The 97,916-nt window shown below is 61.7% G+C and carries 83 protein-coding genes (1 of these 83 cut by a window edge); 30 read left to right on the forward strand and 53 right to left on the reverse strand.

Annotation, left to right across the window (positions count from 1 at the left end):
- Positions 1-3,430: the 3' portion of a DUF4329 domain-containing protein gene (locus tag AC4PS7_RS20220; RefSeq protein WP_492179712.1), read on the forward strand. 2,465 nt of this gene lie to the left of the window's left edge; the window shows 3,430 of its 5,895 coding nt (coding positions 2,466-5,895); its start codon lies beyond the left edge, outside the window; it ends in the stop codon at positions 3,428-3,430.
- Positions 3,431-3,470: 40 nt separating this feature from the next.
- Here AC4PS7_RS20220 and AC4PS7_RS20225 read toward each other — a convergent pair whose 3' ends face one another.
- The 11 genes from AC4PS7_RS20225 to cbiE form a co-directional block, all read right to left on the reverse strand.
- Positions 3,471-4,481 carry a FecCD family ABC transporter permease gene (locus tag AC4PS7_RS20225; protein ID WP_010213524.1) on the reverse strand — a complete coding sequence of 337 codons (1,011 nt, stop codon included), beginning with the start codon at positions 4,479-4,481 and terminating at the stop codon, positions 3,471-3,473.
- Complete coding sequence (locus AC4PS7_RS20230; RefSeq protein WP_010213522.1) at positions 4,478-5,425, reverse strand: ABC transporter substrate-binding protein; 948 nt, start codon at positions 5,423-5,425, stop codon at positions 4,478-4,480. The genes AC4PS7_RS20225 and AC4PS7_RS20230 overlap by 4 nt, the downstream gene beginning before the upstream one ends.
- Entirely contained in the window at positions 5,422-6,204 is a 783-nt protein-coding gene (locus tag AC4PS7_RS20235; protein ID WP_044286567.1) for an ABC transporter ATP-binding protein, read from the reverse strand. The genes AC4PS7_RS20230 and AC4PS7_RS20235 overlap by 4 nt, the downstream gene beginning before the upstream one ends.
- A 23-nt stretch (positions 6,205-6,227) precedes the next feature.
- The gene (locus tag AC4PS7_RS20240; protein WP_431480197.1) at positions 6,228-8,336 is read right to left on the reverse strand and encodes a TonB-dependent receptor; all 2,109 of its coding nucleotides are present in this window, start codon (positions 8,334-8,336) and stop codon (positions 6,228-6,230) included.
- 152 nt (positions 8,337-8,488) lie between these two features.
- Complete coding sequence (locus AC4PS7_RS20245; protein ID WP_042570881.1) at positions 8,489-9,871, reverse strand: PepSY-associated TM helix domain-containing protein; 1,383 nt, start codon at positions 9,869-9,871, stop codon at positions 8,489-8,491.
- Between the two features lie 117 nt (positions 9,872-9,988).
- Positions 9,989-12,058, reverse strand: a complete 2,070-nt coding sequence (locus tag AC4PS7_RS20250) for a TonB-dependent copper receptor (protein WP_492179713.1) — start codon at positions 12,056-12,058, stop codon at positions 9,989-9,991.
- A 93-nt stretch (positions 12,059-12,151) separates the two neighbouring features.
- Complete coding sequence (locus AC4PS7_RS20255; RefSeq protein ID WP_492179714.1) at positions 12,152-12,541, reverse strand: DUF2946 domain-containing protein; 390 nt, start codon at positions 12,539-12,541, stop codon at positions 12,152-12,154.
- 11 nt (positions 12,542-12,552) lie between these two features.
- Positions 12,553-13,035 (reverse strand): copper chaperone PCu(A)C, encoded by a 483-nt coding sequence (locus AC4PS7_RS20260; RefSeq protein ID WP_010213513.1) that lies wholly within the window; start codon positions 13,033-13,035, stop codon positions 12,553-12,555.
- Between the two features lie 47 nt (positions 13,036-13,082).
- On the reverse strand, positions 13,083-13,478 hold the full coding sequence (locus AC4PS7_RS20265; RefSeq protein WP_492179715.1) for a DUF2946 domain-containing protein: 396 nt from the start codon (positions 13,476-13,478) through the stop codon (positions 13,083-13,085).
- Between the two features lie 262 nt (positions 13,479-13,740).
- Positions 13,741-14,460 (reverse strand): cobalt-precorrin-6A reductase, encoded by a 720-nt coding sequence (locus AC4PS7_RS20270; protein WP_021493218.1) that lies wholly within the window; start codon positions 14,458-14,460, stop codon positions 13,741-13,743.
- Positions 14,457-15,662: a precorrin-6y C5,15-methyltransferase (decarboxylating) subunit CbiE gene (cbiE, locus tag AC4PS7_RS20275; RefSeq protein WP_492179716.1), complete on the reverse strand. Its 1,206-nt coding sequence runs from the start codon at positions 15,660-15,662 to the stop codon at positions 14,457-14,459. The genes AC4PS7_RS20270 and cbiE overlap by 4 nt, the downstream gene beginning before the upstream one ends.
- A 38-nt stretch (positions 15,663-15,700) precedes the next feature.
- Here cbiE and cobG point away from each other — a divergent pair, with 38 nt between their 5' ends.
- From cobG to AC4PS7_RS20300, 5 genes are all read left to right on the forward strand, one after another.
- Positions 15,701-17,047, forward strand: coding sequence for a precorrin-3B synthase (gene cobG, locus AC4PS7_RS20280; RefSeq protein WP_154847747.1), 1,347 nt, complete (start codon positions 15,701-15,703; stop codon positions 17,045-17,047).
- Positions 17,040-17,666 (forward strand): precorrin-8X methylmutase, encoded by a 627-nt coding sequence (locus AC4PS7_RS20285; protein ID WP_042570885.1) that lies wholly within the window; start codon positions 17,040-17,042, stop codon positions 17,664-17,666. The genes cobG and AC4PS7_RS20285 overlap by 8 nt, the downstream gene beginning before the upstream one ends.
- Positions 17,666-18,397, forward strand: a complete 732-nt coding sequence (locus AC4PS7_RS20290; protein ID WP_010213504.1) for a precorrin-2 C(20)-methyltransferase — start codon at positions 17,666-17,668, stop codon at positions 18,395-18,397. Before AC4PS7_RS20285 ends, AC4PS7_RS20290 begins: the two co-directional genes overlap by 1 nt.
- Entirely contained in the window at positions 18,397-20,034 is a 1,638-nt protein-coding gene (gene cobJ / locus AC4PS7_RS20295; RefSeq protein ID WP_492179717.1) for a precorrin-3B C(17)-methyltransferase, read from the forward strand. Before AC4PS7_RS20290 ends, cobJ begins: the two co-directional genes overlap by 1 nt.
- A gap of 236 nt (positions 20,035-20,270) precedes the next feature.
- Positions 20,271-21,050 (forward strand): hypothetical protein, encoded by a 780-nt coding sequence (locus AC4PS7_RS20300; protein WP_029529254.1) that lies wholly within the window; start codon positions 20,271-20,273, stop codon positions 21,048-21,050.
- Here AC4PS7_RS20300 and AC4PS7_RS20305 read toward each other — a convergent pair.
- From AC4PS7_RS20305 to AC4PS7_RS20365, 13 genes are all read right to left on the reverse strand, one after another.
- Positions 21,047-21,643, reverse strand: a complete 597-nt coding sequence (locus AC4PS7_RS20305) for a MarC family protein (protein WP_106119096.1) — start codon at positions 21,641-21,643, stop codon at positions 21,047-21,049. The genes AC4PS7_RS20300 and AC4PS7_RS20305 overlap by 4 nt on opposite strands.
- Before the next feature lie 163 nt (positions 21,644-21,806).
- Positions 21,807-24,578, reverse strand: a complete 2,772-nt coding sequence (locus AC4PS7_RS20310) for a hybrid sensor histidine kinase/response regulator (protein ID WP_010213499.1) — start codon at positions 24,576-24,578, stop codon at positions 21,807-21,809.
- Positions 24,579-24,678: 100 nt separating this feature from the next.
- Entirely contained in the window at positions 24,679-25,971 is a 1,293-nt protein-coding gene (purD, locus tag AC4PS7_RS20315; RefSeq protein ID WP_010213497.1) for a phosphoribosylamine--glycine ligase, read from the reverse strand.
- Between the two features lie 174 nt (positions 25,972-26,145).
- Positions 26,146-27,753, reverse strand: a complete 1,608-nt coding sequence (gene purH, locus AC4PS7_RS20320; protein WP_010213495.1) for a bifunctional phosphoribosylaminoimidazolecarboxamide formyltransferase/IMP cyclohydrolase — start codon at positions 27,751-27,753, stop codon at positions 26,146-26,148.
- 82 nt (positions 27,754-27,835) lie between these two features.
- The gene (fis, locus tag AC4PS7_RS20325; RefSeq protein ID WP_002555375.1) at positions 27,836-28,156 is read right to left on the reverse strand and encodes a DNA-binding transcriptional regulator Fis; all 321 of its coding nucleotides are present in this window, start codon (positions 28,154-28,156) and stop codon (positions 27,836-27,838) included.
- Positions 28,153-29,166 (reverse strand): tRNA dihydrouridine synthase DusB, encoded by a 1,014-nt coding sequence (gene dusB / locus AC4PS7_RS20330; protein ID WP_010213494.1) that lies wholly within the window; start codon positions 29,164-29,166, stop codon positions 28,153-28,155. The genes fis and dusB overlap by 4 nt, the downstream gene beginning before the upstream one ends.
- Before the next feature lie 185 nt (positions 29,167-29,351).
- The gene (locus AC4PS7_RS20335) at positions 29,352-30,566 is read right to left on the reverse strand and encodes a DUF3426 domain-containing protein (protein WP_010213492.1); all 1,215 of its coding nucleotides are present in this window, start codon (positions 30,564-30,566) and stop codon (positions 29,352-29,354) included.
- Between the two features lie 30 nt (positions 30,567-30,596).
- On the reverse strand, positions 30,597-31,475 hold the full coding sequence (gene prmA / locus AC4PS7_RS20340; protein ID WP_010213491.1) for a 50S ribosomal protein L11 methyltransferase: 879 nt from the start codon (positions 31,473-31,475) through the stop codon (positions 30,597-30,599).
- Between the two features lie 279 nt (positions 31,476-31,754).
- Positions 31,755-33,116 carry an acetyl-CoA carboxylase biotin carboxylase subunit gene (gene accC, locus AC4PS7_RS20345; protein ID WP_010213490.1) on the reverse strand — a complete coding sequence of 454 codons (1,362 nt, stop codon included), beginning with the start codon at positions 33,114-33,116 and terminating at the stop codon, positions 31,755-31,757.
- Between the two features lie 17 nt (positions 33,117-33,133).
- Positions 33,134-33,598 carry an acetyl-CoA carboxylase biotin carboxyl carrier protein gene (accB, locus tag AC4PS7_RS20350; protein ID WP_010213489.1) on the reverse strand — a complete coding sequence of 155 codons (465 nt, stop codon included), beginning with the start codon at positions 33,596-33,598 and terminating at the stop codon, positions 33,134-33,136.
- A gap of 24 nt (positions 33,599-33,622) precedes the next feature.
- On the reverse strand, positions 33,623-34,078 hold the full coding sequence (gene aroQ, locus AC4PS7_RS20355) for a type II 3-dehydroquinate dehydratase (protein ID WP_010213488.1): 456 nt from the start codon (positions 34,076-34,078) through the stop codon (positions 33,623-33,625).
- A 314-nt stretch (positions 34,079-34,392) separates the two neighbouring features.
- Positions 34,393-36,354 (reverse strand): methyl-accepting chemotaxis protein, encoded by a 1,962-nt coding sequence (locus AC4PS7_RS20360; protein WP_042570889.1) that lies wholly within the window; start codon positions 36,352-36,354, stop codon positions 34,393-34,395.
- Between the two features lie 53 nt (positions 36,355-36,407).
- Positions 36,408-38,078, reverse strand: coding sequence for a response regulator (locus AC4PS7_RS20365; RefSeq protein WP_010213486.1), 1,671 nt, complete (start codon positions 38,076-38,078; stop codon positions 36,408-36,410).
- A gap of 298 nt (positions 38,079-38,376) precedes the next feature.
- On the opposite strand from AC4PS7_RS20365, the gene AC4PS7_RS20370 reads away from it, so the two are divergent.
- The 4 genes from AC4PS7_RS20370 to speA all read left to right on the forward strand — a co-directional run bounded on the left by AC4PS7_RS20370 (position 38,377) and on the right by speA (position 42,593).
- Complete coding sequence (locus tag AC4PS7_RS20370) at positions 38,377-39,444, forward strand: DUF2333 family protein (RefSeq protein ID WP_010213485.1); 1,068 nt, start codon at positions 38,377-38,379, stop codon at positions 39,442-39,444.
- A 2-nt stretch (positions 39,445-39,446) separates the two neighbouring features.
- Positions 39,447-39,983 (forward strand): NUDIX hydrolase, encoded by a 537-nt coding sequence (locus AC4PS7_RS20375; protein WP_010213483.1) that lies wholly within the window; start codon positions 39,447-39,449, stop codon positions 39,981-39,983.
- A gap of 182 nt (positions 39,984-40,165) precedes the next feature.
- Positions 40,166-40,537, forward strand: a complete 372-nt coding sequence (locus AC4PS7_RS20380) for a translation initiation factor Sui1 (protein ID WP_069672791.1) — start codon at positions 40,166-40,168, stop codon at positions 40,535-40,537.
- 142 nt (positions 40,538-40,679) lie between these two features.
- Positions 40,680-42,593, forward strand: a complete 1,914-nt coding sequence (speA, locus tag AC4PS7_RS20385) for an arginine decarboxylase (RefSeq protein ID WP_010213480.1) — start codon at positions 40,680-40,682, stop codon at positions 42,591-42,593.
- 131 nt (positions 42,594-42,724) lie between these two features.
- Here the strand turns inward: speA and AC4PS7_RS20390 are convergent, their stop codons facing one another.
- Positions 42,725-44,068, reverse strand: coding sequence for an MATE family efflux transporter (locus tag AC4PS7_RS20390; RefSeq protein ID WP_010213479.1), 1,344 nt, complete (start codon positions 44,066-44,068; stop codon positions 42,725-42,727).
- A gap of 178 nt (positions 44,069-44,246) precedes the next feature.
- Here AC4PS7_RS20390 and AC4PS7_RS20395 point away from each other — a divergent pair, with 178 nt between their 5' ends.
- Entirely contained in the window at positions 44,247-49,145 is a 4,899-nt protein-coding gene (locus AC4PS7_RS20395; RefSeq protein ID WP_492179718.1) for an alpha-2-macroglobulin family protein, read from the forward strand.
- Between the two features lie 99 nt (positions 49,146-49,244).
- Here the strand turns inward: AC4PS7_RS20395 and AC4PS7_RS20400 are convergent, their stop codons facing one another.
- On the reverse strand, positions 49,245-49,538 hold the full coding sequence (locus AC4PS7_RS20400) for a hypothetical protein (RefSeq protein ID WP_010213476.1): 294 nt from the start codon (positions 49,536-49,538) through the stop codon (positions 49,245-49,247).
- Between the two features lie 230 nt (positions 49,539-49,768).
- Here AC4PS7_RS20400 and pbpC point away from each other — a divergent pair, with 230 nt between their 5' ends.
- The 6 genes from pbpC to AC4PS7_RS20430 all read left to right on the forward strand — a co-directional run bounded on the left by pbpC (position 49,769) and on the right by AC4PS7_RS20430 (position 56,615).
- The gene (gene pbpC / locus AC4PS7_RS20405) at positions 49,769-52,081 is read left to right on the forward strand and encodes a peptidoglycan glycosyltransferase PbpC (protein ID WP_080938505.1); all 2,313 of its coding nucleotides are present in this window, start codon (positions 49,769-49,771) and stop codon (positions 52,079-52,081) included.
- Positions 52,082-52,232: 151 nt separating this feature from the next.
- Positions 52,233-52,541 (forward strand): MazG-like family protein, encoded by a 309-nt coding sequence (locus tag AC4PS7_RS20410; RefSeq protein WP_154974319.1) that lies wholly within the window; start codon positions 52,233-52,235, stop codon positions 52,539-52,541.
- Complete coding sequence (locus tag AC4PS7_RS20415; RefSeq protein ID WP_010213471.1) at positions 52,534-53,283, forward strand: methyltransferase; 750 nt, start codon at positions 52,534-52,536, stop codon at positions 53,281-53,283. The genes AC4PS7_RS20410 and AC4PS7_RS20415 overlap by 8 nt, the downstream gene beginning before the upstream one ends.
- 24 nt (positions 53,284-53,307) lie before the next feature.
- Positions 53,308-53,910 carry a DUF4136 domain-containing protein gene (locus AC4PS7_RS20420; protein WP_010213468.1) on the forward strand — a complete coding sequence of 201 codons (603 nt, stop codon included), beginning with the start codon at positions 53,308-53,310 and terminating at the stop codon, positions 53,908-53,910.
- A 45-nt stretch (positions 53,911-53,955) separates the two neighbouring features.
- Positions 53,956-54,513, forward strand: a complete 558-nt coding sequence (locus AC4PS7_RS20425; RefSeq protein ID WP_010213466.1) for a DUF4136 domain-containing protein — start codon at positions 53,956-53,958, stop codon at positions 54,511-54,513.
- A gap of 155 nt (positions 54,514-54,668) precedes the next feature.
- Positions 54,669-56,615: a pilus assembly protein TadG-related protein gene (locus AC4PS7_RS20430; protein ID WP_045791339.1), complete on the forward strand. Its 1,947-nt coding sequence runs from the start codon at positions 54,669-54,671 to the stop codon at positions 56,613-56,615.
- Here the strand turns inward: AC4PS7_RS20430 and AC4PS7_RS20435 are convergent.
- Both AC4PS7_RS20435 and AC4PS7_RS20440 read right to left on the reverse strand, forming a co-directional pair.
- Positions 56,612-59,338 carry a PAS domain-containing sensor histidine kinase gene (locus AC4PS7_RS20435; protein ID WP_021493206.1) on the reverse strand — a complete coding sequence of 909 codons (2,727 nt, stop codon included), beginning with the start codon at positions 59,336-59,338 and terminating at the stop codon, positions 56,612-56,614. The genes AC4PS7_RS20430 and AC4PS7_RS20435 overlap by 4 nt on opposite strands.
- Complete coding sequence (locus AC4PS7_RS20440) at positions 59,335-59,778, reverse strand: TadE/TadG family type IV pilus assembly protein (RefSeq protein WP_010213457.1); 444 nt, start codon at positions 59,776-59,778, stop codon at positions 59,335-59,337. The genes AC4PS7_RS20435 and AC4PS7_RS20440 overlap by 4 nt, the downstream gene beginning before the upstream one ends.
- A gap of 72 nt (positions 59,779-59,850) precedes the next feature.
- Here AC4PS7_RS20440 and AC4PS7_RS20445 point away from each other — a divergent pair, with 72 nt between their 5' ends.
- Together AC4PS7_RS20445 and AC4PS7_RS20450 are read left to right on the forward strand one after the other, a co-directional pair.
- Positions 59,851-60,300, forward strand: coding sequence for a prepilin peptidase (locus tag AC4PS7_RS20445; protein ID WP_010213455.1), 450 nt, complete (start codon positions 59,851-59,853; stop codon positions 60,298-60,300).
- Between the two features lie 125 nt (positions 60,301-60,425).
- Positions 60,426-61,214, forward strand: a complete 789-nt coding sequence (locus AC4PS7_RS20450) for a response regulator transcription factor (RefSeq protein WP_010213453.1) — start codon at positions 60,426-60,428, stop codon at positions 61,212-61,214.
- Here the strand turns inward: AC4PS7_RS20450 and AC4PS7_RS20455 are convergent.
- From AC4PS7_RS20455 to cpaB, 8 genes are read right to left on the reverse strand one after another with little or no spacing between them, the layout of a single operon-like run.
- Entirely contained in the window at positions 61,211-61,483 is a 273-nt protein-coding gene (locus tag AC4PS7_RS20455; RefSeq protein WP_010213452.1) for a DUF3613 domain-containing protein, read from the reverse strand. The two genes, AC4PS7_RS20450 and AC4PS7_RS20455, sit on opposite strands and share 4 nt — an antisense overlap.
- A gap of 10 nt (positions 61,484-61,493) precedes the next feature.
- Positions 61,494-62,204: a tetratricopeptide repeat protein gene (locus AC4PS7_RS20460; protein ID WP_010213451.1), complete on the reverse strand. Its 711-nt coding sequence runs from the start codon at positions 62,202-62,204 to the stop codon at positions 61,494-61,496.
- Positions 62,205-62,214: 10 nt separating this feature from the next.
- Positions 62,215-63,102: a type II secretion system F family protein gene (locus AC4PS7_RS20465; protein ID WP_010213450.1), complete on the reverse strand. Its 888-nt coding sequence runs from the start codon at positions 63,100-63,102 to the stop codon at positions 62,215-62,217.
- 1 nt (position 63,103) lies between these two features.
- Entirely contained in the window at positions 63,104-63,985 is an 882-nt protein-coding gene (locus AC4PS7_RS20470) for a type II secretion system F family protein (RefSeq protein WP_010213449.1), read from the reverse strand.
- A gap of 10 nt (positions 63,986-63,995) precedes the next feature.
- Positions 63,996-65,267, reverse strand: a complete 1,272-nt coding sequence (locus AC4PS7_RS20475; RefSeq protein WP_021493204.1) for a TadA family conjugal transfer-associated ATPase — start codon at positions 65,265-65,267, stop codon at positions 63,996-63,998.
- Positions 65,264-66,457, reverse strand: a complete 1,194-nt coding sequence (locus AC4PS7_RS20480) for a CpaE/TadZ family protein (protein ID WP_010213447.1) — start codon at positions 66,455-66,457, stop codon at positions 65,264-65,266. Before AC4PS7_RS20480 ends, AC4PS7_RS20475 begins: the two co-directional genes overlap by 4 nt.
- The gene (locus AC4PS7_RS20485; RefSeq protein ID WP_021493203.1) at positions 66,454-67,671 is read right to left on the reverse strand and encodes a type II and III secretion system protein family protein; all 1,218 of its coding nucleotides are present in this window, start codon (positions 67,669-67,671) and stop codon (positions 66,454-66,456) included. Before AC4PS7_RS20485 ends, AC4PS7_RS20480 begins: the two co-directional genes overlap by 4 nt.
- A 19-nt stretch (positions 67,672-67,690) precedes the next feature.
- Positions 67,691-68,632, reverse strand: a complete 942-nt coding sequence (gene cpaB, locus AC4PS7_RS20490) for a Flp pilus assembly protein CpaB (protein WP_021493202.1) — start codon at positions 68,630-68,632, stop codon at positions 67,691-67,693.
- Between the two features lie 332 nt (positions 68,633-68,964).
- On the opposite strand from cpaB, the gene AC4PS7_RS20495 reads away from it, so the two are divergent.
- Entirely contained in the window at positions 68,965-69,156 is a 192-nt protein-coding gene (locus tag AC4PS7_RS20495) for a Flp family type IVb pilin (protein ID WP_010213444.1), read from the forward strand.
- A 58-nt stretch (positions 69,157-69,214) separates the two neighbouring features.
- Complete coding sequence (locus AC4PS7_RS20500; RefSeq protein ID WP_010213443.1) at positions 69,215-69,619, forward strand: response regulator; 405 nt, start codon at positions 69,215-69,217, stop codon at positions 69,617-69,619.
- Between the two features lie 28 nt (positions 69,620-69,647).
- On the opposite strand, the gene AC4PS7_RS20505 is transcribed toward AC4PS7_RS20500, so the two are convergent.
- The 4 genes from AC4PS7_RS20505 to AC4PS7_RS20520 all read right to left on the reverse strand — a co-directional run bounded on the left by AC4PS7_RS20505 (position 69,648) and on the right by AC4PS7_RS20520 (position 75,606).
- On the reverse strand, positions 69,648-71,330 hold the full coding sequence (locus AC4PS7_RS20505) for a ShlB/FhaC/HecB family hemolysin secretion/activation protein (protein ID WP_010213441.1): 1,683 nt from the start codon (positions 71,328-71,330) through the stop codon (positions 69,648-69,650).
- Positions 71,331-71,502: 172 nt separating this feature from the next.
- A complete protein-coding gene (locus AC4PS7_RS20510; RefSeq protein ID WP_492179720.1) occupies positions 71,503-73,110 on the reverse strand; it encodes a collagen-like triple helix repeat-containing protein in 1,608 nt (535 codons plus the stop codon).
- Between the two features lie 301 nt (positions 73,111-73,411).
- Positions 73,412-74,260 carry a MaoC family dehydratase gene (locus tag AC4PS7_RS20515; protein WP_010213436.1) on the reverse strand — a complete coding sequence of 283 codons (849 nt, stop codon included), beginning with the start codon at positions 74,258-74,260 and terminating at the stop codon, positions 73,412-73,414.
- Positions 74,261-74,262: 2 nt separating this feature from the next.
- On the reverse strand, positions 74,263-75,606 hold the full coding sequence (locus AC4PS7_RS20520; RefSeq protein WP_021493198.1) for a 3-oxoacyl-ACP reductase: 1,344 nt from the start codon (positions 75,604-75,606) through the stop codon (positions 74,263-74,265).
- Between the two features lie 114 nt (positions 75,607-75,720).
- Here AC4PS7_RS20520 and AC4PS7_RS20525 point away from each other — a divergent pair, with 114 nt between their 5' ends.
- Positions 75,721-76,998 (forward strand): acetyl-CoA C-acetyltransferase, encoded by a 1,278-nt coding sequence (locus AC4PS7_RS20525; RefSeq protein WP_042570901.1) that lies wholly within the window; start codon positions 75,721-75,723, stop codon positions 76,996-76,998.
- Positions 76,999-77,122: 124 nt separating this feature from the next.
- Positions 77,123-78,019 (forward strand): PA4780 family RIO1-like protein kinase, encoded by an 897-nt coding sequence (locus tag AC4PS7_RS20530; RefSeq protein ID WP_010213433.1) that lies wholly within the window; start codon positions 77,123-77,125, stop codon positions 78,017-78,019.
- Positions 78,020-78,164: 145 nt separating this feature from the next.
- Here the strand turns inward: AC4PS7_RS20530 and cueR are convergent, their stop codons facing one another.
- The 3 genes from cueR to AC4PS7_RS20545 all read right to left on the reverse strand — a co-directional run bounded on the left by cueR (position 78,165) and on the right by AC4PS7_RS20545 (position 81,211).
- On the reverse strand, positions 78,165-78,566 hold the full coding sequence (gene cueR / locus AC4PS7_RS20535) for a Cu(I)-responsive transcriptional regulator (protein WP_010213432.1): 402 nt from the start codon (positions 78,564-78,566) through the stop codon (positions 78,165-78,167).
- Entirely contained in the window at positions 78,563-80,764 is a 2,202-nt protein-coding gene (locus AC4PS7_RS20540) for a heavy metal translocating P-type ATPase (RefSeq protein WP_492179721.1), read from the reverse strand. Before AC4PS7_RS20540 ends, cueR begins: the two co-directional genes overlap by 4 nt.
- A 66-nt stretch (positions 80,765-80,830) precedes the next feature.
- On the reverse strand, positions 80,831-81,211 hold the full coding sequence (locus AC4PS7_RS20545; RefSeq protein WP_010213428.1) for a hypothetical protein: 381 nt from the start codon (positions 81,209-81,211) through the stop codon (positions 80,831-80,833).
- 147 nt (positions 81,212-81,358) lie between these two features.
- Between AC4PS7_RS20545 and AC4PS7_RS20550 the strand changes: the two genes are divergently transcribed.
- Positions 81,359-81,556, forward strand: a complete 198-nt coding sequence (locus AC4PS7_RS20550; RefSeq protein ID WP_010213427.1) for a heavy-metal-associated domain-containing protein — start codon at positions 81,359-81,361, stop codon at positions 81,554-81,556.
- Positions 81,557-81,641: 85 nt separating this feature from the next.
- Positions 81,642-82,835, forward strand: a complete 1,194-nt coding sequence (locus AC4PS7_RS20555; protein WP_010213426.1) for a multidrug effflux MFS transporter — start codon at positions 81,642-81,644, stop codon at positions 82,833-82,835.
- A gap of 8 nt (positions 82,836-82,843) precedes the next feature.
- On the opposite strand, the gene AC4PS7_RS20560 is transcribed toward AC4PS7_RS20555, so the two are convergent.
- The 3 genes from AC4PS7_RS20560 to AC4PS7_RS20570 all read right to left on the reverse strand — a co-directional run bounded on the left by AC4PS7_RS20560 (position 82,844) and on the right by AC4PS7_RS20570 (position 84,624).
- Positions 82,844-83,026 carry a hypothetical protein gene (locus AC4PS7_RS20560; protein ID WP_010213424.1) on the reverse strand — a complete coding sequence of 61 codons (183 nt, stop codon included), beginning with the start codon at positions 83,024-83,026 and terminating at the stop codon, positions 82,844-82,846.
- A gap of 146 nt (positions 83,027-83,172) precedes the next feature.
- On the reverse strand, positions 83,173-84,186 hold the full coding sequence (locus tag AC4PS7_RS20565; protein WP_010213422.1) for a zinc-binding alcohol dehydrogenase family protein: 1,014 nt from the start codon (positions 84,184-84,186) through the stop codon (positions 83,173-83,175).
- A gap of 144 nt (positions 84,187-84,330) precedes the next feature.
- Complete coding sequence (locus AC4PS7_RS20570) at positions 84,331-84,624, reverse strand: putative quinol monooxygenase (protein ID WP_010213420.1); 294 nt, start codon at positions 84,622-84,624, stop codon at positions 84,331-84,333.
- A gap of 118 nt (positions 84,625-84,742) precedes the next feature.
- Between AC4PS7_RS20570 and vimR the strand changes: the two genes are divergently transcribed.
- A complete protein-coding gene (vimR, locus tag AC4PS7_RS20575) occupies positions 84,743-85,669 on the forward strand; it encodes a transcription regulator VimR (protein ID WP_042570904.1) in 927 nt (308 codons plus the stop codon).
- A gap of 137 nt (positions 85,670-85,806) precedes the next feature.
- Entirely contained in the window at positions 85,807-86,496 is a 690-nt protein-coding gene (locus AC4PS7_RS20580) for an ArsR/SmtB family transcription factor (RefSeq protein WP_010213418.1), read from the forward strand.
- A gap of 24 nt (positions 86,497-86,520) precedes the next feature.
- Here AC4PS7_RS20580 and AC4PS7_RS20585 read toward each other — a convergent pair whose 3' ends face one another.
- Positions 86,521-87,474: an adenosine deaminase gene (locus AC4PS7_RS20585; protein WP_021493192.1), complete on the reverse strand. Its 954-nt coding sequence runs from the start codon at positions 87,472-87,474 to the stop codon at positions 86,521-86,523.
- 194 nt (positions 87,475-87,668) lie between these two features.
- Between AC4PS7_RS20585 and AC4PS7_RS20590 the strand changes: the two genes are divergently transcribed.
- Positions 87,669-88,760, forward strand: coding sequence for a calcium:cation antiporter (locus AC4PS7_RS20590; protein ID WP_010213414.1), 1,092 nt, complete (start codon positions 87,669-87,671; stop codon positions 88,758-88,760).
- Here the strand turns inward: AC4PS7_RS20590 and AC4PS7_RS20595 are convergent, their stop codons facing one another.
- From AC4PS7_RS20595 to AC4PS7_RS20620, 6 genes are all read right to left on the reverse strand, one after another.
- The gene (locus AC4PS7_RS20595; protein WP_042570906.1) at positions 88,761-90,116 is read right to left on the reverse strand and encodes an 8-oxoguanine deaminase; all 1,356 of its coding nucleotides are present in this window, start codon (positions 90,114-90,116) and stop codon (positions 88,761-88,763) included. It abuts the gene before it with no gap.
- Between the two features lie 184 nt (positions 90,117-90,300).
- Positions 90,301-90,987: an SDR family oxidoreductase gene (locus AC4PS7_RS20600; RefSeq protein ID WP_021493190.1), complete on the reverse strand. Its 687-nt coding sequence runs from the start codon at positions 90,985-90,987 to the stop codon at positions 90,301-90,303.
- Between the two features lie 35 nt (positions 90,988-91,022).
- A complete protein-coding gene (locus tag AC4PS7_RS20605) occupies positions 91,023-91,604 on the reverse strand; it encodes an IMPACT family protein (RefSeq protein ID WP_010213410.1) in 582 nt (193 codons plus the stop codon).
- 12 nt (positions 91,605-91,616) lie between these two features.
- Complete coding sequence (locus AC4PS7_RS20610) at positions 91,617-92,276, reverse strand: TetR/AcrR family transcriptional regulator (protein WP_010213409.1); 660 nt, start codon at positions 92,274-92,276, stop codon at positions 91,617-91,619.
- 87 nt (positions 92,277-92,363) lie between these two features.
- Entirely contained in the window at positions 92,364-93,758 is a 1,395-nt protein-coding gene (locus AC4PS7_RS20615; protein WP_031291395.1) for a uracil-xanthine permease family protein, read from the reverse strand.
- Between the two features lie 88 nt (positions 93,759-93,846).
- On the reverse strand, positions 93,847-94,767 hold the full coding sequence (locus tag AC4PS7_RS20620; protein WP_010213407.1) for a LysR family transcriptional regulator: 921 nt from the start codon (positions 94,765-94,767) through the stop codon (positions 93,847-93,849).
- A 125-nt stretch (positions 94,768-94,892) separates the two neighbouring features.
- Here AC4PS7_RS20620 and aptA point away from each other — a divergent pair, with 125 nt between their 5' ends.
- Together aptA and AC4PS7_RS20630 are read left to right on the forward strand one after the other, a co-directional pair.
- On the forward strand, positions 94,893-96,242 hold the full coding sequence (aptA, locus tag AC4PS7_RS20625) for an omega-aminotransferase AptA (protein WP_010213406.1): 1,350 nt from the start codon (positions 94,893-94,895) through the stop codon (positions 96,240-96,242).
- Between the two features lie 39 nt (positions 96,243-96,281).
- Complete coding sequence (locus AC4PS7_RS20630; RefSeq protein ID WP_010213404.1) at positions 96,282-97,778, forward strand: CoA-acylating methylmalonate-semialdehyde dehydrogenase; 1,497 nt, start codon at positions 96,282-96,284, stop codon at positions 97,776-97,778.
- Positions 97,779-97,916: the final 138 nt, after the last annotated feature.

Below are 97,916 nucleotides of genomic sequence, written 5' to 3' on the forward strand. Positions count from 1 at the left end.
TGCCCAGGCTGCGATAAGGGCCGGCACCCTGACACCCCGTCACTATGTCAGGCGGGTCTTGGCGGCAGGGGACCTGTCGGTGGTGGTTTCCGGTCAGGTCTGGCGTCGTTCCGGTCGTGTGGACAGTCGATCCCCGCTGCTTGCGCCGGTTCATCGAGCGGTGCTGAGCCCGGCGTTTCTCTCGGCCACCGACGCGGCGGTGTATGCCCACGAGAAAATCGGCGAGCGGCGCGACCGCGCTTATGGCGGTTACATCCTCAAGGGTGAGGATGGCCGCTTTATCGTCACTGAGCCGATGGAGGCCGGAACCAACCCCTTTGCGGCGGCGCTGTTTTTTCCAGCGGATGATCTAAACCCGTTGATCCCCCCCGAACCCTACATGATCCATGGGCGTTACGGTTCTCACCCGGCCTTGTCCATGGTCGAGCCGAGATGGGTCGCACAGCGACGCTGGACGCGTGAAGAGGCCGAAATCAACCTGCAGGCTTTTACTGTCGAAGAGATCCGCGCCGTGATCCAACAGCAGCGTCCGGCGTATTTGTCGGGGAGTGAAGACTGTTTACTGGCGTACACGCCCAGCGCGTCCAGTCAGGAGGCATTGCTGCTGAACGGCACGGCGCCACAGACTGGCGGCAGCCTGGCCCAGATGCGGCTCGACAGCGGACTGATGAAGCCCGCGCTGTGGGTTGTCATCTTGGCCGAGGCGGGAGACTTGCGGATTGTTCAGGGCAACCCTTTGTGGGGACCGCGCTCGCCGGTGTACGCCGACTGGACCCCCAATTTTGCTTATGCACCAAGATTCGGCCCGCCCGACTATGCCACCTACGGGGCAGTGTTCAGCAGCGCCGATGAAGCTGCCCGCGACCTTCACGCCAGGGTTCATGGCCGCAATCTTGCGGAACAGGCCTACTTTGGTTTTATTCTCAAGCACAAGGATAAGGCCCATTACCTCGCCAGCGAGGTGGTGGGCGTCAATGAGCGCGTCAAGCTGTTCAACCTCAACAGCGTGTTTGCAGCGACAGAAGACAATAGCTACCGGTTTCCGGATGGGTTTGTACTCTGCGGATTGTTTCGTTCGCAGCAGTGGCAACCGGTGGGGTTACCCGCTTCAAGCACCTGGTTAACCCGTTACTTTGTGATGCCCATGGTTTTGTATGGTGCGCTTGTGGACAGCAAGCACAGGGGGGCGAAATACAACAACGGGAACAACCTACCGATCTACTTTTCAACTGAAGAGGGAGCCTTGTTGAGGTACTTGCCGCTGCCATTCAACGTGGGAAGCGGCGGCCTGGTAGACCACGCGTTCGAAGAGATCGAGGTCGCGCTGGCCTCAGGTAAAAAAACGCCGCAAGAGTTTGTCAGGGACTGGGCCAACGCGGGTGAACTCAGCGTGGTACGCACCAGCCAATGCTGGGACAAACAAGGGCGGGTGCCGCGCACGTGGTCCGGTTACGAAAACCTGAGCCGGCGACATGTGGGCCCCGCCTTTGCCAACCCGGACGATGCTGCTCGGTATGCGGCGGCCATTGTCGGTGAGGGCCGTCATCGTACCTATGGCGGTGTGCTGCTACGGCTGCCCGGTGGTGGTTTCGCGGCGACTGATCCGCTGGTGGTGCCTCCCCAGGGTTTTGCACTGAATTGGATTTACCCTGATGCGGCGATTGCGCAAGGGCTGTATCCGCCAGGAAGTACCATCGTCGCCCGTTACCGGTCGGTGGTCAGGCAAGAGACGCAGATATTGTTGTCGGTCACTCAAAAAGCGGTCTACCAGAGCATGTTGCCCACCCACGTGCTGTCGAACCTGTTGCGCCGGGAAGTTCACGTCAAGCGCGAATACCTGTTTGGTCCAGAGGGTTTGATCCTGCGTTACCAATTGAGCGGTTCCGCTGAAGAGGAGGAACTCAAGCAGCAGTTGGCGCCGTTGAACCTGGCCAGGGGGGATGCCGCTGACAATGAAATTGAACGACAACTGCGCGCCGGCACCCTGCTGCCAGTCGACTTCGTGACGCAGGTGGCCAAGGCCGGCGATTTGCAGGTGGTCAAGGGCGATGCGCTGTGGGGCTTCGCACGGCCACTGAGTGGGCCGTTCGTACCGTACGTGACGCGCGCGCCGGCCCTGGAGATCAAGCAGGTTTTTGCCGATGCGCCCTGCAGCCCCATCTTTACCCAAGCCTGTGACGCGGTACGGTATGCGCAGCGTTTGTCATCGCCCCAGGCGCAGGTGCAATTCGGGTATGTGCTCCAGTCGGTAAAACGTAATGCTTACATGACCACCGTGCCGTTGGTACGCGCCGATTATTCCGATTTCAAGCAGGTGTTTGTCGAGGGTCAGTTGCCCCAGGGCTATGCCTTGGATGGCTTGTACTTGTGTGCCTCCACGGTGGCGATTGCTCCAGCAAGCGATGAAATGGCGACCTGTTTCTTCTCGCCCGCGTCTCTGGCGATGGGCGTCAATTTTGTCAGCAATATGGCCAAAAACGGTGTGCTGCCCCTTTACCTGCTGTGTGCCGACGGTGCGCTGCTCAGGTACTTATTCAGAAAAAACGGAGCGCAATCGCTGCATGCCTTGAACTCCGAGATGAAAACCATCGAACCGAAGTTGCTCGATGGGTCCTTGACCGTCGCTTACTACGTGCGGGGGCTCGCGGCCAGGGGCGAACTTTACGTGCGTGTCAGGAGCACCGTATGGGCCAGGGAGGAAGCCGTAACGGCGCAGTGGCGGCCCAAGCTCACTCCCTGGGATTTCGCAGACAACCCACACCTTCTTTCATTCTGTGGGCCGTTGTTCAGTCATGCCGACGACGCCGCGCGCTGGACCGAAAAACAGCTGGGTGGGTTCATGGGGCAGGAATACCTTGGGGCGGTATTGGTGCCGCCTAGTGTTACAGGGTTTGTGGGGCTTGATCCTGTGCTGGACCAACGCACCTTTTGGGAGAGTACGGTTTCGTCAGTGTTCTTGTTTCGCGGTATCGGGCTTGATGTCACGTCCGTACATCCGCTGTTCCTCTACACCCTCAACGCGGTCCACGCATTTTACAAAGTGGCTCCCAGGGTCGGTAACCCGATGTCGCTTGACTTGCAGTTGCTGGGGAATTTTGCCTCCAAGGATGATCTGCGTTCCTACATAACGATCGTGAAGAATAACCGTCCGGTTGCCGAGAGCCTGTACCTGTCGTGCCGAGGCGGCGCGCTGCTCAAGTACGTGCCGGGTTTTACGGCAGGCGAGACGCTTTTGCTGAGCGTCGACTCGTCACCTCTGCCCACTGTGTTGGTCAGTGGTTTGCGAGAGGCCGGCAAGCTTTCCGTTCTGGAAACCGACAGTTTTTGGACGCGCCGGGGGACGCTGGGGGCCGAGTGGCAAGTCAAGGACGTGCAAGCCGCACCTGATCCGCAGGTTGTTCAGTACGGTCGAGACAAAGACGAACTCTGACCAGCAGGGTGAGGGGGGCCTTCTGTCAGCTGAAGACGTGTCAGCGCCTGCGCATCAGCCCGATAAAAAACAGCCCGCCAATCGCCGCCGTGGCCACGCCAATCGGCAAGTCCTCGGGGGCGATCAGCGTGCGCGCTGCGACATCCACCCACACCAGGAACAGGCTGCCGAGCAACACGCACACCGGCAGCAGACGGCGATGTTCGGCACCCACCAGGCGACGGGCAATGTGCGGCACCATCAGCCCGACAAAACCGATGGAGCCGCTGATGGACACCAGCACGCCCGTCATCAAGGAGGCGACCAGGAACACCTTCAGCCGCACGTTGCGCGCATTGAGCCCCAAGGTGACAGCCGTTTGCTCGCCGGCCATCAACGCGTTCAAGGGCCGCGCCATGCCCAGCAGCAACCCCAAGCCCAACAGCACGGTGGCGGTGGGAACCGCCAGCAGTTCCCAGCGCGCCAGGCCTAGGCCGCCGAGCATCCAGAACATCACCGCCGACGCCGCACGATGGTCGCCCATGAACAGCAAGAGGTTGGCCGCCGCCATCATCACAAAGGACACCGCCACGCCACAGAGCAGCAGGCGATCACTCTCCAGCCGGCCATTGCGACTGGCCACCGCCAGCACCACGAGCATACTCAGCAGCGCGCCGATGAAGGCAGCGAGGGGCAAGGTCAGCAGGCCGATGACTTCACCCACGTGCAGCACCACGATCACCGCGCCAAGGGTGGCGCCGGAGGTCACGCCCAGCAGGTGCGGGTCGGCCAGCGGGTTGCGCGTGACCGCCTGCAACACCGCGCCGATCAGCGCCAGCCCGGCGCCGACCAGCGCCCCCAGCAGCATGCGTGGCACGCGGATCAGCCAGACGATATGTTCCTGCCCGGCCGGCCAATTCACTTCGCCGACCCCGAAGGCCTTGTACAACACGATTCGCCACACCACCTCTACCGGCACCCGCGCCGGGCCAAAGCCCAGTGAGAGGACGCAAGAGACCAGCAACACCGCCCCCAGGGCAGCGAGTAGCAAGGCGTAGCGACGCGTAATCATTCGCCGTGGAACCCCTTCGCCAGGGTCTCCACTGCGAGCACGTTATCGATGCCCGGCGTGGCCTGCACGTAGGGAATCACGATAAAGCGCTGGTTCCTGATCGCGTCCACCGCTTGCAATGCCGGGTTGTTCATCAGGAACGCTTGCTTCTGTTCGGCGGTGACTTCGCTGTAGTCGACGATCACGATCACCTGCGGGTTGCGCTCCACCACGGTTTCCCAATTGACTCGGGTCCAGCTGGCATCTATGTCATCGAGAATATTGCGCCCACCGGCGGCGTCGATCAGCGCTTGCGGCATACCCAGGCGCCCGGAGGTCATGGCGCGGTCTTCACCGCTGTCATAGAGGAACACGCGAGGTTTGTCGGCGGGCAGGTGTTTTTGCACCTCGTCGACCTGCGCCTGCATCTGCGCGATCAAGGTACTGGCGCGGTCCTGCACGTCGAAGATCTTGCCCAGGTTGCGCAGGTCGTTATAAGTGTCTTCCAGGGTGGCCGCCGGGCGCTTCATCACGAAAGCGCAGGACTCGGTCAGCTCATACACGTTGATGCCCAACGGTTGCAGGGTGCTCGGCGTGAGGTCGCCGCCCACGCGCATGCCGTAGTCCCAGCCGGCGAAGAAGAAGTCCACGTTGGCGTTGAGCAGGGTTTCCACCGAAGGGTACTTGCTGGCCAGTTCCGGCAGGCCGGCGAGGATCTCGGCCATTTCCGGGGTTACCGACTTCCAGCCGGTGACGCCGCTGTAGCCGGCCATCCGCGGTTTGAGGCCCAGGGCGAGCATCATTTGGGTCATGTTGATGTCGTGGCTGACCGCGTGCTTCGGCGCTTCCTGGAAGGTCACGTCGCGGTTGCAGCTCTTGATAGTGACCGGGTAATGCGTCGCTTCGGCGAGCGCTTGTGCAGTACCGAACAGCAAGGCGAGGGGCAGCAGGGCGCGCAGGATCATGGTTGGGTTATCCAGGTAATTCGGGGGTAGCCGGACAAGGGGTGGGTGTCGATCAACGCGTCCACGTCAAACACGTCACGCAGCAACTCGGCGGTCAGCACTTGATGGGGCGTGCCGCTGGCAACGATGCACCCGTGGTCTATCACGTACAGGCGATCACAGAATGCGGCAGCCAGGTTGAGGTCGTGAATGCTCGCCAGGGTGCCGATGTTCAAGCGCTTGACCAACTTCAACAGCTCAAGCTGATAGCGCGGGTCGAGGTGGTTGGTCGGTTCGTCGAGGATCAGCAGTTGCGGCTGCTGGGCCAAGGCGCGGGCGAGGATCACACGCTGCTTTTCTCCGCCGGAAAGGGTGGCGAAGGCGTGGTCTTCGAAGCCTTGCATGCCGACCGATTCCAGTGCCTGCTGGATCAGTTGCTGGTCGTGCAACGTATCGCCATCGAGCAACCCCTTGTGGGGCGTGCGGCCCATGGCGACCACTTCATCGACACGCAGGCCGAACGCCTCGGGGAATTCCTGCAGCACCACGGCGACGCGTTGTGCACACCACTTCGCGCTTTGCTTCCACACATTCTGGTGGTCGAGCAACACGTCACCGCGCGCCGGCTTACTGAAACGGTACGCACAGCGCAACAGGCTGGTCTTGCCGCTGCCATTGGGCCCTATGAGCCCTACAAACTCCCCTGCACCAACCTGCAGGTTGGCGTCACGCAGGTGGAATTGGTGATGGCAGTGGCCTGTGGGGGACCAGTTGAGGTCGGTGAGGGTTAGCGAAGTCATCGAGTCTCTCAAGTCCAACACCGTTAGAAGGTGTAGTCCGCAGTGACAAAGAACGAGCGCGGCTCACCCAGAATCCACTGCTGCCCGTCGTTGTATTGGCTGACGGCGTAGGTGCGGTCGAACAGGTTGTTCAGTTGCAGGCCCAGGGTGGTGTTGCGCATAGCCTTCCACGACACCGTGGCGTCGACCACGGTGTAGCTCGGTAGCTCATTTTGGTTGGCCATGTCGGCGTAACGTGCGTCGACATAGCGCACCCCGGCCCCGGCGCGGATATCGTCGGTCACGGCCTTGCTCAGCCACAGGTTGGCGGTACGGCGCGGCACATCCACCGGGCGGTTGCCGTCGCGGGAAACCTGCACGCCACCGACGTCCTGTTTGAAGTCGTCGTACTGCGCGTGGACGATGGCCGCGTTGGCTTGCAGTTGCCAGGCATCCGGCAGTTGCAGGGCGAGGCTGGCTTCCAGGCCCCTAGAGGATTGCTGGCCGACTTGTTGCTTGAGGTCCGGGTCGCCCGGCACGTCGGTGAGCAGTTTCTTTTTGACGATGTGGTAGGCCGCCAGCGTCCATTCGCCCCGTTGGTTCCAGAAGGCTTGCTTGATACCGATCTCGGTCTGCTTGGCGGTGGACAGGTCGAACTGCTGCTGGCCTGGGCTCAGGGAGATCAGGCCACCGACGCCGTCGGTGCTGGTAGCGTACTGGCCATAGATCGAGGTGTCGGGCGTGATCGCGTAGACCAGGCCGGCCTTCCCGTTATTGCCGGTGAGGGTCTTGTCGGTTTGGCCGCCGTTGCGCAAATCATCTCGCTCGACATGGGCGTAGTCACGGCGGATTCCGGTGACCAGCGACAGTTTATCGGTGAGTTGCAGGCGGTTTTCCGCGAAGCCGGCGACCGTTTTAGTGGTGGTAGAAAACAACGGCGCGAACGCGTTCTGGCTGTTGAACGCGGCGGGGGCCGGGTGAAGGATGTCGATCGGCTGACCGCCCGCCAACACATCTTTGAACGGTGAGTTGCTGGCCAGGCGGAAGCGGATGCGGTTGTATTCCACGCCGGCCAGGGTCTGGCTGTCGAGACAGAACAGGGTGTGCTTGAAAGTAAAGGTCTGGCGGTCGCCCACCTGCTCCTGGTTGTGCTTGATGCCGAAGTTGCCGCTGCGGGTAAGCTGGCCGTTGGTGAAGTTGTAGTTCTCGGCGTTCTGCCAGCGACGCTGGTTTTTCAGGTAGTACAGTTCATTCGTGGCGCTGATGTTGTCGTTGATCTGCCACGCGCTGGTCAGGCGCGTCCACTGGTCGTTGTAGTGCTGGGTGTCGTTGCTGACGTTGTAGTTCTTGTCGCGCAGGCCCTTGTGCAATTGGCCGTTGATCAGCGGGGTGCCGAAGTAGTTTTGAGGGCGCTGGTCGCCGTAGTCGCTGGCCAGGGTGAAGCTCAGGTTGTCCGCTGCTTGCCAGCGCAGGGCGCCGCTGACGAAGTCGCTGCTGGAGTCGCCACGGTCGATAAACCCGTTGCTGTGCAGGCGGTTGAGGTTCAGGCGATAGCTCAGGGTGTCAGTCAGCGAGCCGCCGCTGTCCAGGGCCTGTTGCTGGCGATCATAAGTGCCGTAGCCCAGTCGGATGTGGTTTTCGATCTCGCCTTCAAAGGGCTTTTTGGCCACGGTATTGATCACCGCGCCGGTAGCACCTTCGCCGTACAGCATCGAGGCCGGGCCACGCAGCACGTCCACGCGCTCCACCGACCAAGTGTCCACCGGAAATGTCGAAGTCCCCATGCCCATGTACATGCGGTTGCCGTCATACAGCTGCATCACCGAGCCCTGGCCGGTAAAACCACGCGCCGATAACGAAGTGCCGCCATCCCCCGGGGTGCCGGTGCGGCTGATACCTGTAGCGCGGGAAATCGCGTCCTGCACGCTGGCATCGCCACGTTCGCGGATCTGCGTACCGGTTTGGCTTTCGACGCTGCCGGGGGTTTGCAGGGCGCTGAGGTTCAGGCGCGAGCCGGCGGTGGTCGGGGTGTTCAGGTCGACGCGTTCGTCATCCATCGCAGGCGCGGTGATTGGACTGGCGGGCAGGGTCAGGGCCTGGGCGCTGTTGTGCAGGGCGAGCAGGCACAGGCCGGACGCAAGGTACTTGTTCATCGGTCGATCAATCGCTTCTTGGGGAGGTGCTCGCCGCAGGGCGCGGCGAGCAACGATAACGCAGAAAGTGTTATAAGTTAACACTTATTCGCTGCGCGGAAAAAGTCCGCGCAAGGCTACAGAACGGCTCTGTGCCGGGCATCTCGCCTGTTTCATGCTGAACCTGAGGCGGATTCACGTTGCCCCAAAAGGCGTGATAGCACCAGGCGATCCAACGCCCACACGAGGATCAAAGAGGCGCCCACAAGAGGGAAAATGATCGCCAATGCGAGCATGATCGCCATCGCGGTTTTCCACTTTGGCAAGTCATGGCGCAGCGGCGGAACACCAAGTCCGCCTTGAGGCCGACGCTTCCACCAGATCACCACGCCGCTGACGGCGCTGAGCAGAATCATCAGGCAGATCAGCAGCACGATCAGTTGATTGACCCAGCCGAACATCTTGCCTTCATGCAGCATCACACCGGTCTCGGTGGCCCGTGCGACCGCGTTGTAGTGTTCCCAGCGCACATCGGCGAGCACCTTGCCGGTGTACTGGTCCACATGCAAGGTGGCGTCATTGCGCGGGTCGTTGGCGAACACCGCGACAGTGAACACGCCTTCAGCGGTGGTGGGGAAGGTGATGCTGTAGCCGGGCTCGACGTGGCGTGCGGTGGCCAGGTCGACCACTTGTTGCAGGCGCAGCGTGGGCGCAGCTGGAGCCGAGTGCATGGCGCCGTGGTTCATGTGTTCGGCATGGTCCCCGGACATCGGCATCGGCGTGTTTTCCATGGCCCAGGGTACGGTCTGCTGGCTGGCCGTATTGAGCACGCGTGCCTGCTGGTCGGACTGCGGCACGTTGTTCCACATCGCCGCCGGGAAGGTGTTCCACACATCAGCGTATTGCTTGCCCCAGAAGCCGGTCCAGGTCATGCCGCTGAGCAGCATCACCAGCAGCAGTGAAGCTCCCCAGAAACCGGTGACCGCGTGCATATCGCGCCAGAATACCCGGCCGCGACTGTTGAAGCGCGGCCACAGCACCCCCGCCGAGGACTTGCCGCGCGGCCACCACAGGTACAGGCCCGACACCACCAGCATCACGCCCCAACCGGCGGCGAGTTCCACCAGGCGATCGCCGACGGTGCCGATCATCAACTCGCCATGCAGGGCGCGGGCGATGGCTTGCAGGTTGTATTTGGCGTCCTGCTCGCCGAGGACGTTGCCGCGATACGGGTCGACGAAGACGGTCACTTCGCGGCCTTGGTTGTGCATCACGAATTGCGCGCTGCTGGTACTGTCGGCAGGCGGCAGGTATTTGCTGATCGCGGCCTTGGGATACGCGGCCTTGGCGCGCTGCAGTTGCTCGTCGGCGCTCAGGGCGTGCTCGGCGGTCTGGACCTTGAGCAGGTCGCCGTACATCAGCGGGTCCAACTGAGGTTTGAACAGGTAGATGATGCCGGTCAGGGCCAGCAGCACCATGAAGGGGGCGACGAAAAGGCCGGCGTAGAAGTGCCAGCGCCAGGCCAGGTTGTAGAAGGAAATCTTTTGAGGGGTCATCATTGGGCTCCGCAAGGCTTTGGTTTTTTTGTGTCTGGTAGGCCGCCATCGGGGGCAAGCCCCCTCCCACAGTTGGAATGCATTTCAAGTGTGGGAGGGGGCTTGCCCCCGATGTTTTTAGAAGGTCATATCGACCTTGGTCCAAAGGGTGCGCCCCGGCTCCTTGATGGCTTGCGGGTCACTGGCCGGGTAGCCGAACCCTGCGTTGCCGGCCAGGTTCAGGTGCTCGGCATAGGCCTTGCCGAACAGGTTGTCGACGCCGGTGCTGACCTTGAAGTGTTTATTGACGCGATACGCCGCATTCAGCGAGAACACACCAAAGCCGCTGCTTTTGTCGTAGTCCTTGCCGACCACGTTGCCCTTGTTCTGGTCGATGCGGTTTTGAGCGGCGACCACACGCCACAGCGCGCCGGCGCTCCAGTCATCCTCGCTGTAGGTGAGGCCCAGGCGAGCATCCAGCGGCGGCATTTGCGGCAGCGCCTTGCCGTCGCTGCTGTTCTTGCCCCAGGCGTAAGCGAGGGTGGCGTCGGCCTTCCAGTTCTGGGTCAGCTTGTACGCCGCGCCCAGTTCACCGCCCATGATGCGCGCGTCGACGTTGCGGGCCTGGGACGTGGTGCCCATCATCCCGGGCCTGTAGTCGAACAGGATGAAGTCCTGCACCCGGCCGATATAGCCCGAAGCCCAGGCTTCAAGATCGTCGGCTTTGTACTGCGCGCCGAAGTCGAGCTGGGTGGTTTTCTCCGGCTTCACGCCGTCGAAGGCATTCACCGAACCGGTCGCACCGGTGTTGGGCGAAAACAGCTCCCAGTAATCGGGGAAACGTTCCGAGTGGCCCAGCCCTGCGTAGAGGGTGGTGGGGCTGTCGGCCAGGTCGTGCTCATAGCGCACGAAGCCCGAGGGCAAGGTGTCGGCACGCGTGTCGTCGGCGGTTGGGTTGGGGTGCTTCATCATTCCGGAGCCGCTGGTTTGCCTGAAGTCCTTGGCCGACGCGCGGTCCAGCCGGGCGCCGGTGATCAGGCGGTCGCGGTCGGCGGCGTACCAGGTCAGTTCGCCAAACACGCCATAGTTGTGGAAGTTGGCGTCCTTGACCCGTGGCAGGTCCTTGTAGGTATCGATACCCATGCTGCTGCGCTGGCGGTGTTCGTTGGTCTGTGCATCCAGGCCGCTGATCAGTTGCACGTCGGCCCAGCGCCAGGTGGCCTTGATCCGCGCGCCGAGGGTGCGGCGATCGACGTTGGACGCCATGGGCCCGGCCATCATGCCGGTGCCCGAGGGCGTGCGCAGGCTGTAGTTGTCCATCACGTGATCGGCGTAGTTGTAGTAAACCTGGGCTTCAACCTTGTCCAGCACGTCGCCGATATTGGATTTTTCGAAACGCAGTCCCAGGCTTTCGCGCAGGAACTGTGAGCCATCCATGCCGCGCCCGGCGTAACGCGCTTCGCCATCGCCACGGCCGGCGGTGAGCTCCAGCAGGGTGTCGGCGTCGGGGGTGAAGCCGACGGCCACGTCGCCGTTCCATTTGTCGTAGCGCGAGGCGACTGTGTCGTTATTGCCGTCCTTGTAGTCGTCGGCGTGGGCCTGGTTGCCGATCACCCGCACGTAGCCCAGCGGACCACCGGCGGCAGCGTCGATGACTTTGTCGAAGCGCCCGTTGGAACCGGCCAGCACACTGGCGTTGAGGCGTGTGCCCAGCTCGCCGAACTGTTCTGGCTCGCGCTCGAACAAGATGGTGCCGGCTGACGCACCAGGGCCCCAGAGCACCGTCTGCGGGCCTTTGATCACGGTGAGCTTGTCGTAGGTTTCCGGTGAGATGTACGAGGTAGGCGCGTCCATGCGGCCGGGGCAGGCGCCGAGCATCATGCTGCCGTTGGTGAGGATATTCAGGCGCGAGCCAAACATGCCGCGCAGCACCGGGTCGCCATTGGTGCCGCCATTGCGCACCAGGGCGAAGCCGGGGATGGTCTTGAGGTAATCGCCGCCATCGCTGGCGGGCACCGGTTGGCGTGGGTCTTTCGGGTTGGTGATCACGGTCAGCGGTGAGCTGGGGGCAACCGCGGTGATCACGGTGGGCGTCAGCTCATGCTCGGTGTGTTCATCGGCCTGAACATGGGGGGCAAGCAGCGCGCCGCAAAAGGCAGCGAGCACAGGGGTATATCCCAAACGGGTGTCAGCAGAAAACCTGGACATGACAAATTCCATCAATCAATCGTAAACAACACGGCCAGCAGCCTGCGGCTGTCTGTCTAAAGTCGGCCGGGGTGAAGTAACGCTGTGAAGTGCTTACGAAGCGATGGGCGGCGCGCGACTGCGGGCGCCGGGGAAGATGCTCTGCCGGGCATGGCCCAGGCGCGTGTCAGGGGTGAGGGCGTTGGCGGGGGGCGGGCTGCTCAGGGTGAAGGTTGAAACGCCGCCGGGCAGGGCGGGGCAGCTGTAGAGCAGGTCGCAATAGCCGCACTTGGACCAGAGGGCGTGGTGTTCGTCAGGGGCCTTTTTGTGATGGGATTCGCCATGGTCCATCGGCATGTCCATCGACATACCGGCGTGATGATCCATCGGCATCGCTTGGGAAATCAGCGGACCGATAAAGATCATCAGCATGGCGAACAGGCTGATCCAACCGCCGCGTCTTACGCGCGTGCGTGGGGAGCACCTGGCGCGGGGGGCGCCCATCGACTGTCAGTCTACTGAGGGTGCTTGTGCCCGTGGCCGGCCATTGGCGGCACTTTCTGTACCGACACTTCCACCTCGACCTTGCCGGCTTTTTCGAAGGTCAGGGTCAGCGGGAATTGCTTGCCGTCGGCCAACAGGCTGCGGTCTTTGATGCCCAACAGCATCACGTGGTACGCCATCGGCGCGAAGGTCAGATCACCCTTGGCCGGCACGGCGACGCTGGGTACTTGCTGCATCTTCATCAGGTCGCCTTGCATGACGTGTTCATGCAACTCGGCCTTGTCCGCCACGGGCGTCTCTACACTGAGCAGGCGGTCCGGGGTTTCGCTGCTGTTATGAATCACAAAATAAGCAGCGACAGTCGGTGCATTCGGCGGCAACTCCTGGGACCAGGGTTCGCTGACCATCAGGTCACCGGCCTTGTAGTCCTCGGCGTTGGCAGCACTGAACACCGGCAGCAGCAACGCCGCCAGAAGCAGGGAAGATTTGAGCATGGCAGTTCTCCAGAACGGTTCTAAAACGCAGTTCACTTGCGAAGACATCAGACCGTTGGAGAGGCGCGCGGGTTGAGGCTCGGCCATTGCTGGCGCGGAGTAGGGCTTTGCAGCTGGGCGGGCGGCAAGCGCTGTGAGGTATTGAATTGGGTGAGATACAACTGCGGCACATGCCCCGGCAACGCCACCAACGGCGCAGCACCCGAACAACACCAGCAATGCTGCATGGTGGAATGATCGTCCTGTTGCGGCGCCGGAATCTCCAGCTTGCCCAGGGCAATGGTCTTCAGGCTCGCACCATTGGCGGAGCAGAAACCGCCCCATAACAATTGCTGCACCGGGTCCTGGGACTGTTGCATCGAACCGGCCATCGGCATGACAAAGGCGTTGAACAGCACTGCAAGGCAGGCGATCCAGGCAATTGCGAAGCGTTGACGGGCCATGGCGGACAATCCGTAGGGTTAAACGATCAGGGGGGTATTTAGCCTGATCGGTGGGGATAAGTAAAAAGGGTGGGTGTGGTTTGGTGTCGCAGTGCTGGGTTTGAGGATAGACGGGAACTGAGCGGTTGCAGATCTCAAATGGCAACGCAGCTCTAAATGTGGGAGCGGGCTTGCTCGCAAAGGCGAAAGACCCGTCCACTCATCCGGTGACTGACACTCCGCTTTCGCGAGCAAGCCCGCTCCCACATTGGAACGATGGAGCTTAAAGAGAGGTGATTGCCTGTTGCAGCGTCGTCAAGGTGGTGAACTCCCGATCTACCGGCGCCAACACTGGCCTCTTCAATACCAACACCGGCACGCCCCGCTCCCGTGCCACTTCCAGCTTCGGTTCGGTGGCTGTGCTGCCGCTGTTCTTGCTGATCAACACGTCGATCTGGCGTCGTTCAAACAACCCACGTTCGTCTTCGATCAGAAACGGGCCTCGCGCGCCAATCACTTCGCAACGCTCATTCCCCGGATACACATCCAGGGCGCGCAGTGTCCAGAACTGCTCCGGCGGGATTTCATCAAGGTGCTGCAACGGCTCACGGCCCAGCGTGAACAGCGGGCGCTTGAAAGGTTTGAGTGCTTCAATCAGCGAGGCCCAATCACTGACTTCTCGCCAATCGTCCCCCGCCTGTGGCTGCCAGGCCGGGCGTCGTAGCGCCCAGCAAGGCACCCCGCAAATCCTTGCCGCCTCGGCCGCGTTGCGGCTGATCTGCGCCGCGTACGGATGGGTCGCGTCGAGAATCAGGCTGATCTGCTCATGTCGAGCAAACTGTGCCAATCCCTCGGCCCCGCCGTACCCACCCACCCGCACCTGGCACGCCAAGTCAGTCGGCACGCGCCCAACACCGGCCAAACTGTAGATATGTTCCGGGCCCAATGTACGGGCGATGGCCAGCGCTTCAGTCACGCCGCCCAGCAGCAGGATGCGTTTCATCGCGGCTTGACCACTTCCAGCAGTGTGATCGGCAATGCCTGGCGCCACGTATCGAACGCTCCCAGCGGCTGGGCCTGGGCGACATGGATACGCGTGAGTTCTCCGCCATAGCGCGTACGCCAGTCCATCAAGGTCATTTCGCTTTGCAGCGTCACGGCGTTGGCGACCAACCGCCCGCCCGGCCGCAGATGGTGCCAGCAGGTGTCGAGCACGCCGTCACGGGTGACGCCGCCGCCGATGAAGATGGCGTCCGGGGCTTCCAGGCCGTCGAGCGCATCCGGCGCTTTGCCGCGAACCAGTTGCAGGCCCGGCACGCCAAGGGCGTCGCGGTTGTGTTCGATCAGGCCTTGGCGACCTTCATCCGCTTCAATCGCCACTGCCCGGCAGCTCGGGTGAGCCCGCATCCACTCGATACCGATGGAGCCGCTGCCTGCACCCACGTCCCACAGCAGTTCGCCGGGCATCGGCGCAAGACGGGCCAGGGTCAGGGCGCGCACATCGCGTTTGGTCAATTGGCCGTCATGTTTGAAAGCTGAATCTGGCAGGCCCGCCAGACGCGACAGACGGGGCGTATCGCCAGAGGCCACGCAGTCGATGGCGACCAGATTCAAATCGGCGACGCAAGCCGGACGCCAATCACTCGCCACGCCGTCGATGCGTCGCTCATCCGTGCCGCCCAGGTGCTCAAACACACTCAGCCGGCTCGGGCCGAAACCGGATTCAGCCAGCAAAGAAGCAATCAACGCCGGAGTTCGGCCGTCATTACTCAACACCAAAAGCCGCACCCCACTGGCCAGATGCGCATTCAGCGCCGCCAGCGGCCGGGCCACCACGGATAACGTCACCACCTCCTGCAACGGCCAGCCCAGCCGCGCCGCCGCCAACGACACCGACGAAGGCGCCGGCAAGACCAGCAACTCTTCAGCCGCCACCTGCCGCGCCAGGCTCGCGCCCACGCCATAGAACATCGGATCACCACTGGCCAACACACACACCGACTCGCCACGCCGCGCCAGCACCGGTTCCAGGGAAAACGGGCTCGGCCACAACTCGCGCTCACCCCGAATACACACCGGCAGCAGGTCCAACTGGCGCTGGCCGCCTATAATCCGCGTGGCGCGCAACAGGGCATGCCGGGCATTCCTGCCCAGCCCCTTGAAGCCGTCTTCACCGATGCCTACAACCGTCAGCCAGGGCGACATAAATATTCCTTGAACGACATCCGACGGGCAGGCTTTTCATGCCGCCGGACAAAGCAGGCATAATACCGCGCCTTTACCCATCAACCGGTAGCCCCGTGAACCCAACGCCCGCTGTGAATACCTTGCGCCCCTCGGCTTGTCCGGGGTTGCTGCGTATTGTCCAGGCGCTGGACGGTGGCATTTGTCGGATCAAATTGGCCGGTGGTTCGATCAGCGCCGCCCAAGCCTGCGCAGTGGCGGACGCAGCCCAGGCGTATGCGGGCGGGGTGATCGAGGCGACTAACCGCGCCAATCTGCAGATTCGCGGGATCGGCGCCGAAGAGGGCGCGTTGATTGCCATGCTGTTGGCTGCCGATCTGGGCCCCAACAACGCTGCCGGCGACGACGTGCGCAACCTGATGCTCAGCCCCAGCGCCGGTATCGACCCGCAAATGCTGTTCGACACCCGGCCGTTGGCGGAGCAGATCCTCGCCACCCTGCAGAATCACCCGCGTTTCCATGAACTGTCGGCCAAGTTCGCGGTGCAGCTGGACGGGGGCGAGGCGCTGGCAATGCTCGAACATCACCATGACCTGTGGCTGTCGGCGTTCGTGCGCAAGGGCGAAACACTCCTCGCGTTTGGCCTGGCCGGGTGTCCGGGTCTGGATGCACCGCTGGCCGCCGTGCCATTGGACCAGGGGCATGCATTGGTGGTGGCTGTGCTGGAAGGGTTTTTGGACATCGCCACCCCTGAACAGACCCGCATGCGCCACCTGCCTGTGGATAACGTGTTGAGTCGTCTAAAACTGCCGCTGCTGCCGGCGGATGGCTTCAAACGCCCGCCCAGCGGCGCTTTGTTGCACCTCGGCAGTTATCCACAAGCACAAAAGAATCAGTTCTACGTCGCCGCCATTGCACCCTTGGGTCGCCTCGATGCGACGATGCTCAAGGGCGCCGCACAACTGGCCAGCGAATACGGCGACGGCACCTTGCGTTTTACCCCCTGGCAGGGCGTGCTGTTGCCCAGCGTTGAAAAACCTCACGCCGTCACCGAACGCCTGGCGCAATTGGGCTTCCTCTGCTCAATCGACCAGCCCCTGGCGCGCATGACCGCCTGCACCGGTTCCAGCGGCTGCGGCAAAGCCCTGGCCGACACCAAGGCCGACGCGGTGCAACTCGCCGCTTTGGACACCGGTCACGACGTGCACCTGTCCGGCTGCCCGCGCTCCTGCGCCGCCGCGCACACGGCGCCGGTCACCTTGCTGGCCGTGAGCCCCGGCCACTACGACCTCTACTTTCGCGAGGCAGCCCAGCCCGGTTTCGGCAGGCTGCACGCGCGCAACCTTTCTATTGAAGCGACGGGCGCCCTGCTGCGCGCTCGCCCACGGAGCAACACCGATGATTGATTACATCCGCGACGGTCAGGAGATCTATCGCAACTCCTTCGCCATCATTCGCGCGGAAGCCAAGTTGGACCGTATCCCGGCTGATTTGGAAAAACTCGCGGTGCGGGTGATTCACGCCTGCGGCATGGTCGACGCGATCGACGGCCTGCAGTTCTCCGAAGGGGCGGGCAAGGCTGGGCGCGATGCGCTGGCCGCAGGTGCGCCGATCCTGTGCGATGCGCGGATGGTCTCCGAAGGTGTGACCCGCGCACGCCTGCCAGCCAACAACGAAGTGATCTGCACCCTGCGCGATGACAGCGTACCGGCGCTGGCGCGTGAGCTGGGCAACACCCGGTCCGCTGCCGCCCTTGAGCTGTGGCGCCCGTACTTGGAAGGCAGTGTGGTGGTGATCGGCAACGCTCCGACGGCCTTGTTCTATCTGCTGGAAATGCTTGACGCCGGCGCACCGAAACCGGCGTTGATCCTCGGTTTCCCGGTTGGTTTTGTCGGCGCCGCCGAATCCAAGGCGATGCTGGCCGCCGACAGTCGCGGTGTACCGTTCGTGATCATGCAGGGCCGTCTGGGCGGTAGCGCCATGGCCGCCGCTGCGGTGAATGCGCTGGCCACGGAGGTCGAATAATGCAGGCACGTGGACGTTTGATCGGCCTGGGCGTAGGCCCCGGTGACCCGGAATTGATCACCCTCAAGGCCCTGCGCCTGTTGCGCGAGTCGCCAGTGGTGGCGTACTTCGTGGCCAAGGGCAAGAAGGGCAACGCCTTCGGCATCATCGAAGACCATCTGGTGCCGCAACAGACCTTGATGCCGCTGGTGTACCCGGTGACCACCGAAGTGTTGCCGGCGCCAATGTCCTACGAGCAGGTGATCAGCGATTTCTACGACGCCGCCAGCGTGGATGTCGCCGCACATTTGGACGCCGGTCGTGATGTGGCGGTGATCTGCGAAGGCGACCCGTTCTTCTACGGGTCCTACATGTACCTGCACGACCGCCTCGCCGAGCGCTATGAAGCCCACGTGATTCCGGGCGTTTGTTCGATGCTCGGCGGCGCCTCGGTGCTGGGCGCCCCGCTGGTCTATCGCAATCAGAGCCTTTCGGTACTCTCGGGCGTGTTGCCCCATGACGACCTCAAGCGCCGCCTTGCGGATGCCGACGCGGCAGTGATCATGAAGCTGGGCCGCAACTTCCCGAAAGTGCGCCAGGTGCTGGAAGAACTCGGCCTGGCCGAGCGAGCGCTGTATGTCGAACGCGCCACCATGGCGAATCAAAAGATCGTGCCGCTGGATCAGGTGGATCCAGCGTCGTCCCCGTACTTCTCGCTGATCATCGTGCCCGGTGAACGGTGGCAAGGTTGATGAGCCCGGCGATTGTTATTTTGGGTCAGGGCAGCCTGGCCACGGCACGCAAGATCCAATGTGTGTACCCCGACGCGACGGTCCACGGCATGGCCGGACGGGTCGACGGTGCGGACCAGGTCTACGGTGAGTTCGGCGCGACCCTGCGTCAGTTGTATCAGCAAGGCACACCGCTGATCGCGCTGTGCGCCGCGGGTATCGTTATTCGGACCTTGGCGCCGCTGCTGCTGGAAAAAGGCGAGGAGCCCGCCGTGCTGGCCGTCGCCGAAGACGGTAGCGCCGTGGTGCCGTTGCTTGGCGGCCTTGGCGGTGTGAACGTGATGGCTCGCGAAATCGCCGCTGCGTTGAACGTGGCTGCTGCGATCACCACCAGTGGCGAGTTGCGCTTCGGCACCTGCCTGCTCAACCCGCCTGCGGGTTATGAACTGGCCGATCTGGAACTGGGCAAGCGTTTCGTCTCCGACTTGCTGGCCGGCGAAAGCGTACGCATCGAAGGCGCTGCGCCGTGGCTGGACCAGGCCAATCTGCCCCAGGATCAACAGGCACGCCTGGCGATTCATGTGGGCAGTGCCGAGCGCACGCCTGCCGCCCATGAATTGTTGATCTACCCGAAGAACGTCAGCGTGAGCTGCAAGCCAGGCGCGCAACTGGCTGAGCGGGTGCGCGCGGCGTTGCATGAGGCGGGCATCGCTCTGCAATCCCTGGCGTGCCTGCTGGCCAGTGATACGCAGATGGCCGAAGCCACATTGCATGAAGCAGCGTTGGAATTGGGTGTACCGCTGCGTTTTGCCAGCGTGGCCCAGGACGCGGATATCGTCATCAATGTTGCCGAACTCCCTCTGGACCTGTCGCAAGTCGGTCGCGTGCGTGGCCGCCTTGCCGTGATCGGCCTGGGACCTGGCGCTGCCGAGTTGATGGTGCCTGCGGTAAAAACCGAACTGGCGCGTTGCACCGATGTGCTCGGCTACGAAACCTACGTGCGCATGGCCGGCCCGTTCCGAGACGACCAGGTGCAGCATTGCACCGATAACCGCGAAGAAATGCAGCGTGCCCGCCATGCCTTCGAGCTGGCGGCCCAAGGTCGCTCGGTGGTCGTAGTGTCGTCCGGCGACCCGGGCGTGTTCGCCATGGCCGCTGCCGTGATCGAAGCCCTGCACGAATCCAGCGACCCGACCTGGCATCAGGTCGACCTGCAAATCCTTCCAGGGGTCTCGGCGTCGCTCGCCACCGCCGCTCAGGCCGGTGCACCGTTGGGCCATGACTTTTGCGTGATGTCGCTGTCGGACAACCTCAAGCCTTGGTCGATCATTGAAAAACGCCTGGACCTTGCCTCCCAGGCCGACCTGGCGCTGGCGTTCTACAACCCGATCTCGCGCTCGCGGCCGTGGCAGCTGGGGCGTGCCCTGGAAATCGTCGCGCGGCATCGCACGCCTGAAACGCCGGTGGTGCTGGGCCGTGATATCGGTCGGCCGGGTCAGACGCTGCGTGTCACCACGCTGGGGCAATTGACGCCGGATCAGGTGGACATGCGCACCATGGTGCTGATCGGCTCGTCCACCACCGTCACCTTCCCGCGTGCCGGTGGCGGTGAGTGGGTGTACACGCCGCGCTGGTACGGCGAGAAACCGGCCTCCTGAAAACCGCCCCTCAGGTGCCTGAAAGCTCCGAATGACCCAGGGATTTTCCTGGCGTTGTCCGGGGCTTTTTCTTTTTTCTACGACGAAATTCGGAAGCCCGCCAGGCGCGCCGCATTATTGCTGGGCAGCACGGTTTGATGCGCTGCGCCAAGGAATGTTTGTCGTCTGGAAAAGGCTTCAGTCAGTGAACTAGGGTGGACATAAGCCCCGAGTCGGGGTGCTTGTGGAGAACTAAAATGGAGCGACATCACAGAAGGATCAGCAGTACAAAAAGGCGCAAGTTGATTGCCGCCTACACACTACCGGGAGCGTCAGGCAAGCGCGCGGCCTTGCCGCTGGACATCGAGGACGACTTCAACGCCGCGGTGGTCAACAACAGCGTCATCTCGTTTGCCGAAGGCTTGTCCGGTTTAAATCGGGAATACGTGCGTAAGAGCTATTTGCTGGCCAGCAGCTATGTCAGCGATGTGTTGAAAGTCCCACGCGGCACCGAACGTTGGTACGACGAATTCATCAGGGTGATGGTCAGCCTGGGGTGGTTGCCGGTGCGCAGCCGCTTCGAACGGATTTCACGTTCCGGCAAGGGCCTGACCGTGCAATCGGCGGCGCTGAATATCATCGCGGCCCTGCTGGCGTCGACATCATTGTCTGCGCACTTGCTCAGCGTATTGCCGAAACTGGCGGCCGATGCAGTGGAGGCGTTGAAGCAGATACCTGGGACTTTCGAGCTGTTCAAACGCAACAGTGCCGTACACCAGGGCGGCGACTTCGGCCTGGCGTCCTGTGCGCAAACAGAGGGGGAACTGATGATGGTGCTGGTGACCTACAGCACCCAGGGAGTGAGCAAGCAGGTAGGGTTGCCATTTCTGGAATGGGACAGTTCCTCATTCGAGGCCTTCAGCGGGCAGACGTGCCTGGTGCTGAACACCTCGGTAGTCAACGAAAAGACGATCCAACTGATGCGCGAGAGTGCGGGTGACAAGGTGCAATTGGCGATCGCCAAGTACCGGATTTAAGGCACCAGGTAACCGCGCACACCGGTGAAGATGATTTGCGCGGCCAGGGCACACACGAACAACCCCATCAACCGACTGACAATCTGCAAGCCCTGGTCGCCCAAGATGCGTTCGATCCGGTTGGACAGGTACAGCACCACGCCCACCGTGAGGCTGGCCAGGGCGATGCTGAGGATGGCGGTGATTTTGTCATCCCAATGCGGCTGGCTCACGCCCATCACCAACAACGCACCGATGGTGCCGGGGCCGACGGTGAGGGGAATGGTCAGCGGTACGATGGTCACGTCCTGCTGTACGTTGTCGGTCTGCACTGCGGACTTGCCCTGGGCCATGCCCAAGGCGGAAATGAACAGCACACTGCCGGCACCGATGCGGAACGCGTCGACGGTGATGCCGAACACGCTGAAAATGATGCGGCCGAACAGGTAGAGCAACACGCTCGATACCAGGGTTGCCAACGCCACCTTCCACGCCAGGCGCCGCCGCTCTTTGCTGGAATAGCCACGGGTGAGGCTGATAAAGCAGGACAGCACGAAGAACGGGCTGTAGAGCACCAGCATTTTCAGGTAGACGCTGAATAACACGTGGAGCATGGGGGCGGCTCGCGGCGGAGGAAGTGTTGAGAGTCTATCAGGCGGCAGAGACCAAATGTGGGCGCGGGCTTGCTCGCGAATGCGATGGATCAGTTAAGGATGCATTGACCGACACACCGTATTCGCGAGCAAGCCCGCTTCCACATGGGTTCTGCATTACACGTCAGGAGGGGGCGTGCTCTGGCCGCTGTTGCCGCTGCGCCACCCAGAACTCCACCAGCTCACGCAACTGTGACAACTCAACGGGCTTGGCCATGTGCCCGTCCATCCCGGCCTGGCGTGCGCGCTCCTTGTGCTCGGACAGAATGTGCGCCGTCAGCGCCACCACCGGCGTACGAACGCGCTGGTGGCTGACTTCCCACGCGCGCAATTGCTGGGTGGCCGAGAAACCATCGAGGATCGGCATTTCGCAATCCATCAACACCAGGTCATAGCGCTGGGCCTTCATCGCCTCCAGGGCTTCTTCACCATTGCTGGCGGTGTCCGGGTTGAGGTTGAGCTTGCCGAGCATGCCACGGATCACCTTGGTGGAGATGCTGTTGTCTTCTGCCACCAGGATGCGGAAATCCGTTGGCACGGTGATGGCCGCCGGCGTGTTGAGGACGGGGCGTGGTGGGACGTTACCCTTGCTGCGCTGGGTCAGTTCGTCGGCCAGGGTGGTCTTGAGCGTATAGCCGGCCACGGGCTTGGCGAGGATGCGCTTGATCCCGCAATTGCGCGCGATGATCTTGCTCGGCGCATTGCTGATGCCGGTGAGCATGATCAGCAGGATGTCGTGGTTCAGGCTTGGGTCTTCCTTGATCTTCGCCGCCAGTTGCATGCCGGTCATGCCGGGCATGTTCTGGTCCAGCAGCACCACGTCGAAGTAATCGCGCAGGTGCGCCTTGGTGCGCAGCAACGCCAGGGCTTCCTTGCCCGAAGGCACGGCGCTGACGTTGAGGCCCCAGGCCGAGCATTGCTGCACCAATACTTTGCGACAGGTGTCGTTGTCGTCCACCACCAGCACCCGTGCGCCCTTGAGTGGGCCGTCGAGGTCGGAGGTGGGGTGTTCCAGGCGTTCCGGGTCCAGCGGTAACGTCAGCCATAAGGTGCTGCCTTGGTGGCTGCCGCTCTTGATGCCGAATTCGCCGTTCATCAATAGGATCAATTGGCGGGCGATGACCAGGCCCAGGTGGCCGTTCAGTCGGGTGGCGGAGAAGAAGTTCTTGCTGTGCAGTTCGCTGTGCAGCAGAGCGTCACGCTCGGCGGCTTCCATCGGCAAACCGCTGTCCTGCACGGCGATGCGCAGGCGCGGCTTGGTGCTGCGGTCGTCCAGCGCGACGACGATCAGCACTTCACCTTCGTCGGTCTTTTGCAGGGCGTTTTCCAGCAGGCTCAACATGGCCTGGCGCAGGCGCGTCGGGTCGCCACTGATCACGCGAGGCACCTGGGGCTGGATAAAACTGATCAGCTCGACGTTCTGTTGTTCAGCCTTGGCGCGGAAGATACTCAGGCAGTCTTCGATCAGTGCATTGAGGTCGAACTGCACGTCATCCAATTCGATCTGGCCGGATTCCAGCTTGGAGATATCGAGGATTTCGTTGATCAGCGTGAGCAGTTCATTGCCGGCGCTGTGGATGGTCTGCACGTAGTCACGCTGTTTCACCGAGAGGGGCGTGCCCAGCAGCAGCTCGGTCATACCCAGCACTCCGTTCATGGGGGTGCGGATTTCGTGGCTGATCTTGGCCAGGAACTCGGCCTTGGCGGCAATCTCGGCATTGCTTGCCGCCAGGTCGCGGCTGAGGCTGAAGCGCGCTTCGACAATTGCGCGCTGGCGTTCGCCCAGCGCCAGGCTCATCAACAGACCACTGAGGCAGATAAACGCCAGCAGCGTGACGATCAGGCCCTGGGGCGAGACCATCGTCAGGCCCAGCAGTGCCGGCAGGATGATCAACGTACCGATGTTGAACACCACCATCGCCGCCACGAACAGGCGCGCCGGACGGTAGCCTTTCTGCCAGTGATAAGCCGAGACGAACAGCATGCTCAAGCCGGCCAGAGCCACCAGGGCATAGGTGATGATGTTCAGCGGCAGGGTGTTGACGAACAACAGCAGCAGGCCGCACAGCACGATGAACAGGATATCCGCCATCAACAGCTTGTTCAGCGGATGTGGGCCCAAAGGCATGAAGAACCGATAGGCAAACATCAATCCGCACGGCGCCGTCAGCAGCAGCGCCAGGTAGGCGCCCGGCGTCTGGATCGCGTGCCAGTTCGGCAGCCACGGGCCGATCAGGTTCAGCAGCAGCGCGAGGCTGAGCATCAGCAGGATTTCGCAGGCGGCCAACCACAGGCTGCTGCGCGAGCGGTGGTAGGCGAAACGGGTGAGGTTGTGCAGGATCAGCATCAGCAGGCAGCCGAACAGCAGGCCGTAGATCAGCGTCTGGGTCTGGTCGGCGGCGGCGAGCACGGCCGGTTCCAGGGTGATATAGGGGCGCAGTTCGTGTTCCGAGACCAGGCGCAGGTAGACCTCTAAAGGCTTCTGGCTCTGGGGCATGGGCAGCATGAAGTCGCTGCTGGGCAACGGACGCTCGGCCTGGGGCTGACGTGTGCCGGTGCTCTGTTGTTCCACCAGGGTGTCGCCGTCCAGTACATAGAGGCTCAGGTGGGACAGGTCCGGGGCAAAGACCCGCAGCACTTGTTCGTGCTTGCCGGGTTGCAGTTTGAAACGCACCCACAACGCACCGTCCGGTTCCGCGGCGGTAATGCGGTCCAGTTCGGTGGGGCTGAATTGATTGGTGTAGCGCGAGGAACGGATGTCGCTCAGTTGCAGGTCGGCCTGTTCATCAAGCAATACTGCCCAGCCACTGCCTTGCGCGGCGGCCTGGGCCGGGAACAAGCAGAGCAGTGTCAGCAGGCTGACAGTGAAACCTATGGCGATCCTGAGCCAGCGCACGGCGAAATCCCTTCGTAGGTTGATGCACAGTTAACTATGCGCGGGTAGACCTGCATACGGCAAGGGCCAGAGGCCCTTGCCTAGCCGAACGGATAGCTGCTTACTGGCTCTCGCCACGCTCCCGCGCAATGGCGCGATAGCCAATGTCCTTGCGATAGAAGCAGCCTTTCCAGTCGATCTTCGCAGCCAACTGATAAGCCTGTTGCTGCGCGGCGTCGACACTGGCGCCCATGGCGGTGGCGCACAACACACGGCCACCGGCGGTCACGACCTGGCCATCCTTGAGCGCAGTGCCTGCATGGAAGACTTTGCCTTCCAGCGTAGCAGCCGCGTCGAGACCTTCAATCACGTCACCCTTGGCGTAATCGGCAGGGTAGCCACCGGCCGCCAGCACAATGCCAACGCTCGGACGCGGATCCCACTGTGCTTCTACCTTGTCCAGGGCCTGGGCCAGGGCGGCTTCCACCAGCAGCACCAGGCTCGATTGCAGGCGCAGCATCACCGGTTGGGTTTCAGGGTCACCGAAGCGGCAGTTGAACTCGATGACTTTCGGGTTGCCGGCTTTGTCGATCATCAGGCCGGCGTACAGGAAACCGGTGTACACGTTGCCTTCGTCAGCCATGCCACGCACGGTTGGCCAGATCACCAGGTCCATGACGCGCTGATGCACATCGGCGGTGACCACCGGGGCAGGGGAGTAGGCACCCATGCCACCGGTGTTCGGGCCGGTGTCGCCGTCGCCGACGCGTTTGTGGTCCTGGCTGGTGGCCATCGGCAAGACGTTCTTGCCGTCGACCATCACGATAAAGCTGGCTTCTTCGCCGTCGAGGAATTCCTCGATCACCACGCGCGAACCGGCGTCACCGAATGCGTTGCCGGCAAGCATGTCGCGCACGGCGTCTTCGGCTTCCTGCAGGGTCATGGCGACGATCACGCCTTTGCCGGCGGCCAGGCCATCGGCCTTGATCACGATCGGCGCACCTTTTTCACGCAGGTAAGCCAGGGCCGGCTCGATCTCGGTGAAATTCTGATAGTCGGCGGTCGGGATCTTGTGGCGTGCCAGGAAATCCTTGGTAAACGCCTTGGAGCCTTCCAGCTGCGCAGCGCCCGCGGTTGGGCCGAAGCAGTCCAGGCCACGGCTGCGGAACAGGTCTACCACGCCGGCAACCAATGGCACTTCCGGACCGACGATGGTCAGGGATACATTCTTTTCAGCAAAATCGGCCAGTTGCTCAAGGGCCAGCACGTCGATAGCAACGTTCTCGCATTTGGCTTCAATGGCGGTACCGGCGTTGCCGGGTGCAACGAACACTTTCTGGACACGCGGGTCTTGGGCAACTTTCCAGGCCAGGGCGTGTTCACGGCCACCGCTGCCAATGATCAAAACATTCATTTCAAAAACCTCGGATGACGCTGAATCAGGGAGAGCACTGTGGACGGTGCTTTTCTGTGAGGGCTGGGCTTGCCGGCGATGCAGGCACCTCGGTCGTCCAGTCAGACCCGGGTGATGCTATCGCAGGCAAGCCAGCTCCCACATGGAGCCGGTGCCCACAGGCGATCTAATCAATCAGTGGCGGAAGTGGCGCATGCCGGTGAAGACCATGGCGATGCCGGCTTCATCAGCGGCAGCGATGACTTCAGCATCACGCATCGAACCACCCGGTTGGATCACGGCGGTGACGCCGGCTTTTGCGGCGTTGTCCAGGCCGTCACGGAACGGGAAGAATGCGTCGGAAGCCATTACCGAACCCGCCACTTGCAAACCCGCGTGTTCGGCCTTGATCGCGGCGATACGCGCCGAGTTCACGCGGCTCATCTGGCCGGCGCCGACGCCGATGGTCTGGCGATTCTTGGCGTAGACGATGGCGTTGGATTTAACGTACTTGGCGACTTTCCAGGCGAAGATCAGGTCGTTGATCTCTTGCTCGGTCGGGGCGCGCTGGGTCACGACTTTCAGGTCTTGGCTGCCGATCATGCCGATGTCACGGCTCTGTACCAGCAGGCCGCCGTTGACGCGTTTGTAGTCCCAGGCAGCGGCACGCTCAGCCGACCACTCTCCGCAGGCCAGTAGGCGCACGTTGGCTTTGGCCGCCACGATGGCGCGGGCTTCTTCGCTGACGGAAGGGGCGATGATCACCTCAACGAACTGACGCTCGACGATCGCTTTGGCGGTCTCGGCATCCAGTTCACGGTTGAAGGCAATGATGCCGCCAAACGCCGATTCGGTGTCGGTGGCGTAGGCCAGCTCGTAGGCCTGGCGGATACCGCCTTCAGCGTCCGGGCTTACAGCCACGCCGCATGGGTTGGCATGCTTGACGATCACGCAGGCTGGCTTGACGAAGCTCTTCACGCATTCCAGTGCGGCGTCGGTGTCAGCCACGTTGTTGTAGGACAGCTCCTTGCCTTGCAACTGGGTCGCGGTGGCGATGCCCACTTCGGCTGGCTTGGCTTCCACGTAGAACGCCGCACTCTGATGCGGGTTCTCGCCGTAGCGCATTTCCTGGGCCTTGATGAACTGGCTGTTGAAGGTGCGCGGGAACTGGCTGCGGCCGGAGGTCGACAGGGTTTCAGCGGTTTGGTCAACGGTGCCCATGTAGTTGGCGATCATGCCGTCGTAGGCGGCAGTGTGTTCGAACGCCTTGAGCATCAGGTCGAAACGCTGGGCGTAGGTCAGGCCGCCGGCTTTCAGGCTTTCAAGCACATTGGCGTAGTCGCTGGCGTTGACCACGATGGCCACGTCTTTGTGGTTCTTGGCAGCCGAGCGCACCATGGTCGGGCCGCCGATATCGATGTTTTCGATGGCGGTCGGCAGGTCGCAGCCTGGCTTGTTGATGGTGGCTTCGAACGGGTAGAGGTTAACGGCTACCAGGTCGATCGGCTTGATGCCGTGCTCGGCCATGATCGCGTCGTCGGTGCCGCGACGGCCGAGGATGCCGCCGTGGATTTTCGGGTGCAGGGTCTTGACCCGACCGTCCATCATCTCTGCGAAACCGGTGTAGTCCGCCACTTCCACTGCGGCCACGCCGTTGTCCTGCAGCAGTTTGAAGGTCCCGCCCGTGGAGAGGATTTCCACGCCCAGGGCTTCCAGCTCCCGGGCAAATTCGAGGATCCCGGTCTTGTCGGAGACACTGATCAAGGCGCGGCGGATCGGCAGGCGGGTAGTCTGGTCGGTCATTTCAATTTCCATCAAAAGCAAAGGAGTCAGCAAAAAAGGCGACCGTTTTTTACGCGGGCGCCTTTCTGGTTTGATTGAATGCTTACAACAAATCGTACTGCTTGAGCTTTTTGCGCAAGGTGCCACGGTTGAGGCCCAGCAGCTCACTGGCTTTGGTCTGGTTGCCCTTGACGTAGTTCATCACGCTTTCGAGCAAGGGCGCCTCGACTTCGGAGAGCACCAGGTTGTACACGTCCGTGACGGAAGCGCCCTCAAGGTGGGCGAAATAATTGTGCAGCGCCTTCTCGACACTCCCGCGAAGGGTCTGGCCTTCTTCGCTCGGCGTGTTGAGGTGCTGTTTCAAATTGACGTTGTCGCTCACGGGTGTTGTTCCACTCACTAAAGTCTCGGTCATCATCGTCATGCGGCCACCCCCTCTCCGTCCCCTGTCCCCAGGCTCTTGTAACGCTCGCTGAAGAACTCTCGAACGTTGGCGCACTGTGCTTCCGTATCATCCAAACGATTGAAGTGGGCGCGAAACTCCCTGGCGCCCGGCAGGGTTGCGAGATACCAGCCGACATGCTTGCGAGCAATGCGTACTCCCATCACGTCTCCATAGAAGGCGTGCAGGGCGGCCAGATGCTCTAGCAGAATACGTTCCACCTCGACCAGCTCCGGTGCCGGCAACACTTCACCGGTACGCAGAAAATGCTCGATCTCACGGAAAATCCATGGCCGCCCCTGGGCTGCCCGGCCAATCAACAAACCATCGGCACCGGTGGCGTGCAGTACGCGCCGGGCTTTCTCGGCGGAGTCGATGTCGCCATTGGCAAACACCGGCATCGACACTGCCTGCTTGATCGCAGCAATGGTGTCGTACTCGGCTTCACCGGTGTAAAGGTCGGCGCGGGTGCGGCCATGCACCGCCAGCGCTGTAATGCCTGCCTGTTCAGCGATCTTCGCCACTGTCAGGCCGTTCTTGTTGTCCCGGTCCCAACCGGTACGAATCTTCAGGGTGACCGGCACATCCACTGCGGCGACAACGGCCTGCAGGATCTCGGCAACCAACTGCTCATCTTTCAACAGGGCGGAACCGGCGGCCTTGTTGCAGACCTTCTTGGCCGGGCAGCCCATGTTGATGTCGATGATCTGCGCCCCCAACTCCACGTTGGCGCGGGCCGCATCCGCCAGCATCTGTGCATCTCCACCGGCGATCTGGACCGAGCGGGGCTCGGGATCACCTTCGTGGATCATGCGCATCCGCGATTTGCGGGTGTTCCACAAGCTCATGTCGCTGGTGACCATTTCCGAGACAACTAGGCCCGCGCCCAAACGCTTGCATAGCTGACGAAAGGGTTGGTCGGTGACGCCCGCCATCGGGGCGAGAATCAAGCCATTCTGTAATGTATATGGGCCGATGCGTACCGCCGACATAGGACTTCCCTGTTGTGGGGCCGGATCATTAGAGTTCGAAAAAGGGTTGGCATGATACCCGCTCTCGATGACTGGATAAAGGCTGAATTGGATAAAATCTGAACAGTTATTTCTTTATCGCTACCGGTTTGGTTGCGCAGGGGAAAGTCAATAACCTGCCGTCAAATCTCAACCCATGCACCGATTCACTCGGGCGAGTGAAAGCTCAGGCTGTAATTCACGGCTTTATTGCCCGGGTCGAGGATATCCAGGGAGATATGGATCGGGGTTTGCGATGGCATTTCGCTAACACCGGCCAATTCACCGCTGAGGTATTCGGCGGGTTTGAAGCGACGACTGGCAATCAGGCTGCCATTCAAATCGGCAAAACGCAGCTCCAGCAGCGGGAAGGGCTGGGAGAAGGTCGCGCGGTTATAGATGATCGCGTCCACCACCAAGGCCCCGGCGAAGTCCGGGTGACTGCGCACCACCAGGTTGCTGCTCTTGATGTGGGCGATATCGACCCGTGATGGCACCGTGCAGCCCAGTGTGGGGCACAGTTGCTGGAACCACGGACGATAGGCGTCCTGGCGAGCCAGGTCGTCGAATTGATAAGCGATGTACTGACCCGCCAGGCCGCCGGCAGCCATCAACACCAGCAACAGCCAGACCAGGCGGCGGCCCCAACCCGATGGGCGTTTTTGCGCGTACAGGTGCAGCGGGTCGTCTTCCAGGTCCTGGAGCACATCGTCATGCACACCGGCCTCAGGGCGCGGGCGTTTGCGGCGAGGTTGCAGGCGATCTTCGGGTTCGGCCGCTTTGGTCAGCGGGGTGAACGGCGGGTCGATGTCATCATCGACTGGCGTTGAGCGCAGTGGCGGCTCCTCGTCGAGTTCGTCGGTGTGGAACGACATTGACGGTTCGGTGCGCTGCCTGGTCGCAGGTTCAGGCTCGTCCTCAGTGACGTGGAGGCGCTCTTCAGGCGGCTCGCTGAACAGGCTCGACGCCCATTTTTCCTCTTCGGCCTTGACCGTGTCGCGGCTGGCGCTGAAGGATTCTTCCTTTTGGCGGCGGTCGGTGCCGGGCTGGCGACGATCTGCGCCAGCCGGCAGCGTGTGCTGAATCTCGCGGCGTTCCAGCTTGGCCAGTTCTTCGTCCAGGTCCAGGTTGTCCAGGTCCAGCTCTTCGGCGGTCCACTGCTTCTGGCTGATGGCCCGCGCAGGCTCAGGCGTCAGCGCCAGCGGCGCCTCTGGCTCCGGCGCGGACGCCTTGCCGCGCTGCTCCAGCAATTGACGAGCGGCGTTGAACACTTGCAGGCACGAACCGCAGCGCACCACGCCACGGGCCACGCTCAATTGAGCGTGGTTGACGCGAAAGCGTGCTTGGCAGTGCGGGCACTGGGTGACGAAACTGTCGGTCATGCGGCCATCCGATTCAGGCAAGCGCTCATTCTAGCGCCGACGCCCGCTGATGCGTACCCAGCCATCACGGTTGGCGATCGGATCCAGCTCGAAATCCTTCGCGTAGGCGGCGGCAACGTCTTCGCCTTGCTCGGCCAGGATACCTGACAGCGCCAGGCGGCCGCCCGGCTTGACCAGGCTCGACAGTTGCGGTGCCAGGGACACCAGCGGGCCGGCGAGGATGTTGGCGACCAGTACATCGGCCTGCACCTGGGGCAATTGCTCCGGCAGGTAGAGTGGGAATTTGCCCTCAGGGATGTTGTTGCGCCCGGCGTTATCGCGGGAGGCTTCCAGGGCCTGCACGTCGATATCGGTGCCCACGGCTTCCTTGGCGCCCAGCAACAGGGCGGCAATTGCCAGGATCCCCGAGCCGCAGCCGAAGTCCAGCACGTGGCTGTCGGTCAGGTCCTGGCCGTCCAGCCATTCCAGGCACAGCGCGGTGGTGGGGTGGGTGCCGGTGCCGAATGCCAGCCCTGGGTCGAGCAGCAGGTTGACGGCGTCCGGCTCCGGGGCGGCATGCCAGCTTGGCACGATCCACAGGCGCTGGCCGAAACGCATCGGCTGGAAGTTGTCCATCCAGCTGCGTTCCCAGTCCTGGTCTTCGATGACTTCGCTGTGATGCTCCGGCAACGGCCCACCTGTCAGCAACTCCATATGGGCCAGTACGGCGGCGGCATCGGTGCCGTCTTCGAACAGGGCCAGCAAATGGGTGTGGGACCACAGCGGCGTGGTGTTGAGCTCCGGCTCGAAGATCGGCTGGTCTTCGGCGTCCATGAAGGTGACCGAGACAGCGCCTACTTCGAGGAAAGCGTCTTCATAGGTTTCGGCTTGTTCTGGGCTGATGGCGAGACGGACTTGCAGCCAAGGCATGGCGGGCACCTTTGAAAAAAATGAGTGTGCAGCGGGGTGGGGCTGCGAAAGGGCGCAAGTTTACGCGAGCGGCGGGCAGAAGACGACACCACTGACTGCACAGGGTTTAAATGTGGGAGCGGGCTTGCTCGCGAATGCGGCGTGTGAGTCGACAAACTCATCACTGACCCACCGCATTCGCGAGCAAGCCCGCTCCCACATTTAGAGTGTGTGACCACAAAATCCAGGTGATCCAGAAACAACAAAGCCGCCCGAAGGCGGCTTTGTTGAGCGGAGCACTTACTGGTTGGCCAGTTTGTGTTCCAGGTAGTGAATGTTCACACCACCTTCGCAGAAGCCTTCATCGCGAACCAGATCCCGATGCAGCGGGATGTTGGTCTTGATGCCGTCGACCACGATTTCGTCCAGGGCGTTGCGCATACGGGCCATGGCCTCGTCGCGGGTCGCGCCCCAGGTGATCAGCTTGCCGATCAGCGAGTCGTAGTTGGACGGAACCTTGTAGCCGCTGTACAGGTGCGAATCGACGCGAACGCCGTTGCCGCCCGGAGCATGGAAGTGCTTGACCAGGCCTGGACTCGGGATAAAGGTTTTCGGGTCTTCAGCGTTGATGCGGCACTCCAGGGAGTGGCCGTGCATCTTCACATCGTCCTGGGTGAAGGACAGCGGGTTGCCGGCGGCGATGCTGAGCATCTCCTTGACGATGTCGATACCGGTGACCATCTCCGACACCGGGTGCTCTACCTGCACGCGCGTGTTCATCTCGATGAAGTAGAAACGACCGTTCTCGTACAGGAACTCGAAAGTACCCGCGCCACGGTAGTTGATGTCGATGCACGCCTTGACGCAACGAGCCAGTACTTCCTGGCGCGCTTTTTCGTCCAGGCCCGGTGCTGGCGCTTCTTCCAGGACCTTCTGGTGACGACGTTGCAGCGAGCAATCGCGGTCGCCCAGGTGGATGGCGTGGCCCTGGCCGTCGGACAGTACCTGGACTTCCACGTGACGTGGGTTGGTCAGGTACTTCTCCAGGTAGACCATCGGGTTGCCGAACCAGGCGCCCGCTTCGGAGCGGGTCTGCTTGGCGGCTTCGATCAGGTCTTCTTCCTTGTGCACCACGCGCATGCCGCGACCACCACCGCCACCGGCGGCCTTGATGATCACCGGGTAACCGACTTCGCGACCAATGCGCAAAGCGGTTTCCTCGTCTTCAGGCAGCGGGCCGTCGGAGCCTGGCACGGTTGGCACGCCAGCCGCGATCATGGCGTCCTTGGCCGAAACCTTGTCGCCCATCAGGCGAATGGTTTCGGCTTTCGGGCCGATGAAGGCAAACCCGGATTTTTCCACCTGTTCGGCGAAATCGGCGTTTTCCGCGAGGAAGCCATAGCCAGGGTGGATGCCATCGGCGCCGGTCACTTCCGCGGCCGCGATGATGTTCGAGACTTTCAGGTACGAGTTCGTGGCCAGTGGCGGGCCGATGCAGATGCTTTCGTCCGCCAGTTTCACGTGCATCAATTCGGTATCGGCCGTCGAGTAAACAGCGACGGTCTTGATGCCCTCTTCCTTACAGGCGCGCAGGATACGCAGCGCGATCTCGCCGCGGTTGGCGATCAGGACTTTTTGCAGTTTCTTCGCAGGTTTCAACATCGAAGGCGCTCCGCGGTTCAAACGATGGTGAACAGCGGCTGGTCGTACTCAACCGGCTGACCGTTTTCTACCAGGATGGATTCGATGACGCCGGCTTTTTCAGCGGTGATGTGGTTCATCATTTTCATCGCTTCAACGATGCAGATGGTGTCGCCCACTTTCACGGTTGCGCCGACTTCAACGAAGGCTGGCGAGGTCGGTGCCGGGGTGCGGTAGAACGTACCGACCATTGGCGACTTGACCACGAAGCCGTTCAGCGCAGGAGCAGCCGGGGCGGCAGGTGCCGCGGCAGCAGCAGGTGCGGCGGCCGGCGCAGCAGCGGCTGGAGCCGGTGCTTGCATCTGTGGCGCGTAGAACTGTTGGGCCGGGGTCTTGCTGTGACGGCTGATCCGTACGGACTCTTCGCCTTCCTTGATTTCCAGCTCGTCGATACCGGATTCTTCCAGCAGTTCGATCAGTTTCTTAACTTTACGGATATCCATGAATCATCAACTCCCAAGGGTCGGTCAGGGGCGCTTGGCCGGTTGTTCAAGTTGTTCCAGGGCGGCCTCCAGGGCCAGTCGGTAACCGCTGGCGCCAAGGCCGCAGATCACACCTACCGCAACGTCGGAGAAGTAGGAGTGATGGCGGAAAGCTTCGCGTTTGTGCACGTTCGACAAATGCACTTCGATGAATGGGATGCTCACCGCCAGCAATGCGTCACGTAATGCAACGCTTGTGTGTGTAAAAGCGGCGGGATTGATCAGGATAAAGTCCACGCCTTCGCCACGCGCGGCATGGATGCGATCAATCAATTCGTACTCGGCATTGCTTTGCAGGTAGAGCAGATGGTGGCCGGCTTCACGCGCCCTGCGTTCCAGGTCGAGGTTGATCTGGTCCAGGGTGACTGCCCCGTAGACGCCCGGTTCACGGGTGCCGAGCAGGTTCAGGTTGGGTCCGTGAAGAACCAGTAAGGTCGCCATCGGCTGTTCCTTGTTATTGATGTGGGTACGGCAGAACCCGGCGACTATGCCGCAAAGCCTTTGTGACTGTCCAGTTCTATGCAGTAGGCGGCACGATTAGCGAGGATAGCGCAAAGTATGTGACCAAGTCGTAGGATCTGGTCATTGGTGGCACGTCTTCGAAGCTGATGGAGATTCAATGTGGGAGCTGGCCTGCCTGCGATGGCGGTGTGTCAGTACCGGATGTGTTAACTGGCCCACCGCGATCGCAGGCAGACCAGCGCCCACAGTTCTGATCTGCGCATGGCTTGTGATTGATGAGGTGGGAAGTCGGGTCACACGCGGAAGGCCTGCACCGCAGTGTTGAGCTGCCCACCGAGCACCAACAGATGCTCGCCCTGGCTACGCCCTTGGCCAATCCGCAGCAAGTTGTCCTCACCCATCTGATGAATCCGCTCACTGTTATCGCGAATCTCACTCACAGCCCCACTCTGTTGCGCCGTCACATCAGCGATGCGCACGGCAGTCTCGGAAATGGTCTGTATCGCGCCGACGATCTCATCCAGCGCGCCGTCTGCTGCCTGGGCTTGCTGGGCAGTGGCTTCGGCGTGTTCGACCTGGGCGCGCATGCCTTGGACCGATTGATGGGCGGCACTTTGCAGGCCGGCGATCAGGCTCTGGATCTCTGCGGTAGCGCCAGCGGTGCGCTGGGCCAGGGAGCGGACTTCGTCGGCCACCACGGCGAAACCACGTCCTGCTTCACCGGCACGGGCCGCCTCGATGGCGGCGTTGAGGGCGAGCAGGTTGGTCTGATCGGCAATCGAACGGATCACCGTCAGCACGCCGCCGATGGTGGCGGATTCTTCGGCGAGTTTTTCGATCATCTGCGCATTCTGCTGCACTTCGCCCACCAGGGCATGCAGCCCGGTCAGGCTCAGGCCGATCACGCGTTGGCCCTGTTCCACCGCCTGACCGGCGCTGCGACTGGCGCCTGCTGCCTGGCTGGCATCGCCCGCGACTTGCTGGATGGTCGCTTCCAGTTCACCCAGCGAATCACGAATCTGCGCGGTATCTCCGGCCTGGCGTTCGGCGCCGTCGTGCAGGCCGCTGCTCAGTTCGGCCAGCGCACGGCTGCTGCCGACAACTTCCTCGGCATTGCCACGAATGGTGCCGACCAAGTCCACCAGGTAAGCCCGCAGACGGTTCAGGGAGGCTTCAATATCGTGCAGTTCGCGATTGGTCTTGCCCAGGGCGATCGGCTGGCTGAAATCGCCCTCTGCCCAGGTCGACAGGGCCGGTGCCAGGTTGGTCAGTACACGTGCCAAGCGGCGTTGCAGGGTGTCGATCAGCAGTGCGATCAGCAGGATCAGGCCGATCATCACGCCTTGCATCAGGCGCACTTCGCCCTGGATCTTGCCATGCTGCGCGCGCACCACAGGTTCCAGTCCGGCGATGGCGTGTTGCACGGTGTCGATTTTCTGGTGGGTCTGGGCGGCCAGGTCGGTGCGCTGCTGGATCTGTTCGCGGGTGCGCTTGAGTTCGGCCGGGTAACGGGTCAGCAGGCTGTTGAGCTCACGCTTGAGGTCGACGCCGGTGTCCTGGGCTTCGGTTTTTCCGGTGTTTTCCAGGCCCATCAGCGCGGAAAAGTCGTCGGCGCTGGATTCGGCGCTGGCTTTCACGCCCAGCAACGGCAGTTGTTCCAGCAGGTCAGCCTGGCTGCGAATGTTGCTGACTTCGCGTTCCACATCGTCGGCCAGTTCCGCGCGCCCGCTGGTGACCAGTTTGTCGCGGGCCAGAGACAGTTTGCCCAGGTGCTGGGACGCTGCCAGCAAAGGCGGTAGATAGCGGGCGGCCTCGGGAGAGTTCACGCTGATGGCGTACTGGCTCAACTGCTCCAGGTTCGCGCCCAATTCGCGCTCGGCCTGCAGCAGCAAGGCTTGCGGGTCGCCTGCCAGTTTGCCGGCTGCCAGCAAGGCGGTCTTGCTGAACGCATCCAGGTCCACCAGGCTGGGGCGCAGGTTTTGGGCGAGGTCCGCCGGCAGCTCATCCAGCTGCTGCAACAAGCTTTCGAGGCTCTGGCTGGCACTGCTCAGGCGTAGGGCGTCGCCACTGGCCAGGTAGTCGTCGATATTGCGCGCGGCCTGGTTCTGAAAGGTCTGCGACAGACCCAGGTAGCGCTCCATCAGCAGATAAGGCCGCTCCAGGGCGCGCTGCGACCACCACAGCGTCGCCCCCAGCGCCAGGCACACGGCCACCAACAGGAGGGTATTGAGATTGGTCAGCAGCTTCAGGCGCATGCGTGGTTTCAACCGACGACAAAAGATAAGTGCCTGAAGTTATTGCGTTTTCATTACAAGGTTATGACGGAATCGGTGGATTCTGGTGAAAAGATGGCACTTTGCTTTGATGTGCGCGCGGCCTGCACGCGGTTACGTCCGGCATCCTTGGCGCGGTACAGCGCCTCATCGGCCTGGGCCGCCATCATCAGGCTGTCGGAGCCGTCGCACAGCTCCACCAGCCCAGCGCTGAAGGTGCACCACAAATCCTGGGGTTGGGCGGGATAGTGGATTTCGGCAAAGCGCCCGCGGATTTCATCCAGCACTTGGCACGCCGATTCCAGATCGGTGTCGGGCATCACGATGGCGAATTCTTCGCCGCCGTAGCGCCCGATATAGTCAGTCTTGCGCAAGCGCTGCTTGAGAAACAGCGCCAGGCTCTTGATCACACGGTCACCCATGGGGTGGCCATGACTGTCATTGACCCGCTTGAAGTGGTCGATATCCAGCATGGCAAAGCTCAGCGGCTTGTTCTCGCGGCGTGCGCGGAAGCTGCAGTCTTCGAGCAATTGCAGGATGTGGGTGTGGTTGTAAAGGCCGGTGAGGCTGTCGCGCACCATCCGTGCCTTGAGGTGGCGCGCGCGTGCCGCACGGTTGCGCACGGTGGTGATCAGGTGACGCGGCTTGATTGGCTTGGTGAGGAAGTCGTCACCGCCTTCGCTCATGGCGTCCAGCTGTTTGTCCAGGTCGTCCTCGGCCGACAGGTAGATGATCGGCACGCTCACATAACGGTCGTTATGGCGGATGACCTTGGCCAGCTCGGTGCCGGTGCACGCGGGCATGTACATGTCGAGGATGATCAGGTCGGGCTGGAAATCCGCCAGTTCGGCCATGGCCTGAATCGGCTCGATCAGGGAGCGAGTGACGATGCCGGCACTGTTGAGCAGACGCTCTGTGTGCAGCGCCTGGGCCCGTGAGTCGTCGATGATCAGCACTTTGTACGGTTCGTACTGGGCGACGCAGGTCAGCACTTCGATCTTTTCCAGCAGGCTTGAGGCTTCCAGCGTGCCGGTAAGAAATTCCTGGCCACCGGCACGCACGGCGGCGAGGCGGGTGGGGGTATCGGTTTCGTGCAGGCTGAAAAACAGCAGCGGCAGCTTGTGCTCCAGGCCTTCCTGGGCTTCGGCGGCGAGTTTGAGGCCCAGGCCGGTGCCGCAGAAATCCACATCCATCACGATGGCCGAAGGCAAGCGCTCGGCCATTGATGCGCGGAACGCCGCCACGCTGTCCAGGGATTGGGCGCTCATGCCAAAGAATTCCAGCTGCTTGGCCAGGCGCTCGGCGCGGTCGTGATCGGCCAGCATCACGTAGATCGGCTTGCGCATTGGCGGCAGAAAGGTTTGTTCGAGCTGGTCGCCCTGGCGCAGGCCGGTGCGGGACAGGCGCTGCATCAAGCGATTGAGTTCGGTGATCAGGTGGCTGCTCAGGCGGCCACGGTTCTCGTCCACGGCCTTGAGGGAGTCGCCGATGTGTCGCGCCAACTGGCTGTGTTCCGGCTGTTCGAAGCGCTCGGCAAAGCGCAGCAGGCGCAAGTTGGCCTCGCTGAGTTCGGCGAGGTCTGCACTGGACCATTCGCTGCGTTGCAGGCGCTGCCAGATCTCAAGAATTTGACGTGCCTGATGAATTACCCGCTGGGCAAAATGCTGCTTGAGGCGCTCACGGCTGGGGTCTTCTGGCTCGGTCATATCCTGACTACTAGTTAGGGCGCATGCTGAGGTCGACTGATGGCTCTATGCTAGCACCTCTTTTCAATGGGATGAGTGTCATACGTCAATAAACTGCGTGCCCGTCGCATTCAGTTGCTGACTGGGTGGTCGCGCAGCGTAAAACGCGTGCATCCTTTATAGTCGAACGGCCTCAGTGCGCCAGTTTGGCGAAAAGCCCCGCATGGGCGGGCACGATGGGGTAGGGTTGTGGTCGGAGTGTTTGAACGCACGCCATCAATTCAAGTGCATGAACTCAAGTGATTGAAAGGATATCGCCATGCTGGACTGGAAAAACCGTGCAGGCAGCGCCAAAGGCCCCGCGCCTGAGCCCAAGTCGACCAACCGCGGCTATTTTCGTACCGTGCTGATGAGCCGTGCCGTGCTCAGTGTGCTCGGCCTGTACTTGTTGGTCACCGGCGCCCTGGGCTGGTACTGGAGCGAAGAGCCGGCGCTGTTTCCGGTGCAGCAGAATGCGCAGCTTGCCGCCGAGAAGGAAGGCAAGCAGATGGTGGTGGGCTATACCACGGTCGAAACCCTCAAGACCGTAGTCGGCACCTTGCTGAACAAGCCCGGTGGCTACATTTCCAACGATCGCTTCCCGCCAGGTCTGTGGATGGACAACATGCCGAGCTGGGAATACGGCGTGCTGGTGCAGGTGCGTGACCTGACCCGCGCCTTGCGTAAAGACTTTGCCCGCTCTCAATCGCAGTCGGCCGAAGACGCGGATCTGGCCAAGGCCGAGCCACGTTTCAACTTCGACAACAAGAGCTGGGTGCTCCCGTCCAGTGAGTCGGAATACCAGGAAGGCATCAACTCCCTGAGTCGCTACGAAGCACGTCTGTCTGACCCTAACCAGCGCGGTGCGCTGTTTTATGCGCGTGCCGACAACCTGAACAACTGGCTGGGCGACGTCGCCACGCGCTTGGGTTCGTTGTCGCAACGCTTGTCGGCCAGCGTGGGCCGGGTGAAGCTGAACACGGCATTGAAAACCGAAGCCCTGGCGCCGGGTGAAGTGCCGCAGGTCGATGAGGAAGTGGTGGAAACCCCATGGATGCAGATCGACAACGTGTTTTACGAGGCCCGTGGCCAGGCTTGGGCCTTGTCGCACTTGTTGCGTGCCATCGAAGTCGACTTTGCCGACGTACTGGCCAAGAAGAATGCCACGGTCAGCGTGCGCCAGATCATTCGTGAGCTGGAAGCCTCGCAGGAGCCGGTTTGGAGCCCCATGATCCTTAATGGCAGTGGCTTCGGCGTACTGGCGAACCATTCGTTGGTGATGGCCAACTACATTTCCCGGGCAAACGCTGCAGTGATCGACTTGCGTCAGCTCCTCAACCAGGGTTGATGATGGACGCTACCCAAAAGGAGGCCGCGCACCGCGCGGCTTCCGATGCTGAATTGATCTGTTGGGTCGACGAGCAGGACAACCTGCTCGGTCACCTCGTCAGGTCCGACCTTCGCCAGCGTGGCCTGATTGGCCGTTGCACCTTCATATTCCTGTTCAACTCCAACGGTGAGCTGTGTGTGCATCGGCGCACCCTGAGCAAAGCCTTGTACCCGGGTTTCTGGGACACGGCGGCGGGCGGGATGGTGGCGGCGGGTGAGTCGTATGCCTTGTCGGCGGCTCGCGAGCTGGAAGAGGAGTTGGGTGTCAGCGGAGTGGAATTGGTCGAACATGACCACTTCTACTTCGAAGATGGCGACAGCCGGCTCTGGTGTAAATCCTACTCCGCCGTCTGGGACGGGCCGCTGCGTTTGCAGCCTGAAGAAGTCATGGAGGCGCGCTTTTTACCCCTTGAAACAGTCCTGCAGGAGGCTGCGCAAAAGCCTTACTGCCCGGATGCCCAGGAAGGGTTGCGCCGTTATCTGGCCTTGCGTCGCTAAAGTTGCATAAATTGGCGCCATTTGGCTCTTAGCAAGTCGGCTTTTTGTGGTTACACTGCGCGACTTTTCACCCGAACCACCTTGGCGGTTCGGTAGCGCTGCCCCTGCCTGAGTGGGGCTTCGCGGTCGGTACTCCCCTTTGCGGGTGCCGATCAGTCTTCATCCTCCCAAGAGGATTGCCGGTGGCCAAAAAAGCCGCATCCTTCGCCGCCCTTGGTGGCCTGGTATTTTCCACCGACGCAGGTCGACACTGCCCGGACTGTCGTCAGCCCGTGGATTCGTGTACCTGCAAACAGACCCTGATCCCAGAAGGCGACGGTATTGCCCGCGTGCGACGCGAGAGCAAGGGCCGTGGCGGCAAGACGGTGACCACCATCACCGGCGTGCCATTGGCCGAAGAGGCCCTGAAGGAACTGGCCACGACGCTGAAAAAACGCTGTGGCACGGGTGGCGCGTTGAAAGACGGCGTCATTGAGATTCAGGGCGATCACGTCGAGTCGCTGTTGGCCGAGCTGATCAAGCTCGGGTACAAGGCCAAGAAGTCCGGCGGCTGAAAGCCTCTTCCGACCTGTGTCTAAACTCTGTCCTGCGCGTGGGGTCCTACCTTGCACGCAGGCAAATCGTCATTTTCATTCTTTAGACTGCGCCAGCCTCTGATAGGGGCGGTGCCTTCGACTTCATTTATAGGGGACTTCGATGTCCGTACGACGCACACGCAAAGACGATGGCAGCCAATGGACAGTTGCGGACAGCCGCAGTGTTTACGGGATTCGCCATTGGGGGGCCGGGTATTTCGCGATCAATGATGCCGGTCGCGTTGAAGTCCGTCCGAACGGCCCGAACAGCACGCCAGTCGACCTGTACGAGCAAGTCGACGAGCTGCGCAAGAGCGGCCTGTCGTTGCCGCTGCTGGTGCGCTTCCCCGACATCCTGCAAGACCGTGTACGCCAACTGACCGGCGCTTTCGATTCGAACATCGAGCGCCTGGAATACCAGAGCAAGTACACCGCGCTGTACCCGATCAAGGTGAACCAGCAGGAAGCGGTGATCGAAAACATCATCGCCACCCAAAACGTGTCCATCGGCCTCGAAGCCGGCTCCAAGCCCGAGCTGCTGGCCGTGCTGGCCCTGGCGCCGAAGGGCGGCACCATCGTCTGCAACGGCTACAAGGACCGTGAGTTCATCCGCCTCGCGCTGATGGGCCAGAAACTCGGCCACAACGTGTTCATCGTGATCGAGAAAGAATCCGAAGTTGAACTGGTGATCGAAGAGGCTGCCAGCCTCAAGGTCAAGCCACAGGTCGGCCTGCGCGTGCGCTTGTCGTCCCTGGCGTCGAGCAAATGGGCGGACACCGGTGGCGAGAAGTCCAAGTTCGGTCTGTCGGCGGCGCAGCTGTTGTCCGTCGTCGAGCGCTTCCGCGCCGCCGGCCTGGACCAGGGCATTCGCCTGCTGCACTTCCACATGGGCTCGCAGATCGCCAACCTGGCCGACTACCAGCACGGTTTCAAGGAAGCCATCCGTTACTACGGCGAACTGCGCAACCTCGGCCTGCCGGTGGACCACATCGACGTCGGCGGTGGCTTGGGCGTGGACTACGACGGCACCCACTCGCGTAACGCCAGCTCGATCAACTACGACATGGACGACTACGCCGGCGTGGTCGTGGGCATGCTCAAGGAATTCTGCGACGCGCAGAGCCTGCCGCACCCGAACATCTTCTCCGAAAGTGGCCGTTCGCTGACCGCCCACCACGCCATGCTGGTGGTGCAGGTGACCGACGTCGAGAAGCACAACGACGACGTGCCGGTGATCGAGAACAAGGAAGCCCTGCCGGAAACCGTGCAGTGGCTGGTGGACCTGCTCGGCCCGACCGACATCGAGATGGTCACCGAAACCTACTGGCGCGCCACCCACTACATGAGCGACGTGGCTACCCAGTACGCCGACGGCAAGCTGACCCTGGCCGAGAAAGCCCTGGCCGAACAATGCTACTTCGCCGTGTGCCGCCGCCTGCATAACTCGCTGAAGGCCCGCCAGCGCTCGCACCGCCAGGTGCTGGACGAGCTCAACGACAAGCTGGCCGACAAGTACATCTGCAACTTCTCGGTGTTCCAGAGCCTGCCGGACACCTGGGCCATCGGCCAGGTCCTGCCGATCCTGCCGCTGCACCGTCTCGACGAAGAGCCGCTGCGCCGTGCCGTACTGCAAGACCTGACGTGTGACTCCGACGGCAAGATCAAGCAATACGTCGACGAGCAGTCCATCGAGACCAGCCTGCCGGTTCACGGCTTGAACGAAGGCGAGGACTACTTGCTGGGTATCTTCCTGGTCGGTGCTTACCAGGAAATCCTGGGTGATATGCACAACCTGTTCGGTGACACCGACTCGGTGAACATCTACCAGCGTGAAGACGGTTCGGTGTACAGCGCCGGTATCGAGACCCACGACACGATCGAAGACATGCTGCGTTATGTGCACTTGTCGCCGGAGGAGTTGATGACGCATTACCGTGATAAATGTGCGAGCGCGAAGATCAGTGCCAGTGAGCGTACCCAGTTCCTGGATGCGTTGCGTCTGGGGCTGACGCGCTCTTCGTACCTGTCGTCATAAGTGACGTGACCCGGCTCTAATGGGGAGCCGGGCTTGTCGAACCGCCGCGATGGCGGTGTGTCAGTGCTGGAATGTTGTCTGACCCACCGCCATCGCAGGCAAGCCAGCTCCCACGCCGGGATCTTATTCTTTCAGCTACTACCTAGCCATAGCCCCTGCCGATTTAGGCGCCAGGCAATCGCCCAAAGGGTGAGACTGCGCACCGTCATAAACACCAGGAAGGTTATCCACAGCCCGTGGTTGCCCAATCCTTGCAACGCCCAGGCAATGGGCAGCACCAAAACCACCGTCAACAGCATGCCATTGCGCATTTCCCGCGCGCGCGTCGCGCCGATAAACAAACCATCCAGCAAGTAACTCCACACCGCAATCAACGGCAATACCGCGAGGTAAGGCAGGTAGATATCGGCGGTTTCTCGCACGCTGGGAATGTCGGTCTGCATGGCAATAAACAGGTGGCCGGCGACGGTAAACAGCAGGGCAAAGCCGACGCTGGCGATCAGCGACCAACCGCCGGCCACCACCAGCGAGCGGCGCAGCGCTTGGCGGTCATGGGCGCCGATGGCGTGGCCGCACAGGGCTTCGACCGCGTGGGCCAGTCCATCCAGGGCATGGGCAGTCAGCAATAGGCCGTTGAGCAGCAGCGCGTTGGCGGCCACGGTGGCGTCGCCCAGGCGGGCGCCTTGCACGGTGATCATGAAAAACACCGATTGCAGCGCGAGGCTGCGGATGAAGATATCGCGGTTGACCGCCAGCAGTGGCCGCCAGCTTGCCCACCATTTCAGCGCAGCCCAGGCGATATGGCCGGGGTAGGCGCGCAGGGCTTTTTGCGTCATCGCCAGGCCGAGCAAAGCGCCGGTCCATTCCGCCACGACGGACGCACGCGCCGAACCGACCACCCCCCAATCCAGCCCGAGTACGAACCACAGGTTCAGGGCGATGTTGACCAGGTTGGTGGTGAGCAGGATCGCCAAAGGCGCGCGGGCGTTTTGCGTACCAAGGAACCAGCCGACCAGCGCATAGCTGGCCAGCGCGGCGGGCAGGCCGAACAGGCGGGTGTGGAAAAAATCTTGGGTCAGTTGATTGAGTTCGGGAGAGGGCTGCATCCATTCCAGGGCCAGATGGCTCAGCGGAATGCCGACAGTGCCCAATAGCATTGCCAGGCCCAGTGCGAGCAGCAGGCCTTGCAGCAGGATCTGCCGCAGCGCCGCCCCATCATTGCGTCCGGCAGCCTGGGCGGCGAAGCCGGTGGAGCCCATGCGCAGGAAACCCATGGCCCAGGCGAGAAAGGTATACAGGCTGGCGCCGACCGCGACGGCGCCCAACTGGTGCGCGTGGGGCAGATGGCCGATCACCATGCTGTCGACCAGGGCCACCAGCGGCACCGAGATGTTCGACAGGATCATCGGCGCGGCCAGGGCCCAGACGCGTCGGTGGGTGGGGCGGTGGCGCCAGTCGGTGAGTAGGGTGGGCATGCAGGCTCCTTGGGGGAGCGGCATTGTAACTGGCTGCCCTTGGCTGTGGGATTTGGCTTGATCCAGGATGACATCAGAACCAAACCACCCTCCGTCGGTCAATGTGACCAGCACCACATCGACCCCCCGCGGGCTGATATATAGTTCACCTCTCGGACCCCCTCACAACGAGTGCCCCATGCTTAACAAAGGACTGTTCCTTGCTTGCGCGCTGGCCCTGCTGAGCGCCTGCGATTCCTCCGATAAACCGGCGGCCCCGACCGCTCCCGCAGCGGCGACAGTGGCGCCCAAACCGGCCAAGGCCGCGGTGGATGTGGCGGCGCTGAAGCAACGTTACGCCGGACGTGAGTTGAGTGTGGTGGACGTGTCCGAAGTACAACTCGACGGTGCCAGCACGCTTTCCGTGAGTTTTTCCATTCCGTTGGACCCCGATCAGAAATTTGCTGACAAGCTTCACCTGGTGGACAGCAAGTCCGGCAAGGTCGATGGTGCCTGGGAGATCTCCGACAACCTGATGGAGTTGCGCCTGCGCCACCTCGAACCGCAGCGCAAACTGGTGCTGACCGTCGACGCTGGTGTGAAGGCCGTCAACGACAACAAGCTTGCCGCCGAGTACACCGCCCGCCTGGAAACCCGCGACCTGCAAGCCACTGTCGGCTTCGCCAGCCGTGGCACCTTGCTGCCAACCCGCCTGGCTGAAGGGCTGCCGGTGATCGCGCTGAACGTCGACAAGATCGACGTCGAATTCTTCCGCATCAAACCCGAATCCCTGCCCACATTCCTCGCGCAGTGGGGCCGCAACACCAGCCTGCAAAGTTATGAATCCCGCGAACTGCTGCCCCTGGCCGACCTGGTCTACGGCGGACGTTTCGACTTGAACCCGGCGCGCAACACCCGCGAGACCCTGCTGCTGCCGATCGCCGGCCTCAAGCCATTGCAGCAACCGGGCGTTTACCTCGCGGTGATGCGTGCCTCGGGCACCTACAACTATTCGCAGCCGGCCACGCTGTTTACCCTGAGTGATATCGGCCTGTCGGTGCACCGCTACGCCAACCGCCTGGATGTGTTTACCCAGGCGCTGGAAGGTGGCAAGGCGCTGGATGGCGTCGACCTTGAAGTGCTCGACGCCGAAGGTCGCGTGCTGGGCCAGGGCAAGACCGAGAAGGGCGGCCACGCCGAATTGCCATTGCCGAAAAAGGCCCAGGTGCTGCTGGCCAAGCAGGGGGAACAGACCAGTATGTTGCGCCTCGACAGCGCGGCACTGGACTTGGCCGAGTTCGACATTGGCGGCCAACCCTCCCACCCTTTGCAGTTCTTTGTGTTCGGTCCGCGTGACCTGTATCGCCCTGGCGAAACCGTGCTGCTCAACGCCTTGCTGCGCGACAAGGACGGCAACGCGGTCAAACCGCAGCCGGTGAGCGTCGAAGTGCGTCGCCCGGATGAGCAGGTCAGCCGTAAATTCGTCTGGGACGCCGACGCCTCCGGCCTCTATCAATATCAACTGCAACTGGCCGGCGAAGCGCCGACCGGGCGTTGGCAGTTGGTGTTCGACCTGGGCGATGGCAAGCCACAGCTCTATGAGTTCCTCGTCGAAGACTTCCTGCCCGAGCGCCTGGCGCTGGAACTCAAGGGTAGCGACACCGCGTTGAGCCCGGCGAATGACGCGGTGATCCAGGTCAACGGGCGTTACCTGTATGGCGCGCCCGCCTCGGGCAATCGCGTCAGCGGCCAAGTCTATGTGCGACCGTTGCGCGAAGCGGTCAAGTCGCTGCCGGGCTATCAGTTCGGCTCCGTGACCGAAGAAGAGCTGAGCCAGGATTTCGAACTGGAAGAAAGCGTGCTCGACGCCAAGGGCCAGGAAACGCTGACCCTGGAAAGCAAGTGGGCCGAGGCCAAGTCGCCGTTGCAACTGATCGTGCAAGCCAGCCTGCAGGAGTCCGGCGGGCGACCGATCACGCGGCGTCTGGTGCAGCCGATCTGGCCCGCCGAGCAGCTTCCGGGCCTGCGCGGGTTGTTTGACGGCCAGGAAACCAATGGCGATGGCCCGGCGGAATTCGAAGTACTGCTGGCCAACCAGGACGGGCAGAAACTCGCCGCGCAAAACCTCAAGGTGCGCCTGGTGCGCGAGCGCCGTGACTACTACTGGAACTACTCCGAGAACGATGGCTGGAGCTATCACTTCAACGAGAAATTCCTCAACCTCGACGAACAGACCCTGAACATCAAGGCCGGCGACACCGCCAAGGTCAGTTTCCAGGTGGAGTGGGGCCCGTACCGCGTCGAAGTGGAAGATCCGCAGACCGGGCTGGTCAGCAGCCTGCGCTTCTGGGCGGGTTACCAGGCTCAGGACAACACCGAAGGCGGCGCCGTGCGCCCTGATCAGGTCAAGCTCGCTCTGGATAAACCAGCCTACGGCGATGGCGATACGGCCAACGTGACCGTCACACCGCCGGCGGCCGGTAAGGGCTACCTGCTGGTGGAGTCTGCGGAAGGCCCGCTGTGGTGGCAGGAAATCGATGTGCCGGCCGAGGGCAAGAGCTTCGCTGTGAAACTCGATCCGAAATGGTCGCGGCATGATTTGTATGTCAGCGCCCTGGTGATTCGTCCAGGCGAGCGCAAGGCCAACATCACCCCCAAACGCGCCGTGGGCCTGCTGCACCTGCCGCTGGATCGCACCCAGCGCAAACTGGGCGTGACCCTCACTGCGCCGGAAAAAATGCGCCCCAAACAACCGCTGACGGTGAAGATCGCGGCTAAAAATGCCGACGGCAGCGTGCCGAAACAGGTGCACGTGCTGGTGGCGGCAGTGGACGTGGGCATCCTCAACATTACCGAATACCCGACGCCGGATCCGTATTCCAGCCTGTTCGGCCGCAAGGCCTACGGCGTGGACCAGTTCGACATCTACGGCCAGTTGATCGAAGCCGGCCAGGGCCGTCTGGCCAGCCTGGCATTTGGTGGTGACGCGGCGCTGGCCAAGGGCGGCAAGCGCCCGGACACCAGTGTGACCATCGTCGCCCTGCAAAGCGCGCCGGTAACCTTGAATGAGCAAGGCGAGGGTGAAGTCAGCGTCAACATCCCCGACTTCAACGGTGAACTGCGCCTGATGGCCCAGGCCTGGAGCGACGATCGCTACGGCATGGCCGAAGCCAAGACGGTGATTGCCGCACCGCTGATTGCCGAGCTGTCGGCGCCGCGCTTCATGGCGGGGGGCGACCAGACCACGTTGGCATTGGACCTGTCCAACCTGTCAGGCAAACCGCAGAAACTCGATGTACAGCTGAGCGCCGATGGGCAGTTGGAGTTGGTCAACAGCGGCGTGCAAAGCGTCGAACTCAAACAAGGCCAGCGCACCACCCTGCGGATCCCGGTGAAAGCCTGGGGCGGGTTGGGACAGGGCAAGGTCAAGGTGACAGTGAATGGCCTGGATCTGCCGGGAGAGAACCTGCCGCCGTTCACGCGCGAATGGACCCTGGGTGTGCGTCCGGCCTATCCGGCGCTGCTCAAGCACTATCGTGCGGTGCTGAAGGATCAACCGTGGAGCTTGCCGGCGGGGACGCTGGATCAGTTCGACGCCTCGGGGCGACAGGCGCTGCTGAGCCTGTCGAGCCGGCCGCCGCTGAACCTCGGTGCGCAAATCAGTGCACTCAAGGCCTACCCTTACGGTTGCCTGGAGCAGACTGCGAGCGGTCTATATCCGTCGCTGTATGCCGACGATGCGTTGCTCAAGCGCCTGTCGATCAAGGGCGAGTCGGACAGTGAACGTAAACGCAAGATCGAGCTGGGTATCGAGCGCCTGCTGGGCATGCAGCGCTACAACGGCAGCTTCGGGTTGTGGGGCGCGGACGGTGAAGAAGAATACTGGCTGACGGCTTACGTCACCGACTTCCTGCTGCGCGCTCGCGACCAGGGTTTTGCGGTGCCGCCTGAAGCGTTGAAAAAGGCCAGTGAGCGCCTGCTGCGCTACGTACAGGAGCGTAACCTGATTGACGTCGACTACAGCGACAACGCCGACCACACCCGCTTTGCCGTGCAGGCCTACGCCGGTATGGTCTTGGCGCGTAGTCAGCAGGCGCCGTTGGGCGCATTGCGCAGCATTTTCGAACGTCGCAGCGATGCGCGCTCTGGCCTGCCGCTGGTGCAGTTGGCCATCGCGTTGCAGAAGATGGGCGACCAGCCGCGTGCGGACCAAGCCTTGCTCGCCGGCCTGGCGGCACAGCGCAATGCCAATGAATGGCTGGCCGATTACGGTAGCCCGTTGCGCGACCAGGCGATGATCCTGGCGTTGCTGGAAGAGAACGACTTGGCCAAGGGCAAGCGTGAGGAGCGTTTGTTTACGCTGTCGGATCAATTGGCGGCCAGCCCGTACCTGTCGACCCAGGAGCGCAATTCGCTGTTCCTGGCCGGGCGTCTCGGGTTTGCCAAGCCGGACTCGAACTGGCAGGTGTCATTGACGGGCAGTGGTGGTGCGCAGGAACTGAGCAATCAACAGCCGACGCTGGAGTTGGAAGGCAAGCTGCTGTCCAGTGATTTGACCTTGAGCAATCAGGGCGAGACGCCGGTGTATCAGCAACTGACCATTTCGGGTTATCCACAAGTACCGCCTGCACCGGGCGGCGACAACCTGAGCATTCGCCGCGAATACCTGGGCATGAACGGCCAGCCGTTGAACCTGCGCAGCCTCAACAGCGGCGATCTGGTGTTGGTGCATTTGGCGGTCAGTGCCAAGCAGCGGGTGCCGGACGCGTTGGTGGTGGACCTGTTGCCGGCCGGCCTGGAGCTGGAGAACCAGAACCTGGCCCAAAGCGCCGCCAGCCTGGAAAACGCCAGCAGTCAGGTGAAGGAGTGGCGTGAGTCGATGCAGAACGCATCGCTCAAGCATCAGGAGTTCCGCGATGACCGCTACGTAGCGGCGATCAACCTGGAAGGCTCCGGCACGACGCACTTGCTGTACCTGGCGCGTGCCGTGACGCCGGGCACCTACCGCGTGCCACCGCCGCAAGTGGAGTCGATGTACCGGCCGAACTGGCAGGCGGTGGGTGAGACGCCGGCGGACCTGGTGATCAAGGGGCGCTGATATTTCAATGTGAGATGGAGTCTAAATGTGGGAGCGGCGGTGCGACGATTCGACTTGCTCGCACCGCCGCTCCCACAGTAGTTTGGGGATACTCTGGGGTTAGTGGACGACCCAGCTCAGGAGCCACAGGCCGAGCAGTAGCCAGATGATGCCCATGATGATCGACGCCCGCATGAAGGCGCGCACTGCCGAGTACAGCAGCATCAGGCCGATGATCAGGGTGATGATGCTGATGATCGAGGTGTCCATGCCCAACGTGCGAGACAGGCCATCGATGAAGTTGCCACCCGCATTGGTCAGCGCACCGAACAGGCCGCTGAGCCCGTCGACGATAAAACGGATGATGGAACCGAGCGCCTGGCCCAACCATTCGAAAAAGCTTTCTACCTGCATATGTGTGTCCTGATGAGAAGGTGGGCGTGTCTGTGCCTTTGGTTGTTATTGCAACAGGCTAGTTCCCTATCAGCATAGAGGTTTGCCCGTTTGAGTTTGCGATTAAGTTGTGTCATTTGCGGGTGTACGCGTACCAATGTGGGAGCGGGCTTGCTCGCGAATGCGGTGTATCAGTGACGAATGCTCTCACTGACCCACCGCATTCGCGAGCAAGCCCGCTCCCACATTTACTGCGCTGGGCTTTGGGGGCAGTGGTGTTGGTGGTGGTGGTGTTGTGGGGGGCGGATCGGGTTTGGCCGTTGCCGTTGCCTCAGGATGACCTGGCGCGAGTGGTGCTGGCCGAGGATGGCACGCCGTTGTGGCGTTTTGCCGATGCCAATGGCGTGTGGCGCTACCCGGTACAGACCCACGAAGTGTCACCGTATTACCTGGACGCATTGCTCACCTATGAAGACCGTTGGTTCTACCAGCACCCTGGCGTGAACCCGCTGGCGCTGGCGCGGGCGACCTGGCAGAACCTCACCGGCGCGCGCGTGGTGTCGGGGGGCAGCACCTTGTCGATGCAGGTGGCGCGGTTATTGGATCCGCATTCGCGCACCTTCCATGGCAAGTTGCGTCAGCTGTGGCGCACGGCGCAGTTGGAATGGCACCTGTCCAAGGCAGAAATCCTTAACCTCTACCTGAACCGCGCGCCGTTTGGCGGCACGTTGCAGGGCGTGGCGGCGGCCAGTTGGGCATACCTGGGCAAATCCCCTTCGCAACTGACTCACGCCGAAGCGGCCTTGCTGGCCGTACTGCCCCAGGCGCCCAGTCGCTTACGCCCGGATCGCCATCCCCAGCGCGCCCAGGAAGCCCGCGACAAGGTGCTGCGGCGCCTCGCGGAGTTCCAGGTGTGGCCACAGTCGGCCGTCGATGAAGCCCTGGAAGAACCGTTGCTGCTCGCCCCACGCCTGGAACCGAGCCTGGCGCCGTTGCTCGCGCGCCGCCTGAATCGCCCCGACAGCCCGCCGCTGATCCGCACCACCCTGGATGCCACGTTGCAACGCCGTCTTGAAGACTTGCTGCTGGGTTGGCGCGCGCGTCTGCCGGAACATACTTCCGCCGCCATCCTGGTGGTGGAAGAGGAAAGCATGGCCGTGCGCGCCTACCTGGGGTCGGTGGACATCAACGATGCCAAGCGCTTCGGCCATGTAGACATGATCAGCGCCTTGCGTTCGCCGGGATCCACCCTGAAGCCGTTCCTCTACGGCATGGCCCTGGATGATGGGTTGATCCACTCCGAATCCTTGTTGCAGGACGTGCCCCGGCGTTATGGCGATTACCGGCCGGGCAACTTCTCCATGGGCTTTACCGGCGCGGTACCGGCGAGTACGGCGCTGTCCAGTTCGCTCAACCTGCCGGCGGTGCAGTTGCTGGAAGCCTATGGGCCCAAGCGCTTTGCCGCCGAAATGCGCATCGGCGGCGTGCCTCTGGCGCTGCCGGCGTTGGCCGAACCGAACCTGGCGCTGATTCTGGGCGGTGCAGGCAGTCGTCTCGAAGACCTGGTGAGTGGCTACAGCGCCTTCGCCCGGGACGGCAAGAGCGCGACCCTCCGATTACAGCCGGACGATACGCTGAGGGAACGGCCCTTACTGTCGCCAGGGTCCGCCTGGATCGTGCGGCGCATCCTCAGCGGCCAGGCGCGGCCCGACCGCGACCCGCGTGCCGAGCTGGTGCAGCGCCCTGTACTGGCCTGGAAAACCGGCACCAGCTATGGTTTTCGCGATGCCTGGGCAATCGGCGTGGGCCCGCGCTATTTGATCGGTGTGTGGATCGGCCGCCCTGACGGCACGCCAGTGCCGGGCCAGTTCGGCCTGGCCTCGGCAGCGCCGTTGATGTTGCAAGTGCACGATGTGCTGACCAACCGCGACAGTCAGCGCGGCATCAGCGCCCCCGTCAAGCCGGTGCCGGCCAATGTCGGCGTGGCGGCGATCTGTTGGCCGCTGGGCCAGCCCATGAGCCGCAGCGATCCCAATTGCCGCCGCCAGCGTTTTGCCTGGACCCTGGATAACACCACGCCGCCGACGTTGCAGGCACTGGACCAGCCGTTGAGCGTGGGGTTGATGGAAAGCGTTTGGGTCAATGCCAAGGGCTTGCGGGTCGACGCCCAGTGCCCTGGCGCCGAGCTGAAAAACATCGCCCTGTGGCCCGCGCCCCTGGAACCCTGGCTGCCACGGGTCGAGCGCCGCGAAGCACGCATCCCGGCCGCCGACCCCGATTGCCCACCACCGGCGTTGGCCGCGTCGTCACCGCTGTCGATTGTCGGCGTGCGCGAAGGCGACCAACTGCGCCTGCCCGCCGCCAGCCAACAGGCCCTGCGCCTGAAAATCTCCGCCTTGGGCGGGAGCGGGCGGCGCTGGTGGTTCCTCAACGGCGCGCCACTGGGCGACAGCGCCAACCAGGACTTTATCAACGCCAGCTTCGAACACCTGGGCCGCTACCAACTCAGCGTCCTCGACGAAGCCGGCCAGACCGCCCGCCTAGAATTCAGCGTCATCGACTAGAGCCTTATCGCAGGCAAGCCTACCTTTTGATTTGCAAACCCATTCCAATGTGGGAGCGGGCTTGCCTGCGAAGGCGTCCTCAAGCACACCAGAGATTCACTTGCCTTAACCGCCAATCCCCCCGAAGCTACCCACCTTCAGGAGCCCCCGCATGAACCTCGAACACTTCACCGAACGCCTGCACCGCATTCGCGATACAAATAATTGGAAACAATTCCACAGCCCGAAAAACCTGGCCATGGCCGCCAGCGTGGAAATGGCCGAACTGGTGGAAATCTTCCAATGGCTGACCGAAGACCAGTCGCGTCAATTGCCGGCCGACAAACTCGCCCATGCCGGGCAGGAAGTCGGCGATATCGTGCTGTACCTGCTGTTGCTGTGCAGCGAGCTGGGCCTGGACATGAACGAAGTGGTGCGCGCCAAGTTGGCCGACAGCGAACGGCGGTTTGCCCATGAGTGATCGTCATTTCGACCAACTCGCCACGCGTTTCGCCGAGAAAATCTACGGCGGTGCCAAAGGCGCGATTCGCCTCGCGGTGCTCCAGGCCGACCTGACCGAAGCGCTGCCCAAACGCCCCTTGCGCGTGCTGGATATCGGCGCAGGCCTGGGCCATATGTCGCTGTGGCTAGCCGAACAAGGCCATGAGGTCACGCTGGCCGAGCCTGCCGAGCCGATGCTCGAAGGCGCCCGCCAACGCTTCGCCGACGCAGGGCAGACCGCCACCTTTATTCATGCGCCCTGGCAAGACCTGCTTGGCCAACTCACCGAGCCCTATGACTTGGTGCTGTGCCACGCGGTGCTGGAATGGCTGGCCGAACCCCATGCGATCCTGCCGGTGCTGCACCAGCTCACGGTGCCGGGCGGCTGGCTGTCGCTGGCGTTCTACAACCGCGATGCGCTGATTTACCGCAACCTGCTCAAAGGCCACTTCCGCAAAATGCGTAAGAACGACATGGCCGGCGAAAAACAGAGCCTTACGCCGCAACAACCTCTCGATCCACGTGAGCTGGCGGCGCAACTCGAAGGCCTTTGGCAGGTCGAAAGCCAAAGTGGCGTGCGGGTGTTCCACGACTATATGCCAGTGGAGTTCCAGGCCCGCGCCGATTTGCAGGACCTTTTGGAGATGGAACTCGCTCACCGTCGTCACCCAAGCTTTGCCGGACTTGGGCGTTATTTACACTGGATCTGCCGTCCGGTTTAAGCGGCCCAGTCTGCGGAGGTCGAAATGCGTCGTCTCTGTTTGATCCTGTTGTGTCTTGGTCTGGGCGCGTGTTCCAGCCCAAACCCCTATGTTGCCGCTTCGGCGCCGATTCCTCCAGCGCCGCCCCAGGCTGCCACCACCTTTGATGCCAGCGCCTACCCGGCGCCCGTGCGCGACTATGGCGCCTACCGTAATTGGGCCTGGCGCAACGGCCAGCTGCCGGCGGGCACGGCCTGGGCCGACTCGGCGCAGATTGCCGAAGCGGTCAGCGGTGCCCTTGACCAACGGGGGCTGCGCCCGTTGCACGATAATCGTCCGGCAGACCTCTTTGTCAGTGCCGATGTGCGCCTGGAGAAGCGCCTCAAGCAGGTCCAGGATGACTACGGCTACGGTTACGGCGGTTACAACCGCTATGGAAATGGGTACGGCATGTACAACTCGGTGCCGATCGTGCGCACCTATGAAGTGCAGGTCGTGGTGGTTCGCGTCAATCTGTTCGATGCCCGCACCGGCCAGCCGGTGTGGAGTGCCAGCGCGGAAACCGGCAGCCAGGGAAGTCTCAGTGAGCGGGGAGATGCTTTGCGCCAGGCGGTGCAAAAGGCAATGACAGCGTATCCTCCCAGTTAACGGCTACTCCCATCTTCAGTGCGGCTCGCTCTTTGGAGAACAATCATGTTTCGTCGTATCGCTACGCTTGCAGTTGCAGTGCTGCTGGGCGGTTGCCAGACCAGCCAGGTCAACCACGATTTTGACCCCAGCCGGGATTTCGGCGCCTACCGCAGCTGGGCCTGGAAAGACCCGGCCCTGCAATACCGCCCGGATGACCCACGCATCAAGAGCGACCTCACCGAACAGCGCATCCGCCAGGCGGTGGGCGAACAACTCGACCAGCGCGGCCTGCGCCCAGCGGCGCCGGGTAGCAAGGCTGACGTGAACGTGCAGGCCTACCTGATCGTCGAAGACCGCCAGCAACAAGTCACCACCAATTACGGCGGCGCCTGGGGCGGCCCATGGAATGGCTATTGGGGCGCGCCGATGTACAACGAAACGCGCAACATCAGCTACAAAGTCGCCACCCTCCAGATCGACCTGCTCGACGGCAAGGATGGCAAGTTGGTGTGGCGCGGCAGCGACGAACAGATAATGGCCGCCTCGCCCAATCCCCAGGATCGTGACAAGGCCATTCGCAGCACCGTCACTCGCGTCCTCTCCAGCTACCCACCCCGCTAAAACCCGGCACAGATTCTATGTGGGAGTGAGCAAGCCCGCTCCCACATTGGAACGAGGTCAGCCAATAAATCTCTGTCAGTCATTCATCTGGCGACTGGCCAGCCCTTGTCTACACTCAACACCAACTAAGGAGAGTAAGCGCTAAGGAGTGCCTGATGTCTCCCCGACTTGGTTCCAGTCAGCGTGGTGCGATTGGCCTGATGGCAGCGGGCACCCTGGCGGTGGCCTTGGTGTTTATGTTGCTGGCGGTGGACAGCGGTCGCCTCTACCTGGAAAAGCGCAAGTTGCAATCTATCGCCGACACTTCGGCCCTCGAAGCCGCCAGCCGTGGCGGCCTGTGCACGCCCACCACCACCGCGAATGACTATGCCAAGGAAAACGCCGCCCGCAACGGCTTCACCGTGGTCGCCGGCGACAGCAGCCGTGGGCTGGCCGTGACCTGCGGCACATTGGCCAGCAATGCCAGCAATATCCGTGTGTTTACCGCAGACGCCACCAAAAACGACGCCGTGCGCGTGGTCGCGACCCGCACCGTGATGGCGAGTATCGCCAGTGGAATCTGGAGCCTGTTTGGCGGCGCGCCTGTGGCGGCGCAAACCGTCCTGACTGCAACGGCGGTGGCGGCTTCTGCACCGCCTGTGGCGCAGCTGACGATCCGCACCGCTCTGGCATCGGTGAACTCGGGTAACTCTCCACTCTTGAACATGGTCATCGGCAATCTGTTGGGCGGTAGCCTGTCGCTGACGGCCGCGGGCTGGAACGGGCTGTTGACGACGAACGTGAACCTGCTCAGCTATCTGGATCAGTTGGCGATTGAATTGAACGTAAAGGCGGGTGACTACGATGCGCTGCTGAGCACCGCCGTATCCGCCAGCCAGTTGCTCGACGCCGCCGTGAAGGTCCTGCAAAAAAACGGCGCGGTCGCCACGGCGGTCATCAACGATTTGATTACAGTGAAGGCCATCGCGCCGAATACCCAGCTTCTGAAGGTTGGAGACTTGCTGAAAGTCGCTACCGGAACGCCGGCGGCGGCCTTGAACACCAGTGTGCAGTTGTTTCAGTTGCTGGAGACCGTGGCGCAACTCTCCAGTAGCAAAAGTGCGGTCAGTGCCGCAGCCCAGGTGAATATTCCGCTGGTAGGCACCGTCTCGATCCAGACCAAAGTCATCGAGCCACCGCAACTGTCGGCGATTGGCAATCCGGCAAAGGCCAAGGCGGGGCTTTTGAATAATCCGCCGACGGATCAGATTGTTGTGCGAACTGCCCAGGTACGCACGTTGGTCAAGATTGACGCGCCGATCATCAAGGCAGTGTCTGGGGTTACATCGATTCTGACCGGGCTGGCGACGCCGGTATCCAAGGTGGTCGGTGGTTTGTTGAACTTGAATCTTCTCGATGTGGTGGCCGGTGTCGTGTGCTTAGTGGGCTGTAATGTCGCTGACGTGGATATCAACCAGACCTTATCCATCTATATCGAGGCGGCCAGTGCAGAGAGCCACGTGACAGACTTCAATTGCGCCACGCCGGCCACTAAGTCGTTGACGGTGCGAGCCACCACTTCACTCGCCACCTTGGGCGTTGGTTACGTTGAGCCGGTGTCGGCCTTTTCATCGTCTGCGGCGGTCAATGTGCAGCCGGTGCGGCTGATTGATTTTGGCCAGCGCTTTTGCCTGCTGACATTGGTGTGCGGTCCGCGTACTGCCGGCGTCGGTGGCGGCTTGAATCTGAGAGCGTTGTCCACCGTAGGCGCGCAAACCAATACGTTGGTGTTTTCTCCGGTAAATGACATCAACGCGGCAACGATCTACAAAAGCCCACCCGGCACTGCCGATATCCTGTTCAGCCTGGGAAATACCCTGAACGGTCTGCAGGTCACCTACGTACCGCCAAGCGGCAGCACACCCAACCCGGCGAACGGCACCGTTACCAATGCGCTGGCGACCATCATCAGCTCGGTGGTCGGCCTTGTCCAAAACGTCCTGGCGCCGATACTCGACCCCATCGTCAACACACTGCTCTCGGCGTTGGGCATCAGCCTCGGCAACGCCGAAGTCGGCGCCAACCTCAGTTGTCACATGGGCCGCGCCTACCTGGTGATCTAGCTGATCGGCAACTCCACACAAAACCTCGCGCCTTGCTCTGCATTGGCGACGCTCAAGCGTCCGCCCATGTTTTCCACAATCCCGTAGCTCACCGACAACCCCAGCCCCGTGCCCACGCCAATCGGCTTGGTGGTGAAGAACGGTTCGAAAATCCGCTCCAGTAACCGTGGGTCTATGCCGTCACCGTTGTCCTCCACCCAGATCCGCACATGCCGGCTGTCATGCTCGCAGTGCACCGCGATCCAGGGGCGGAACTCAGGGTCTTTTTGCCGCTTGCTCAACAGCGCATCACGGGCATTGACCATCAGGTTGATCAGCACTTGCTCCAACTGGTCGACGTGACCTTTGACCTGCACCGTAAAATCCGCCGGCGTGATGCGCACGTCCACACCTTTGCCGCGCAAGCCGTCACCGAGCAGCGACAGGGTGCCTTCCACCGCCTGCGACGGGTCGAAGGGCTGTTGTTCGATTTCCGAGCGGCGGCCGAACACGCGCATATGGTCGACCACGCGCGCTGCGCGCTGCACCTGGGTGTCGATGCGTTGGAGTTTTTCGGTGAGGTAGTCGATTTGCGCATCGCCGTTGCTCAGGCGTTTGAGCACATTGACGATAGCCATGCGCATCACATTCAAGGGCTGGTTGATCTCATGGGCGAGGCCCGTGGCCATTTCGCCGAGGGTGGCCATCTTGGCGCTTTGGGTCAGTTGCTGTTGGGAGCGGCGCACTTCGGTGTTGTCGCGGCCCACGGCTTGTACTTCCACCAGCGCGCCCTGCTCGTCGAACACGCCCCGGTCCGACCACACCCACCAGGCATGTTCGCGCCCGGGCAGTTCCAGGCTGATTTCGGCGGTGCTGACCGGGAATTCAGGACTCAACTGGCCGATGCGGTGCGCAAAGGCCTGGCGCTGTTCGTCCGACAGCCAATCCCCCAGGTTCAGTCCTGGCAGTTGCTCGGGTGGGCATTCCAGGTAGTTGGCCAGCGGTGTGTTGCCGAACGTCAGGGTCAGGTCCGGGCGGTAGCGGCAGATCATCGCCGGGGAGTCCTCGACCAGGATGCGGTAGCGCTCTTCGCTTTGTTTGATGTGCTCGGCGGCCAAGGTTGCGTCGGTGACATCCAGCCAGAGCCCGACGGCTTCCAGCGGCAGTCCAAGGTCATCACGCAGCAACTTGGCTTCATCCAGCAGCCAGTGGTAATGGCCCTGTTTGTCGCGCAGGCGGTAGCGACTGCGCACGCTACCCTCGCGCAATAGCTGGCGACTGCGCTCGAAGTACAGCTCACGGTCCTGCGGGTGGATCAGCGATGCCAGGCTGTCGTGGTTGCAGTCGGCCAAGGTCCAGCCCAGCAGTGGCAACAGACTGTCGCTGAAAAACGCCGGGTGCAGGGCGCCGCTGACGTAGCGCTGCACATAGATCACCGCGGGGGAACTGGCGATGAGGTTATCGAGGCGCGCATGGGCGGCGGCGGCTTGCAGTTGCTGGTTCTTGATGTCGCTGATGTCGAGCATGAAGCCGATCCAGCGGCGGTTATCACCGACCCCCAGCACTTGGCCTTGCACGCGATACCAGAGGGGCTTTTGTTCGGCGTCGCTGCGTTGCAGGCGTACGCTGGTCAGCAGCGGTTTACCCAGGGCTTGCAGGTCGTGCAGGCGGCTGGTGAGTGCCTGGCGATCGGCGGGGTGGATCAGCGCCAGCCACTGACTCAACGCCTGGCGGGTCGGGCTGTCTTCCAGGCTGAGGCTGTGCAGCAATTGCGGGGCGAGCTGGATCTCCTGAGTGGCTGGCAGCAGTTCCCACCAGCCGGTGCCGAGTAAACCTTGCAGGGCTTCCGTGCGTTCGAGCTGTTGGTGGTAGCGTTGTTCACGCAAGCGGCTCAGCAGGGGGGCGGCGAGGGCGGCCGTGAGGTTCAGCCAGTCCCGCTCGCTGGTGTGTTGTTGGCCACTGTAGAAGCCGCAGAGCAACCAGGCGGCGACACCCTGGCTGTCACGGTAGGGCACCAGGAACCCATCAGAGTTGCCGAAAATGCTGTGCAGTCGCGGGTTGTCGTCGCGTCCTTGGGCCAGGCTCAGTGGCGTGTTGCCGCTGGCACTGTCCAGGCTGGTGCCCAGGTGCTGGCCGGCCTGCCACAGGGCCGGGGCGTCGTGGGCCGCATACTGGTTGTAGACCCGCCAACCCTGGTCATCTGCATCGAGCAAGGCCAGGGCCACACAGGGGATTCGCCAGCGCTGGGCGAGGCTGCGCAGGTGCTCGTTGAGCACCTCGGGCAGGCGGGTCAGGCTGCACACCCGCAATTGCTCGCTCATCTGGCAGGCCAGTTGATGGTTCTGCTCGCGGTGCTGGGCCAGTTGCCTGCCGGCCAGCAAGTCGCCAACGTCCTGCAGGCGCAGGTACCAGCCGTCCTCCTCGGGTTCGATCCAGCCACGTGTGTGCAGCACTTGGCCGGTAGCGCCCTGGAAGTCCAGGTCCAGGCTTTGGTGTTGCCAATCAGCCGGGCTGCCTTCAATGCTCAGGGCGCTGCTGGCGCACAGCAGTTCACGCAGCAGCGGGCGCGGGTCGCCCACCCTGTAGGGCGTCAGTTGCGGGCTCAGCGTGCCGCCAACGCTCAACACGTGTCCTTGAGGATCCAGGCGCAGGTGCAGCCCGGGGATGGGCACGCCGGGCGTATCGAGGTGCGGGGCGCTGGTGCGGCCGAGCAGTCGCCCGAAGAGCTTGTCTCCAGAGGTCAAAACTTGAGACTCGAACGGGCGGTCAAGTTGGCCGGCAGATTTGGGACGGGGCCTATGCCCGGTACCACCAGTGCCGGGAATACAGAGTAAAGGTTGGTGGTGGGGTAGGTGATCTCCACGGTCAGCGTGGTGCCGTCGTAGGTGGTGCTAATGAAGCTGGAGGAGAACTGAAAGCTGGACGGGATCCAGTTCAATTGGTTGATCACCGTGGTTTTGGCGCGGTCTTTCACCTGGGTGGAGTAAGCGGTGCCGGCGGCCACCGGGTCCACGGACAAGGCCTGGCGCACTCCCTCCGCCGCAGCCTGGTTGAACGACTGCATCAACAGCAGCGGCAGGCTGTAGCTGATCAACCCATAGAACACCGCAAAAAAGATCCCGAAGACCAGGGCGAACTCAATCGCCGCCGCACCTTTTTGCTTTCTAGGCAGGCCTGTTTTCATGACTGCGTCTACCCTGACGGCTACTACTTGATATCAGCATAGAATCAATCAGCGAAAAGGGATGTTTTTTACGTGATCCATGGCGTGGTGATACTGGTCTGGCTGGGGCTCTGTGCATTGCAGGATATGCGTCAACGGCAAATCGCCAATGGCTTGACCCTGGGGGTGGCGCTGCTGGCGTTGGCTTACTTGGTGTGGAACGGCGCTACCTGGCTGGGAGCGCCCGCCAGTGAGGGGGGCTGGGCCTTTGCCGTGGCGCTGCTGCTGACCTTGCCCGGCTATGCGCTGGGCCGTTTTGGCGCCGGGGACGTGAAGCTGCTGGCCGCCCTGGCCCTGGCCAGTACGTGGGATGCGTTGTTGTGGTCTTTGATTGGTGCTGCGGTGTTCCAAGGTGGCTGGGTGCTTATCCGTCAACGGCTTAGGGCGCGTCAGCACAATGGGCTTACTGCAGCGTCAACCAAGCAGCCTTTTGCCCCCTTTGTACTGACCGGGTTTGCGCTGTATTGGCTTTGGATTCATTAATCGCACAAGGTTTCTATCGCTATGTACATAGTCGGAAAGTAGGTCTACGTTTATTGCATAGATATGTAGGATTCTTCGCCAAAAGGATAGGCCAATCTTTTGGTTTGCCAGGCATGGAGTAGCGCGTGAACAAGCTTACCTCGGCGGTAAAAGTGCTCGTCGTCGACGATCAACCTTTGATTGTGGAAGAGCTCTGTGAATTTCTCGAAAGCAGTGGTTACCGGTGCGTCCCGTGTGGTTCCAGCCGGCAGGCGTTGCAGCGCTTCAGCGAAGACGCCGAAATCGGGCTGGTGTTGTGCGACCTGCATATGCCAGACATGGACGGCATCGAGTTGGTGCAAGCCATGCAAAAAGTGGCCGGTAAGGCTCGGGCGTTTGAGGCGATCATGCTCACCGGACGGGCCGACAAACAGGACGTGATCAAGGCCCTGCGCACGGGGATCTCGGATTACTACCAGAAGCCGATCAATCTCGACGAATTGCTTGAAGGTCTCCAGCGTCAGGAAGCGGCATTGGAAGAGCGGCAGAAAGAGCTGCAACTGGGGCACTTGAACCAGAAGCTGCAATACCTCTCGGAATCCATCAATGACCTGTACCAGGATCTCGACAAGGTGCGCCGCAGCCCTGGTGCGGGGGGGACGGATGATGGTGAGCTGGTCGCCGAAGACGCCGGGTCTGTGGAGATTCCGACTATCTTCAACCAACTCTCACCGCGCCAGTTGGACGTAGCGCGCCTGGTAGGCAAAGGCCAGACCAATTACCAGATCGCTTGCGAACTGGGGATCACCGAAAACACGGTCAAACTATACGTGTCCCAGGTGTTGCGCCTGACCCATATGCATAACCGCACCCAACTGGCGCTGGCCCTTTCACCGAGCAACTCGGCGATGCGTCAGCGGGTGACGGCGCACTAGTTATTACTCCCTCCGCCCGGCGATTTCCCGCCGACATCCTGTTCAAAGAACTCGGGAATCGGGTGCTTGTAACTGTCCAGCCACCGCTGCAAGGACTGCTCCCGTTCCGCGGGTGTGGCCCTTTGCGGCGTCGGCGAAGCCACCGGCCCGTTGATCTGCAGGGCCATCCAGTTTTCCGTTTCCGCCTGCTGCGGGGACGACGGGCCCGGTTCGATGGCCATTGCGGCCAGCGGTAACAGCGCCAGGCCGATCAGGTAATGTGCGTTCATCGATCACTCCTTACTTGAGACTCACAGGCAGGGCATCGCGGACCGCCGCTACTTTGCGCACCGTCGCGCCAGCGCCCTTGAGTTTTTCCGCGCGGGCCTGGGCATCGGTGAACTGCTCGCGGCTCAGCCCCAACTGGCTGACGACCTTGGCCGCTTGCCCCCAGTCGTCTTGGTAGATCAACAGCGTTACCAGGTTGACGGCGGCCAACGGGTCGCCCTGCTTGAGTTCGATGGCCGTCATGAATTCAAAGCGCGCGTCTTCCAAGCGCAATTGGTTGAGGTACACCACGCCCAAGTCATTGCGGATCTTTTCGTCAGTGGGCGCCAGCTGCGCCGCCCGTTGCAGGTGGGTCATGGCCAGGGCGTTGTTGCCCTTGGCGGCCGCCAATTGCCCCAGGCCGTGCTCGCCCTCGGCAGTCATGCAGGTGCCGAGCAGGCTGCGGTACAACGGTTCGGCTTCGCTGCGCCCGAGCAGGCGGTAAGTGCGGGCCTTGCGTTGCCGCACCTGGGGCAAGCCGTCGGGCAGGCTTTGCAGGTTGGCCAGGCTGGCGTGCAACTTGCCTTCGTTGGCCAAATCATCGGACAGGTTGAGCGCCAGTTCCTGCTCCGAACTCGGCTTGGCGCAACTGCCCGGTGAGGTCAACGCTGCCCAGGGTGATTGGCCATTGGTGGCGCAGCCGCTGAGCATCAGCAGGGCCAGGCCGGCAATCAGTACTTTCATCAATGTCTCCTCAAAAGTGACTCAACGCGCGGGCGATGCCGATGAAGGCCGGGCCGCCAAGCACAATCAGCAAAGCGGGGAACAGAAACACCATCATCACCACCGACATTTTGGCCGACATCTTCGAGATGTATTCCTGCAGGCGGGTCAGGCGGCGGTCGTCAAGCAACTGCTTGAGGGCCAGCAAGGACTTCATCGCGCCGCCGCCCTGGTGGATCAACTGCTGGAGGATGATGCAGGTGTCGGTGAACTCATCCACTTCCAGCAAACGGGCGGTCTTGCCCAGCTCTTCGCCAAGCTCCAGCCCGGAATCGACCCGTGCCAGGATCAAGCGTAATTCGTGTGTCAGCGCGGGAAGCAGGCGCTGGGCTTCGTTGCTCAGTACGCGCAGCGACTGTTCAACCGCCATGCCGGACTCGAACAGAATGCGCAGCAGTGGAATGAAGGTTGAGACCTCTTTGGCGATGGTCTGCTGGCGATGCTTGGCGGCAGCGGCCAGCACACGTTTTGGCAGCAGGTAGCCAATGCCCAAAGCAAACATCGAGGCAATCCATACCGGGGTTGCGTGGGGGAAGAGCAGTTGCTGGCCGAGGAGGGTCAGGCCCAGTGACACGATAGGCGTACCGATCTGGAAGGCTGCGAACAACGAGCGCTGACTGGCTTTGCGCCAACCGACCCGGTTGAGCAGGGTCTGCGTCTCGTTGTCCAGACTGACCGAGCGCTGTGCCAGGGCGCTGCCGCCCAGCTGGCGCATAAGGCTGCCGAGCCGGTCTTCGCCGGCCATCCGCCCCTGCAAGCGTTCCGCCACTCGCCGTTCGCGCCGGCGGTTCTCGAGCAATTGGCCCCCCACCAATACCGCAGCGGCGAGGAGCAACAAGGCGCAGGCCAGAAGTGCCATCTCAGACACTCCTCAGCATGCGCCACATGACAAAGGTGCCGCCCAGGTCCATGGCCAGCGCGCTGAACAGCATGATGCGCCCCGTGTCGTCGTTCCACATGGTCATCAAGTAGCTGGGGTTGACCATCATGAAGTAACCCACGATCAGCACTGGCAAGCCGCCCAACACATACGCGGTCATGCGCGTTTCGCCAGTCATGGCCTTGAGTTGACGGGCGCCCTGTTCCCGCTCGCGAATCATTTTGATCAGGTTTTCCAGCAACTCGCTGGCGTTACCGCCATAGCGGTGATTGACCTTCAGGCCAAGTGCGAACAGGCGGAATTCGTCCTGTTCGTAGAACTCGGCGAAATCGCTGACTGAATCGGGCAGGCTCACCCCCATGCGCACGTTGCGCTGCACTCGTCCCATGGCGTCCTTGAGGGGCGCTTCGACGCCCTCGATCCCCCCCAGTACGGAGTCGGCCAGGGTTCTGCCGGATTTGAGGCTACGGACGCTGTGGTCCAACAACTGCGGCAATTGCTCGACCATACGCTGCACGCGGCGCTGATAACGCCAACTGATGTACACGCGAAGTAGCAGGGGTGGCCCAACGATCATCGCGATCAGGCCCAGCCCGTCCGCGAGCAGCCAGCCCAGCAGCACGCCGACCACCCAGGCGCTCAGCCACAAGCCCAGGCGGTCCGTGGGTTTGCCCAGCCCGGCGCGCTGGAACATGTGCTCAAGGCCGGTCCAGGTGGTACTCGGTTCCTGGGTCTCGGGCTGGCCGTCGCCGAGCCGTTCCAGCACGCGGTCCGTCCGGGCCTTGCGCAGGCCATGGTGAAACTGCCAGAACGACAGGGCGATCAGCAGCAGGCAGATAAGCAACAACACCGGTCCTGTCATCCAACGCTCCCTATGACTGCAAGGTCGATTCGCGGCGCAGTTTGTCGCCGGCCGGGTTGAGGGCTTCGCGCAGGAAACCGAAGCCGGTGCGCCGGTCGAGGCGGAACAGGGTATTGGTGACATACACGTCATCGCGCACGCCCACGACTTCGACCACCTCGCTCACACAGCGACGGCCATCGGGCATGCGTGTCAGTTGGATGATCACGTCCAGCGCGGCGCAGATCATCTGGCGCAGGGTTTTCTCCGCAATCACCCGGCCAGTCAGCCCCACCAGGGTTTCCAGGCGCAGCAACGCATCCTGGGCATTGTTGGCGTGCACGGTGCTCATGGAACCGTCGTGGCCGGTGTTCATTGCGGTCATTACATCGAGCACCTCCACACCGCGGATCTCGCCCAGGATGATGCGATCGGGGCGCATCCGCAGGGCGTTGCGGATCAGGTCGCTGGAACGTACCTCACCGTGGCCTTCGGCATTCGGCGGGCGGGTCTCCAGGCGAACTACATGGGGATGACCCAACTGCAGTTCGGCCACGTCTTCGATGGTCACCAGGCGTTCGTGGGGGTTGATCAACTGACTGAGAATGTTCAGCAACGTGGTCTTGCCGGTGCCGGTGCCGCCGCTGATCAGGATATTGCAGCGCTTGCCCACGGCCTCCTGGAAGAACTCGAAGATGCTCTGATCGATGGTTTGCATGGCGACCAGGTCGGTGCTTTTGAGCATGTCCTTGCGGAATTTTCGAATCGACAGGCAGGGCCCATCCAGGGCAATCGGCGGGATGATCGCATTGACCCGGCTGCCGTCGGGCAAGCGCGCATCCACCATCGGCGAGGACTCGTCCAGGCGTCGGCCCAGCGGTGCGAGGATGCGCTGCATCACGCGTTCGACGTGATGATCGTCAATGAAACGCAAGTCACTCTGGTGCAGCAGGCCGTCACGTTCGATAAACACCCGGTGTGGGCCGTTGACCAGGATCTCGGTCACCGACGGGTCACGCAGCAACACCTCAAGCGGGCCGAAACCGGTGAGTTCATCGACGATTTCTTCGGCCAGGCGTTCCATCTCATAGCGCGAAATCGCCAGGCGCATGCGTGTGATGTACTCGGAGACCTTGTCGATGACAAATTGCGCCAGGGATTGGCGAGTGCCTTCGAGCAGGTTCTTGCCCGACTCCTCGATGGCGTCAATGATGTAGCGATGCAACACCAGTTTGAGGCCGTCGTTATCGGTGCTGCCGCTTGTGCTGCGGGCGGGGCCGCCAAATAATTTTTCGCCGTTCATTGTCCTGACCCCAGGAGGCGTTCAAACCAACGCATTGACGGTTTTGCAAGCCCCTCGGAACGTTTAGCCAGGAGCTCACCCAACGTGCGCACGGCTTGGGTCAGGGGTTCGCGTGGGGCCAGGGCAAACAGGGGCTGGCCCTGGTTTTTCACATTAAGGCGCAATTCCGCGCTCAGGGGCAGTACGGCGATGCACGCAAGACCGAAGCTTTTTTCCAGGGCTTCGATGTCCGGTGCGCAGGCTTTGATGTAGCGGTCCACCACCAGTTTGGCATGATCAAGCTTCATGCCTTTTTCGCGCCAGCGATTGAGCACTGCGAGGTTGCGCCGGCAGTCCAGGACGCTCTGGTCGGTGCACCACAGCAGTTTGTCGCAGTGGCTGACGAAGGTGCGCAACGCTTCGCTGTCGGGCTGCCCGGTAATGTTCACGACGATGTGCTGGAAATGTTGGCGCAGTGCGCTGAGCAGCATGAACAATTCGGCGGCGCTGGTCAGTTTGAGCGGTTCATCACCGGTGGCGTACGCCAGGATGCGCAAGCCGTCCAGCGCTGTGGTGAAGGCGCTGTTGATCAAGGTGGAATCGAGGCGGCGCAAATGCCTCAGCGCGTCGCCGAAATTGAACGTGCTTTCCAGGCCGAGCAGCGCCAGGCTGTCACTGCGTGGCAGGCCCAGGTCGAGCAGCAACGTTTGCTGCCCGCTTTTCTGCACCACCAAGGCCAGGTGCGTCGCCAGCATCGCTCCGTCGGCATTGCTCTGGGTGCCAAACAGCACGGTCAGGCCGCCCAGTTGCGCGCTGTGGGCGACGGCTGGCAAGCGCTTGCTTAGGCGTCGCACCAGGCCGGCCACTTCGCTTGAACGTGAGCCGTAGGCCACGAAGTCGCGGGCGCCGGCGCGCATGGCGTTCAGGACCAGCTGGTTATCCATGCCATCGCCCAGGGCAACCACGGCGAGCATCGGCTTGGCCTCCAGGGCACCTTCTATCAGTGCGCTCTGGGCCACGAGGTTCTCACGGTCCAGGCCCACGAATACCAGGTTGGCGAAGGTGACGTCGACCAGCGCGAGCAATTCGTCCAGGCTGCCGGTACCGGCGCTCACGACCTGGCCAAGGGGCGCCAGGGCGCCCTGCAGCCACTCCAGGTCAGTGGTGTTGCGGGTGATGGCGAGAAAGGTCTGGCTCAGGCTATCGCTCATTGGGAAAGTCCACTACGGCGGTCGAAATTGCCGTTTTCCAGGAAAAACAACCGGTACCAGTTCGGGTCGTAGCTGCGCAGTTTTTCGCCGGGCAAGGACGGCAGTTGGGCGTTGGCGGCCAATGGCTGTACCAGGTGCGGTGTGACGATCATCAACAGCTCTTTTTCTTCGCGGCTGATATTGGAGTCGCGGAAAAACGCCCCGAGGATCGGGATATCGCCCAGCCCTGGAAACTTGTTGATGGTGGAGCGGTTGTTGCTGCTGATCAGGCCGCTGATCACAAAGCTTTCACCATCGGCCAGGGACACGCTGGTGTCGGTACGGCGCACCGTCAGGGCCGGCACCTGGATGCCTTGGATCTGCACGGCGTTGCTGTAGTCCAGCTCGCTGACTTCGGGTGCGACCTTGAGGGAGATGCGGTTGCGGTCAATCACTGTCGGCGTCAGCGTCAGGCGAATGCCGAACTCCTTGTATTCGATGGAGATCGTGTCGCTGCCCGCGCTGGGCACCGGGATCGGCACCTCGCCGCCAGCCAGGAAGGAAGCACTCTGGCCGCTCATGGCCACCAGGCTGGGACGTGCCAGGGTATAGGCGAAACCACTGCGCTCCAGCGCGTTGATCATGGCTTTGACCCGACCGCCACCGAAACCGACGTTGAAGCCATCAGTGCTTACCGGCAGCTTGAAAACGCCTTCCGAAGGGGACAGCAGGTTGGGGCTGCCGAAGAAAAAGTTTGTGCCTGAGCCCAAAAGTCGGGTGCTGGCTTCCTTGAGCTTGGTACGGCTGACCTCGACAAAGCGAATATCGGTCTGCACCTGGCTGGGCAGCAGAGGGTCTTCCGACGGCGACAGCGACAGGCTGGTCAGCGCCGACGTGGCCTTGCCCTTGACGAACACCATGCTCTGGCGCGGTGAACGGGCGCAGGCGGTCCACACCAACAGGCTGGTGGCGCCGGACGAGACACCGGTCAGCAGGAAATTACGGTCGCCATTCACGCGCACATCGGCGATTTTTGGGTCGCCGATGGCCAGCCGGGTGATGGCCACGGGCGATTGCAGCTCTTGTTGCAGACCTTCTCCTACCTCGACCACGGCAGGCAACTGACCCAGGGCGCTGCAATTGCCTGGCGCCGCCAAGGCCACGCCGAACGGCAGGCTCGACAGCAGGAAGGCCCAGGCCATTTGCGTGAACACGGGTGCGTAGCGCTGGCTCATTCAAGGCATCCTTGTTCGATTACGGGGTGAGGGGAGCCGCCTGGGCACCGCGAATGACTTCAATGCCACGCCGAACGCCAGGCTCACTTGCGGCGGACGTGACTCGCTTGGGCGGCCCGGTCAGGGCCAGTTGCGTGAATTGGTAGAGGTCGCGGTTGGCGCTTTCCAGCCTTTGTGATGCGTCGCTTTCGCCGGCCCAGTAGCGGCTGAGCAGTTGCTCCTCGGCGCTGCGTACGGCCAGGCGCAACGTGCCTGCTTGGGCGGCGAGCATCAGGCGGCTCAATAGCGGCTCCGGCACCGCCAGCACCACGGTGCGCGCGGCGGCCCGACGTTGTGCTGCCTGGGCGCGTTCTTCGACCGTGGCCGGCGGTGGCACCGCGGGGGTGCCATCGTTGGCCAGGCCCAACTGGTCGCCAACGCTGAGCAGGCGCATCGCTGGAAGGACGATCTGGGCTGATTGTTCGGCGTTGCTGGCATCCTGGCGCAGGAACAGCAATACATCCACGTAGTCGCCGGGGGTCAATTGGCCTCCAGCGCCGCTCACCTCATCCACCGCCACGGCCAGGGCCCGCTCGTTCGGGCGAATCATGCGAGCGAGCGGACCGCCGCTGCTGAAGCTTTCTTCGGTGAGCCAAGTGCCCGCCCCCAAGGTGCGAAGGGGGATACGACCGATGGCTTGGTCAAGCTGGGACAGGCTGCCGGCGGGTACGGTGCGCAGTTTTTCTATGGCCAGGTCAGCGGCGGTCAGTGGCGTAAAGGCGGACACTTCGTGCACCAGCACCACCACCGGTTGGCGGGTCTGGTCTTCAACGGCAGCGACGGTGTTATCCACGGAAACGACAGGTGCAACGGGGGCGGCGACGGGCTCCGGTGCGCGGCTCAATACAAGCCCCCAGTACCCGGCGATCAATGCCCCAATCAGCAACAAGCCGGCCAGGACCATGCTGATGCGACTGTTCATGACGGCTCTCCCTTTCCCCGTTGCACTGCATGCCCGTTTAATCCAATCGGGTTAATCCGCAACCTGGCTGTAATGAACATCTAACGATTTGGCTATTTGAAGGTAGCTCAGCTAGGACAAAATGCCATTAACCCGGAAAAAAATTATCTGAACTGGAAGCGCAACCGTTTAAAGGCCGGGGTCATTGCGTCAACTTTGCGACTAATACTTTGTGATTAATCCGTTCTTACAGTTGTGAGCCCGAGGTTTGTTGACAATGCTCTAACGGCACGCCGCGATCATCTGGTACTAGAGCCGTTCCGGCTTTTAAAGGCGTTTTAGGGAGAAGTCTCATGTTCCTTGAGCTGATGTTGAAGATGTATGTCCAGACCCAACTCTTTTTTCAACGTAAAGATGGCGCGTCGGGTATTGAGTACGCGATTATCGTGGCAATGGTTGCACTGGTGATCGTGGGGGCCGGTACAGGGCTTGGAGATAAGATCAAGTCTATCTTCGATAGCGTCGCGACTAAAATGACGACGTGAACGCCCCTTTGTACATGTGGAAACTGCCTATCAAAGTTCTTTCTGTTCAGGTACAGCCATGAGCGCCTCTTCGCCTAACCGCCAGCAAATTCTTTTGGTGGACGACGAAGAGGACGCCCTGATCGAACTTGCCGAGTCCCTTGAAAATGAGGGGTTTGTCTGTTTTACCGCCACCTCCGTCACCTTCGCCCTGCAAGAATTGACACTCCACCCCGATATTGCCCTGGTCATCACCGACCTGCGTATGCCCGAAGAAAGCGGCATCTCCTTGATCAAACGCCTGCGTGAGCACACCTCACGTTCTCACCTGCCAGTGATTGTGATGTCCGGTCATGCCGAGATGGATGACGTGAGCGATATGCTGCGCTTGCAGGTGCTGGACTTGTTTCGCAAGCCGATCTACCTGGTGCGGTTGATTGATACGCTGAACAACCTGTTTCCCCTGCCGAAATCCAGGCTGTAGGCGCCAGGCCGGCGCCTACAGGGCGGGATCAGAGCTGATAACTGAAGCTCAACGTGTACCGTGGCCGCCGGTTGAAGCTGTCCAGCGCGATATCCGACATCGGCTTGGCCGCTTCCAGGGCGATGTTGTAGTACTTGTTGTCCCCGAAGCGCAGCCCTACGGCAGCCGATGACATATCGTTGCTCTTGACTGGCAGATCGTTGAACCAGCTCTTGGCGCGGTCGAACACGACATAGGGCTGCAGGATCCTCACCCAGTCGCCGGCGCGGTTGTAGCTGTAGTTGAACTCATAAGCCACCCCCCAACCCTTGTCACCGGAGCCTTGATCGTCAGGGTAGCCACGACCGAAGTTCTGCCCGCCGAACGTGGCGCGTTCGCTGTCGGGCAGGGTGTCATTGCTCCAGTAAAACGCGCCCGACAGTACGCCTTGCCAGTTATCGAAGAACTTGTCGCTTTGTACGCCGGACAGGCGCAGGCGGAAAAAGTCCAGGTCGGGCTTGAGCCCTTCAAAATCACTGTGGGTCCTGGCGCCCAGGCCATTTATTCCCTGATACAGGCCGGCGCTGAGGATACGCAGTTGGCGGGTGTCGGATTTGCGCCAGTCACCTTCGAACGCCAGGGCACGCAGGTTGGTTTCGATGTCGAAACGTTGGGGGTAACCCACGAGTTTGTAGCGTGTGGTCTGGTCCACTGCGTAGAGCCGCGTACCGAGGGTCAGCGACTCAGTCGGTGAGGCTACCAGCGGGTGGCTGAGGCCGATGGAGTAGCGATCGATGGACTGGTGCGGCTTTAGCTCGAAGCCGCCGTCCAGTTGCAGGTTGGCGTTGGGGTCGGCGCGGTAGCGTTCGGCGGCGAGCGCCAACTGGGTGCCTTCGGCATTGATGAACTGGCTGTAGCCCACGCGGTAGTAGTGCTCTTTATCTTCGCCAGGTGGGAACAGCCCGCTGATATTGAGCTGCTCGCCCATTGAGGTTTGGGAGTTGCTTGTGCCAGTGAGCAAGGCCTGCAGGCCACCGCGGTTGTCATCGGTCATGCTCATGCTGCTGGTGAAGGGCTTGCGGCTGGCGGTGATCTGCATGCGTGTGCCACCGTCGGTAGTGCCTGGCGGCGGTACTTGCGCTTGCAGGGTGACACCGGGGATACGGCCCATGAGCGTGGTGTAGCGCTCGAAGGTTTTGCGAGTCAGTGGGCGTTCGGCCAGGAGTTTATTGGCCAGTTTGTCGACGTAAGCCGAGACCGAGCCGATATCGCCACTTTGCTGGTAGTCCTTGATATAGCCTTCCACCAGCACCACGCGCACCAGGCCATTTTCGAAGTCTTGCTGGGGCAAGAATGCGTAGGACAACAGATAACCGTCTTGCTGGTAGCGACGTGTAATGCCACGGGTGGCTTCGATCAGTTGCGCCAGGTTGGTCTCATGGCCAATCAACGGTTCGTAGGCCTTGGCGGTCTCGGCGAGCGGGTAGACAGTGCCACCCTCGATCTGCAGCTTGCGAATCGTGACCTTGGTGTCCATCAACAGCGGCTGGCCCTGAGTGGGCGGAGCTTCGGGCACCTGGGTTTGCGGCGTGACCGGTCGATAGGCGTCGGCGGGGAGGTTGGGCACTGGCAAGTTGCGAATGGTGTCGTTGCTGTTGAGGAAGTTGGGAAGGGTCTCGGCCTGTGCGTAGGCACTGAGGGTAAGCACTAACATCGGCGTCAACACGCGCATAGGACACTCCATGGTCAACTGCAGCAGCGTTTCGGGCCCGCCGGGTTCTGGGACTCGGTTCGGGAGGGCATGATTCCAGCCCCATAAAAAAGACGAGAGACTTATTGGGGTCTCTCGTCTCAACCAAGCGTAGGCGCTGTAGGGGAGGCCGTCTAATCGGCCAGGTGCAATTCTATTTTTTGCCGGTCAGGCCGTTCAGTAAGCCGCCCAGCCCACTGCCGGTGTTGGTGTTTGCACTGCCACCCGCCGAGGCGTTGGCGCCTACGTTCAGGCCGCCAAGCAGGCCTCCACTGGTGCCGGTGCCGCCTGTGACCAACCCACCGACCGAGCCTACGGTGCTGCCCACCGCACTGACGGTGCCTCCGAGGGCATTGGTGATCGGGTTGGCGTTGGCGGCTGTCAGGTTGGCACCGATACCGCTGACGGCGCCGCCCACTTGTGTCACCAGACCGTTGACCGGCGCGCCGATGCCCGTGGTGGTTCCGATATTTTGCGTCAGGCTGGCGACGCCGGAGGTCACTGGGTTGAGGGCCGCACCGACCTGAGTGGCCAAGCCGGCAACGGGCGATGTGGCTGCCGTGTTGCTGATGCCATTGCCACCGATGACCGTGCCCAGGGAGGCAACAGTGCCGCCGAGGGCGCCACCGGTTACACCGGCGGCACTGACAGTGCCATTAGTGTTGCCGACATTCAGACCGTTACCGACGTTGGCGATCAGGCCGCCCACCAACTCGGGCAGGCCGGATTTCGCGCCGCCGCCCGCTGGGGCAACATAGCCGCCGGATTTGTCGAGCACGCCACCGACGCCGGTCAATGCGCCACCTACGATGTTGGTAACCGGATTGCCGGTGCCGCCCGCGCTGGCGACCTGGCCACCCAGGCCGGTCACCGTCGAGCCGACCTTATCCAGCAGGCCATTGACCGGGTTGCCAAGGCCGGTGGCCTTGCCGAGGTTGCCGGTGGTGTTTTCCACCAGCGAGACCACGGGCACCAACACTTTGCCGCCGACCGTGTTAGTGAGAGAACCCAGCGGTCCGGTGGTGCTGGCGGTGCTCAATGTATCGCCCAGCATGGTGACGGTCTGACCTACCTTGTCGACCAGGCCGCCGGCAGCACCGCCGACACCGCCGGTCAAGCCGCCCACCACTGGAATACCGCCCAGTGTGGTCGACAGGGATTTGCCGGTGGTCGAAAGGCCGTCACCCAGGTCGGCAACGCCGTTACCGACGCCCGCCACGGTGATGCCGAGGGAATTGCTGTTGGTGCCCAGGGAGCCCAGGCCGGCAGTCACGCCGGTACCAATGCTGGTGACGGCGTCGCCGGTAGCGGTGACGAGACCGCCAGCGGTGGTGCCGACGATGGGAACGTTGTTCAAGGTGTCGCCAAGGTCGCCAACCGCAGCACCCACATTACCGACAGTACCGCCCAGAGTGCCGACAATCTGGCCAGTCACCAGGGGAGTGGTTGTCGAGCCTGTGCCACCGCCTGTGCCGCCACCGGTGCCACCGCCTGTGCCGCCACCGGTGCCACCGCCGGTACCGCCACCAGTGCCTCCGCCAGTACCACCATCTGTGCCACCGCCAGTACCGCCACCAGTGCCACCACCGGTTCCACCATCACCGCCACCGGTGCCACCACCCGTTCCCGCACCCGCATCCGGTGAGGACGATGCCACGCTGGATTTATGCCCACCACCACCGCTGCTGCAGCCGCCGAGTGCCAGTGCTACTGCCAGGGCCAGCGCGGTACTTGCTTTCCAAAACACTACTTGAGTTTTCATGATTGAGTTCCTTGCACCTGTACAACCTTGGTTGTCTTCAAACACTCACTGCTTCTCGAGGTCGTGATGTGTTTGTCCGTGTGGCTATAACAGCCCCGGCGGTGCCTTCTCTCAATGCTCTACTTGGTATTAACGATTTATATACCGCAGCAGTGTATCGGCTAAGCGACTAATACCAAGGGCGTAAGGGGAGGATGTATCAAGATGTTTATTTATTAAAAAACAATAAGTTAAATAAAAAAGCGGACTTAAAAAAGTCCGCTAGTACTTAGGGTGTATATATACAATTAATCAGTTTATTTCAGGCGATCGGTTGCCAGTTGCCAACCATATGTTCAATACCGCCCGCGCCTTTTAACCACAACTCGCCGCTGGACCCGGCGGCGCTGGCCAATAACGTTACTTCTCCGGGCAGGCGCACGGGTTTTTTGAACTCAACGCTGATCTCGATATTGGCGGCGGGCAAGTGTTCGCCAAGGGCGGCGAGGGTGTGCGCCTTGTTCCACAGCCCGTGGGCGATGGCTTGGGGAAAACCGAACAGCTTGGCGGTCAAGGCGCTGAGGTGGATGGGGTTGTAGTCGCCGGAGACCCGGGCATAACGGCGGCCAATATCGGCGGGGGCCTTCCAGCGGGTCAGTTCGCTGACCTGAGTGGGGGCGGGCTGGGCGTCATCCTCGGGTTCACCTTGCAGTTTTACGCCTCGGCACAACATGCGGCTTTCGGCTTCCCATAGCAGGCCGAGTGAGTCCTCGACGGTGGTGATCAGATCAAAGGTCGCGCCCTTGGGGTGGGGCTTGAGGTTCTGCGTGTGGACACCGACGGACAATTCGCTCACCCCACCCAGCGGGCGATGAATGCGGATGCGGTTACTCAGGTGAATCAACCCCAGCAGTGGGAACGGAAAGTCTTTGTCCGTCAGCAACTGCATCTGCAATCCGAACGCCATGATATGGGGATACGTCGCCGGCAAGACCGGGCTGTCGGAAAAACCGCAGACCTTGCGATACGCCGCCACGTGCTTGGGATTGATGCTCACCCGACAGCGCAATCCCTGTTCGGGCAACGTGCTGCCGGTGATCTTGCGTTTGAGCGCTGCGCGCCAATACAGCGGCGGCAGAAAGGGAGTAGTGCCTAGCGTCTTCCATTGCATGCTTATGCTCCCAAGAGGCTTTGCCCACACACCCGCAACGCTTGCCCGCTGACCGCTCCGGAACCCGGTTGGCCCAGCCAGGCCACGGCCTCTGCGACGTCTTGCGGCAGGCCGCCCTGGCCCAACGAACTCATGCGCCGCCCGGCCTCACGCAACGCGAAGGGGATATGCGCGGTCATCTGGGTTTCGATAAAACCGGGGGCCACGGCGTTGATACTGATACCGCGTTCCTTGAGCAACGGTGCCCACGCTTGTGCGAGGCCGATCAACCCGGCCTTGCTCGCGGCGTAATTGGTCTGCCCACGGTTGCCGGCGATGCCGCTGATCGACGCCAGCAACACCACGCGGGCGTTGTCATGCAGGGTGCCGCTGTCGAGCAGCGCCTTGGTCAGCACCTGTGGCGCATTGAGGTTGACCGCCAGCACCGCGTCCCAGTATTCCGGCGTCATGTTGGCCAAGGTTTTGTCACGGGTGATCCCGGCGTTGTGCACCAGAATGTCGAGGCCATCGGGCAACTGTTCGATCAATTGGCTGGGAGCGTCTTCAGCACAGATATCCAGCGCGACGGTGCGTGCACCCAGGCGCGCGGCCAGGGCTTCGAGGTCGGCCTTGGCCTGGGGCACGTCGAGCAGGATCACTTCGGCACCGTCGCGGGCCAGCGTTTCAGCGATGGACGCGCCAATGCCTCGGGCGGCGCCGGTGACCAGTGCCTTGCGCCCGGCCAGTGGCCGCGTCCAATCCTCAACCGGAGTGGCGCACGCTTGCAGGCGAATCACTTGGCCGGAGATATACGCACTTTTCGGCGAGAGAAAAAAGCGCAGCGCGCCTTCCAGTTGGTCTTCGGCACCGTCGCCGACGGAGAGCAATTGCAACACGCCGCCATTGCGCAGTTCCTTGGCCAGCGAGCGGCTGAAACCTTCAAGAGCGCGCTGGGCGCTAGCGGCAAACGGGTCGCTGAGGGTTTCCGGCACGCGACCGAGGATCACCAGATGGGCGCTGTTATCGAGATTTTTCAGCAGCGGCTGGAAGAACTCGCGCAGTTGTTTAAGTTGGTCTGTGTGTTGCAAATGGCTGGCGTCGAACACCACGGCTTTCAGCTTGGGGCCGTGGCCGGGAATCCACGTCGACGTCTCGCTGCCGTACGTGTAAATGGCGTCGGTGAGTCTGTTGGCAAATGCCTGCACATGGCTCACCAGCGCACCGCCGCCCAGCAGCAGCGCACCTTCCACCGGACGCAGGCGCCCGGCTTGCCAGCGTTCCAGGCGTACCGGTGACGGCAGGCCAATGGCGGCGACCAGGCGATGGCCGAGGCTTGAGTTGGCGAAGTCGATATAACGGTCAGACATGGAACGCTCTCCGAAGGCTGGGGTTCAAAGGGTTGACCACCCCAGGGTGGCAGTCGTTCGATTGAGCCTAGGCTAGGCTTGGTGATTCCACCCACAACCATCAGGGAGCTTTCCATGACTCAATTGCGCCGTGTAGCGATCATTGGCGGTAATCGCATTCCTTTCGCCCGCTCCAACGGCCCCTATGCCACGGCGAGCAACCAGGCGATGCTGACAGCTGCCCTGGAAGGCCTGATCGAACGCTACAACCTGCACGGCCTGCGCATGGGCGAGGTGGCTGCCGGCGCGGTGCTCAAGCATTCCCGTGACTTCAACCTGACCCGCGAATGTGTGCTCGGCTCGCGCCTGTCGCCGCAGACCCCGGCCTATGACATTCAACAGGCGTGTGGCACGGGGCTGGAAGCGGCGTTGCTGGTGGCCAATAAAATCGCCCTGGGCCAGATCGAGTGCGGGATTGCGGGTGGAGTGGACACCACCTCCGACGCACCCATCGGTGTGAATGAAGGCCTGCGCAAGATCCTGCTGCAAGCCAACCGCAGCAAATCCATGGCAGCCAAATTAAAAGTCCTGTTACAACTTCGTCCTCATCATCTCAAGCCGGAACTGCCGCGCAACGGCGAACCCCGCACCGGCTTGTCCATGGGCCAGCACTGTGAATTGATGGCACAGACCTGGCAGATTCCCCGTGCCGAGCAGGACCAGCTGGCGCTGGAAAGCCACCAGAAAATGGCCGCCGCCTACGCCGAAGGCTGGCACAACGATTTACTTACCCCGTTTCTGGGCCTGACCCGCGACAACAACCTGCGGCCCGACCTGACCCTGGAAAAACTCGCCGCCCTCAAGCCTGCCTTCGAACGCAGCGACAAGGGCACGCTCACTGCCGGCAACTCCACGCCGCTCACCGATGGCGCCTCGCTGGTACTGCTGGGCAGTGAGGCCTGGGCCCAGGAGCGTGGTTTGCCGATCCTGGCGTATCTGCGCGATGGCGAAGCGGCGGCAGTCGACTTCGTCAACGGCGCCGAAGGCTTGCTGATGGCGCCGGTGTACGCGGTACCGCGCTTACTGGCGAGGAATGGTCTGACGCTGCAGGACTTCGATTACTACGAAATCCACGAAGCGTTCGCTGCCCAAGTGTTGTGCACGCTCAAGGCCTGGGAAGATGCGGACTATTGCAAGACGCGTCTGGGACTTGACGCGCCCCTGGGCGCCATCGACCGTAGTCGACTCAATGTGAAAGGCAGCTCCCTGGCCGCCGGGCACCCATTTGCCGCCACAGGTGGACGTATCGTCGCCAATCTGGCCAAGTTGCTCGACGCGGCAGGCAAGGGCCGAGGGCTGATTTCCATCTGTGCAGCGGGCGGGCAAGGGGTGACGGCGATCATTGAGCGCTGAAACTGGCATATTGGATGCATTCTTAAGTGATCAACGGTCGGTAGCCCCTCCCACCGGCGAGCTGATTGCCGTATAACGAGTGCCATACGCGTATTTGGTAATAAAGGACCCACAATAAAAGCTGATGAAGACTCCTAAACGCATTGAACCCCTGATCGAAGACGGTCTGGTCGACGAAGTGCTGCGCCCACTCATGAGTGGTAAAGAAGCAGCTGTTTATGTGGTGCGCTGCGGCAACGAATTGCGTTGCGCCAAGGTTTACAAGGAGGCGAACAAACGAAGTTTTCGTCAAGCGTCCGAATACCAGGAGGGCCGTAAGGTCCGTAACAGCCGGCAGGCCCGGGCCATGGCCAAGGGGTCCAAGTTCGGCAAGAAAGAAACCGAAGATGCCTGGCAGAACGCCGAAGTCGCGGCGTTGTTCCGCCTGGCCGGTGCGGGCGTTCGCGTGCCCCAGCCGTTCGACTTCCTCGAAGGCGTATTGCTGATGGAATTGGTGGCCGACGAGTACGGCGATGCGGCACCGCGTCTGAACGACGTGGTACTGGAGCCGGACCAGGCGCGCGAATACCACGCCTTCCTGATTTCCCAGATCGTGCTGATGCTGTGTACCGGTCTGGTGCACGGTGACCTGTCCGAGTTCAACGTGCTGCTCACGCCAACCGGTCCGGTGATTATCGACCTGCCCCAGGCGGTAGATGCTGCGGGTAATAACCACGCTTTCAGCATGCTGGAACGGGATGTGGGCAACATGGCTTCCTACTTCGGGCGCTTTGCTCCGGAGTTGAAGAAGACCAAGTACGCCAAGGAAATGTGGGCGCTGTACGAAGCCGGGACCCTGCACCCGGCCAGTGTATTGACCGGCGAGTTCGATGAGCCTGAAGAGCTGGCGGATGTCGGCGGTGTGATTCGTGAAATCGAAGCGGCGCGGCTGGATGAAGAGCGTCGCCAGGCGATTCGGGCGGAGGATGATGCGCCGCAGAGCAAGAAGGCGGAAGAACCGCCACCGCCTTGGATGCAATGATCTTTGGGTAGTTGAAGCGCAAAAATGCGGGAGCGGGCGTGCTCGCGAAAGCGGAGTGTCAGTCGATACGTGTGCTAACTGATCCACCGCTTTCGCGAGCACGCCCGCTCCCACATTGGGTTCGCCGGTATTCAGATAGATTCCATCAGGCGCAGCAGCTACCGGACGCCAACTCCTTGAGAATCGGACAATCCGGCCGATGATCGCCCTGGCAGTGCTCCACCAGGTCCTGCAAAGTGTCGCGCAGTTGCCCCAGTTCCAGAATCTTCTGGTTCAGCTCCTCGATATGCTGGCGTGCCAAGGCCTTCACATCGGCGCTGGCCCGTTGCCGGTCCTGCCACAGGGTCAGCAGCTTGCCCACCTCTTCCAATGAAAACCCCAGATCCCGCGAGCGCTTGATAAACGCCAGGGTGTGCAAGTCATCCTGGCCGTACACGCGGTAGCCACTGTCGGTGCGATGGGCGGCTTTGAGCAGGCCGATGGATTCGTAGTAACGAATCATCTTGGCACTCAACCCACTCTGGCGTGCGGCTTGGCCGATGTTCATGGGCGTTGATCCTCCAGGTGCTCCGGTTTCCAAGTCTTCAACAGTAACGCATTGCTCACCACGCTGACGCTGGACAAGGCCATCGCCGCGCCGGCCAGCACCGGGTTGAGCAGGCCGAACGCCGCCAGGGGGATGCCGATCAGGTTATACACAAAGGCCCAGAACAGGTTTTGGCGGATCTTTGCGTAGGTCTTGCGGCTGATCTCCAGCGCGGCCGGCACCAGGCGCGGATCGCCGCGCATCAGGGTGATACCGGCGGCGTGCATGGCCACGTCGGTGCCGCCGCCCATGGCGATGCCGATGTCGGCAGCGGCCAGGGCCGGGGCATCGTTGATGCCGTCACCGACCATGGCCACCACGCCGGTCTTTTTCAGCTCCGTGACAGTGGCGGCTTTGTCGGCGGGCAATACTTCGGCGTGCACGTCTTCGATACCCAACGCCTCGCCCACCACGCGGGCACTGCCGCGATTGTCACCGGTAAGCAGGTGGCTGCTGATGCGCTGGGCCTTGAGTTGCTGCACCGCTTCCAGCGCACCGGGTTTGAGGGTATCGCCAAACGCGAACAGCCCAAGCACTCGGGGTTGTGCGCCTTGCTCGATCAGCCAGGACAAGGTGCGGCCTTCTGCCTCCCAAGCCTTGGCGAAGTCGGCCAGATTGCCTGCGCTCAAGCCGCTTTCTTCCAGCAGGCGACGATTGCCCAAGGCCAATTGCCGGCCATCCAGCGTGCCGGCAATGCCGCGCCCGGTCAGGGATTGGCTGGCCGTCACGTCGGCCACTGCCAGACCTTGTTCGTTGCAGGCATCCAACACGGCCTTTGCCAACGGGTGTTCGCTGCCGCGTTGCAACGCCCCGGCCTGTTGCAGCAACAAGGCCTCGTTGCCATCCACTGCCGTCAGGTGGGCGATCTTCGGCGCGCCGGAGGTGAGGGTGCCGGTCTTGTCGAAGACCACGGCGCTCACTTCATGGGCGCGTTCCAGGGCTTCGGCGTCTTTGATCAGGATGCCGTGGCGCGCGGCAACGCCTGTACCGGCCATGATCGCGGTGGGTGTAGCAAGGCCCAGGGCGCAAGGGCAGGCGATCACCAGCACGGCGACGGCATTGATGATCGCGGTCTCGAGGGGCGCGCCATACAGCCACCAGCCCGCCAATGTCACCAATGCCAGCACCAACACGGCTGGGACGAACACCTGGCTGACTTTATCCACCAGTTTCTGGATCGGGGCCTTGGCGGCCTGGGCGTCTTCAACCAGGCGGATGATCCGCGCCAACACGCTCTCAGCGCCGAGGGCCAGGGTGCGTACCAGCAGGCGGCCTTCGCCATTGATGGCGCCGCCGGTGACGTTATCGCCGGGTTGTTTGGGGACGGGCAGGCTTTCGCCGCTGATCAAGGCTTCGTCCGCATGGCTTTGTCCTTCGACCACTTCACCGTCTACCGGGAAGCGTTCGCCGGGCTTTACCAGCACGAGATCATTGAGTTTCAGGGCATTGATGGCGACATCTTCTTCACGGCCTTCAATCACCCGAACCGCCCGCTCCGGACGCAGGGCTTCCAGGGCGCGGATAGCGCTGGCGGTCTGGCGCTTGGCGCGGCTCTCCAGGTATTTACCCAGCAGCACCAGGGCGATCACGACCGCGGAGGCTTCGAAGTACAGGTGCGGTGCCATGCCGGGGTGCGCGGTGAGCCATTCATAAATACTCAGGCCGTAACCGGCACTGGTGCCGATGGCCACCAGCAGGTCCATGTTGCCGGCACCGGCACGCACGGCTTTCCAGGCGGCAATATAGAAGCGTGCGCCGAAGATGAATTGCACGGGGGTTGCCAGGGCAAACTGTGCCCAGGCGGGCAGCATCCAGTGCAGGCCGAACGGCTCCACCAGCATCGGCAGCACCAGCGGCAATGCCAGCAGGATCGCCAGCAGCAGCGACCAACGCTCGCGTTGCAGGCGCTGGGCTTGATTCGCGTCGGTGGCCTTTTCGCTCTGGGGGAGGGTGGCGGTGTAGCCGGCTTTGTCGACGGCGGCGATCAGCACGCCCGGGTCCATCTGGCCGAGCACTTCAACCTGGGCGCGTTCGTTGGCCAGGTTGACGCTGACGCTTTGCACCCCCGGCACCTTGCCCAGTGCACGCTCGACCCGGCCGGCACAGCTGGCGCAGGTCATGCCGCTGATGGGCAGGTCAAAGGTGGTGGATCCATTCATGGGGCAGTCCTCCAAGAGAAGTTGCCCCTAGGATCAACCTTGACCTATGGGGAAGGTCAAGCGCCTTTAATATTCCAATGCGGCGGGCTTGAGATACATGCCATCCGAGCCTTGGGCAATACGCAGTTTGCGTACATCCCCGGCCTTGAGCGTAATGTTCTGCGCCGGCGGCGCCAGCATCCCCGGCAGGCAGCCAGGCGATTGGCCCGGCAGCAGCTTCAGGCGCAAGGACAGGTTTCCCGCCGGCAGGTTGAACGAAGTGGCCTGTTCCTGGAACAGCCGGCCTGCCAGCTGGTCATTCAGGTACAGGCCGATTTCGCAGTTGGTCGGCACTTCCAGGCGTTCCCTGGAAATGATCAGCACCGCATAGTCTTCTGCGGCGAGGGCTTGGGGCGCAGCGGCCGACAAGCTCATCAGGCCAGCAAGGGCAAAAAACGACCAGCGCATGGCGAATGCTCCGTGGTGTGAATCAAAGATGGGTGAAGCTTGGCCTTTGAAGCGGCCAAATACCAGCCCGGCAGATGTTTTCAGAACTTGACCTTGCCATCGTGGCAAGGTCGAGACTGGGTCCAACCTCATCAAAGGAGTCATGTCATGCAAGTATTCAGCGTTGAAGGAATGACCTGCGGCCATTGCGTTCGAGCGGTGACCCAGGCAGTGCAGAGCCAGGATCCGGCGGCCAGTGTGAAAGTCGACCTGGCGGCAAAGGAGGTGGGCGTCGAAAGCCGTTTGTCTGCCGAACAAGTGATCCAGGCGATCACCGAAGAGGGCTACAGCGTCAAGCTTGCCTGACGCGGATAAATAGTTAGCGAGCTATCGTGTTCAATGCGCCCAAGCGCGGCTAGACTATCGGGCTGCCGTCTCACTTGGGTGCCCGATGAACCTCCGCATAATTCTGATTCTGGGTGCCTTGAGCGCCTTCGCGCCATTGGCGATCGATTTTTACCTGCCCGGCTTTCCGGCCATGGCCAAGGCCTTCGCGACCGATGAAAAACACATCCAGCTGACCCTGGCGGTGTATTTCGGTGGGCTGGCCCTCGGTCAGTTGATCTATGGCCCACTGGCTGACCGCTTTGGCCGCCGCGGCCCGCTGCTCAGTGGTGTCACCCTGTTTACCCTTGCGTCCTTTGCCTGCGCCTTTGCGCCGTCCCTGGAATGGCTGATCGGCGCGCGTTTTGTGCAGGCCCTCGGTGGCTGCGCCGGTATGGTGATTTCCCGCGCGGTGGTCAGTGACAAATGCGATGCGGTTGGCTCGGCCAAAGTGTTTTCCCAGTTGATGCTGGTCACCGGCCTGGCGCCGATCCTCGCACCGCTGGCCGGCGGGCTGATGGTTGGGCTGTGGGGCTGGCAGTCGATTTTCCTGGCGCTGTCGATCTTCAGCGTGATGGCGGCCATCGCCGTGGCGGTCGGGCTGCCGGAAACCTTTCCGGCCCATCAGCCGCGTCAGCCGTTGTCCGGGTCGCTGCGTCGCTATGCGGCGTTGTTGTCGGACCGGGTCTACCTGGGCTATGCCCTCACCGGCGGTATCTCGATTGCCGGGATGTTTGCCTACATCGCCGGTTCACCTTTCGTCTTCATCCAGCTCTACGGCGTGCCGGCTGAGCATTACGGCTGGCTGTTCGGTTCCAATGCCGCAGGCTTTATCCTGGTGGCGCAGGTCAACGCGCGGTTGCTGTCCAAACGCGGCCCGGCGTTCCTGTTGTCGCGCAGTGTGTGGGTCTACCTGTTGGCGGCGTTGAGCTTGCTCGGTATTGCATCGTTGCGCACCGATGCGCTGTGGCCATTGCTGGTACCGCTGTTTATCTGCATTGCCAGCCTGGGCTGCATTTTGCCGAATACCTCGGCCTGTGCCATGAGTGGGCAGGGCGCACGGGCCGGTAGCGCCTCGGCGTTGCTCGGTTGCATTCAGTTTGGCGTCGCGGCGGGGGCGGCGTCGTTGGTTGGGGTTTTGCACGACGGCACGGCGATGCCGATGGCGATGGTCATCAGCTTGTGCGGTGTGTTGGCGGTGACGATTGCGATGTCTACCCAGCGCCTGCAACGTAAACGGGCGTTGCAGGCTCAGGTCTGAACAGCGGGTCAGCCAGCGGCGGAGCGTTGCTGACTGTTCGGAAAACGGTGGGGCGCCTGGATACGGGCTTGCAGGGTGTCGGCAAAGGCACGGGCTTCGGCCTCGGTGCGGAAGGTGAAAGCGTCTTGGTCGAGACGGACCTGCCATTTATTGCCTGCGGATTTTGCTAACGCTTTTATCAGGATTTTCATTGCTGACTTCCTCACGTAAAAGAATCGTGGCAAAGGCGGCCAATATAAACCCGAATACGCTCACAAATATGACAAAGGTCAACTCTCTGACTAGCGGTGTCGTCCATTACTCACATGAATAATGGACGACCCTGACAGCTAGTTGTTCAGAAGCCTTCCAGCACGATCTTGCCCTTGGCCTTGCCGCTTTCCAGCAGCGCATGGGCACGCCGCAGGTTCGCGGCATTGATCGCACCGAAGTGCTCACCCACCGTGGTTTTCAGGGTGCCGGCGTCGATCAGTTCGGCCACTCGGTTGAGCAGGTTGTGCTGTTCGATCATGTCCGGGGTCTCGAACATCGAGCGCGTGTACATGAATTCCCAATGCAGCGACAGGCTCTTGCGCTTGAGCTTGCTGACGTCCAGCGTCTTGGGATCGTCAATCAGCGCCAGCTTGCCCTGGGGCTGCAGGGCTTCGACCAACTGGTCCAGGTGATGATCTGTCTGGGTCAAGCTGGCGACGTGGGTCACCTGCGGATGGCCGGCGGCTTTCAGCGCATCGCTCAGCGGTTGGCTGTGGTCGATCACCAGGTCGGCGCCGAGGGCCTTGGTCCACTCTTGTGTTTCCGGACGCGAAGCGGTGCCGATCACTTTCAACCCGGTGAGTTGGCTGGCCAGTTGAGTCAGGATCGACCCCACGCCACCGGCGGCACCGACGATCAACAGGCTCTGGCCGTTGTCCTGTTGACCTTCCTGCACTTGCAGGCGTTCGAACAGCAATTCCCAGGCGGTGATGGCGGTCAGCGGCAACGCGGCAGCTTCGGCAAAACCCAGGCTTTTCGGCATATGCCCGACGATGCGCTCATCCACGGTATGCAGTTCGCTGTTGCCGCCCGGACGCACCAGGGAACCGGCGTAAAACACGTTGTCACCCGCCTTGAACAGCGTCACGTCGCTGCCGACGGCCTTGACCACACCGGCCACGTCCCAACCCAGTACCTTGGCCGCACCCTTTTCCGGGGCGACGTTCTGGCGAACCTTGGTGTCCACCGGGTTGACCGAGATGGCTTTGACTTCCACCAACAGGTCACGCGGGCCGGCGACAGGCGCTGGCAGTTCGATGTCTTGCAGGGCATTTGGATCGTTGATCGGCAGTGAGGCGTAGTAGGCAATGGCTTTCATGATGTCTCCAGAAAACAAGGTTAACCGACTGTAGGCGCGAGCTTGCTCGCGAAACACTCAAGGGCGCCGCGTTAAACCAGACACGCTGCGTTTTCGTTGACGATTTTCGCGAGCAAGCTCGCGCCTACAGAAAAATGGTGATGATCAGGCGAGAAATTTCAGACGCTTGAGTTCGAAGTGTTCGATCACATCAGCGGCTTTAGCGCGAAAGCTCTGGATATGCGCGCTCTGGTCGTGGTCGGCCAACGCCGCGTCGTCGCTCCAGCGCTCGAGCATGTAGAACGTTTCGGGGTGTTGCAGATCCTGGTGCAGGTCGTACTGCTCGCAACCGGCTTCCAGGCGAGTGGGTTCCAACAGGCCGCGCAGCAAGGTTTCCAGGGTGGCCTGTTGGCCGGGTTTGGCGATCAGCGTGGCGATGACGTTAAAGGCAGTGGGCATATTCAATTCCAGACACGTGATGAACGGGATGCGTAGATGATTGGCTATTTCCCGCGCAGATAAAAGCGGCTAAAACAGCAGTCTGTTTCAACAAAATTTTGATAATGGACAGTAATGCATGCTGCGTTTTGATGATTTGCAGTTGTTCGTACGTGCGGCAGACCTGGGTAGCCTGTCGGCTGCGGCACGGGTGATGGACCTGTCGCCAGCGGTGGCGAGTGCGGCGCTCAAGCGTATCGAACAGCAACTGAATACGCGTTTGCTGGCACGCTCCACTCGCAGCCTGCGCCTGACCGCTGAAGGTGAAGGCTTCCTGGAATATGCCCGTGCTGCCTTGAGCTCGCTGGATGAAGGGCGACGCTTATTGGCCAGCGGGCAGGACCATGTCAGTGGTGTGCTGCAATTGTCGGCCCCGTCGGATTTCGGGCGCAATCAGCTGTTGCCCTGGCTGGATGAATTCCAGCGTGACTACCCGCAACTCACGGTACGGCTATTGTTGGGCGATCGGATTGCCGATCTGTTCCGTCAGCCGGTGGATATCGCCCTGCGCTATGGTGAACCTGAAGACTCCAGCCTTATCGCGCTGCCCGTCGCCCCGGACAATGTGCGTGTGTTGTGTGCCTCTCCCGGCTATCTCGCACGTTATGGTGAGCCCCGGCATCTGGGACAACTGGCCCAGCACAATTGCCTGCTGTATATGCTCGGCAGCCGGGTCCACGATCACTGGACCTTTCACGACGGCAAGCGTGAAGTCAGCCTGACGGTTACCGGCGACCGGTTCAGTGACGATGCCGATGTGGTCCGCCGCTGGGCGGTGGCGGGTGTCGGCATTGCCTACAAGTCGTGGCTGGATGTGAGTACCGACGTGTTGGCCGGGCGCTTGCGCCTTATCCTGCCGGAGCTGCGTGGCGAGCGCACGCCGCTCAATCTGCTGTGTGCCCATCGGGCGCAATTGAGCAAACCCGTTAACTTGTTGCGGGAAATGCTCGTGTCCCGCTGTGCGACATTGACCGCCCAATTGCCAGAGCGATCCGGTGCAACGTAACGGACTCCATCAAAGCAGGAAATTTCACTCAGATCTTGTCCCTCTCTACGCTGTCAGACGCCGTGGAACCGGCGGTTTGCGCCCCTATACTTTGGGGCCTACTTCAGCAGAAAAATAAATCGACAGGGAGTGAAAAGATGGAAGCTGCACTTTGCATCAGTCAGATCGCCAGCTTGCTCGCCGAACCCAAACGTACCGCCATGTTGTGGGCCTTGATGGATGGCTCGGCCAAATCACCCGTCGAGTTGGCGACGCTTGCCGGGTTGTCACCGACATCCGCCAACGCGCATCTGGCGCGACTGACGGCAAGTGGTGTGTTGCGAGTGGAAGCCAGGCGTGGCAAGCGTTTGTTCCGTGTTGCGGCGCCTGATGTCAGCGCCGCTATTGATGCCTTGGCCAGGACCACCATGGCGTGCGCCGCACGCAGAGCGCCGGAGGCACTACCGCCAGCGCTGGTTGCTCCGGCGTTGTTACGCCATGCGCGGTTGTGCCATGGCCACCTCGGCGGCGAATTGGGCGCGCAGTTGTATCAGCATCTGCTGGAAGAGGGTTGGATAGAACGTCATGAGCAGCGTGCCGATGTCACGGTCAAGGGCGCGCAGCGCCTGGCAAACCTGGGGATTTTTACCCAGGCCCTGGCGTCGCCGCTGGTGTGTAATTGTTTTGACTGGAGCCAGCACCAACCTCATCTGGGCGGCGCGTTGGGCGGGGGGTTATTGCAACTGTTTCTGCAGTCGAACTGGATCAGTGTGATCAATGAGTCCCAGGCTTTACGGGTCAACGCCGTAGGACACAGGGAAATCACCCGATTGGCCATGTCTGCGTGACATCGCCAATCGTTATTGACTCAGTTATGGCTTTACAAGCCGCGCATCCAGGCTGTTCTGCGCCAGGCGTTTGGCCTGGTCCTGGGTCATGCCCAACGCGGTGTGCAGCGCATGGAAGTTCTCGGTCACATAACCGCCGAAGTACGCCGGGTCATCGGAGTTCACCGTGACCTTCACGCCACGCTCGAGCATGTCGAGGATGTTGTGCTGGGCCATGTCATCGAACACGCACAGCTTGGTGTTGGACAGCGGGCACACGGTCAGCGGGATCTGCTCGTCGATGATGCGCTGCATCAGGCGTTCGTCTTCGATGGCGCGAACGCCATGGTCGATACGCTGGATTTTCAGCAGGTCGATGGCCTCCCAGATGTACTCGGGCGGGCCTTCTTCGCCGGCGTGGGCCACGGTGAGGAAGCCTTCGTGGCGAGCACGATCGAACACGCGCTGGAACTTGCTCGGCGGGTGACCCATTTCCGAGCTGTCCAGGCCCACGGCCACGAACGCGTCACGGAACGGCAAGGCCTGGTCCAGGGTTTTTTCCGCTTCGGCTTCGCTGAGGTGGCGCAGGAAGCTGAGGATCAAGCCGCTGGTGATACCCAGTTGCTGCTCGCCATCTTTCAGCGCAGCGGCGATGCCGTTGAGCACCACTTCGAACGGAATGCCACGGTCGGTGTGGGTCTGTGGATCGAAGAAGGGTTCGGTGTGGATCACGTTCTGCTCTTTGCAGCGCAGCAGGTAGGCCCAGGTCAGGTCGTAGAAGTCCTGGGAGGTGCGCAGCACATCGGCGCCCTTGTAATACAGGTCGAGAAACTCTTGCAGGTTATTGAAGGCGTACGCCTTGCGCAGGGTTTCGACGTCGTTCCACGGCAGCGCAATCTTGTTGCGCTCGGCCAGGGCGAACAACAGCTCAGGCTCCAGCGAGCCTTCCAGGTGCAGGTGCAGTTCAGCCTTGGGCAGGGCGTTGAGCCAATCGTACATTTTCTAAAATCTCATCAGGTGCAATGGCGGCATTCTACAGCCCATGGCCGAAATAATCGGCAAAACCTGACCAGCAGGATCGTTTTCGTTGCATTCGCGCAAGGGCCACTTGAACTAAGGTGTAACGAAACGTTAGCGGCGTGACGCAGTCTGTACCCCATCAATGACTGATTTGCCGCACTAAAAGGCCCGGAATGCTCACATCCCTCAAGCAAGAAAAATTTATGCTGCTGGCGCTGATTGCTGCCATCGCCGCCTACCCGTTGGAGCACTGGATGCTTCACAGCGGGCAAATCACGGCGTTGCTGGCCGGCGTGGTGTTGATCGGCTTTATCGTGGTGGCGTCGATGCGCGTGGCCCACCATGCCGAGCAACTGGCGGAAAAAGTTGGTGACCCCTACGGCACCATGATCCTCACCCTCGCCGCCGTCCTGGTGGAAGTGGTGATCCTGGCGATCATGATGAGTAACGAGCCGTCGCCCACCCTGGTGCGTGACACCATTTATTCGGCGGTCATGCTCGATATCAACGGCATCCTCGGCCTGGCCGCGTTGATGGGGGGCATCAAACATGGCGAGCAGTCCTACAACGATGATTCGGCACGCACCTACAGTGTGATGATCCTTACCGCCATGGGCGTGTCGATGGTCGTTCCGGAATTCATCCCCGAGGCCGACTGGAAAATTTACTCGGCCTTCACCATTGGCGCGATGGTGGTGTTGTACACCCTGTTTCTGCGGATGCAGGTGGGGCCGCACAGTTATTTCTTCAGCTACAGCTACCCGGAAAAACGCCGCAAGAAACTGCCGGAAGAAGAGCAGGCGCCGCCGGTCAACCTGGCGTTTTCCATTGGCACTCTGGTGTTTGGGGTGATTGTGATCGGCGCACTGGCCGAGGTGATGTCCAAGACGCTGGATCTGGGGTTGGAAGGCACGGGGGCGCCGCCGGTGATTACGGCGATTGTGGTCGCGGCGATTTCAGCGGCGCCGGAGATCCTGACGGCGTTACGTGCCGCGTTGGCTAATCGCATGCAGTCGGTGGTGAATATTGCGTTGGGTGCTTCGCTGTCGACGGTGATCCTGACGGTGCCGGTGATGGAGGCGATGGCGCTCTACACCGGTCAGCCGTTCCAGATGGCAATGACCCCGGTACAGACCGTGATGGTGCTTATCACGTTGATTGTCAGTGCGATCAACCTCAACGATGGCGAAACCAACGCCATCGAAGGGATGACCCATTTTGTGCTGTTTGCGACCTTTATCATGTTGTCGCTGCTGGGGTTGTAATCAGCCGGCGATCAACTGGCGCGCGGCCTGGGTGTGATCGGCGATCAAGCCTTGCAGGTCCAGTCCTTCGACCTGACCGTCGATGACGCGCCATTTGCCTGCAATCATCACCCGGTCCGCACGGTCGGCGCCGCACAACAGCAGCGCCGAGATCGGATCGTGGCTGCCGGAGAAGCGCAGCTCATCGAGCTTGAACAGCGCCAGATCGGCCTGTTTTCCGACGGCCAATTCACCGATATCCGTACGGCCCAACAACTGCGCCGACCCTTTGGTTGCCCAGCCCAATACGCCTTCCGGGGTAATCTTTTCCGCGCCGTAGCGCAGGCGCTGGATGTACAAGGCCTGGCGGGCTTCAAGGATCATGTTCGACGCATCGTTGGAGGCTGAACCGTCCACGCCCAAGCCGATAGGCGCGCCCGCAGCGAGCAGATCCAGCGTAGGGCAGATGCCGGACGCCAGACGCATGTTCGAGCTTGGGCAATGGCAGATACCGGTGCCGGCGGCGCCCAGGCGCTCGATTTCATCCGGGTTGAAGTGAATGCCATGGGCCAGCCAGGTGCGCGGGCCGAGCCAGCCGACACTGTCGAGGTAGTCCACGGTGCGCAGGCCGAAGCGCTGCAGGCAGAAGTCTTCTTCGTCGAGGGTTTCCGCCAGGTGGGTGTGCAGGCGCACATCCAGGCGGTTGGCCAGCTCGGCGCTGGCTGCCATGATTTCCGGGGTGACGGAAAAAGGTGAGCAGGGTGCCAGGGCGATCTGGATCTGCGCGCCGTCACCACGCTCATGGTATTCGTGGATCAGGCGCTGGCTGTCTTCAAGGATGACTTGGCCTTGCTGCACGGTCTGTTGCGGTGGCAGGCCACCGTCGGCTTCACCCAAACTCATGGAACCGCGAGTGAGCATGGCGCGCATGCCCAGCTCGCGCACGCTTTCTACCTGTACGTCGATGGCATTTTCCAGGCCGTCGGGGAACAGGTAGTGGTGGTCTGCTGCCGTGGTGCAGCCCGAGAGCAGCAATTCGGCCAACGCAACTTTGCTGGCGAGGCCGAGTTTTTCCGGGGTGAGCCGCGCCCAAACCGGGTACAAGGTTTTCAACCAGGGAAACAATGGCTGATTGACCACCGGCGCCCAAGCGCGAGTCAGGGTTTGATAGAAGTGGTGGTGGGTGTTGATCAGCCCCGGCAGGACCACATGCTCACGCGCATCGAACACTTGGGCGCAGGGCTGTGCGGGCTCTTGGCCTTGGGCCAGCAGTTCGGTGATCACACCGTCTTGCAGCACCAGGCCGCCACGGGCGTCGAGGCCGTTGGCAGTGAAAATCGCGAGGGGGTTTTTTAACCAGATACGGGTCGCAGGCATTGGCCGGCTCCTCTGAATGATGGGTTCAGGTTTGCCAGCTCAGTGTTGCCCTGTCTGCTGATCCAGGGTCGCCGGTGAAGGCGAGGTGCAAAGTTTACTTGTAGTCCATGTTCGGGTCTATCTGTAGGAGCACGATGCCCTTGAGACCATCGCGGGCAAGACCGCTCCTACAGCGTACGGGCATTTACCAGGCGATGGTGTCGCCTTTGTAATCGATGAAGTGATGGCCGCCTTTGCCAGTGTAGGCGTTCACCTGTTCCACCAGGCCGCGTACGCTGGTGTCGACGTCGATGTGCGCGTTTTCGCCGCCCATGTCGGTCTTCACCCAGCCCGGGTGCAATGAGAGCACGGTCAACGTGTGATCGCCCAGTTGGGTGATGAAGCTGTTGGTCATGGAATTGAGTGCCGCTTTGCTGGCTTTGTACAAGGCGAGGTCAGAGCCGTCGGGGATGGTCACACTGCCCAGTACCGAACTCATGAAGGCCAGCACGCCCGTGTCCTTGCGGATTTGCCCGACAAAGCGCTGGGCCAGGTTGATCGGTGCTACGGCGTTGGTGAAGAACAGTTGGCCGACTTCTGCCAACGTGGCGTGGCCCGGCTCCTGATTGGCGGGGCCCTTGACGCCGGCGTTGACGAACAGCAGGTCGAAGGTGCGTTCTTTCAGGCGTTGGTTCAGGGCGATCACGGCTTGTTGATCGTCCATGTCGAGCTTCTCGATCTGTACCGGGCCCACGGCCTTCAGGGCGTCGGCCTTGCTTGGATCACGCACGGTGGCGGTCACGTCCCAGCCTTGCTGGAGCAGTTGCTTGACCAGGCCAAGGCCCAGCCCACGGGAGGCGCCGATGATCAATGCGGTTTTTGGCGTAGACATGAAAAGCTTCCTTTAAGAGTCGCGGTTCAGGGTGTTCAGCGTTGTAGCAGGATACGCCCACGGCTGAGGTCGGCGAGTTGAATCTGCAGGGTGTCAATATGTGCTTCGCCCAAGGCGAGCTGCAACTCGACGCCGTTGGCGGTGAAGGTTTCTTCAACCACCAGTCCACCGAGGTCAGCAACGCGCAGCTTCACCAGGTTCAGCTCGGCGAAACCGCAAGCGCAACTCAAAGGCACGCGGCTTATCAGTTCGATGCGTTCGGCCGTCTGCAGGCATTTATTGGCGCCACCGCCGTAGGCTCGGGCCAGACCGCCGGTGCCCAACTGGATGCCGCCGTACCAGCGAATCACCAGCACCGCGACCTGATCAAAGCCCTGTGCCTCGATGGCTGCCAGTATTGGCCGGCCAGCGGTGCCGCCGGGTTCGCCGTCGTCATGGCTGCGATATTGGTCGGCGAGCTTCCAGGCCCAGCAGTTGTGTGTGGCATTCAAGTCGCTGTGCTGCTCGAAAAACGCCTGTGCGTCCTGCGGGCTGGTGATGGGAGCCGCGAGGGTAATAAAGCGGCTTTTGCGTATTTCTTCGCGAAACTCGCAAAGGCCGGTGAGCGTGAAAGGCATAAGTCGCTTCGTCTACGGGGCCGGCTTGATGCCGCACCCCTTGAGAATGATGTGAATCAGGTTAGTGCCAGCGTCTTCCATATCCTGCTTGGTCAGCTTGGTGCGACCGGTGACGCGGCAGATCTGGGTGGCGAAATCGGCGTAGTGCTGGGTGCTGCCCCACAGCAGGAAGATCAGGTGCACCGGGTCGATCGGGTCCATCTTGCCTGCGTCGATCCAGGCCTGGAACACCGCCGCACGGCCACTGAACCAGGCACGGTAATCCTGGCTGAAATACTCGGTAAGGCATTCGCCACCGCTGATGATCTCCATCGCGAAAATCCGCGAGGCCTGGGGTTGGCGCCGCGAGAACTCCATCTTGGTGCGGATGTAGCGGGTGAGTGCTACGGCAGGGTCATCCTCGGCGGTCAGGGTGTTGAAGGTGCTGTCCCACAGTTCGAGGATGTTACTGAGCACCGCAATATACAGGCCCAGCTTGTTGGTGAAGTAGTAATGCAGGTTAGCCTTGGGCAGCCCGGCGCTGGCAGCAATGGTGTTCATGCTGGTGCCTTTGTAGCCATGGCGCGCGAACTCATCTTCAGCAGCCTGGAGTATCGCTTGTTCGTTCTTTTGCCGAATGCGGCTGGCGGGCTTACCGGCGTGATTGCTGTGGGCAGGAACTTCGAGGCTCATGGAGGTTTCCGTGCTGATCGATAGAGACGACGTGTGCACAGATAACCCACCCTCAAGCCTCAGACAAGTCCTGATGCAATAAAACCGTCAAAGCGGTTCCAGTGTGTCGCTTTCCGGTGTGTGGTTTTCGGCGGTCTCGGTTGTTCCGGCTTCGGGCAATAACAGGCACAACACAATGGCGGTCAGCCCGCCGCTGGTGATGGCGGAGTCGAACAGATTCTGTACCAGCGTCGGCATGAGGTGCAGCAGGTTCGGTTGGGCGGCGATACCCAGGCCAACGCCGAACGAAGTGGCGATGATCAGCATGCTGCGCCGGTCCAGGGGCGCCTGGGCGAGGATGCGCACGCCGGCGGCGGCCACGCTGCCGAACATCACCAGGGTGGCGCCGCCCAATACCGGCTTGGGGATTTGCTGCAGCACCGCGCCAATCATTGGAAACAAGCCGAGGCAAAACAACAGCGCGCCGATATATAAGCCGACGTAACGGCTGGCTACACCGGTCAGTTGGATCACGCCGTTGTTCTGCGCGAAGGTGGTATTGGGGAAGGCGCTGAAGGTGGCGGCGATCATGCAGCTCACGCCATCGCCGAGAACGCCACTTTTAAGCCGGCTTATATAAGAAGGGCCGCTGATGGGCTGGCGGGCGATCATGCAGTTGGCGGTGAGATCGCCGACGGTTTCGATGCTGCTGATCAGATAAATCAGCGCAATCGGCAGGAAAGCGCTCCAGTCGAAGTTGAAACCGAAGCGGAATGGGACCGGCAGGCTGATCAGGGGCAGGTCGGGGAGGGCTTGAGGCACGAGCTTGCCGCTGAACCAGGCTGCAAGACTGCCGAGGGCCAAGCCGATGATGATTGCCGAGAGGCGTACCCAAGGTGTGTTGCAGCGGTTGAGCAGAATGATCGTCAGTACGACGAACAGGCCCAATGCCAGATTGGTGGGGGCGCCGAAGTCGGGGGCGTTGAAACCGCCGCCGAGGTCAGTGATACCCACCTTGATCAAACTGATGCCGATCAGGGTGATGACAATCCCGGTAACCAAAGGCGTGATGACTCGGCGCAGCTGTCCGATAAAGCGGCTCAGCACGATCTGCACCACGGCGCCGAAAAAGCACACGCCGAAGATCATCGCCATGATGTCTTCCGGACTGCCACCGCGTTGCTTCACCAGGAATCCCGCCGACAGTACCGCGCCGAGAAACGCAAAGCTGGTGCCTTGCAAACAGATCATCCCGGCACCGATGCCAAATGGCCTACGCGCCTGGATGAAGGTACCTACACCGGAAACCATCAACGCCATGCTGACCAGATAGGGCAAATGATCGGCCAGGCCCAGGGTGGAACCGATGATCAGCGGCGGGGTGATGATGCCGACAAATGCGGCGAGTACATGTTGCAGTGCGGCGAGAAAGGCAGGGGCGGGTTTCGGGCGATCGTTGAGGCCGTAGATCAGGTCGCTGGGGCTGGTGGATTCTGGTGGCATGGTGGGCAAACTCGCGTCGGACGGTTCAAGGTCCTTGTGCTTCTGCAAAAAACTGTCCAACTGCTCAGCTTTTTGGCTTGGAGCCGAGTTAGCGGGTAGCCGCGAGACTTTCCAGAAAGCTTTCCAGCACCAAATGAGGGCGGCGTCCCTTGCGCGTGACCGATGCGAGGCTTAAATCGTAAAAACGTGTAGCGGGTTTCAGCGCTCGCAGGCGGCCTTGTTGCACCCACAGGCTGGCGTAGTGGTCGGGCAGGTAGCCGATGTAGCGGCCGGTGAGAATCAGGAACGCCATGCCTTCACGGTCGGAAGCGCTGGCGGTGCAGTTGAGCGCCTGGTAGTGGGCCTGGATCTCGGCAGGCAGGCGGAAGGTCGGGGCGATGGCGTCCTGGGCATCAACGCGGGCATCGTCCAGCTGTTTATTGTCGGCATAGAACAGCGGGTGGCCAACGGCGCAGTAGAGCAATGAGCGTTCGCTGTACAGCGGCTGGTATTCCAACCCCGATAGGGCGCTGGCCTGGGGCACGACCCCCACATGTAGGCGTCCATCGAGTACGCCTTGTTCGACTTCGTTGGGGGCGATCATGCGAATTTGGATCTGCACATCCGGGCCGCGCTCCTTCAGCTGTGCAAGTGCGTGGGTGATGCGCATGTGGGGCAGGGTGACGAGGTTGTCGGTGAGGCCGATGATCAACTCGCCGCGCAAATGCTGGTGCAGGCCGTTGACCTCGGTGCGAAAGCTTTCCAGGGCACTCAATAGTTGCAGCGCCGACTGATAGACCTCGCGGCCTTCTTCGGTCAGGGAGAATCCGGCGCGCCCGCGCTGGCACAGGCGTAATCCCAGGCGTTGTTCCAGGTCGCTCATCTGCTGGCTGATGGCCGAGCGCCCGATGCCGAGCACAGTCTCCGCCGCCGAGAAGCCTCCGCACTCCACCACACTGCGAAAGATGCGCAGCAGGCGAATATCGAAGTCGCTGACTTGGGCCAGCGGATCGGGTCGACGGATGCTCATAGTTTAGTAGAGGCCTGACTGAAGGTTAGAAAAGTTGGATTTCACCGACTTTATCCCCGTGGCAACTTAGCTGCAAGAACGCTTTTCAATCCCGACGCTGCCTTTTGCCTTGCGAGGTTTTGCTGATGAACATGCCCGAAAACGCCCCTTCGTCCCTGGCCAGCCAATTGAAGCTGGACGCGCACTGGATGCCGTACACCGCCAACCGTAACTTCCAGCGTGACCCGCGCCTGATCGTGGCGGCCGAAGGTAGCTGGTTGACTGATGACAAGGGTCGCAAAGTGTACGACTCGTTGTCGGGCCTGTGGACCTGCGGCGCCGGGCATACCCGCAAGGAAATCCAGGAAGCGGTGGCCAAACAATTGGGCACGCTGGACTACTCGCCGGGCTTTCAATACGGTCATCCATTGTCCTTCCAATTGGCGGAAAAGATCACCGACCTGACCCCTGGCAATCTGAACCATGTGTTCTTCACTGACTCCGGCTCCGAGTGCGCCGATACGGCGGTGAAGATGGTGCGTGCTTACTGGCGTCTAAAAGGTCAGGCCACCAAGACCAAGATGATTGGCCGTGCCCGGGGTTATCACGGAGTGAACATCGCCGGTACCAGCCTGGGCGGCGTCAACGGCAACCGTAAGATGTTTGGTCAGGCGATGATGGATGTTGACCATCTGCCGCATACCTTGTTGGCGAGCAATGCATTCTCCCGTGGCATGCCGGAGCAGGGCGGTATTGCGCTGGCCGATGAACTGCTCAAGTTGATCGAGCTGCATGACGCGTCGAACATCGCCGCCGTGTTTGTTGAGCCGATGGCCGGTTCGGCCGGCGTGTTGGTGCCTCCACAGGGTTACCTCAAGCGTCTGCGTGAGATCTGCGATCAGCACAACATCCTGTTGGTGTTCGACGAAGTGATCACCGGTTTCGGTCGTACTGGCTCGATGTTCGGTGCCGACAGTTTCGGCGTGACCCCGGACCTGATGTGCATCGCCAAGCAAGTCACCAACGGCGCGATCCCGATGGGCGCGGTGATTGCCAGCAGCGAGATCTATCAGACGTTCATGAACCAGCCGACGCCTGAGTACGCGGTGGAATTCCCCCACGGCTACACCTACTCGGCGCATCCGGTCGCTTGCGCGGCCGGGCTGGCGGCATTGGACCTGCTGCAGAAGGAAAACCTGGTGCAGAGCGTAGCCGAAGTCGCACCGCACTTTGAAAATGCGCTGCACGGCCTGAAGGGCAGCAAGAACGTCATTGATATCCGTAACTACGGCCTGGCCGGCGCGATCCAGATTGCTCCGCGTGACGGCGATGCGATCGTGCGTCCATTCGAGGCCGGCATGGCCTTGTGGAAAGCCGGGTTCTACGTGCGTTTTGGTGGCGACACCCTGCAGTTCGGCCCAACCTTCAACAGCAAGCCGCAGGACCTGGATCGCCTTTTCGATGCGGTCGGCGAAGTGCTGAACAAGATCGACTGATTTCTCCTTCTATATAGAACAATTTTTCAGGAGCCCTGCATGAGCCTTATCCAGCATTTGATCAACGGTGAGTTGGTCAACGACAGCGGTCGCAGTGCCGACGTGTACAACCCGTCCACCGGCCAGGTGATCCACCAGGTGCCGTTGGCCAGCCGTGAAACCATCCAGCAGGCAATTGACTCGGCCAAGGCGGCGTTCCCTGCCTGGCGCAACACCCCTGCGGCCAAGCGTGCGCAGGTGATGTTTCGTTTCAAGCAATTGCTGGAGCAGAACGAAGCACGTATCTCGCAATTGATCAGCGAAGAGCATGGCAAGACCTTGGAAGATGCCGCCGGCGAATTGAAGCGCGGCATTGAAAACGTCGAGTACGCGTGCTCGGCGCCGGAGATTCTGAAGGGCGAGTACAGCCGTAACGTAGGACCGAACATCGATGCGTGGTCGGATTTCCAACCACTGGGTGTAGTTGCTGGTATTACGCCGTTCAACTTCCCTGCGATGGTGCCGCTGTGGATGTATCCGTTGGCGATCGTGTGCGGCAACTGTTTCATTCTGAAACCATCGGAACGTGATCCGAGTTCGACGTTGTTGATCGCACAACTGCTGCAGGAAGCCGGTCTGCCTAAAGGCGTATTGAGCGTGGTGCATGGCGACAAGGGCGCTGTGGATGCGCTGATTGAAGCACCGGAAGTGAAAGCGTTGAGTTTCGTGGGTTCGACGCCGATTGCCGAGTACATCTATTCCGAAGCGACCAAGCGCGGCAAACGCGTTCAGGCGCTGGGTGGTGCGAAGAACCATGCGGTGCTGATGCCGGATGCGGACCTGGATAACGCCGTCAGTGCCTTGATGGGGGCAGCATACGGTTCTTGCGGTGAGCGCTGCATGGCGATCTCGGTGGCCGTGTGCGTGGGCGACCAGGTGGCGGATGCGTTGATTGCCAAGCTGGTGCCGCAGGTCAAGGCGCTGAAGATCGGCGCGGGCACGTCCTGCGGCCTGGATATGGGGCCGCTGGTGACGGGGCAAGCACGTGACAAAGTCAGTGGCTATATAGATGACGGTGTGGCGGCGGGTGCTGAGTTGGTGGTTGATGGTCGTGGCTTGAGTGTCGCCGGACATGAGGAGGGTTTCTTCCTCGGCGGCAGCCTGTTTGACCGTGTGACGCCTGAGATGCGCATCTACAAGGAAGAGATCTTTGGCCCGGTGCTGTGCGTGGTCCGGGTGAATAGCCTGGAAGCGGCAATGCAACTGATCAACGATCACGAATATGGCAATGGCACCTGCATCTTTACTCGCGATGGTGAGGCCGCACGTTTGTTCTGTGACGAGATTGAAGTGGGCATGGTGGGCGTGAACGTTCCACTGCCGGTGCCGGTGGCGTATCACAGCTTTGGTGGCTGGAAGCGTTCGTTGTTTGGCGACCTGCATGCCTATGGGCCGGATGGGGTGCGTTTCTATACCCGTCGCAAAGCAATCACCCAGCGTTGGCCGCAACGTGCCAGTCATGAAGCGTCGCAGTTTGCTTTCCCTAGCTTGTCTTAATGCAAGTAGAAAGCCGGCCCCTCGGGGCCGGCTTTCGCATTTTTGGGGTTTTTTGACCGATATGACAGAAATATGAAAAAGGTGTTGACGGCAGATTCCAGACGTCTATAATTCGCCCCACTTCCGGCGCAGTCGAAA

The sequence above is a fragment of the Pseudomonas sp. DW-iso3 genome, from assembly GCF_058725305.1.

Excerpts from the sequence above, each read along its gene's own strand:
- accB (WP_010213489.1), bottom strand. The coding sequence starts at position 33,598 with ATGGATATCCGTAAAGTTAAGAAACTGATCGAACTGCTGGAAGAATCC.
- AC4PS7_RS20610 (WP_010213409.1), bottom strand. The coding sequence starts at position 92,276 with ATGAGCCTCGAAGTTCCTGCCCACAGCAATCACGCCGGTAAGCCCGCC.
- AC4PS7_RS20485 (WP_021493203.1), bottom strand. The coding sequence starts at position 67,671 with ATGAGCCAGCGCTACGCACCCGTGTTCACGCAAATGGCCTGGGCCTTC.
- aroQ (WP_010213488.1), bottom strand. The coding sequence starts at position 34,078 with ATGGCGACCTTACTGGTTCTTCACGGACCCAACCTGAACCTGCTCGGC.
- AC4PS7_RS20460 (WP_010213451.1), bottom strand. The coding sequence starts at position 62,204 with ATGAAAGTACTGATTGCCGGCCTGGCCCTGCTGATGCTCAGCGGCTGC.
- AC4PS7_RS20465 (WP_010213450.1), bottom strand. The coding sequence starts at position 63,102 with ATGGCACTTCTGGCCTGCGCCTTGTTGCTCCTCGCCGCTGCGGTATTG.
- fis (WP_002555375.1), bottom strand. The coding sequence starts at position 28,156 with ATGACGATGATGACCGAGACTTTAGTGAGTGGAACAACACCCGTGAGC.
- prmA (WP_010213491.1), bottom strand. The coding sequence starts at position 31,475 with ATGCCTTGGCTGCAAGTCCGTCTCGCCATCAGCCCAGAACAAGCCGAA.
- AC4PS7_RS20425 (WP_010213466.1), top strand. The coding sequence starts at position 53,956 with ATGTTTCGTCGTATCGCTACGCTTGCAGTTGCAGTGCTGCTGGGCGGT.
- AC4PS7_RS20595 (WP_042570906.1), bottom strand. The coding sequence starts at position 90,116 with ATGCCTGCGACCCGTATCTGGTTAAAAAACCCCCTCGCGATTTTCACT.
- AC4PS7_RS20260 (WP_010213513.1), bottom strand. The coding sequence starts at position 13,035 with ATGCTCAAATCTTCCCTGCTTCTGGCGGCGTTGCTGCTGCCGGTGTTC.
- AC4PS7_RS20480 (WP_010213447.1), bottom strand. The coding sequence starts at position 66,457 with ATGAGCGATAGCCTGAGCCAGACCTTTCTCGCCATCACCCGCAACACC.
- purH (WP_010213495.1), bottom strand. The coding sequence starts at position 27,753 with ATGACCGACCAGACTACCCGCCTGCCGATCCGCCGCGCCTTGATCAGT.
- AC4PS7_RS20415 (WP_010213471.1), top strand. The coding sequence starts at position 52,534 with ATGAGTGATCGTCATTTCGACCAACTCGCCACGCGTTTCGCCGAGAAA.
- AC4PS7_RS20530 (WP_010213433.1), top strand. The coding sequence starts at position 77,123 with ATGAAGACTCCTAAACGCATTGAACCCCTGATCGAAGACGGTCTGGTC.
- dusB (WP_010213494.1), bottom strand. The coding sequence starts at position 29,166 with ATGTCGGCGGTACGCATCGGCCCATATACATTACAGAATGGCTTGATT.
- AC4PS7_RS20390 (WP_010213479.1), bottom strand. The coding sequence starts at position 44,068 with ATGCCCACCCTACTCACCGACTGGCGCCACCGCCCCACCCACCGACGC.
- AC4PS7_RS20375 (WP_010213483.1), top strand. The coding sequence starts at position 39,447 with ATGGACGCTACCCAAAAGGAGGCCGCGCACCGCGCGGCTTCCGATGCT.
- AC4PS7_RS20335 (WP_010213492.1), bottom strand. The coding sequence starts at position 30,566 with ATGACCGACAGTTTCGTCACCCAGTGCCCGCACTGCCAAGCACGCTTT.
- cobG (WP_154847747.1), top strand. The coding sequence starts at position 15,701 with ATGCCGCCGGACAAAGCAGGCATAATACCGCGCCTTTACCCATCAACC.
- AC4PS7_RS20605 (WP_010213410.1), bottom strand. The coding sequence starts at position 91,604 with ATGCCTTTCACGCTCACCGGCCTTTGCGAGTTTCGCGAAGAAATACGC.
- cobJ (WP_492179717.1), top strand. The coding sequence starts at position 18,397 with ATGAGCCCGGCGATTGTTATTTTGGGTCAGGGCAGCCTGGCCACGGCA.
- AC4PS7_RS20250 (WP_492179713.1), bottom strand. The coding sequence starts at position 12,058 with ATGTCCAGGTTTTCTGCTGACACCCGTTTGGGATATACCCCTGTGCTC.
- AC4PS7_RS20540 (WP_492179721.1), bottom strand. The coding sequence starts at position 80,764 with ATGAATGGATCCACCACCTTTGACCTGCCCATCAGCGGCATGACCTGC.
- AC4PS7_RS20580 (WP_010213418.1), top strand. The coding sequence starts at position 85,807 with ATGGAAGCTGCACTTTGCATCAGTCAGATCGCCAGCTTGCTCGCCGAA.
- AC4PS7_RS20565 (WP_010213422.1), bottom strand. The coding sequence starts at position 84,186 with ATGAAAGCCATTGCCTACTACGCCTCACTGCCGATCAACGATCCAAAT.
- vimR (WP_042570904.1), top strand. The coding sequence starts at position 84,743 with ATGCTGCGTTTTGATGATTTGCAGTTGTTCGTACGTGCGGCAGACCTG.
- cpaB (WP_021493202.1), bottom strand. The coding sequence starts at position 68,632 with ATGAACAGTCGCATCAGCATGGTCCTGGCCGGCTTGTTGCTGATTGGG.
- AC4PS7_RS20365 (WP_010213486.1), bottom strand. The coding sequence starts at position 38,078 with ATGACCGAGCCAGAAGACCCCAGCCGTGAGCGCCTCAAGCAGCATTTT.
- cueR (WP_010213432.1), bottom strand. The coding sequence starts at position 78,566 with ATGAACATCGGCCAAGCCGCACGCCAGAGTGGGTTGAGTGCCAAGATG.
- AC4PS7_RS20235 (WP_044286567.1), bottom strand. The coding sequence starts at position 6,204 with ATGACTTCGCTAACCCTCACCGACCTCAACTGGTCCCCCACAGGCCAC.
- AC4PS7_RS20510 (WP_492179720.1), bottom strand. The coding sequence starts at position 73,110 with ATGAAAACTCAAGTAGTGTTTTGGAAAGCAAGTACCGCGCTGGCCCTG.
- AC4PS7_RS20505 (WP_010213441.1), bottom strand. The coding sequence starts at position 71,330 with ATGCGCGTGTTGACGCCGATGTTAGTGCTTACCCTCAGTGCCTACGCA.
- AC4PS7_RS20620 (WP_010213407.1), bottom strand. The coding sequence starts at position 94,767 with ATGAGCATCCGTCGACCCGATCCGCTGGCCCAAGTCAGCGACTTCGAT.
- AC4PS7_RS20410 (WP_154974319.1), top strand. The coding sequence starts at position 52,233 with ATGAACCTCGAACACTTCACCGAACGCCTGCACCGCATTCGCGATACA.
- AC4PS7_RS20300 (WP_029529254.1), top strand. The coding sequence starts at position 20,271 with ATGGAGCGACATCACAGAAGGATCAGCAGTACAAAAAGGCGCAAGTTG.
- AC4PS7_RS20525 (WP_042570901.1), top strand. The coding sequence starts at position 75,721 with ATGACTCAATTGCGCCGTGTAGCGATCATTGGCGGTAATCGCATTCCT.
- aptA (WP_010213406.1), top strand. The coding sequence starts at position 94,893 with ATGAACATGCCCGAAAACGCCCCTTCGTCCCTGGCCAGCCAATTGAAG.
- AC4PS7_RS20400 (WP_010213476.1), bottom strand. The coding sequence starts at position 49,538 with ATGCAGGTAGAAAGCTTTTTCGAATGGTTGGGCCAGGCGCTCGGTTCC.
- purD (WP_010213497.1), bottom strand. The coding sequence starts at position 25,971 with ATGAATGTTTTGATCATTGGCAGCGGTGGCCGTGAACACGCCCTGGCC.
- AC4PS7_RS20600 (WP_021493190.1), bottom strand. The coding sequence starts at position 90,987 with ATGTCTACGCCAAAAACCGCATTGATCATCGGCGCCTCCCGTGGGCTG.
- AC4PS7_RS20545 (WP_010213428.1), bottom strand. The coding sequence starts at position 81,211 with ATGCGCTGGTCGTTTTTTGCCCTTGCTGGCCTGATGAGCTTGTCGGCC.
- AC4PS7_RS20270 (WP_021493218.1), bottom strand. The coding sequence starts at position 14,460 with ATGAAACGCATCCTGCTGCTGGGCGGCGTGACTGAAGCGCTGGCCATC.
- AC4PS7_RS20245 (WP_042570881.1), bottom strand. The coding sequence starts at position 9,871 with ATGACCCCTCAAAAGATTTCCTTCTACAACCTGGCCTGGCGCTGGCAC.
- AC4PS7_RS20290 (WP_010213504.1), top strand. The coding sequence starts at position 17,666 with ATGCAGGCACGTGGACGTTTGATCGGCCTGGGCGTAGGCCCCGGTGAC.
- AC4PS7_RS20430 (WP_045791339.1), top strand. The coding sequence starts at position 54,669 with ATGTCTCCCCGACTTGGTTCCAGTCAGCGTGGTGCGATTGGCCTGATG.
- AC4PS7_RS20255 (WP_492179714.1), bottom strand. The coding sequence starts at position 12,541 with ATGGGCGCCCCCCGCGCCAGGTGCTCCCCACGCACGCGCGTAAGACGC.
- AC4PS7_RS20520 (WP_021493198.1), bottom strand. The coding sequence starts at position 75,606 with ATGTCTGACCGTTATATCGACTTCGCCAACTCAAGCCTCGGCCATCGC.
- AC4PS7_RS20305 (WP_106119096.1), bottom strand. The coding sequence starts at position 21,643 with ATGCTCCACGTGTTATTCAGCGTCTACCTGAAAATGCTGGTGCTCTAC.
- AC4PS7_RS20240 (WP_431480197.1), bottom strand. The coding sequence starts at position 8,336 with ATGAACAAGTACCTTGCGTCCGGCCTGTGCCTGCTCGCCCTGCACAAC.
- AC4PS7_RS20420 (WP_010213468.1), top strand. The coding sequence starts at position 53,308 with ATGCGTCGTCTCTGTTTGATCCTGTTGTGTCTTGGTCTGGGCGCGTGT.
- AC4PS7_RS20455 (WP_010213452.1), bottom strand. The coding sequence starts at position 61,483 with ATGAACGCACATTACCTGATCGGCCTGGCGCTGTTACCGCTGGCCGCA.
- AC4PS7_RS20360 (WP_042570889.1), bottom strand. The coding sequence starts at position 36,354 with ATGCGCCTGAAGCTGCTGACCAATCTCAATACCCTCCTGTTGGTGGCC.
- AC4PS7_RS20570 (WP_010213420.1), bottom strand. The coding sequence starts at position 84,624 with ATGCCCACTGCCTTTAACGTCATCGCCACGCTGATCGCCAAACCCGGC.
- speA (WP_010213480.1), top strand. The coding sequence starts at position 40,680 with ATGTCCGTACGACGCACACGCAAAGACGATGGCAGCCAATGGACAGTT.
- AC4PS7_RS20230 (WP_010213522.1), bottom strand. The coding sequence starts at position 5,425 with ATGATCCTGCGCGCCCTGCTGCCCCTCGCCTTGCTGTTCGGTACTGCA.
- AC4PS7_RS20550 (WP_010213427.1), top strand. The coding sequence starts at position 81,359 with ATGCAAGTATTCAGCGTTGAAGGAATGACCTGCGGCCATTGCGTTCGA.
- AC4PS7_RS20475 (WP_021493204.1), bottom strand. The coding sequence starts at position 65,267 with ATGAACGGCGAAAAATTATTTGGCGGCCCCGCCCGCAGCACAAGCGGC.
- AC4PS7_RS20555 (WP_010213426.1), top strand. The coding sequence starts at position 81,642 with ATGAACCTCCGCATAATTCTGATTCTGGGTGCCTTGAGCGCCTTCGCG.
- AC4PS7_RS20395 (WP_492179718.1), top strand. The coding sequence starts at position 44,247 with ATGCTTAACAAAGGACTGTTCCTTGCTTGCGCGCTGGCCCTGCTGAGC.
- cbiE (WP_492179716.1), bottom strand. The coding sequence starts at position 15,662 with ATGTCGCCCTGGCTGACGGTTGTAGGCATCGGTGAAGACGGCTTCAAG.
- AC4PS7_RS20265 (WP_492179715.1), bottom strand. The coding sequence starts at position 13,478 with ATGGCCCGTCAACGCTTCGCAATTGCCTGGATCGCCTGCCTTGCAGTG.
- AC4PS7_RS20630 (WP_010213404.1), top strand. The coding sequence starts at position 96,282 with ATGAGCCTTATCCAGCATTTGATCAACGGTGAGTTGGTCAACGACAGC.
- AC4PS7_RS20500 (WP_010213443.1), top strand. The coding sequence starts at position 69,215 with ATGAGCGCCTCTTCGCCTAACCGCCAGCAAATTCTTTTGGTGGACGAC.
- accC (WP_010213490.1), bottom strand. The coding sequence starts at position 33,116 with ATGTTGAAACCTGCGAAGAAACTGCAAAAAGTCCTGATCGCCAACCGC.
- AC4PS7_RS20590 (WP_010213414.1), top strand. The coding sequence starts at position 87,669 with ATGCTCACATCCCTCAAGCAAGAAAAATTTATGCTGCTGGCGCTGATT.
- AC4PS7_RS20370 (WP_010213485.1), top strand. The coding sequence starts at position 38,377 with ATGCTGGACTGGAAAAACCGTGCAGGCAGCGCCAAAGGCCCCGCGCCT.
- AC4PS7_RS20440 (WP_010213457.1), bottom strand. The coding sequence starts at position 59,778 with ATGAAAACAGGCCTGCCTAGAAAGCAAAAAGGTGCGGCGGCGATTGAG.
- AC4PS7_RS20225 (WP_010213524.1), bottom strand. The coding sequence starts at position 4,481 with ATGATTACGCGTCGCTACGCCTTGCTACTCGCTGCCCTGGGGGCGGTG.
- AC4PS7_RS20560 (WP_010213424.1), bottom strand. The coding sequence starts at position 83,026 with ATGAAAATCCTGATAAAAGCGTTAGCAAAATCCGCAGGCAATAAATGG.
- AC4PS7_RS20285 (WP_042570885.1), top strand. The coding sequence starts at position 17,040 with ATGATTGATTACATCCGCGACGGTCAGGAGATCTATCGCAACTCCTTC.
- AC4PS7_RS20495 (WP_010213444.1), top strand. The coding sequence starts at position 68,965 with ATGTTCCTTGAGCTGATGTTGAAGATGTATGTCCAGACCCAACTCTTT.
- AC4PS7_RS20615 (WP_031291395.1), bottom strand. The coding sequence starts at position 93,758 with ATGCCACCAGAATCCACCAGCCCCAGCGACCTGATCTACGGCCTCAAC.
- AC4PS7_RS20585 (WP_021493192.1), bottom strand. The coding sequence starts at position 87,474 with ATGTACGATTGGCTCAACGCCCTGCCCAAGGCTGAACTGCACCTGCAC.
- AC4PS7_RS20470 (WP_010213449.1), bottom strand. The coding sequence starts at position 63,985 with ATGACAGGACCGGTGTTGTTGCTTATCTGCCTGCTGCTGATCGCCCTG.
- AC4PS7_RS20515 (WP_010213436.1), bottom strand. The coding sequence starts at position 74,260 with ATGCAATGGAAGACGCTAGGCACTACTCCCTTTCTGCCGCCGCTGTAT.